This is a genomic window from Flavobacterium sp. YO12, from assembly GCF_004119495.1.
Lineage (GTDB): Bacteria > Bacteroidota > Bacteroidia > Flavobacteriales > Flavobacteriaceae > Flavobacterium.
Map to the genome: position 1 here is coordinate 1 of NZ_NRQU01000001.1, position 115343 is coordinate 115343.

The window sequence follows — 115343 nt, forward strand, 5'->3', positions numbered from 1 at the left end:
ATTCTCGCGTCTTGAATTTTCTATTTTACATAATATAAATTATAGTTCAAATTGTATACAAGTAATAAATCAGCCGTAAGAACGGCTGATAATCTAAAAAGCACCACAATTGTGATGCTTTTTACTAATATTTGTCTATTGCTTTAATTTCTTCAGATAAACCGACTTACCATTTAAAGAAACGTTTATTTCATTATTTTTTTCTGAAAAAGTTGTTCTTAAAGCATTTCCTTTAAAAATTGAAACATCACCGTAAACTTTTCCAGTTTCATCAGAAACATATTCAAATGATAATTTTTTATTTCCCGGTTGAATGCCAATTTTATAGCTGGAAAATTTTGACGAACTTACGTCAAATTCTTGCTGAGAATCAATTATATTTCCGTCAGCGTAAAAATTTGTAATTGTCTTGTTTAATGTGATATCAGGATAATACTGATTTACTTTTTTTAATAATTCGTACTGTTCAATACTGACATCTTCTTTTTTAGATGTAATTGTTTGTGCAAATGAAACAGTTGTAAAAGCTAGCGATAACAACAAAATATACTTCTTCATAATTACTTAATTTTTAAGATTAATAATGTTTTGTTTTAGATATAAATGTGTTTAATTCTATTACAAGATATGAAATCTTTACCTTTGCAAAAAATTAAACGCCTTTTATTTCAAAAAATGACTACAAAAAAATATATTAAACTCATACTTATTTTAGGTTCTTTGACTGCGCTTGGTCCGTTTTCAATCGATATGTATTTACCTGGTTTCTCTGATATTGCAAAAGATTTGAACACAACAGTCGCAAAAGTTTCTATGAGTTTATCTAGTTATTTTGTCGGAATTTCAGCTGGACAGTTGCTTTACGGGCCATTATTGGATAGATTTGGACGAAAAAAACCATTATTTATTGGTTTATTAGTCTATATTTTAGCTTCATTAGGCTGCATATATGTTACTGATATTGATTCATTTATATTTTTACGTTTTGTTCAAGCTATTGGAAGTTGTGCTGCTACAGTTGCATCAGTTGCAATGGTTAGAGATTTATTTCCTGTTAAAGATATTCCTAAAGTTTTTTCGCTATTAATGCTTGTCGTTGGACTTTCACCAATGTTAGCACCAACAGTCGGCGGATATGTTACTGAAGATTTTGGCTGGCATACCGTATTTTTGATTTTAATGTTTATGGGGATTTTTATTCTAGCAGCTTCGCAAATTGGTCTGCCAAACACCTATAAACCAGATCCGTCAATATCTTTGAAACCAAAACCCATTATTATCAATTTTGTGAAAGTATTAAAAGAGCCTCAGTTTTATACTTATGCTTTTACTGGTGCAATCGCTTTTTCTGGATTATTTTCGTACGTAGCGGCCTCTCCTATCATTTTTATGGATATTTATCATGTTGATGCTAAAACTTATGGTTGGATTTTTGCCTTTATGTCTGTTAGTTTTATTGGTTCTAGTCAATTAAATTCCATTTTATTGAAACGATTTTCTAGTGAGCAAATGATCTACGGCGCTTTGATTTCGCAATCTGTGGTAAGCATTGTTTTTCTAATTTTATCTTTAAATAATCTTTTGGGATTATATGAAACTATTGGAATGTTGTTTTTATTCTTGGCTTGTTTAGGAATTTCAAATCCAAATACAGCTGGATTAACTTTGGCACCGTTTGCAAAAAATACCGGAAGTGCTTCTGCATTAATGGGCGCAATTCAATTAGGAATTGGTGCTTTTGCATCATTTGCGATTGGTGTTTTTGTAAAAGATTCTATTGCACCAATGGTTGCTATTATGACAACAACAACAATAACAGCTTTTATTGTTCTAAATATTGGAAAACGTTTTATAAAACATAAAGTAGAATTATCAGGAAATGATGATGTGGTGATTGGGCATTAGATTTTTAAATTTCAAAAATTTCGTTTACTTATAAAAAAAACAGAATCTAAAAAGATTCTGTTTTTTTTATGTTCGTTCCAATTTTGGAATCTTATTATTTCTAAGATCTCTTATCAGGCCTAATAATCATTCTAAGTGATTGATCTCTTGCAAAATAAGCAACCATCCAATTCCAGAAAGTATTCAATCTGTTTCTGTATGTAATTAAGGAAATTAAGTGAATAAATAACCAAATTACCCAGGCAAAAAATCCTTTAAAATGCCATTTAGGACTTGGTAAATCTACTACTGCTTTATTTTTCCCTATAATAGCCATCGATCCTTTGTCTACATAAGCAAATGCTTTTAAAGGTTTATTCTGTGCTATTGCTTTAAAATTTTTAGCTAGATTTAACCCTTGTTGTATCGCAACTTGTGCAACTTGCGGATGTCCGTCAGGAAAGCTTTTATCTCCAGCTAAAATTGCGGTGTCACCAATTGCATAAATATTTTCAAAACCGTTTACTTTATTGTACTCATTTGTCGCCATACGTCTGCCGCGTCCGTAGCTTTCTTGTGGAATTCCGTCAAAAAGTTTAGCAGAAACTCCAGCTGCCCAAATTAAGTTTTTAGTTTGAATCTTTTCTCCATTTTCAAAAAAGACTGTATCATCAACATAATCCGTTACTCTTGTGTGCAATTTTACAACAACTCCTAAATTTGTAAGCGCTTCTAAAGTATCTTTTTGCGAAGCTTTACTCATTGGCGAAAGGAGAGCGTCTCCCCCATCGACTAAATAAACATTGCTGGCAGATGTTTCTAGTTCAGGATATTCTTTTAGCAGAATGTTTTTTCGCATTTCAGCAAACATCCCTGAAACCTCTACTCCTGTTGGCCCGCCACCTGCAACAACAATAGTTAATAATTTACGACGTTTACGAATATCTTTTGTGATTGCTGCTTTTTCAAGGTTTTTAAGCAGTGTATTACGCATTTCGATGGCATCATTTAAGGTTTTCATCGGAATAGCGTTTTTCATTACATTCTCCATTCCAAAATAACTGGTTTCAGCTCCAGTTGCAAAAACCAAATGATCGTAGGTCAATTCGCCGTTATTAAGGATAATTTTATTTTCAGCAGGAACTACTGAAAGCAATTCGCCTAAACGGAACTGCAGGTTTTTTTTTCCTGCAAAAAATTTTCTAAAAGGATAACTAATGCTTGATGGTTCTAAAAAAGCTGTAGCAACTTGATATATAAGCGGTGGAAAAAAGTTATAATTGTTTTTATCTACAAGAGTAACCTGTATTTGAGGGTGGTTTACAAGTTCCTTTGCTAGATTGATTCCTGCAAAACCACCTCCTATGATGACTATCTTCATATTATATGTTGTTATTAAGTAGGATTATAGAATAATACCTTATAAATATACAACTTTAATATGCAATGATAAATGTCATGCTTGTTACTTTTTGAATTTTTTAACAGGTTTTTCAACTACATCGATTTTGTTCTGAAGGACATAATTGGCTAATAATTTTTCTATCAATTCTTCTTTGGTAAGATGATGAAAAACTGTTTTAACTTTTGTTTTTAAATCATTTGAAATATCATGATTTGGTTTTGTTTTGAAGATTTGTTTTGCCCACAAAAGCGTATTATTTTCTTCAATACTTAATGCCGAAGGTTTTTTGAACTCAGAAAACTTTAATCCCAGTTCTCTTTCGAAATCTGCAATTTCTGCAACTTCTTCTTCCTGTAAAACAGTTAAAGAAAGTCCCTTTGCTCCTGCTCTTGCTGTTCTTCCGCTTCTATGAACATACGTTTCGTAAGCATCTGGCAAATGGTAATTTACCACGTAAGAAATTTCTTTTACGTCAATTCCTCTCGCAGCTAAATCAGTCGCTACTAATATATTGATATGTCCTTCACGAAACTGCTCCATAATTCTATCACGAATTCCCTGTGTTAAACTTCCGTGAATTGCTCCAGAAGAAAAACGATTTATAGCCAGATTTTTAGCTAATTTATTTACGGCAGCTTTAGTTTTACAGAAGATAATACCACGTTCACCATCTTTTGAATTAAGAAAATGCATTAAAACATCTAATTTTTCAATTGGATCCACTACAATATACTCATGATCAATACCCTGGTTTCCAATTACTTCCATACTAGCACTTACCTGAACTACATTCTTGTTTAAGTAATTCTGAATCAATTGCTTAATTGTTCCCGGCAAAGTTGCTGAAAACAATAAAGTGCGATGCTTTTTAGGAAGTTCGGCAATGATTTCATCTAAACTTTCTTTTAGAATTGAAACCATTTCATCGGCTTCATCTAAAACCAAATATTGAGTTTGTTTTAAATCAACTGCTTTTCTTTGAATCAAATCAATTAAACGTCCTGGTGTTGCCACAACAATATGTGTTGGCGCAGTAAGACGCTCAATTTGAGGTTTTATTGGAATTCCGCCGCAAGTTGCAGCAATTGAAATATTTGGAATATGTTTTGAGAAATCTTCTAAATTTCTAAAAATTTGATGACCAAGCTCTCTTGTTGGCACCAAAATAACAGCTTGAACAACTGGCAATTCAGTATCAATTAATTGCAATAAAGGCAATCCGAAAGCAGCCGTTTTTCCTGTTCCTGTTTTGGCTAAACCTACAACATCATGGGTTTCAGTCAATAAAAGCGGAATTGTTTTTTGTTGGATTTCTGTAGGTTCAACAATGTTTAATTCGCCTAAAGCTTTTAAAATTGGTGCTGACAGACCTAATGTTGAGAATTGTTTAGACATGATTTATCTTTGTTTGTTTTGTTTTGTTTTTATTTGTTTCAAGTTTCAGGTTACTTTCAAAACTTAAAAATAAGTTTTATTAATTCGAAAAGGAGAAATCACAATAGAATGAATTACTCTGAAATGTGATTTCTCCTTTTAAGATCATTATTTTGTTTAGATTTCAATAACATGAAACATGAAACCTGAAACAAATAGAACTTCAAATTATCAATCTGGTTCGTTCATGATTTTTTCACGATATTTTTTACCTACTAATAAGGTTAATCTCTGCTTGTAATCATCAAGAAGCCATTCGCGATAGTTTTTACTGCATTGGCTTAAACATTTTGCATAACGTTTAATACGGCACTCAATATCGTCATCTAATTCTTTAGATAATGATTTTGCTTCCTGAAGCGTTTCTGTATTATCTACACACATTGCTGCATGCTGATCTAACGATTTGTCTAATACAATTTTAGAACGCAAATTTTGTTTTATTGCTAGTTTATGCTCTTCATCTACATCAAAAGTAACTTCGGCAGTTTTGCTGAATTTTGCTCTTAACTCAGGAGGCATAGTGTATTTAAAAAACATTTCGATCTCAGTATCGTCTCTTAGATTTTCAAGATAAAATTCTGGAGATTTAAAAATGTGCTGCCAGTTTACTGGTTCGCTCCATAATCCAAAACGAGCTGCATTATTACCTAAATCAATAACCGTAAATTCATCTTTACCAGGTAATTTACGAGAACCACGACCAATCATCTGATAGTATAAAGTTAATGATTTTGTTGCTCTGTTTAGAATAATAGTTTCAACTGTAGGCTCATCAAATCCAGTTGTCAAAATTCCAACCGAAGTTAAAATCGCATCCGGAGTTTTCTTGAACCACTGCAAAATATCTTTACGTTCTTCAGAACTGCTTGTGTTGTCTAAGTGTCTAATATCATAACCAGCTTCTCTAAACGTTTCATATACATATAAAGAAGTATGGATACCATTATTAAAAATCAACGTTTTTTTACCTAAAGAGCGTTCTGTATAGGCATGCAGTAATTTCTCCTGCATTAAAGTATTTGTATATAAATCATCAGATGATTTTACAGTATAATCACCATTTATACCAACTTTAAGCGAAGTTAGACCAACATCATAACTATATGTAGTTGCTCTAGCCAAGAATCCTTGATCAATCAATGAGCCAATTGTATCACCTACAATAAGTTCATCATAACTTTGATGCATTGGTAATTTTATATTCGAACTCAAAGGTGTTGCCGTTACTCCAAGAATAAAAGCGTTTTTAAATGAGTTTAATAATTTTCTAAATGAATTGTAATGTGCTTCATCAATAATAACCAAACCAATATTATCAAGATGCAGTTTTTCATCATTGATACGGTTTTTTAAAGTTTCGACCATTGCTACAAAACATGAAAAATCGTTTTGGTCAGGAAGTTCTTTTACTTTACTGTTAATGATTTTATTGCTTACGCCAAACCCTTTCAACATTTTTGAGGTTTGTTTACAAAGTTCAATACGGTGTGTTAGTACCACTACTTTTTTATCATTATTAGATAAATAGCGGCGAACGATTTCAGAAAAAATCACAGTTTTTCCACCGCCTGTAGGCAATTGATATAGTAAATGATGTTTTGAAGGAGCATTATCTAAACGTTCAAAAATGGCATCGATATCGCCTTTTTGGTATGCATAAAGTTCTTTTTTCTCTTCTCTTTCTATTTCTAAAGTGTTTTGAGACATTGTTTGTTTTTGGATTTTTGCAAAAATACACCGAAAAAACAGTTATTCATCTTATTTTAACCTAAAATAAATGTTTTTTTATAAATAAGATTTTTTATGGGAATGCATTTTAGAGGCTTAATTTGTCTAAAATAGCTTCAAAATCGTACTTATTTCTCCATTTTTGTTCTAAAACCATTTCATTTATTCCCTCAATTCTTGTTTTAAAATCTGCTAAAATTCCGTTTGAAACTATAAAATTAACAGCTTGTTCAAATGAATTTAACATGCTTTTGTAAAACAATTCCTGTTTTACAAAGTTTTGAGAAGAATAAGTTTGAGCAATTTCTATATTATATAACATTACATCAGCTGTAATAAATGGATCTACTCCCAGCATAATAAAATGTTTGATAATCTTCTGAGCTACAGAACGACGCATTTTTGCTTTTGGATATCGTTTTGTACCTGCTTTTTTTACAGGAAAATATTCCTGTGAAATCTTAACCTTAGATTCTTGTAAAAGTTTGTCTTCCTTTGGGTTAAAAACAAAATCATAATACACTTTTACTGGACTGAATTTTTCATACAACTCCATAAGCTGCTCCTCAAGTTGTTCTTTACTCAATTCGGTTAAATATTTTTTTAAATCACGCTTGCTCATTATCAAAGTTTAAGATTGTAAAAGTAAATTACTTTATTGATACATAACTCAAAAACCAACCAGAATCCTTAATTTTGCTGCTATAATTTCAAAAAAACAGATATATGCTCAAGATTTTTAAAGTTACTGCGATTTTAGAGGGAATCTCTTATTTAGTATTGTTTGCTAATATGCTTTTTATTAAAACTAACAACCCAGAACTATATCATACTTTACTACGCCCGTTAGGAATGACGCATGGTGTTTTATTTATTGGTTACATTATATTAGCGGTATTACTGAGAAAATCTCAAAATTGGGATTTTAAAACGTTTTTAATTATTCTTATTGCATCATTAATTCCTTTTGGAACATTCTATATTGAGAAAAAGTATTTAGAAAGTAATGCATAAACTTTTGGATAAAATATTTAATTTTTTATATCCGCTTTTTAGAGATTGGGGAATGAACCGCAATGTTGCGTCATACATCAGCCTGATTTTTAATATTGCCGTTATGATAGCTTTGGCATATGCCATTTATTATGCCGCAAAATTTGTTCTGGTTACCTTAACTGCTGTTTTTGCACAGCGCACAAAAACAAAATTTGATGATTATTTAATCCATAATAAAACCACCAAATACACTGCCTATTTAATTCCGTTTTTCTTTATTTATAAAGCTGTTCCAATTATTTTGGATAAGTATGAATATTGGGAATTGATGTTCGGAAAAATAGTCGGAATTTATATTGTTTTGATTAGTTTATGGATCATCAGAACTATTTTTAATGCGCTACGTGATTATTTAAAGCAAAAACCAGAATACAGCGACAAACCAATTGACAGTTTTGTTCAGGTTATCATGATCGTGCTTTGGATTTTTGGTGTTGCCATGATTATTTCGACCTTATTCGGAATTAAGAAAGGCGAATTGCTGACTATTTTAGGAACACTTTCGGCAATTATTATTTTAATTTTTAGAGATACCATTTTAGGATTTGTTTCAAGCGTTCAGGTTGCTATTAACGACATGGTTCGTATTGGTGACTGGATTACAATGGATAAATTTGGTGCAGATGGTGATGTTATCGAAATTAATTTGACAACTGTAAAAGTTCGAAATTTTGATAATACGATAACAACAATTCCAACGTATGCCTTAAGTTCTGATTCTTTTCAGAACTGGCGCGGAATGCAAAAATCTGACGGAAGACGTATAAAAAGACACATTTTGATAAAAAGCAGCAGTATTCGCTTTTTAAATAACGATGATCTCAATCATATGAAAAAAGTACAGCTGATAAGTTCTTACATCGAAACAAGACAAGCTGAAATTGAGAAGTATAATGATCTTCGAGAAATTGATAAATCTCTTGCTCTTAACGGTCGTAATATGACCAACTTAGGCTTATTTAGAAAATATATTATGCAGTATCTTATAACACATCCAGGATTGAATAAGGATATGCATATTATGTGTCGACAATTGCAATCTAGTGCTCATGGCGTACCATTAGAAATCTATGCGTTTTCGAGTGATAAACGCTGGGCAAATTACGAATACATTATGTCTGATATTTTTGACCACATTATGGCATCGGTTATTTATTTTGACCTAGAAATATTCGAACTGCCGTCGCAGATTGGTCATTTAGACAGATAATTTATTTTATAAAAATTAGACATTAAAAAAGCCTCAAATTCAATTGAACTTGAGGCTTTTTACATTTTTAGAAATTAATTATTATCTAATTAATTTTCTATATTTCAAACGTTTTGGAGTTAAATCACCACCAAGACGTTTCTTTTTGTTTTCTTCATAATCAGAGAAACTTCCTTCGAAGAAATAAACTTCAGAATCCCCTTCAAAAGCTAAGATGTGTGTACAAATTCTATCTAAGAACCATCTGTCGTGAGAAATAATTACCGCACAACCCGCAAAATTCTCTAAACCTTCTTCAAGAGCACGAAGTGTATTTACATCCAAGTCATTCGTTGGCTCATCCAGTAAAAGTACGTTTCCTTCTTCTTTTAAAGTCATTGCTAAGTGTAAACGGTTACGCTCACCACCTGATAACATTGAAACTTTTTTGTTTTGCTCACCGCCGCCAAAATTGAAACGAGATAAATAAGCTCTTGAATTTACTTGTTTTCCTCCCATCATAATCAACTCCTGACCATCAGCAAAGTTTTCCCAAATAGATTTATTCGGATCGATGTTTGAGTGAGATTGATCTACGTAAGCGATTTTTACAGTATCTCCAACAGAAAATTCCCCGCTGTCTGTAGCTTGTTCTCCCATAATCATTTTGAAAATAGTCGATTTACCAGCACCGTTTGGCCCAATAATTCCAACAATACCAGCTTGCGGCAAAGTAAAATTCAAATTATCGTATAATAATTTATCTCCAAAAGCTTTGGCAACATTCTTGGCTTCGATAACATTTGTACCTAAACGAGGTCCATTTGGAATGTAGATTTCCAAGTTTTCGTCCAATTGTTTTTGGTCTTCATTCAATAATTTATCGTAATTCTGTAAACGCGCTTTTTGTTTGGTTTGTCGTCCTTTTGCTCCTTGACGAACCCATTCTAACTCACGCTCTAACGTTTTTCTGCGTTTTGAAGCTACTTTTTCTTCTTGAGCCATACGGTTTGATTTTTGATCTAACCAAGAAGAGTAATTTCCTTTCCACGGAATACCTTCTCCTCTATCCAACTCAAGAATCCATCCAGCAACATTATCAAGGAAATAACGGTCGTGCGTTACAGCAATAACAGTTCCTGAATATTGTGCTAAATGCTGCTCTAACCAAAGTACAGACTCAGCATCAAGGTGGTTGGTAGGCTCATCTAAAAGCAATACATCTGGCTGCTGCAACAACAAACGACATAAAGCTACACGACGACGCTCTCCTCCTGAAAGGTTTTTAATAGGCGTATCACCTTCCGGCGTACGTAACGCATCCATTGCGATTTCTAATTTAGTATCGATTTCCCAAGCACCTAGAGCATCAATTTTGTCTTGTAAAGCTGCCTGACGATCCATCAATTTATCCATTTTATCAGGATCTGAATAGTTTTCTTCAAGACCGAATAGATCATTAATTTGATTGTATTCTTCTAAAACTGCCATCGTTTCTGCAGCACCTTCACGAACAATTTCGATTACCGTTTTAGAATCGTCAAGAATTGGCTCCTGCTCTAAATAACCTACAGTATAACCTGGCTGAAAAACAACGTCACCTTGATAATTCTTATCAACTCCCGCAATAATTTTTAAAAGAGAAGATTTTCCAGAACCATTAAGACCCAAAATACCAATTTTAGCTCCGTAAAAGAAACTTAAATATATATTTTTAAGCACTGGCTTGTCTGCTCCCTGATAGGTTTTACTCAATTTTTGCATTGAGAAAATTACTTTCTTATCGTCTGACATTCTATTTATTTTTAATTATTGATTTTCTATTGATTTTATGCCATAGTTTTATTTGGCAAACTTAATCTAAACTCTACCTTTTAATGCATTAAAAACCCAAGCATTGGCAAAAAAACCAACACCTGCTGCAGCAAATCCCCAGCCAGAAACATCTCTGTATCTAAAAGCTCCGAGACCTATAAGCAACAATCCCATAAGTACCATTATAAAAGTAGCCCATCCTAAAACGGTATTTTTATTCATTCCCATAATTGTGTAATTATTATTTTAAGTAGTATTTTTTTTAGAAAGGCAAATATCGTGAATTTTAACGGCTTAATTAAATATTTTATACAGCATTTCTTTTAGCAAATCTGACTGTGGTAAAGCATTCGCTCCAACTCCTTTACTTTTCACATCAATATCACGCAATGCACCAACAATTTGACTTACTTTTCTCATTGGATAATTTTTCACAGCCAAATCATATTCCTTTAAAAAATAAGGATTTACACCAATCGCCGCAGCAACATTCTTAGGATTTTTATCTTTAAGACCGTGATATTTTAAAAGCTGAATAAAAAATCCAAAAACCAATCCTGTGGTCATAACCAATGGATATTCTTTTGGATTATGTGCAAAATTTTCGGCAATTTTATAGGCTTTTAACTGATTGCGTTCTCCAATGGCTTTTCGAAGTTCAAAAACATTATAATCTTTACTAAAACCAATATTCTCTTCAATATGTTGAGGCGTAATCATAGTTCCTTGCGGCAAAATAATCTGCAGTTTTTCTAACTCGTTATTGATTTTACTCAAATCGGTTCCTAAAAACTCAACAAGCATTGCATTTGCCTTTGGATCAATAGTGTATTTTTTCCCCGCAAGAATACGTTTTATCCAATCTCCAACTTGATTTTCGTATAATTTTTTACTCTCGAAAACAATTCCGTTTTGAGCTAAAAGTTTAGTCACTTTTTTTCGCTTATCTAGAGTTTTGTACTTATAACAAAAAACCAAAACCGTAGTTTCCATCGGATTATTAACATACGATTCTATTTTATCTATTGTTCTTGATAAATCCTGCGCTTCTTTTACAATAACAACCTGACGATCAGCCATCATAGGATAGCGCTTGGCCGTTGAAACAATATCTTCTACAGAAACATCTCTTCCGTATAAAACAGTTTGATTAAATCCTCTTTCCTCTTCAGCCAGTACATTTTGTTCTATATATTCAGACAGCTTATCTATATAATAAGGTTCTTCACCCATTAAAAAGTAAATAGGTTTTATATTTCCTGCCTTGATATCATTAACAATTTTTACAACTTCGTCCATTAAATTTAGTTTTCAGTGTTCAGTATTGAGTATTCAGTTTAATTCAAATAAATAATTGACTAATTTTCAAATTGACTAATTTTCAAATTATATTTGCCTTATGTTAAAGCTAAATTTCCCTTCTTATACTTTCCGATTCAAAAATAGCGAAAATAAAGTGTCTATTTTTGATGAAATCAGGAAAAAATTTATCATTCTTACTCCAGAAGAATGGGTTCGTCAGCATGTAGTTCATTATTTAATGAACGAGAAAAAATATCCTAAATCGCTTATAAACGTAGAGAAAGTTTTAACAGTCAATGGTTTGCGAAAAAGATATGATGTGGTTGTTTTTAATTCAGACGGCACTATACATATATTAGTAGAGTGCAAAGCTCCAGAGGTTAAGATATCGCAAACAACTTTTGATCAAATTGCACGTTACAATATGACAATGCAGGCACGGTTTTTGAATGTAACAAACGGACTGAGTCATTTTTATTGTCAAATGGATTTTGAAAATGAAAAATATCAGTTTTTAAGAGGCCTGCCAAATTACGGCGAATAAAATAATATTAAAATAAATAAAAATTACTTTTGGATAAAATAGCTGTTGTCATTTTAAACTGGAACGGAGTAAAATTGTTAGAGCAATTTTTACCGTCTGTTTTACAGTATTCAGAAGAGGCCACCATATATGTAGCAGATAATGCTTCGACGGATGATTCTATTGATTTCGTAAAGAAAAATTTCCCAACTATACAGATTGTACAAAATAATGGCAACCATGGTTTTGCAAAGGGTTACAACGATGCACTTCAGCATATCGATGCAGAAATTTATGCATTAGTAAATTCTGATATTGAAGTAACCAAAAATTGGCTCCAGCCTATTATTGAGACTTTTGAAAAAGAAAAACAAACAGCCATAATTCAGCCGAAAATTCTTGATTTCAAGAACAAAGAATACTTTGAATATGCTGGAGCAGCTGGAGGTTTTATTGATAAATATGGTTTTCCATTTTGCAGAGGAAGGATTTTTGACACCATAGAAAAAGACAATGGTCAATACGATGACAATTGCGAATTATTTTGGGCTTCAGGCGCTTGCTTTTTTATTAGAAAGAAAGTATATCATGAATTAGGCGGTTTTGACGAGACCTTTTTTGCACATCAAGAAGAAATTGATTTGTGCTGGCGTGCCGCAAATGAAGGGCATATAATAAAGTACAATTCAAAATCTGTAGTGTATCATGTTGGCGGCGCTACATTACAACAAGGAAATCCGAAGAAAACTTTTTTAAACTTTAGAAACTCTCTATTAATGCTGGTTAAAAACCTACCTAAAAAAGGATTGTTTTTTGTGATTTTCTTTAGAATGGTTTTAGACGGAATTGCGGGTATCCGTTTTCTTACACAAGGCAAGTTCAAACATACTTTCGCCATTGTAAAAGCACATTTTTCATTTTATTGCATATCTTTAAAGTATCTAAAACACCGCAAGGATTTTCAAATACAACAATACTATACCGTAAAAAGTATCGTTTACTTGTATTACATAAAGAAATTACTGGTTTTTAAAGAAATCTTTAACAGTAATCAAAATATTAAAAACTAAATTTGTAATCAACGTTTAATTAAATATAATACCTATGAGAAAAATAGTTATCGCACTATCAGTATTAATGGCCTTAACTTCGTGTGTATCGAAAAAGCAATACGCAGCATTAGAAGCTAAGAACAAAGAAACTCAAGACTTACTAAACTCTTGTACTGTTAAGTTAAATTCTTGCCTAGAAGAAAAAGCAGCATTAGCAGCTACAGCTGAAAGCTATAAACAACACAATCAAGACTTAATCAGTACTTCTAAAGACTTAACTGTTTTAACTACTAAAGGAGCTGAAAACCTTGAAAAATCTTTAGAAAGCTTGAAAGAAAAAGACTTAAAAATCTCTAGACTTCAAGATGCACTTACTAAAAAAGACAGTGTAACTTTAGCTTTAGTTACAAGCTTGAAAGGTGCTGTTGGAATCAATGATCCAGATATCGAAATTAATGTAGAAAAAGGAGTTGTATTTATTTCTATCGCTGACAAATTGTTATTTAAAAGCGGAAGCTACGACGTAACTGACAAAGCAAAAACTGTTTTGGCTAAAGTTGCAAAAGTAGTAAACGACAAACCTGATTTTGAATGTATGGTTGAAGGTCACACAGATAATGTACCATACAAAAGCAACGGAATTTTGTTAGACAACTGGGATTTAAGTGTTAAACGTTCAACTTCTATTGTACGTGTATTAACAAATGACCTTGGTGTTAACCCTGCAAAATTAATTGCTGCTGGTAGAAGTTCTTATATTCCTTTAGTATCTAATGATACTCCAGATGACAGAGCTCGTAACAGAAGAACTCGTATTGTTGTTATGCCAAAAATCGATCAGTTCTACGACATGATTGAAAAAGAAATGAAAAAGCAAGCAAAATAATTTAAAGTAACATACTTTATTATACAGAAAAAGCAGGTCAATTGACCTGCTTTTATGTATCCCTAATTTTTTTAATAACCAATTAAATATAAATCAAGAATAGCATTATTTTTAAATTAACTAACTAAATTATAACTTTATTAAAGTTAGTTATTTATTTTAAACTTTTATAGTATTTAAGTTTTTTTTTACAAATACCCCTCTTCACATTTCTTTGCACAAGATAATAAAAAAATATAAAACTTATTTCATACCATAATTTAAAGGCAGCATATCTCCCACTTTTTTCTCAGAGATTTTTCCTGAAAACAATATGCTTTCAATATTAGAATTGTTTCCATACTTATAAATATAAAAACTATCAGTTTGAAAAGTAATCTTAGATTCTTCATGTCTATCGTAAGCAATATTATAAGAAGCTACAACATCTTTTAAATTATCGATTTTAACTTCACCTTTTGGCTGCGGAAGTATTTCTACTTTTACATAATCTTCTTCTTCAATGATTTTAAATCTTTTAAGTGGATCGACACTGTGATCATCATTCAACAAAATAAACTTTTTGATTCCCCACTCTTTTTTAGCGAAGTTTCTAAAAAACTGAATTTGCGATCCTTGAAATGTCTTCTCTCTTCGTTCTAAAACTGCAACCGAGTTATCAATTTCTTCAAATTTACTTACTCCGCCATAAAAATTCTTTATAACATCTTTTGAGTTTATACTCAATTTATTAAACGCAATTTCAAAGACAACCAACTCAAAATCTATTTTATAGCCTAAAAATGCGTTTACAATAATCAAAGGTTTATTTGAAGACGCAGTAAAAACTAAATTATCCTTATCGTATTTAAACTGAAGATCATTTTCATTTTGTATTATTGATGATTTTCCATTTGCTGTTTTTCCTAAAAAATACTCTCTGAATAATTTTAATTTTTGTGCTCTTGTAAACAATTCATTTTTAGTAATAACAACTTCTTTGAGTTCGTTCTCTGAAACTGTCATAACAACATTCAGCGGCTTCGAGACATCTAAACCAGTAAGATATTCCGTTTGATATCCCATAGAACTTATTACAACAATATTATTTGCATTAGGTTCGTATTTTATGGCAAAATTTCCATTAGCATCAGAAATAGTAGAAATAGTTGTTCCGTCTAAATAAATATTGACACCATCGAGCGGAACATTTTCTTTGTTAGAAACTTTTCCTTTCAGAATGTTTTGCGAAAACAGAGTAACAGTAAAAAATAAAGAGAAAAGCAAACAAAGGTTTTTCATAAAACAGAAATGGTTTAGTTAAATTATAAGCTAATTAACCACAAAATTTTACAATAACCTAAACAATCAATAAATTACTCTTACAAAATATCAATATCTCCTTTTCCTTCTCTGACAATAACCGGCTCATGTTCTGATAAGTCAATAATAGTTGAGCCTACATTATCTCCATAACCACCATCAATAACCAAGTCTACAATATTTTGCCATTTTTCAAAAATCAACTCAGGATCAGTAGTATATTCAATTACATCATCTTCATCTCGAATAGAGGTTGAAACTACAGGATTTCCTAACTGACGAACAATTTCTAAAATAATATTATTATCAGGAACACGAATACCAACAGTAGTTTTCTTTTTAAACTCTTTAGGTAAATTATTATTCCCTGGTAAAATAAATGTATAAGGCCCTGGTAAAGCCCTTTTTAGTATTTTAAAAGTCGATGTATTAATTTGACGTACATAATCTGATAAATTACTTAAATCATGACAGATAAACGAAAAATTTGCTTTCTCTAATTTAACACCTTTAATTTTTGCAATTTTTTCTAAAGCACGTGAATTTGTAATATCACAACCTAAACCATAAACAGTATCTGTTGGATAAATTACCAAACCTCCATTTTGAAGCACTTTTACAACCTTTGCAATCGCAGCTTCACTAGGTTTATCTGGGTATATTTTTATAAATTCTGCCATAGTTTTTGTTTCAAGTTTTTTATTTTATTTTTAACTTTCAGGTCTCTGCTGTCAGGCTGAGCGAAGTCGAAGCCCACGTCCAATTGGAGCGCCCTTCGACTTCGCTCAGGGTGACAAATGTTTTCAAAACTTGAAAATTTATTTATCCAACAACATCTAATTTAGCAAATCTCAGTAAAAGCTTTTTAAGACCTCCTACTTCAAATTTAATTTCTGCTTTTCTATCACCACCAACACCTTCAAGGTTAATTACTTCGCCTTTTCCAAAACGTTCGTGCATTACGACATTTCCAACCGTCAATTTATTATCAAACAAATTAGCACCTGAACTTGCGGGCGCATTTCCAGCAACAGGTTTTAGTTTACGAATATTTAAATCTGGTTTCGGATTATTATCTGTAACGTGTTTTGGAGGTGTTCCTCCTACTGGTTTTGCTAATCTCAATTTCGATTTATCAACATCTCCAAAAATATCTCCGTCGATAGGTGACTTATATCGATAGTTAGTCTCGGCTGGAGTCAAATATTCTAGAAACTGTCCGTCAATTTCTTCAATAAAACGAGAAGGCTCACTATCTGTCAATTTCCCCCAGCGATAACGAGATTGTGCATATGTTAAATAAGCTTGATGTTCTGCACGTGTTAAAGCTACGTAAAATAATCGACGTTCTTCTTCTAATTCACTTCTAGTACTCATACTCATCGCACTTGGAAACAAATCTTCCTCCATACCCACAACAAAAACATGAGGAAACTCAAGTCCTTTTGCTAAGTGAATCGTCATCAATGCTACACGATCATCGTCATTAGTGTCTTTATCTAAATCTGTTGCCAGTGCAACATCTTCCATAAACTCCGCCAAGGCGCCTCGTGCACCATCAATTTCTTTTTGCCCTTCGGTAAAATCTTTAATACCGTTTAGAAGCTCTTCGATATTCTGAATTTTTGCCATTCCCTCTGGAGTAGCATCTTTTTTTAATTCCTGAACCAGACCCGTTTTTTTCGCAACATGATCTGTTATATAAAAAGCATCCTGATTTTGATCAATAACCTGAAAACTTTGAATCATTGTTACAAAATCCTTCAGTTTATTCTTCGTTCCAGCATTCAGCTTTAAGTCAATTTTATCAATATTAACCATTACTTCCCAAATCGAACGTTTGTAATGATTGGCTGCAATAGTTAGTTTTTCTACAGTTGTATCTCCAATTCCACGCGCAGGATAATTGATAACACGAATTAAGGCCTCTTCATCTTTTGGATTAATTACTAAACGTAAATAACACAAAACATCTTTTATTTCCTTACGTTGATAGAACGATAGTCCTCCATAAATTCTATACGGAATATCACGTTTTCTTAACGCATCTTCCATTGCACGTGACTGTGCATTGGTACGATACAAAATTGCAAAAGAACCATTATGAAGCTGATTTTGCATTTTTTGTTCAAAAATTGTGCTTGCTACAAAACGACCCTCTTCGGCATCAGTCAAACTTCTGTGGACTTTAATCTTTGGTCCAAAATCATTTGCTGTCCAAACTACTTTATCCAATTTCGTTTTGTTATGCTCCATTACCGTATTTGCAGCTTCAACAATATTACGAGTTGATCTGTAATTTTGCTCTAAACGAAACATGATAACACCCTCGTAATCTTTCTGGAAATTCAGAATGTTATTGATATTTGCTCCACGGAACGCATAGATACTCTGCGCATCATCTCCTACCACACAAATATTCTGAAATTTATCTGATAAAGCTCTTACAATCAAATACTGCGAGTGATTAGTATCTTGGTACTCATCAACCAAAATATAGCGAAAACGGTTTTGATATTTAGCCAAAACCTCTGGAAAACGAGTCAGTAATTCATTAGTTTTCAATAACAAATCATCAAAATCCATTGCACCAGCTTTGAAACAACGCTCTACATATTGCTGATAAATATCTCCTAATCTTGGTCTTTTTGCCATTGCATCGGCTTCAACCAATTCTGGATTGTTGAAATAGGCTTTTACCGTAATCAAGCTGTTTTTATAACTTGAAATTCGTCCTAAAATTTGTTTTGGTTTATAAACATCACGATCCAGCTGCATTTCCTTAATAATTGAAGAAATTAATCTGGCAGAATCCTGCGAATCGTAAATAGTAAAATTTGATGGATAACCTAAATGATCTGATTCTGAACGCAGGATACGAGCAAAAATGGAGTGAAAAGTTCCCATCCAAAGGTTTTTTGCTTCAGATGCTCCTACGATATCTGAAATCCTGTGCTTCATTTCACGAGCTGCTTTATTGGTAAAAGTCAGCGATAAAATATTGAAGGCATCAATACCTTGAGCCATCAAATAAGCAATTCTAATTGTTAAAACACGGGTTTTCCCCGAACCTGCACCTGCAATAATAATCATTGGCCCATCTTTCTTCAGAACGGGTTGTCGTTGCGCTTCATTGAGTTGATCAATGTACTTTTGCATGAAATTTTTCTCCATATGATGCAAAAATAAGAATTTAAAGAGAAAGTTCCTAAGATGCGAAAGAAAGGTTCTAAGATGCTAAGATACTGAGTTGCTAAGTTTTTTTTGAAGCCAAAGAACAGGCTTTTTTTAGGCATGGTTTCCCGCTTTCGGCTTTATCACTCCGTTGCACTACGAGGATAACGCCTCTATCGGGGCTATATTTAAACAATTGGCTTTCTTTAAATATTTTGAAACCTATAAGAGATACTAAGTCCATTTAATTCTATCGTTAAGTAAAACATTGCAAATGCTTATATTGACTGCAATTTTAAAAACCATATTAAAAATAAAGCTTATAATTTCTTATATCACTTATATGGTTTAAATAAACTATTTGAAGAAAACGTCGTAAGCAAAACGAATCAACGTTCCAACCACAACAACCAAAAAGAAAATACGAATAAAGCCATTCCCTTTATTAATTGCTAATTTTGCGCCAAGCCATCCGCCAAGTCCGTTACTAATTGCCATTGGAATTGCAATTGCCCAAATGATTTTTCCTTTGATCATAAATAAACAAATCGAACCAAAATTTGTCGCCAGATTTACCATTTTAGCATTTGCTGAAGCGTGCAAAAAGTCAAAACCCAAAAGTGCAATAAAAGCTACTACAAAAAAGCTCCCTGTTCCAGGACCAATAAAACCGTCATAAAAGCCAACAATTGTACTAATTACAACAGCATAAATTATCTGAGTGGTTTCTGAATGGTCTTTAGCAGCATGCTGACCAAAGTTTTTCTTAGCATATGTATATATAAACAGCAATGATAAAACCACAAGCAAAAGCGGTTTCATAAAATCATTGCTCACCATAGTTAATATAGTAGATCCTAAAAATGCCGAAGGAACAGCCAAACACATCATAATCAAGAGTAATTTCCATTGAATTACTACTTTTTTTAAATACTGAAATGCAGCGAAAGCGGTTCCTGTAAAAGCCGGAATTTTTAAACTTCCAATAACTGTTGAAACTGGAAGATTTGGCAATAAAATTAACCCCATTGGAGTTTGAATTAATCCGCCGCCGCCCACTATAGCATCGATAAATCCTGCTGCGAATGCAGCCAAACAAAGAAAAAGTATTATGTATAAATCCATTAAAAGTGTATTTTCGGTAGATTTAGAGAATCTGATTGCAAAAGTAAAGTTTACATTTTGTTTATTGCGATAAATTTAAACTTGATTTTTACTCAAAAAGCATATTTTTGCTAAAAAATTACCCAAATGGATTTTACAAAAATTATAGAATTAGCCAGTTATACGTTACCTGCAATTGTAACTGGATTTGTTGCGTACAGTTTTTTTGAACTGCACATTAAAAACAACGACAAAAAACGTGCTTTTTTATTGAATAGAGAATATCAAAAGCAATCTTTGCCTATACGTTTGCAAGCTTATGAGCGTATGACTTTGTTTTTGGAACGTATTAATTTGACGAAATTATTAATTAGAATTTCTCCTATTTCAAACGATAAGCATGATTATGAAAATTACGTAATCGATCAAATTGAACAAGAGTTTGAACATAATTTAACGCAGCAAATTTATATGTCTGACGAATGTTGGACAATTATCACTACAGCCAAAAATGCTACAATCCAAATGATTCGTAAAGCTGCGATGAGCGATAAGGTAGAAAATGCCGATAAATTGCGTGAAGTAATCCTGAATGACTTGCTAGAAAAACAATCTCCTAGTAATGCAGCTTTAGGATATATTAAAAATGAGGTTGCTGAACTTTGGTAGAAAAACATTTTAGATTTTAGATTGAAGAGTTCAGATTTTGAATAATTCAATCTAAAATCTAAATTTTTATATTATTTTTTGTTTTTAGTAATCCAATAAATAACATTTATAGTTTCCTCTAATTCTTTCTCTTCAACTTCAAATTTATCAAATGACGTTTTAGGACTTGAAGCTGCAGCGGCCATGACTCGACCTGATTTCACTTCATTTACTCTCTCATAAGCAACCATATCTCGTAAAGCATATTTCGATACTTGCTTTACATTTAAAATTTTCACGTCTAATGCTTTTGCGATATTATCAGCATTATTCTTAGCATCATTAATTGCATTTTGAACTAATTTCAATCTCGAAGTTTTTTCTAATTCTTCTGAAAGAAAAGTTTCAAATTCAACGTCCAAATCCTTAATATCTTCACTTTGTATTTCCTGATAAAATGCTTCGATTATCTTATTATCCAAAGCAAAATTTATAGACAAGGAATTGGTAACCCTATATTCCTTTTTGTTATCATTATTCTCGCTACTGGATATTCTGTATTCAGAAATTTTAATATTTTTTTCAGTAAAACCAATATTAAATAGCCCTTTTTGAAGTTTTTCAATTTCTTCGTTTAACTCCTTAATAGCTGTTTTTTCAATTAAATTTTGCTTCTCAATTGTAACTTTAAATCGTGCACAATCAGGTTTAACTTTGATTTTAGAATTTCCTTCAGCGGTTATTTCACTACCTACGTTTACTTGTGAAAATACTGGAATTACAAAACTTAAAAAAATTAAAACTGTAATTATTTTTCTCATTATCAATGCTATTTAAATATTTTTATTTCATAATGTAAATTCGTAAATCACCTATTATCACTCATAACCTCAGATTTATTCTGAGCATATTCATAGCCTTGCTCCCACCATTCTTTCATTACTTCTTTATTAAAAATCAAGGCATTATCTGTCAGTTTGGTTGGTGTGTAATACAAATTAAGTTTCACATCTTTATTATTCGCCATAAGCTTTCCTATTGCGATATCGTGTTTTTCCACTTGATCTAAGGCAATTCGAAACAAATCAATCATCAAAGAAAAAGGGTTCTTACCAATTACTGTTTTTGTTGTATTAACTTCGGTTTCTAAAATAATAACATCAATTTCGGTTGCACCGCGATTAATAGCTTCACGAATAGGAACTAAACTTGAAAATCCTCCGTCGCCATATTCTGAATTGTTTTTAGTAACCAAACTCATAAACGGAACATAATTACTGGAAATCCACGACCATTCGCAAAACTCTTCGTAACTGCAGTCTTTAACCGATTTGTACTCCGATTCGTTTTTGGTAAAATTGGTTACTGTTATAACAACATCAGTATCTAATTTCTTTAATTTATTAAAATCGGACAGTGAGAAATTATTCTGAATATATTTTCTTAAACCTTTACTTTCGCCAAAAGTTCTTTTTCCTTTAAAGAATTGACGTAATACATTGAAGTGATTAATGGTAACAATATCTATCCCTTCTTTTACTTTAACTACAAACGGGCAAATATTAAAAATACTTGCCATGGTGACATTAGTATAAACGGAATGGATTTTTTTAATATGACCAAGCGCCAAATGCGGAATTAGAAGACTTCCTGTAGATGTTCCGATAAATAAATCATATTCATTTCTTTTTTCTTCAATCAAATATTGTGCAACTCCGCCGGCAAATGCGCCTTTACTTCCACCGCCAGAAATAACTAATGCTTTCATATATGGTATTGTAGGTTTTATATTTTTTTTAGAGAACAGAACAAATAAGCAAGAGCAAAGACACTTTTGAAAGTAGTAAATCTTTGATCTTCATTCTCTTCTACTCTTTCAGCAAACGATTCAATTGATATTGTTCATCGGGGTTTAAATTAGGTAAAATTCTATTAAACGAAGCACGCATTTCTGAATTTTTTAATAAAACTCGAATCGAATCTCTTCCAAATTTTGAAAACTGCCACATATGATGTGTTGTTGCACTTACCAAATTAGTTAAAACCTGATCGTTTATAATTTTAAATGCAATCAGTTTTTCAAGTGCATTCTGGCGTGTTGGAGCTTCATATTTAGTTGAAGAAAAAGCAATTAGTTCGCTTATTAATTCTTCTGGATTTGTACTGTAATCAGGTGTTGATAAAGCCAGCGAAAGCCATAATGTTCGAAGATTAAAGTCATTAAACCCAATCCAGTTTTTAGATTTATTCAAATAATCTGTTCTATGATTTGGGAAGTTTCTCCACAAATAAAACAGAGCAGCTTCTTGTGTTTGATAGGATTTATCATCAAGCAAAGTTTCATATTCAGCTCTAAAATCTTCTGGAATTTTAGCCAATGAACTTGCAACGGCTTGTCTGACTTGAGTATTATTTGTTTTTAATGCAGTTTGTAAAAGCGTTTTCTTTGCTTCATATTTTTCAATTTCTAATTGATCTACAATTGCTTCTTTTACAGATTCATAAATATTAGTTTCTAAAGTTTTTCTTAAAAAATCTTCTTTCTCGGATAATGGTGTTTTTTTAAGCTTATCAATTTCTAAACGAGTTTGAATCGCTTTGTTTTTACTGAGTAAAGCATTTGCTGTCGACGTATCAAAAACAGTTGATTCTAGCCATGTTTTTTGAAATTTCTCAAGATCAAAATCAGATACTTTTTTTATTTCGTCAAAGAAATCTTGAGTTGTTACGGTTTGATAAGCAAACTTTTTCAAATAGCTTTTTATTGCTCTTTTAAAAGCTTTATCTCCAATTGATTCATGCAATACAAACAATGCCCAAGCTCCTTTTTCATAAAAAGTAAGTGAACTTGCTTTTGCATTTAAAACCGGAATAGAATCTGTTCGTGAAGCAAATTTTATTTGCTGCGCCGTATTGTATAATTTAGAATAGAAAAAATCGTCTCCATAAATTTCTCTTTCCGTCAAAGCAGCAAAATAAGTTGCAAAACCTTCTTGAAGCCAATGATGCTTACTGCTTTCGGCTGTAATTAAATCTCCAAACCAATGATGCGCCAGCTCATGTGCATCAACATTGGTATAATTTCGATCTTCAAAACCAATAGAATCTACTACATAGCGAGTTGCCAAAAGTGTCGAAGTTGTGTTCTCCATTCCTGCATACAAAAAGTCGCGAACAGGAATTTGTCTATAGATTTTCCAAGGATATTTTACTCCGATTTCTTTCTCTAAAAAATCAAAAATACGTTTAGAATAACGATACGTTGGTTCAAAACGTTTTTTATCCTTTGGTTCTAGATAATATTCTAACGGAATTCTAGATTTTGAAAGCATTTCCGTTTTATCATATTTACCAATTGCAAGCATCAATAAATAAGAACTCATTGGTTTCTCCATTTCGTATTGCCAGTGAAACAAATCGCCTTTGCTTGTTTTTTCTTTTAAAATACCGTTTGAAATTACCTGATATTGGTTATTGTAAGTAATACCTAAATTAAAAATCAATTTCTCGTTGACATCATCAAAACTCGGAAACCAATTACTGGTGTACCTTCCCTGACCTTGCGTCCAGATCTGAACGTCATCATTTTCAATTTCAACAAAGTACAATGCTTGTTTTGGCTTTGCAGTATAATTGAATGTCAGCTGCTTATTTCCTTTTTCAAAATGACTGATAATTTGTAATTCTTTACCCGTATTTAGAAAAACAGCATTCACTCCATTTATTTGAACATTCGAGAATTCCATGTTTTTAGCGTCAATTTTTATTGTATCAACAGACTGCAAAACGCTAAAATCGTAAACGACTTTTCCTGCAATTGTTTTTTGAGCATTATCGATAGTCAATTGTGCATTAACCGATTTAAAATCGACAAATTTAGTTTGCTGTGCAAAAAGGAAAGTGGTAAATAATAAGAATATATATTTCATTGAAATAAATTTGAAGGCGAAAATTCCAAAGTTACAAAGGTTTCATCAACAAATCGAATCAAATTTGTAAGTTTACCGCACAAAAATTCCAAAACGTGTTTACACCAAAAAAAGCCTTATTTAACTGGAGCAGCGGAAAAGATTCGGCTCTTGCATTATACAAAATCCTTCAAGATCCAGAGTACAAAATTGACTGCTTATTAACGAGCGTGAATCAACAATACCAACGAATTTCAATGCACGGCGTTCGTGTTGAACTGCTGAATGCACAAGCAAAAAGCATTGGACTGCCATTAAAAGTCATGCAAATTCCAGAAATGCCCACTATGGAAGTCTATGAAGATGTAATGACTAAAACTTTAACGGAATTAAAGGATAACAGCATTACACATTCTGTTTTTGGAGATATTTTTCTGGAGGATTTACGAAAGTATCGCGAAGATCAATTGGCAAAAATGGATTTTAATGGTGTTTTCCCACTTTGGAAAATACCAACAAAAGATTTAATTCAAGAGTTTATTTCATTGGGATTTAAAACTATTGTGGTTTGTGTAAACGAACGTTACCTAGACAAAAGTTTTGTGGGCCGAATTATAGATCAGGATTTTATCAACGATTTACCTGAAAATGTTGACGTTTGCGGAGAAAATGGAGAATTTCACACTTTTGCTTTTGACGGTCCAATTTTTTCGAAGCCAATAGATTTTGAAATAGGAGAAATTGTTTATCGCAAATATGAAAAACCTGAGAAAGAAGATTCATCAGATACTGCCTGCGATACCAGTGCTTCTGATGCTTTCGATTTTGGATTTTGGTATTGTGATTTAATCCCTAAATAGCCTGTCAGGCTGAGCGAAGTCGAAGCCACTTAATATTTTTTTGCCACAAATTGCACTAATTAACACAAATCAATTAGTGAAAATTCGTGAAATTCGTGGCGACACTTCGACTTTGCTCAATTTGACATCATTAGATTCTTTTACTCTTCAGAATACATTGCCAATAAATTTGTAACTGTATTCCAGTTTCTAATTGTTGATGTAACATTTAGTTTTTTCTCAATGTATTTTTGGTCAAAACGAGTTTTTCCTGCACCAACAGCGTACTTAATAAAAATTCTATTTCCATCAATACTTGCTTCATCAGGTTTAAACTGGCTGATTTTTAAGTCGTTTATGTTTTCCTTTTTCAATTGAGTTGAGACAAAAGCCACATATAATTTTTTGGCGTCAATATCCTTTTCCTTCAAAAAAGGATTATTCTTAAAGCATAATTCCAGATCTTCTTTTGTTATTACAATCGTTGGAACTTCATGTCCAAAAACTTTAAATATTTCCTGTTTGATCATAAAACCAACTTTCGAAGCATCTTCTTCGCTGTCTACAAAAACATTTCCTGTTTGCAGATAAGTTCTAATATTCTGAAAACCAATATTTTCTAACATTGTTTTCAAAGCATCCATTTTCATCATATTATGCCCAGAAACATTGATTCCTCGTAAAAGCGCTAAGTGTGTTGCCATTTTTAAAATTTTATTCAAAGATAAAAATTCATTTTAGTTTATATGACTATTCCACCCAATCAAACTTTATTAAAAAAGGCTGGCTTATTAAAATAAAAACTCCGCCAGAAAACCGACGGAGCCAAACAATTTGAATTAGTAAGCATTGTTTGAAATATTACTTTAATTTATCATATACAAGTAAAGGTCCATCACATGCAGCCCAAGTACTGTACAATTTTCCAGTAGCATAAATTATATATAGATTTTCTATTAAATCCTCAGTACAAGTTCCTATTATATCATTTTTAGTGCTATACATTAATTTTAACTGAGTTTGCTCTAAAGTTTCTACAACAGAATAAGTTCCTGATACACTAGAAGTTTTGTTGTCTCTAATTCTTGTTTTAGTAAACTTCCCGTCAGAGCTAAAAATATAGCTTTCCTCCCATTCCATAACACCAATAGAATTTGCTGCTGGGTTTTTATTTCTATTCATGCTCGTTAATTTCCATTTTCCAAGATAATCTTCAGTTGGTTTATTGTCATTGTCATCATTAGAACAAGAAACAAGAGAAATAAACAAAACTATTAAAAGTCCAATTTTTTTCATTTTTTTTAAGTTTTAAAGGTTAATTATTATTAAGATTAATCGTCCTTAAAATGGTTGCGTTTATTTTTACAGCTTAACGATAACTTAATATTCAAAATCCTAAGAAGTTAATTCATTTCCAAATTTCCTAATTAAAATCTATCTTCGCTTTTGAAATAAATTTCAATTTAAAAATTCCAAATTCCAATTCTTTCAAATCTACAAACATCAATCTTAAAATCTGAAATAGTTTAAATGTCTAATAATCTTCTAGAAACTCCAATCGAATACTTAAAAGGTGTTGGCCCAAGTCGCGGTCAGCTGCTTCGCAAGGAATTAGGAATTCATAAGTATGGAGATTTGGTGAACTTTTTTCCAAATAGATACATTGACAGAACTCGTTATTACAAAATAAACGAACTTCAAAATACAGGTTCTGAGGTTCAGATTATTGGCAAAATCATCAATATAAAAACAGTTGAATTTGCTAAGAATAAAAAGCGTTTAGTCGCCACATTTGTAGATGATACAGGACAATTAGACCTTAATTGGTTTCAAGGACATAAATGGATTCGTGAAAGTTTAAAACTAAACGAACCTTGTGTAATTTTTGGAAAATGTTCTCTGTATGGAAGCCAGTTCAGCATGGCACATCCCGAAATTGAGCTGCTGAAAGAACATGAAAAAAGTCTGCGTTCTGCCATGCAGCCCGTTTATCCATCTACCGAAACATTAACAAACAGAGGTATTTCAAATAGAACGATTAACAAATTAATGGAACAATTGTTTATCGAAACTCAAGCTTTGTTTACCGAAACTTTTCCATTATATTTAATTGAAGAATTAAAGTTAATCTCAAAAAGAGCCGCTTTATTTAATATACATTTCCCAAAAAGCACCGATGCTTTGGCGAAAGCGCAATTTAGATTGAAGTTTGAAGAATTGTTTTTTATTCAATTGCAGTTAATTACAAAAAATCTAATTAGAAAGCATAAAATAAAAGGACATCCCTTTACCAAAGTAGGTGATTTTTTTACTGAATTTTATCAAAACCATCTTCCTTTTGAACTTACTAATGCTCAAAAAAGAGTGGTTAAAGAAATTCGTTCAGACATGGGTAGCAATGCTCAAATGAACCGATTATTGCAGGGAGACGTTGGTTCGGGAAAAACAATTGTGGCTTTTATGAGCATGCTTTTAGCAATGGATAATGGTTTTCAGGCCTGCTTAATGGCGCCAACAGAAATTCTTGCCAATCAACATTTTATTGGCTTATCAGAATTTGCTAATACTTTGAATATTAATATAAAAATATTAACTGGTTCAACAAAAACTGCAGCTCGAAAAGTTATTCATGAAGAACTTGAAAATGGCACTTTACAGATTTTAATAGGCACACATGCTTTACTGGAAGATAAAGTGAAGTTTCAAAATCTTGGATTGGCTGTTATTGATGAACAGCATCGTTTTGGTGTAGAGCAGCGCTCTAAATTGTGGAAGAAAAATGAAATTCCTCCACACGTTTTGGTTATGACAGCAACACCAATTCCGAGAACTTTAGCAATGAGTTTGTACGGAGATCTTGATATTTCTGTAATAGATGAACTTCCGCCGGGACGAAAACCAATACAAACGGTTCACCGTTTTGATAGTAACCGATTAAAAGTCTGGAAGTTTCTACGCGATGAAATTGCACTTGGAAGACAAATTTATATTGTATACCCGTTAATTCAGGAATCGGAAAAAATGGATTACAAGGATTTAATGGACGGCTATGAAAGTATTTCTCGTGATTTTCCATTGCCTCAATATTCGATTTCGATTTTGCACGGAAAAATGAAACCCGCTGATAAAGATGCCGAAATGAAACGTTTCTCTGAAGGAAAAACCAATATTATGGTGGCAACAACAGTAATTGAGGTTGGTGTAAATGTACCAAATGCCAGTGTAATGATTATCGAAAGTGCCGAACGTTTTGGTTTATCTCAATTACACCAATTACGTGGTCGTGTTGGTCGTGGTGCCGAACAGAGTTATTGTATCTTGATGACGGGACATAAATTAAGTTCTGACAGTAAAACCCGCATGGAAACAATGGTTCAGACAAATGATGGTTTTGAAATTGCCGAAGTTGACTTAAAACTTCGCGGTCCAGGTGACTTAATGGGAACGCAGCAAAGCGGTGTATTAAACCTTCAAATTGCAGATATTGTTCGTGATCGAGATATTCTTGGATTAGCTAGAAATTACGCTATGAAAATCCTGAAAGAAGACGGTCCTTTAAATAAACCAGAACATGCAATTCTAAAAGCAGTTTTTATTGAATTAACTAAAAAGAAAAGCATCTGGAATTATATTAGTTAGTTTTTTTAGGCTCAAAGATGCAGAGATACAAAGGTTCAGAGATTTCTTGAGTTAAAAACAGGTTTAATTACATCATATCTGATGCAATAAATCTTTCAACCTAATATGGCTAAATGTTGAAAAAAATTAAACACATAGAGACATAGTCATGTTTGTTGATGCAAGTGAAATGTCTTTCAAAAGCAACAAAACCAATATTTCTATGTGTTATACATAATTCTACAACCAGCTTTATTATTTCTTTGGTGGAGTTTTCTTTTCAAAAAGACCGCTGAACAAGCCTTTACTAACTTTGTTTTTATCATCTTTTCCTGTAGCGATTAAATGATCGATATATTCCATATACGTTTTTTTACGCTCTTCCAGAAAACCAACCAAATATTCTTCAGAAGCTGTTAAACCGCTTGCTTCTTCTATTTGTAAAAGTTTTTTGTACAATGGTTCTATGAATTTTACGATGATATTTTCGGGAACTGATTTTCTTGTTCCGAAAAAACCAACAATCTCCCCATCAGTATCTGCAATGATTTTAAATTCGGTTACAACCCAATAATAGCGACCTGTTTTTGCCATGTTTTTTAAAACAACATGAATGTTTTGACTGGACTTAATACTGTCCCATAAAAATTTAAAAATCACCTTAGGCATATCAGGATGCCTCACAATATTGTGAGGCTGTCCGATTAATTCAAACTCATCATAGCCAGAAACATCGATAAAATCTTCATTGGCATACAAAATAGTTCCGTTTTTATCTGTTTTACTAAGCAGTACTTTGCTTTTATTCCAATCGACTTCTCTGTCAGAAGGAGTCGGACGTGTAGTTCTGGTCTCCATAAAATTTTATATTAAAAATTAATTGGCATGAGTTTTTTACTTGTAGAATAAACTCTCTAAAAACCTATTTTTGAAGTTTCTTTCGAGAGTTTTTTCATTTTTGGAAGTTGTTTTGTAATTTTTACTTTCTGGTGTTAGTTGATTTTACATGAATATCGTTTACGAGATCATCAATTTTTTTCGCACTTTCTCTCATCATATCCAGATAAGTCAAAATTTGATCATTGTCTGTATGTCCTTTTGAAACATCAATTAATTTTAGCACTGAAGTTACTGGGAGTTTTAAATCTAAAGTTGTTCTGTGAATAAAATCATTGTATTCTTTAGTTGCTGTTAATGAACTGTATTTAGCCGATGCAAGCTTCATATTTTCCAGTTCATACTCGTCAGAAATTTTAGAAATATGATTTTCGCTGTGTTCTTTAAAATAATAAGCCCAATAACCATTCATAAAAAATACAACTGCCGCTAAAACAGTATGAATAATTAAAGTTTCAAGATCAAAATTTACCTGCGAAAAATAAACCTGAAGCCCGTTTGCATCATTATAAATATAGTTTTGCAAGTATGCCAAACCAGCGTGATGAAGCACTACCAAAAGAGTAAGCGGAATTTGAAGTTTCCAATTTTGATAAATAATTAAAATCGTACTGGCAATAAAAACAGTAAAATGCATTTCGAACATACCATGCATTTGATAAATGTACTGCGCCATAAATATAGCTAGAACAACAGACAAAACGTACTGATAGAATTTTGAATTTTTAATAAAAAACTTAGCCGAATAATACATCAGAAGATTCAAGGTTCCTACTCCTACTCCAATTTCAAAGGTATCGTACTTAAAAGACAATGCAATTCCGAGGAGAAAATAAACTGCGAGAACATAATTAATAATAGTATCAGACTTTTGAGTCATTGTAGACATAAAACTGTGCAAGTAGTCTTGCTCATTCAAACTGGCTTTTCTTTTCATAGGTTAAAAATTTTAGTTAGGGATAGATTTATTTAGTGCAATTTGGTAACGAACATCCATAAGCTCTAAGAGCCAAAGCATTAAAAGAGGGCGAATTAGTCTGCTTTAACAATGAGTCAATAGCCATTTGAGCATAATTACTGTCGGCATCAGTACAATATCTTGTTTTGTTATAATTGCCACGAAAATATAGATTATGCGATGCTTCTAATAAAACCGCTTGCGGAGTCGAAATAACACCGCACTTTTTAGCAATATTTTGATCAAAATAAACAGGAATTTGTGCGTCAAACTTTTTCTGTATTTCTTCTATTGTAAAAGTCTTTTGCTTGTTTAAAACCACAATTTTAAAATTAACCCTGTCACCGTATTTTTTAATCAAACCAGCCACGTGCGGCACATTGAATCGTGAGCAGGGACAATCTGGATTAAAGAAATGAAAAAAAACAGGTTTACTATCAAAAGGACAGCATTGAGACAAATCAATCTTGGCTCCCATTGCAATGCTGTGATAATTTTTTGGAATAGGTGTCGGCAGGCTATACTTAAACTCATTCTGCCAAAAAAGAAAACCAATTGCAGCAAGTAAAAATGAAAACCATAATGCTAGGAGTATTTTTTTCTTCATCTATTATTATTTTATAATTTGGAACAAAAAACATAAACACTTGTTAAAATAATTAATACTAAATTTCGCTTTAATGATCAAAAAACTGCTGCCAAATCTATCTTTTAACATTTAATTATGTAAAAAGGTATTGATTATACTGCTGTATCAATTATTTTGTCTAACGTATCAATGTTACAAATAAAATCGATGAAATACAATATAAATTCGACAAACTGCATATTTTTTTTCAATTCCATAAATAATAATCTTCCAACAACTCTTTTAAACTTGAAAATCAATTAATTTTCAAAAACCAGAAAACAAATAACCTGCTGATTAATAGATTTTTACACATAAATTACCCTCCAGTGTTAAAAATTACCCAACAAAAAATACCAACATCATTAAACCTTTTGTAAAAACCAACATCTAAGCTGCAAAGTTTTGCAGCTACGGCTAAGAAAAACAGTACTTTGAAGTATATTGTACTCCAAGTGTTAAATAAAACCTAACGTCAATTGATTTCAGTACAAAAAGTTAAATTTGTGAGTTGCAAAAAACATACACCAAAAAAAACACATTCACCTAAATTTTATGAAAATTAAACACCTAATCTACGCCTTGATTATCATTATTTTTGGAGGATTTATCACTTATAGGATAGTATCTAACAAAGGTAAAAATGAAGACTCGAAGAAGTTTGGCGATAAAGACAAACCAACTACAGTTACAGGAATAGTAGTTAAAACTTCAACGTTTGACAATAATTTGTCTTTATCTGGTTCTATTGAAGCAAACGAGCAAATTGAGATTCACAGTGAAGTATCAGGAATTGTAGAGGGAATTTATTTTAATGAAGGAAGCTATGTAAATAAAGGGCAAGTTCTTTTTAAAGTAAATGATCTTGAACTAAAAGCACAATTAAGACAAGCAGTTACAAGAGAAGGCTTAGCCGCTGAAAATGAAAGAAGAGCAAAATTATTATTGCAAAAAGAAGCAATCAGTCAAGAAGAAGCAGATGTTGCCAGAGCAGATCATGCTTCGGCGCAAGCTCAAAGCCAATTAATCAGAGCGCAAATTGCTAAAACTTCTGTAAAAGCGCCTTTTTCAGGAAAAATTGGTTTACGTTCGATTTCTCCAGGTACCTATATTACTCCAACAGTTGTAGTAGCAAAATTGGTAAATACAGGAAAATTGAAAATTACATTTTCGATTCCAGAAAAATATGCTTCACAAGTAAAAACAGGTTCAATAATCGATTTTACAGTTTCTGGATCAGATAAAACATATAATGGAAAAATTTATGCTATTGAGCCAGAAGTTGCCGTTGCTACTCGTACACTGCAAATTCGTGCCATTGCTGATAATACAGATGGAAAACTTTTCCCTGGAACTTTTGCCGATATAAAACTGCCGTTAAACATTATTAAAGATGCAATCGTAGTTCCATCAGAAGCTATAGTTCCTGTGCAAAGTGGTAAAAAAGTTTATGTAGCCGATATGGGCAAGGCAAAAGAAGTTATGGTTGATGCAACAACAAGAACAGATTCTTCGATTTTGATTTTATCAGGATTAAAAGCAGGAGATACTTTAATTACAAGCGGTGTTATGTCGTTAAAAAATGAAGCACCAATAATAGTTAAAGTAAAATAATCCAAAGTCGAAAATTTTAAAGTCTCAAATTATTAAGACTTAAATATAGATTTGAAGATGCAGTAAGATTTAGTACTAAATCTAATATCTAAAATCAATAATCTAAAATCTAAAATTGCAAATGAGTTTATCAACTACAAGTATAAAAAGACCTGTTTTAACCATTGTACTGAATCTATTAATTATATTATTCGGTTTCATTGGTTATACTTTTTTGGGTGTTCGCGAATTTCCTTCGATAGATCCCGCACAGGTTTCCATTAGAACTAATTATACAGGAGCTAATGCTGATATTATTGAATCGCAAATTACGGAGCCGCTTGAAAAAGCAGTAAATGCGATTGACGGAATCCGAAATATAACTTCATCAAGTAATCAAGGAAGCAGTAACATTACCATCGAGTTTAATTTAGATAAAGATCTAGAAGAAGCTGCCAATGATGTACGTGATAAGGTTTCTCAAGCCATCAGAAGTTTACCGCAAGATATCGATGCGCCGCCTGTTGTATCAAAAGCTGATGCCGATAGTGATGCTATTATTTCGATGACGGTACAAAGTGACAGTCGAAATTCATTAGAATTAAGTGATTATGCCGAAAATGTTATTTCGCAGCGTTTAGAAACAATTCCGGGAGTCAGCGGTGTTCAAATTTGGGGACAAAAACGCTACGCTATGCGTTTATGGATTGATCCTGTAAAGTTAACTGCTTACGGCTGTACTGTTTCAGATGTTCGTAATGCCCTTAACGCTCAAAATGTCGAATTGCCTTCTGGTAAACTTACAGGAAACAACACCGAATTAACAGTAAAAACAGTTGGAAATCTTTCGAAACCTGAAGAATTCAATAATATCATTATTCGTACCGATGGAGATAAAATTGTACGCTTAAGTGATGTTGGCGGTGCAGAATTAGGTCCAGAAAATATCGAAACCAAACTAAGCCAATCTGGATTACCAATGATTGGACTGGCAATTGTACCAATGCCTGGAGCAAATTATCTAGATATTTCGGCTGAATTTTATAAAAAATATGAAGCTTTAAAAAAGGATCTTCCAAAAGATATTAAACTAAATATTGCACTTGATAATACCATATTTGTAAAAAAATCGGTACTTGAAGTTGCTGAAACACTTGGAATATCAGTAATCTTAGTAATCATTATTATTTATCTGTTTTTTAGAGACTGGGCAATTGCTTTTAGACCTTTAATAGATATTCCCGTTTCATTAATTGCAACGTTCTTTATAATGTGGCTTTTTGGTTTTTCTATTAATGTATTGACTTTATTAGCAATTGTTTTAGCTACGGGTCTGGTTGTGGATGATGGAATTGTTGTAACCGAAAATATCTTTAAGAAAGTCGAAGAAGGCATGTCGCCAATTGAAGCTGCGATTAAAGGATCAAATGAGATTTTTTATGCTGTAATTTCGATTTCGGTAACATTGGCGGCCGTATTCTTGCCCGTAATTTTCTTAGAAGGTTTCGTAGGTCGACTCTTTAGGGAATTTGGAGTTGTAATTGGTGCTGCGGTATTAATTTCGGCATTTGTTTCCCTTACCTTAACACCAATGTTGAATGCCTATTTAATGAAAGGCGGAGAACAGAAAAAATCTAAATTCTACGTAAGAACAGAGCCTTTCTTTGAAAAAATGAACAGCAGTTATGCTGAATCTCTTTCAAAATTTATGGAAAGAAAATGGATTAGTTTTCCTATTCTTATTGCTTGTTTTGGATTGATTTATTTGTTTTTTACCATACTACCAAAAGAAACAGCTCCTTATGATGACCGAAGTTCTGTAACCATGCGTATGACAACGCCAGAAGGATCATCATATGAATATACAGATCGTTTTATGCAGGAAATCTCAAGATTGGTTGACGATTCAATTCCTGAGAAAAAAGTAAGTTTGGTGATTACCGCACCCGGTTTTGGAGCCTCAGCTACAAATACTGGTTTTATAAGACTTTCATTAAAAGAACCTCATGAAAGAAAAAGATCACAAAAAGAAATTGCCGACCAATTAACAAAATGGACAAAGCAATATCCTGATGCAAAAACATCTGTTATTCAACAACCTACAATTGCTGTAAACAGACGTGGCGGATTACCAATTCAATACATTATTCAGGCTCCAAATTTTGAAAAATTAAGAGAAAAAATTCCTGTTTTTATGGATGAAGTTGGCAAAAGCGATGTTTTCTCTATCAGCGATGTTAATTTAAAATTCAACAAACCTGAAATAAACGTTAGCATTAATCGTGAAAAAGCCGAAAGTTTAGGAATCTCAATTATTGATATTGCGCAAACTTTACAGCTTTCTTTAAGCGGACAGCGTTTTGGCTATTTTATCAAAAACGGAAAACAATATCAGGTTATTGGTCAATTTGATCAAAAAGACAGATCAAAACCATTGGATTTAACGTCGATGTTTGTGAAGAACAAAAAAGGAGAATTAATTCAGATGGATAACGTTGTAAATGTGGAAGAACAAAGTAATCCTCCGCAGTTATACCACAACAACCGTTATATGTCGGCAACCGTTTCTGCAGGTTTAGCTCCAGGAAAAAGTATCAGTGACGGAATTGCCGAAATGGATAGAATTAAAGCTAAAGTTCTAAATGATAGTTTTACTACAGATTTGAGCGGAGAATCGAGAGATTTTGTGGAAAGCAGCTCGAATACATCTTTTGCTTTTGGATTGGCTTTATTATTAATATTTTTAATTCTTGCGGCTCAGTTCGAAAGTTTTATAGATCCTTTTATTATTATCTTGACTGTACCAATGGCGGTTGCTGGAGCCTTATTTTCATTATGGTTATTCAATCAGACTTGGAATATTTTCAGTCAAATTGGAACGGTAATGCTTATTGGTCTAGTGACTAAAAATGGTATTTTGATTGTAGAATTTGCCAATCAATTACGAGAACAAGGAAAACCAAAACTAGAAGCAATTCTTGAAGCTTCAGAAGCGCGTTTACGTCCAATTTTAATGACCAGTTTAGCGATTGCTTTAGGAGCATTACCAATTGCAATGTCGCTTGGAGCTGCTTCAACCAGTAGAATTGGTATGGGAGTTGTAATTGTTGGCGGAACTATATTTTCATTAGCATTAACACTTTTTGTTATTCCAGCGATCTACATGATGTGGTCTAAAGCGCGTAAACATTACCCTGAATTTGATCATATCGAAGAATACGAAAAAGAAGTAAGTAAATAATTTATTAGCCTTGAATTTCTGAATTGCACTTGATTAATTCAGAAGTTTAAGGCAAAAGAAAAACAATATGAATATTAAAATTTTAATTAGCAGTTTGTTATTACTCTTTTTAAGCATTACAAAAACGAATGCGCAAGAGGTTTTGACTATTGAAGATGCTATGAAAATTGCTTTAGAAAACAATTTTGAGATTAAAATAGCTAAGAATAACTCAAAAATAAGCGAAACGAATGTAACTTTAGGAAATGCAGGAATGCTTCCGAATGCAGGCGCTTCGATAACAGACAATAACAGCGTAACAAATTCTTCGCAGACACGTCAGGATGGAACAACAACTTCATTGGATAACGCTAAAAATAACAGCTTAAATTATGGAGTGAGTTTAGGCTGGACCGTTTTTGATGGATTGAAAATGTTTGCAAAACTAGATCAATTAAAAGAACTTCAAAAATTGGGAGACGCTGAATTAAAAAGAACTATTTTGATCAAAATTGGTCAGGTAAACTCTGCCTATTATGATTTGGTTCAGCAACAACAGCAATTAGCCGCTTTAGATACGACAATCGTAATTTCGAAACAAAGATTAACTTTAGCTCAAAACCGTTTCAGTATTGGAAAAGCTTCAAAATTGGAGGTTTTGAATGCGCAAGTTGATTTAAATTCAGATCAAGTTGCATTATTGAGACAAAAAGAATCGTATGCAAATGCTAAAATTTTATTGAATCAATATTTAGCCAGAGATCCTAAAATAAATTTTACCGTTACAGATTTAGTTACGGTTGATAATAAATTGATTTTGGCTGATCTTATGGATTTAGCACAAAAACAAAATCCAGCTTTAGAAGCTCAAATTATCAATAAACGTATAGCCGAACTGCAGCTAAAACAAGTAAAAGCAGATCGATATCCTGTTGTAAACTTAACATCTGGTTATAATTTTAACGAAAGTCAGTCGAGTTTAGGTTTTACGAGTCAAGCATCGTCACGCGGTTTAAATTATGGTTTTAATGCCACTTTAAATATTTTTGACGGTTTTAATCAGCATCGAAATGAAAAGGTTGCTAAACTTCAAATTGAAAACTCTCAAATTGCTATCGAACAGCAAAATATGATTTTGAACACACAGCTAAGCACTGCTTTTCAAACTTATTTAACCAATCTGGAATTGATCGATTTAGAAGAAGATAATGAAGCTATTGCAAAGCAAAATCTTGATATTACCTTAGATAAATTTAGAATCGGAACTATTACAACTCTTGATTTTAGAACGGCTCAGCTTAATTATGTAAATGCAAAAGTACGTTACAGCAATGCACAATATGAGGCGAAATTATCTGAAATTGCCTTAAAAGAATTAGCAGGAAATATTAATTTTTAAAGTAAATTTACTGCAAAAAAAAGTAATGACTTCGTATAATCCAAAAGACTGGTTTAGTTTTATTTTTCATTTTAGCAAAGCCGATACTTTCCGTAAATTAATTCCCGTAATGTTTTTTATGGCAATATATTGCGGCGGAATTGCTTATCTTGAACTTGAATATTGGGATTTACCAGAAGACAGTAAGGTTAAAAACATCTCAACGATGCACAGCATGTTGGGTTTTGTAATTTCATTATTACTGGCATATCGTACCAATACAGCCTATGATCGTTGGTGGGAAGGACGCAGGATGTGGGGAAGTCTGGTAAATAACAGTCGTAATTTTGCCATGAAACTTTCGGTTATTTTAGAGGACGAAAAAGATAAAGCCTTTTTTAGAAAGATGATTCCGGGATATGCTTCTATCTTAAATAAACATTTAAAGGACGAAGAAACCGGAATGCAATTGTTTGATAATGTAGATTTAGAACTGGATCATCACAAACACAGACCAAATCAGGTTGCCAAAATAATGTTCAAAAAAATACACGATCTTTATGCAACTAATAAAATTTCAGGTGAACAACTCATTACCTTAAACAATGAAGTAACAGCATTTACAGATATTTGTGGAGCCTGTGAGAGAATTAAAAACACTCCTATTCCCTACTCTTACAGCGCTTTTATCAAGAAATTTATATTTATTTTTGTCCTTACACTCCCTTTTAGTTATGTATTTACATTAGGCTATTATGTAATTCCTGTAGTTGTTTTTATTTTTTATGTTTTAGCGAGTTTAGAGCTTATCGCAGAAGAAATTGAAGACCCTTTTGGTGATGACGAAAATGACCTTCCGACAAGAAAAATGGCAGAAAATATTAAGAAACATGTTGAAGAACTGATTTAATGAAACGTTAAATCTTAAATTGCTAAACTTATTTTTATTAAATTTAGAGTTCCACTCGAAAATTTAATACAATGCAAAATCAACGTGTTTTAATTACTCCGCCAGATTTATCTAATGAAAAATCATTAAAAACACTTGTTGAAAACAGGAGTGTTTACACTCTAAACCATTGCGAACTGAACATTTTTGAGACTTACGAATCTTCAAAACTAGTACCTTTAAAATTCAACGATTTTGTAGTTACGAGTATGCTTCGAGGAAAAAAAGTAATGCATTTGTTTGACGAACCCGGATTTGATTATCTTCCCGGGGAAACAGTTGTTATTCCTTCTAATATTGAAATGAAAATTGATTTTCCAGAAGCTTCAAAAGAAAATCCAACGCAATGTCTTGCTTTAGCTATCGACACAACAAAAATTACCGAGACTCTTGATTTCTTAAATGAGCGTTATCCGAAGAAAGGAAGCGACAGTTATTGGCAGTTAAACTATCAAAATTACTTTTTTTACAACAATGTTGATCTTGCTTCAACAATCAGCAAATTAATTAAAGAGTGTACAAGCACATCAATTACAAAAGATGTTATTGCCGATTTGACATTACAGGAATTATTAATCCGAATTATTCAAACTCAAACAGCAAAATCTCTTGATGCTGGAGCTGTTCTGCAATCCAACAATCCAATTTTTGAAGTTACGGAATTCATCAAACTTAATTTGAAGGAAAACATCAATCTAAAAAGCTTAAGCGAAAAAGCCTGTATGAGCACAGCTTCCTTTTATCGTTTTTTCAAGAGAGAATTAGGCATGAGTCCTATAGAATATGTTTTGAATGAGAAAATTAAATATGCTAAAAAACTACTTAAAAATCCAAGCATACAAATAAACGAAGTTTGTTATTTATCTGGTTTTGAAGATGCTAATTATTTTATCAGATTGTTTAAAAAACACGAAGGAATTACACCGAAACAGTATCAGTTGCTTTATGTTAATTAAAGGTGCTAATATACTAAGATTCTAAGACGCTAAGACACTAAGGTTCTGAGCTTTTAGACAATCTTGTCATTTCGAGGAACGAGAAATCACACTAGAAGCTCGACAAAGATTATCCATAAAGATTAACGACATACTTTGCGGAGTTTCTAGTGTGATTTGCTTCGTCTGTTCGCTATCGCTCGGGTCTCCTTTCAGTCGAAATGACATAACAATGCAAAACCTTTGCCTCTTTGCCCCTCTGAACCTCTGTGCCTTTTTTAAAATCTTATTCAAAAATCTTTACAGGTCCTAAATCTTTTTCCTCCTCCTCAGTAAAGATTCTATACTCAATTTGAAATGTCTTTTTCAGAGGTGTTTCCAAAGAAAAACCACCAACGCCAAAAGCATCAATAACTTTGAGTGTAAAATGCGAATGTTTCCAATATTCATATAAATCATTATCAACCCAAAATTCAGTATCTTCAATAGTACCGATGCAAACATCACCTATTCGCTGGTAGTAACCGCCCTTTTCAAAACATTGCGGCTGCGTACCTTCACAACATCCTCCGGCTTGGTAAAACATTAAATCACCATGTTTTTCCTTTAGAATTTTAATTAATTCGACAGCTTCTTGTGTGGCTTCAATTCTCTTAACCATGACTTTTACTATTTAAAAAAAGCAGTAAACTTATTGTTATAAATTTACTGCTTTTTGCATTACCAATTAAATATTTGCGATATCAAGAACGACTCGTCCTTCAATCTGACCTTTTTTCATTTTATCAAAAACGGTATTAATGTTTTCCAGTTTTTCGGCAGTTACAGTAGCTTTTACCTTTCCTTCGGTAGCAAACTCTATTGCTTCTTTCATATCCTTACGAGTACCAACGATCGAGCCTCGAATTGTAATTCGGTTTAAAACCGTATCAAAAATAGATAAATCAAAATTACCTGGCGGAAGTCCGTTGAGTGCCATTGTACCTTTTCTCCTTAAGGTTTCAAGACCTTGCTTGAAAGCTATAGGGGAAACTGCAGTTACCAATGCCCCATGCATTCCACCGACTTCCTTTTTTAAATATTCACCAGGATTTTGATTTTTTGCATTAACTACTAAGTCTGCACCCAGTTTTTTTGCTAGATTAAGTTTATCATCGGCAACATCAATTGCTGCAACATGCATTCCCATTGCCTTAGCGTATTGTACAGCAACGTGGCCTAATCCGCCAATTCCAGAAATCGCAACCCATTCTCCAGGTTTTACTTCAGTTTCTTTTAGACCTTTATAAACAGTAACTCCTGCACAAAGTATTGGAGCCATTTCCATAAAATTTACATTTGAAGGTAAAATTCCAACATATCTTGCATCAGCAATTACAAATTCGGCAAAACCGCCGTCTACACTGTAACCGCCATTTTGCTGACTGTCGCATAATGTTTCCCATCCCGTAATACATTGATCACAGCCTCCGCAAGCGCTGTAAAGCCAAGGCACTCCTACAGCATCACCTTCCTTAACATTTTTCACATCTTGACCTACTGCTGCTACATAACCTACAGCTTCGTGTCCGGGAATCAGCGGCATTTTTGGTTTTACCGGCCAATCGCCTTCAACGGCATGCAAATCGGTATGACAAACACCACTTGCAATTACTTTTACAAGAATTTCATTTCTTCCCGGTCGTTTTACTTCAACTTCTTCAATTTTTAAAAGAGAACCAAATTCTCTAATAACTGCTGCTTTCATTGTTTTTGGTAACATAACAAAGATTGATTTAATGAGCATAATAAATAGATTAACTTATTATGCTCAGGTTTATATTAATAGGGATAATGTTTTCTAGAAGAAACCTAATTTCTTTTTATCATAAGAAATAAGCATGTTTTTTGTTTGACTGTATTGACTCAGCATCATTTTATGATTCTCACGACCAATTCCTGATTGTTTGTAACCTCCAAATGGTGCTCCTGCTGGATACGAATGATATTGATTAATCCAAACACGTCCAGATTGAATCGCTCTTGGAACTTGGTAGATTTCATGTGCATCACGCGTCCATACTCCTGCTCCCAATCCGTACATTGTATCGTTAGCAATTTCAATTGCTTCCTCTGTAGTTTTAAAAGTTGTTACCGCTAACACAGGTCCAAAAATCTCTTCCTGAAAAATTCTCATTTTGTTATGACCTTTAAATAGAGTTGGTTTTATGTAATAACCGCCTTCAAGATCTCCGCCTAAATGATTTGCATCACCTCCTGTTAATAATTCTGCACCTTCTTCTTTACCTAATTTTATATAGGACATAATTTTTTCTTTCTGAACTAATGATGTCTGTGCTCCAATCATAGTGGATTTGTCTAATGGATTTCCAGCGATTATAGCTTCAGTTCTTTCAATTACTTTGGCAATAAACTTGTCATAAATATCTTCATGAACTAATAATCTTGACGGACAAGTACAAATTTCACCTTGATTTAAAGCGAATAAAACTGCACCTTCAATAGCTTTATCAAAGAAATCATCATCGTGATCTGCTACTGATGGAAAGAAAATATTAGGCGATTTCCCTCCCAGTTCTAAAGTAACTGGAATAATATTTTCGGTTGCATACTGCATTACTAGACGACCTGTTGTTGTAGATCCCGTAAATGCGGCTTTCGAAACTTTTTTATTAGTAACCAATGGACGTCCAAGTTCAGCTCCAAAACCATTTACAATATTTAAAACTCCTGGAGGAAGAATATCTCCAATAAGTTCCATTAGAACCATAATAGATATAGGTGTACTTTCGGCAGGTTTTAAAACTATGGTATTTCCTGCTGCAAGAGCTGGAGCTATTTTCCAAACAGCCATTAAAATCGGGAAATTCCACGGAATAATCTGAGCAACAACACCTAATGGTTCGCTTAAAGCTATTGAAACTGTCTGCGAATCCAGTTCGGCAATCGAGCTTTCTTCGGCGCGAATTACACCTGCAAAATATCTAAAATGATCTATTGCCAGCGGAATATCGGCAGCAAGAGTTTCACGAATAGGTTTTCCGTTATCTATAGTCTCAACAGTAGCTATGTACTCTAGATTATCTTCAATTTTTTGTGCAATTTTATTAAGTAAAATGCTTCGCTCTGTCACCGATGTTTTTCCCCAAGTTTTAAATGCTTCATGGGCTGCGTCTACTGCTTTTTCTAAATCTCCTTTGCCTGAGTGAGCCGCTTTGGTAAACACTTTTCCATCTATTGGAGAAACTACGTCAAAATACTCTCCTGAAATAGGAGCTGTAAATTTTCCGTTTATGTAATTGTCGTATTTTGCCTTAAATTCAGGTCTTTGTGTGGTAGTGCTCATAATTAGTAAATTTTTGATTTGTATCAAATTTAGTTTCATAATTAGAAACAGAATAGCATTATTCATTCATCTAATAGCACAAAAATTACACATTCATTTTTTTATCTAATTTTTAATGAATTTTTATTAAAAAATTAATACTAAATATGATTATATATTGATCACTAGCTATTTAGTTTAAAAAAAGTCTTACTCGAAAAAACCAAATAAATTGTTTCTTACTACAATACGCAATTCTTATATTTGTAACCTCATACAAGAATAATAAAGCTAACATGAAAATATCTTACAACTGGTTAAAACAATTCATTAAAACAGATTGGACATCTGCAGAAACTTCAGAATTACTGACAGATTTAGGTCTTGAGGTTGAAGTTGTCGAAAAATACCAATCTATTAAAGGCGGTTTAGAAGGGGTTGTTGTAGGACACGTACTTACTTGCGAAAAACACCCTGATGCCGACAGATTAAAAGTTACAACTGTAAATATTGGTTTAGAAGCACCTATACAAATTGTTTGCGGTGCTGCAAATGTTGCTGCAGGACAAAAAGTTCCGGTTGCAACTATTGGAACTGTTTTATACGATAAAGACGGCGGTGATTTTACTATTAAAAAAGGTAAGATTCGCGGACAGGAAAGTCACGGAATGATTTGTGCCGAAGATGAGTTAGGTCTTGGTACTAGTCATGACGGTATTATGGTTTTAGACGATAAATTAGTTCCGGGAACTCCAGCTGCCGAAGTTTTTCAAATTACAAATGATGAAGTTTTTGAAATTGGATTGACACCAAACCGTGCTGATGCGATGAGTCATTTTGGTACTGCGCGTGATTTAAGAGCGGGAATGTTGCAGCGTGGTGTAAATATAGAATTGATTACACCTTCTGTAAGTAATTTCAGAGTAGATATGCGTACGCTTAAAATTGATGTTAATGTTGAAGAACCTCTTTTGGCTCCTAGATATTGCGGTGTAACCATTTCTGGAATTACTGTGCAAGAATCTCCAAGCTGGCTGCAAGATCGTTTAAAAGCTATTGGTTTAACTCCAAAAAACAATATTGTTGACGTTACTAATTACGTATTGCATGAATTAGGACAACCTCTGCATGCTTTTGATGCCGCAAAAATTAACGGAAAAGTTATTGTAAAAACACTTCCTGAGGGAACAAAATTTACAACTTTAGACGATGTTGAAAGAACATTGCACAAAGAGGATTTGATGATTTGCGACGAAAAAGGACCGCTTTGTATCGCAGGAGTTTTTGGAGGTAAAAAATCGGGTGTATCTGAAGGTACAACAACTATATTCCTAGAAAGTGCTTATTTTGATGCTGTAAGTGTTCGTAAAACGGCAAAAAGACATCAATTGAATACAGATGCTTCTTTTAGATTTGAAAGAGGTATTGACCCAACTATTACAGAATATGCTTTGAAACGTGCTGCGCTTTTAATTCAAGAAGTGGCGGGCGGAAAAATAACTTCGGATGTTATAGAAGTTTATCCTAAAAAAGTAGAAGATTTTGCTGTTTTGTTGAATTTCAGCCATGTTTCTAAAATTATTGGACAGGAAATTCCAAAAGATACTATCAAAAAGATATTAGTTTCTTTAGATATTAAAGTAAATAGTGTTTCTGATTCTGGTTTAGGACTTACTATTCCTGCTTACCGTGTTGACGTTCAGCGTGAAATTGATGTAATCGAAGAAATTCTAAGAGTTTACGGTTACAACAATATTAATTTCTCTAAGAAATTTAATGCGACGGTTGCAAATTCACCAAGAACCGAAGATTATAAAGTGCAAAATACAATTGCTTCACAATTGAATTCGCAAGGTTTCCATGAAATGATGGCAAACTCTTTAACAACAGCTTCATATGCAAAATTATCGACTGTTTTAAAAGAAGAGCACAATGTATTAATGTTGAACCCATTGAGCAGTGATTTAGCGGCATTACGCCAATCTTTGTTATTTTCTGGGCTTGAAGCTGTTTCATACAATATTAACAGACGTAATTCTGATTTAAAATTATTTGAATTCGGAAAAACATACCATAAATTTTTAAGCGGTTACGAAGAGCACAAACATTTGACTTTATTGATCTCTGGAAACAGAAACAAAGAATCTTGGACAAACCCGCAAAAAGGAACTGACTTTTTCTTATTGAAAGGATATGTAAAAGGTATTTTGGCACGTTTAGGAATTGAAAAAATCTCGAATGCACCAGTACAGTCAGATGTGTTTTCTGAAGGAACTGCAATTACTTACAATAATGATGTATTAGTAGAGGCCGGAGTAATTAAGAAATCTATTTTAAAGCATTTTGGAATAAAACAAGATGTATATTATGCGGATTTTAACTGGAATTTAATTTTGAAAATTATTACAGGTAAAATCAAATACACTGAGATTCCTAAATACCCTGAAGTACGTAGAGATTTAGCCTTATTGATTGATAAAAACACAACGTACGAAAGTATTTTTAACTTGGCTAAGCAAACGGAAAAAACACTTTTAAAGGACATTAATTTATTTGATGTTTATGAAGGTGCAAAACTTCCAGAAGGCAAAAAATCGTATGCTTTAAGTTTTACAATTCAGGACAATACCAAAACGCTTACTGATGCTCAGATTGATAAAATCATGTCTAAGTTGCAACAGACTTTTGAAACTGAGCTTGGAGCAAGTTTAAGATAAAAAAGCATTAGAAATAATAAATCCCAATTCTGAATTAATTTTTAGAATTGGGATTTTTTTATTCAATACCTTTTATCACTTAATAAGTAATTGCAGAAAAGATTGGATAGTCTTTAATTTTTTCACGGCCGTCTAGAAAAGACAACTCCATTAAAAAGTTGCATTGTACAATTTCACCGCCAAGTTTCTCTACAAGTTCACAAACTGCTTTTGCGGTTCCACCAGTTGCTAAAACATCATCGTGAATCAAAATACGCTCTCCCTTCTTTATAGCGTCTGTATGCATCTCTAAGTTATCAGAACCATATTCGAGCTCATACGAAGCAGAAATCGTCTCGTATGGCAGTTTATTTGGCTTTCTTACCGGAATAAAGCCTGCGTTTAATTCCTGCGCTAATAACATTCCGAAGAAAAACCCTCGACTCTCCGCTCCTACTACTTTATCAATTTTTTGATCTTTTAATGATTTTACTAAAATTTCAAGGCATTCTTTTCTTGCAATTGGGTCATTTAGCAGCGGAGTGATATCTTTAAACAAAATTCCTTCTTTTGGAAAGTCTTGAATATCACGTATATAATTTTTAATCTGCATTTTTTTTAATTTTTATGTTATTTTATGTTTGTATATGTCACATTTATGTCTATCTTTGCACCCGCAATAAGCAATCAACAAAGCTACAAAAAATTAGCTAATTGATAATAAAAAAGGCCTCGTGGCGCAACTGAATAGCGCATCTGATTACGGCTCAGAAGGTTACTGGTTTGAATCCAGTCGAGGTCACTACTCGGGACAAAAGAAAAATATCATCTTTTGTCCCGTTTTTTTTTGCCCGTAATCTATTATTTACCAGATAGATACACTTGAACATTTCGTTGACCCTAGCGGTTTGGATTTTATTATTTTGAAATGTGAAATTTTCAGGAAAAATTAAACCGATTATCTCTCTGGAATCCACTAAAGACCCGTCACCAAAGGCCTCGCCGAGCTTAATTAGGTTTTGCAGTCCTGTGTTCATTAAAGATTCAATATTAGCTCGGTCTTCATCCACATTTCCAATCTCATTTTCAAGCCTGCTGATCTCAGCATTGTATTCTGACTTCATTAAATGATAGTCATCGGCATCTATCTTCTCGGTAACCAGCAGGTTTCTAGCAACAGCCAGTTTTTTTTCGTAAACCCCAATCTGCTCCAAGGATTTCTTTTTCTCATTTATAACCAATCCTGTATGTTCCCTGTATGCTTCAAGCAAAACTGCACTGTATAATTTTCTTACTTCGGCCAAAGGCTTATACTTATTTAAATTCCCTTTAAAAACACTATTGGCCAGTTCGGAATTTACCCTCCATTTACATACTTTATCGCAGTGGTAATAGTAGTAATCTCTGCTTCTGCCCCTGCACTTGCTGCCTCCCAATTTCTGCCCGCATTCAGGGCAGATAAAAAATCCCCTGAGGGGAAAATTCTCAATTGTTTTGATTTTTGGCCTGTATGTCCTTGCTTTACTGTTAAGAATATCCTGAACTTTATAGAACAGATCTTGGCTGATTATTGCATCATGCTGCCCTTTAACAAGCCTTTCCTCCTCATCACGATACTTCGGAACTAGTATCATTCCGCAGTATAGCGGATTTCTTACAATCAGCCACAAGTTATTCTTCGAAATTCCCAAACCTTTTTCTTTTGCAGTCTGATAGATCGATTCAGTGCTAAAGATATTTTTTGCGATCTGTTCATATACCCAAACTACGTTTGCAGCTTTTTCCGGCACAATTGCAATATACTTTTTTCCATCCTCAGTTACTTTGTTTGCATACCCATACGGAGCCATTCCCATATGCCTGCCCTCTTTTTTTCCCCTTCTTAGACCCTGAAACGTATTTAATGCCCTTCGGTCGTTTTCAACCTCAGGCGCAGCGAGATAAAACGCGAGCATCATTTTGTTTTCCGGAACGCTTAAATCTAACGGCTGTTCAATTGCCTGCGGTTCGACTCCCAAAACCCTTAATTGATTTATCATCTGATAGGCATCGCCTGCATTTCGGCTGAACCTGTCCCACTTCATAAAAAGAACCAGGCTTATTTTGTTTTTGTGCTTTTTGATGTCGGCAAGAAATTTTTTCCATTGCGGCCTGTTGAAAGTTTTTGCGGAATGGTCTTCGTAAATCACATTGCGTATCTGAATTCTGTTGATCCCACAGTACTTTCTCAGCATCTCTTCCTGATTGCGCTGAGAGAAGCCTTTCTCAGCCTGCTCATCAGTGCTTACCCTGATATACAAATCTGCTATCTTACTCATTCTGTTTTATTTAAATGTTTCAACACCGCGATATTAGCAATTTTTCTCAAGAAATACAAGATTTCTTCAGCCTGTTCAAAAGTCACCTCCAAGCCTTCAGATTTAAGCATTTGTAGTGCTTTTTCTGTTGTTATTCTAGAATCATTATAATCTCTTTCATTCTCCATTTTCTTACTGCTATTTAGTTTAAACTATACCAAAAAGAAATTTAAGCTAAAGATTTTAACTTTGTAAAGTGTGACTTCCTATGACCTTGCAAGGAGAGCCATGTCTCTTTTCCTGAGAAAGTAAAAAATGTACCAACGTATAATTTTCTTGACTATTTTGATAGGTTGATTTCACTACAAAATTACTAAGCCTTTAATTGCCATTTCAACATTAAATCCTCATGGCTTCCCGTCTATTTTTTTTCCAAAAGCCCGTATGCTTCTGTCTTATTTCAGGAGCAAAGGTATCTCCGTGTTCTTAACCCAGAAGCAAGGCCATGTCCTGCGGATTTGATATAAAATCTCCACCCGTGCGGGTCGTATTTTTCATCAAAGCCTTGCTTCTGCTAAACACTAACCTTTTTATGCTCATGAAACAAAACATAGCATACACCGGCTCTTTAAACGAATAAAAAAAATGTCAGCAATGAGAAATAAAATATTGAAAGCGGAAAATGAAACAAAACAGCTCCACCTCGTCATTGCCGAATAAATAAAATTTAAAAAAATAATCCTTAAAAATTAGAAATCATGAACATCATCGGAAGATTAACAAAAGACGCAGAGGTAAGAACATTGTCAGGAAACAGACAGGTCGTGAATTTTTCAATAGCAACCAACGAGAGCTACAGAAGCAAGGAGGGCGAACGTGTGGAACAGACCACCTACTTCGACTGCGCCTACTGGATTAGCCCGAAGGTAGCGGACATCCTGACCAAAGGCACGCTTGTAGAACTGTCAGGCAGGGTAAGCGCAAGAGCGTGGAAAGGAAGCGACGGGGAACTGCACGCAGGTCTGAATTTCAACACCTCGCAGATTAAACTGCACGGAGGAGTAAAAAAAGCGCAGACCGCGGAAACGACAACGCAGACCCAAAGCAGTAAACCTACGGTGCAGGAGCCTGAGGAAGACCTTCCATTTTAAGGCGCACATAGGAATTAATATCAAGTTTAACTTTAAAACAATTATCATGGCACACAATATCAATTACAACAGCAGCACAGGAAATTATTCATTTTTCAGCGTAAAGCAGAAAGCATGGCACAATCTCGGAAAGACTGTGCAGGACTATCCGACAAGCGCAGAAGCCATAAGACACGCCCAATTGGATTACGAGGTCGCCAAAACGCCTTTATACACCAAAGCCTTGGCAAAGGAGGAAATGCAGGACGGTACTGTGACGGCATGCGCAGAACTGCACGTTCCCGATTATTTTTCCACCATCCGCACCGACAGCAATACGGTTTTGGGTGTAGTCGGCAAAGACTACCATATCGTACAGAACCGTGAGGCGTTCAGCTTCTTTGACGCCATAGTCGGCGGTGGCGAAGGCATCCTGTATGAAACCGCAGGGGCTTTGGGCAAAGGGGAACGCATCTTCATTACAGCCAAGCTTCCCGACTACATCAGGGTCGGCAGCGGGGATGATGTGACTGAAAAATATATTTTCCTGACCACCTCCCACGATGGAAGCGGAAGCATTACAGCAGCCTTCACTCCCATCCGAATCGTATGCCAAAACACCCTTAACGCCTCGCTCCGCAACATGAGCAACGTGGTGCGCATCCGACACACTTCGGGAGCAAAACAGCGCCTTGATGATGCGCACAAGGTCATGGGACTGGCAAACACACTGAGCAGTCAGCTGCAGGACATCTTCAACCATTGGGCTAAAGTAAAAGTTAAGGATTCAGAGGTCAAAAAGCTGATTCAGTTGGCATTATGCCCGAACAGGGAAACTCTGGAAATGCTTAAAACTGGCGCAGATGATGCCGTGTCCGCCATTTTCAGAAACACCGTGGAAGATGCTTTTGCCTATGCCATGGCAAGCGACACCCAACAGATGGAAACCACAAAAGGCACGCTCTACGGTGCTTATAATGCCGTGACGGGATATTATCAGAACGTGCGCACCTACAAGGACGATGAAGCCAAACTGCAGTCCATCGTGATGGGCGGAACGGCACAGCTGAAATCGCAGAAAGCCTTCGAACTATGCACCTCTTTTGCCGTGGACGGCGATAAGGCGCTGATGCTGAATTAAAAAAAGATGGGCGACTGCCTGCAAAGCGGTCGCCTTACAGTTTCTCAATATGTGAAGCCGACAAAATACGGACATTAAAAATCTACAGCCATGAACAGCAATTTTTTCAATCAGATAAGACAGATGGACATTGCAGGGGATCTGCACCTGACCATCGCAAAATCGACTGACGGCATCCTTGTCGTATCGGTCATGCTCCAAAACGAAGCCTGCGGGGACAATGCTAAAAACATCATCCCCCCGCTCAACCTGAGGGGAACAGCAGAGGAACTCGACAGCGGTTTCTTTCAGACCATCACCGCCCCGATGCAGAGCGCTTCGGGACTGATGACCGATATGGAATCCTTTATGAAACAATTGGAGCAGGCAAAAAAGCATTCTGCAAAGGAGAAGGAAAAAGCCGATGCGGAGAAAAAACAGCACCAAGCAAAAGACAAAAAGTTCAGCGATGCAATGGCAAAGGCGGAGGAACTGGAAAAACAGGGTAGATTCCGTGAGGCATGGATGAAAGTTCCCGAAGCGGCGGAATTTCCCGACAAAGCCGACGAGATACGCAGAAAGAGAACCTCCCTGTCCGACAGGTTCTCCACTCCAAGCCTCTTCGAGGCTGAGCAGGAAAAGCCCGAACCGCCCAAAGAGGCGCTCTATCCCGAACATGCCGAGATTCATCCCGATGAGGAAATGTCCTTTGAGGAGCAGGATTATGAACAGGAAGAGGAAGAACAAGACGAATACGAATACTAAAAATAGAGCGATATGTTACTAGCAACACACTTACAGCGGGTTTTCATAATCATCGAAAAGGGACAGCAGATAAGGCTGAGCGACCCCGAACCTAGATGGAGCGTCGAGGCGGTGCTGAATTTCTACGCCCCGACCTACCCTATCCTGACGACCTCCAAAATTTCAGCGCCAGTCATTAAGGACGACATGGTCGAATACCGATTCGAAACCGTAATGGGAACTAAAGGATAACTAAATTTCAATGACATGGATTATGCAAAAAAACATCATAGCAGGCACAATCAGCCCGCCACAACGCAAAAGGCAGATGCTTCTGCACCAACAGCTCGGCAGTTTTATGGCTTGGATGCACAGACCAAAAGATGCGGGGGAAATTCAGAAAGACAGAGCAAAATCAGTCCCAGTCCAAATGCTTCCGATAATTTTCTGAGAGCATCATTCCTGCCCAAACTGGAGCAGTTCCAAACCTCACAGCCCCGCATGGAACTCAGCAAAATGCAGTCGCAGTTCTACAAATCCCTTGTGCATCTCACAAGCCATTACGGCATCACATCCATGCAGACCGACTGTTTCGAGTATCCGTACAATTTTGCACTCTCGCTGTGGGATGCGGAGCGCAGACTGAAAAAGCAGTACGCGCCCTGCCCCGAAATCAGTCTGATGCAGGAAGGGGCGGAAACCTGCCTTGTCAGCGAGGAGACCCACGATACAGGCACGACCCTGTATTACATACCCGTCGAACCGCTGTATTGGATGAGCCACGATGCGAGGTACACAAAAAATGCAAAACTGCTTTATAGCGTGTTTTCCTACCTCTACCATATCACGGACGTCCCCTACCACAGACATCAGGACAGTTATCTCTACTGGATGTATGAAATGCACAGGGAATGGACGGAGCAGGACGAGGAAGACGAACAGAGAGAACGCTTTTTGCATGAGTTCGACAGGGCGGAGCTTGTCGGAGACTATATCGAAAAAAAGATATTCAACCCCGTTAACCTGACGTATTTTGAACACCGTCTGCTCGCCTTCAAATGCCGTGATGCATTCGACAGGGAATGCCTTTCAGCTGCACAAAAAGCGCACAGGCTGTTCAGTGACTATCCAAACGAACGAATTTTTCGAAACGCCCCCGCCTGCTCTGAGGACGGGCAGGACGAAGAAGAAAGCGAAAGCATCCCGATGCACAAATACATTTCCTTTATTTCGCATACCAAAGGATGGCTCTATGAAACCCTTGAACAGAGCATCAACAATGAGTTCAACGAATACAGCCAAATGCATGAGCCGACCATCTTCAAAAGATTCGACGATAGTGCCGACACGCACCAAAGCCTGGATTTCGAGCGCAGGTTTTTTTCGCTTTTGGATGACCTGTGCGAACTATGCGATGGTTAAAAAGAAAGGCTTTATCAAAAATAAACATCTTAGCCGTTAAAATCTTATGGCTTAAATAACTCCATAAAATCCAGAAATTTGCCGCTTTGGACTCATCATTTAAAAACTGGTTTACCACTTCCTCCAGGCACTTAACGGTAAATTCATATTTTTTATTGGAATACAAGATTTTTACGCCATCTGCATAGGCCCAGTCAATTAATGCTTTAAAGTTCTCAATTGCAGTATCCTCAGGCTGGCTGAGTAAAAACAGTGCAAATTTTTCTTGAAAAAACTGCTGCAGGGTATGATGGATCGTGTCGTCATATGGATCGGAATCTTTTGCAAAGGTTTCAAAAATGAAATTCAAGACATTCTTGAAATAGTCCCGAAGAATTTTGAGTTCTGTTTCAGCCGGCACCAGTTTTAAAGCTTCGAAAAGCCAGTCGCCTGCATTTGACTGATATTCAGGAATTGCAATCTGCACTGGGGTTTCCTCTTCAGCGACCCTATTCATAATGGCATCAATAGCGGCGCTGTATTGTTTAAGGGCATCGTTGTATTTGATATGCCCCGCAATGCGGCCTTTGGGTTTATAATGGGGATTTATTTTTAACCTTATTCTATAATGCGCTGTTTTTATAATGGAAAATAAATTTCTTTTATAAGATTTATATCCGCTTAAATGCTCCAGCCTGTGCTTAAGGTGCGAGAATTTTGAATACTCCACAATGCAGAAGATGCAGTTTAATACAAAACCGGGATCATGCTTCCATAGGTAGCTGTTAATTGACGCTCTCAGGGAATTGTGCTCGGATCTCTGATGAAAATGCGTTAAGTAATAAAGAATATTCTGCTTGTACAACCTCTTTTGCGTCTCATCCGACTTGAGCATCAAAATTGGAACAACAGAAAAGGCAGCTTCTGTTTCATACACCGTGTATTTGGAATTCGTAAAATCCATTAGCCTATTTTCGAAAAGTTCGTATTTAAAGAGCTCGTTTACTTTTGTTTCACACCATTCTCTTTCTGCTGCGCTTAATGACCTATAGAAATCCCTGATTCCCATTGCAGCCACCAGCACGGGCTGGTTATGCCTCTTGGAGATGTTTTTATTATCCTGGGCATCCACAGAGATTTTGTGGAACTCCGACCATTTTTCATAACTGTCCTCTTCCACGGTTTCATGCTTAAATTTCTGCATGCACCAGTATGCTGCATAAGAAACGGTATGGTTCTCTTCCTGCTTCGTCTTATTTTCCTCGACAACCTTTTGCAAGTCATCCTCCAGTTGTGTTTCTAACAGATAGCCGTTTTCAACTTCCTTTACTATTCTTAATTTTCTGCGGTCTATCCGGGCAAGTGCAAAACGCCAGTTTTGGTCTGTCGGGTTTTCCAGATTAAAATTATCTATGATCCCAAAGATTTCGGTTTGAAACTCGCCAAGGCTAAGGTTCATAACCAGATCTTCAATGCTTTTGCTTCTATGCTTTAGTGTTTGGAAATTCTGCAGCTGCAGGTGGCGCAGCTGGCGGTGCTTTTTATAGCTCAGAGGACTGTAGGCTTCTGATTCTTTAAGGCACCTGTGGAAATCCAGATGATAAATCTCCCTTATTTTCAGTAAAGGAAAAATTCTTCTTCCGGCAAGATCCATATGCTCATTAGCGACACTTATAAGCACTGCCGACCCCATGACGCTGTTGCATCTGGTTAAAAAAGCCTCAAAGGTGTAGTCCCAGGAAGCCTTTAAAAATTTAGTGTACTGGTCATGCTTGTTCTCTTTTATATCCCGGCCGATCTGCAGCAGATAGCACTCGGCTGCCATTAGGCAGGATTTCAGAACATCGGGCGAATTAAAATAGGTTCCCCTGAACATCATCCATAATGAAGGGCTGGCATGCTGTTTAATCTCTCTTCCGTCGTCCATTATAACAGTTATCTGCGAACGGTGGTCGGCAGGATGCAGAAATTCATTGTCCCGGCCGAAATCGGACTTGATATAGGAATCGGCAGCGTGATTAAATAGCTTCACTAAAAAATCTACAGTTGCAAAGGGAGAATACAGCAGAAGGTTCAATATAGGCGTTTCATAAGGGCTTCCAGGTGAATAATGCCTTTCTGTGCTCCTTCTGAAGCCGAAATCCTGCTCGCTGTGCATCATCGACCGGTGGTACGGCCCCAGAATGGACTGCCTCTTCATTTCTGCAATCTGCTCAGGAGTCGGCGGATAATAAAACCATTTGCTTTCTGCAATTTCAAGGACAAGTTCAGGATAATTTTTGCATATTTTCTGCCCTTCGTACCCGTCAAGGGCATACTCTAAAATCTTGTCATACAGATTGCCGATTTCAAAATCAGCATCCCTGTTTTTATTTCTAAACGCATCCTCTATTAATGATTTCAATTCATCTTTGACAAAGTCAGACAGACGGAAAAGCATTAATATTCCATTTTCAAGATTCTCAGTTTTAGCCCTTCCCTGGCCAGATGGGACACCTGATGTAAAATTACTGTAAAACCATATTAAAATTTTAGCCGCATGCTCGGCCTCGGCAGGAAACGATCCGTTTTTTTTCAGGCCTTTCTCCCACTGCAGCAGCATTGATAGTATCAATCTCATCTGTGGCTGCAGCAGATTCAGGTTTAAGAAAATAAATTCAATGAGATTGGCCCATACTTCACCGTAGGGAACCAGATTGATATTGTGATATACCTGAGTCCTTTTGTCCACATCCAATGCGTTCAGGAGGGAAAAATCCGGCTTCTGGCACGAAACCCGAACTAAAAAAATTATCCTTATGAAATATTTAAACTGATCTAAAAATAGAAAATCCTTGTTTTCCCGCAGAAAATCACTGCTGTAATGCGACTGCATGACAGCAACTAATATTTCATCCTTCCAGTAGTTTTGGATTGCCGAATCGTTGAGGGTTGATTTTACGAGCTGGCCTGCAGATCCGTCCATTGCCTGTATTTTTTCTGATATCCAGATTCTGAAGGCTCGCCGGACTGCCGGAGCGGTTCCTATTGCATCATAAAAAGCGCCGTAATTGCCCTCTTCAGCAATGTACTGCAGATAATTGCTGTCAATATGCCTTGTCAATGCCCAGTCCTCATAGATGTCATGAGCTGCCGCAAAGCTTCTTCTGTATACCGGTTCGGGATCAATAATATGGTCAGCGGTCAGCTCGTGAAGTATGTCAGCGCGTGCGTGCTCAACAGTTGCATATGCGCTCATTGCCGATGCCCTCTTCAGGGCAATTTCCATAAATGTCTCACCGCGCAGCTGTCTTTTTCGGGGATCTGATTCCTTTTCGCGCCCTTCAATCACATATTCCCACATGATCTGTTTGAACCTTGCTTCAGTATCAATATCATCTTTTACCGAATTCTGAGGTAAAGACACTGCCTTATCCAGATTAAAGGGAATCTGGAGAACTTTCAAAAGGGATTTATTTTTTGCTAACGTTCTCAGCATCGGATAGCTCTCAGCGATGCATTCCAGCTCCGCTGCATCAAGCGCAGGCACATCAAAATCGGGAAAAGCGGGAAACTGCCTTAAAAAACGGATTTTTAAATGCTCGGCCGCATAGCTCCTGCAGGTAAACACTAATGTAATATCCTCTCTTTTAAAAAGCAGATCAAAAAAATCCAATATTGTCTCAGCATTATCCGTTTCAAGTATTTTTTCGATGCTGTCTATAAGGAAAATTTTCTTTTTACCGAATTGCGGGGAATCAAGAACCTCTGAAAGGGATATGCCAAAGCAGAAGGGCTTATCTGCAAATATCTCCTCGATGCTTTTTTTGTCCAGCTGCTCGCCCTGAAAAGCAAATATTTCAAAATCGCTTTTTAGTCCATCCAAAATCTTCTTAACCATCGCCGATTTTCCGCTTCCCGGCTTTCCTGTAAATATTGCCAGCTTGCCGTTTTTTATAACTTCCAAAGCAGCGGCTGAAATTTCGGTCCTCGGCAGGTTGACTTTTCCAACGCTGTCTCGTATTCTTGAAAGCACCCTGAAAGAATTTTCATTAAGCTTTTCAGCTGCTTCAAGCACAGTAGGGTCTGTCTCTATCTGCAGCAATGATAAAAGGGGCAGCGATCTTGACGCCAGAAGATCATTTACCAGAGAAAGATCGATCCCCAATATTCTTTTATTATTTGTCTCATAGGCAAGAAATAGGCCGCAGCAGAAATATCTGCCATTCACTTTAACAAATACCGGACTTCCCGAATAGCCTTCCACAAGGTTGTCGTCATTGTACTCCCCGGTCAGGGGATCTGATACCTCAATCTGTATCTGCCTTTCGTAATCTCTATCCTTAAGGGGCATCAAATGGTGCAGCGTTCTTTTTAATTGATTAAGAACCACTTTAGGAAAACCTGTTATCTCAAGCTCATGGACTTTAGCCGGCACCAGGCAGATTTCAGGGCATTTATCATAGTTAAGCGATACGGGAAGGAATTGCTTTTTGACTATCAGTACTCCTATATCTTCACTTGCATTGTTTTCGCCAAATAATATTACATCCCCATCCTGCAGCTTATACTCAGACCATCCATTATCAGTAAGAAATCCGACTGACAGCTCATTGCAATCCCATGCAATCCCATTATCCCCAACCAGAGCATGTCTTGCCGTAAAAACATAGGCCTCTTCTGATTGGCCGGCCGGCGAATATATAAGTCCGCTGCTGAATCCCTGGGGATTTTCAATTCTTACTATAAAATCTTTCTCTGCTGTCATCCTATTTCAAAGTGAAGGTGGCTGTTTCCCGGCTGGGGAAATATTAGATTAATATTAAATTCTGGATCTGCTTTAAAAATGTTCCTTGTAAGTTCATTTTCCTGCGTGATAAAAAAATTGATGTTTTTATCGGGATTGGCGCGAAGCACTTTCACTAAAGTTTCCTTGTTGGGCAGATTTGAACGGTTATATCCATCTGCTGAAATAATGTAATTTTCGCAGTCAACCAGCTCCAGTAGAGCATTGCTTGTATTATACCTGCTTCCGTGATGGGGAATCTGCATATGCTTTAGCTTGATCTTCTGCCCTCCGAATCTTCTCCTGATAGCCGAGACAAGTACATCAGGATGGCTGTCGGCAGTAAACAGAAATGATTCGCCGTTGAACTGCAGCATAAAACTTATGCTTGATCCGTTTTCCACCGAAACATCCTTCACTTCCCTGGAAGTATCGAAATCTTCAATCCTCCTGCCGTAGTCATTATTTCTAATGCTTTTTAAAGATGAAGGCTCCTTATCCCTCATTTTCACTTCCTCATTTTTCCACAGCTTGAGAAGCGAATTGTATTTTGCATTGTCGGGAGACAGGATAATCAATTTGGCTCCCCATAAATCAATCAGTGGGTGGCTGTCGGTTATGTCCTGTTTTACATGTGAATGGGCTGCAAGGTACTCCCTAAGGGTAATGCCCTGCTTGACATTTTTTAAGTTATTGCTCCGGATGCCGGTGTCATAGTCCCAGTTGGAATAATTGAACCAGAAAGTGGTTCTGGAGAGATCCACGGCTTTCAGAAGGTCAGCATCTTTAAGAAGACGGAGAATTCCGCCTATATGATCATCATCAATGTGGGTGATGATCCATATATCAATTATTTCTTTTCTGACGTTGGCTATTTCATGCAATCTCTTTCTGAGCCCTGACTCATAAAGGCGGCCCTTCTCGCTGCCGCCGTCAATTATGATGTTGTGCGTTTTATCATCAGTGCCTTTAAAATTAATATGGATGGCATCCGCACAGCCTGCATCCAGAAAATCAATGTTCATCAATGCGCCAAAAGTTTTTAGTAAGATTTTTTATAAAATTACAATTATTTGCAGCATGTGCAACCTTAAAACCAAAAAGTGCTTCTGCCTTCACAACCGAAGCAGCTTTTATTTGAAAATTGAACCTATTCGATCGTTACAGTATCCAGGATGTTTTCCTGATTTATAAATGCAGCGATATACTGCTTAACTTCGACTTGCTTTTCAGATGGCGTTTCAAAGGTATTGATATGAAACTCCTCATCCTTGTCCAGGATGTGGATAATCTCGGTATAGCCTTTGGAAATCAGGCTGCCCTTGAGCCTAAGGATGGTATGCTGCTGGCGGGCATCCAAATCTTTTCTCACTTTTAGTCGTATCGCTTTTTCCATTTTGAAAGATCTGACCGTTGGTCTTGGGTGGATTCTAAATCCAAATATACCTATTTACATTCGGCGCATGCAAAATTTCAGTGTTAAAATAATGCGCCGGCGAATGTTAAAACGCATTGGACCGGCAGAAAAAAACTGCTCGCATTGAGAGACCTGCTGCTCTTCTGAAAATTTTAAAATATTTTTAATAATCTGATATACAAACAAATAAACACTAAAATTATCCAAAATAAAAGTCTGTGAAATGAAAATTCAGGATGATTACAAAATTGGATTGTAAACTTTCGGGAAAAAAGAATCGATATGTTTTGCCCTGGTTAAGCCAGTGTAAAACAATGATTAACAAAGTCCTAGAAAATGCGCCAGTTATTCCTCGAAAATGCCGATGGGGGCATCGAAAAAATCACGTCCGAAAAGGCCAATCCCCTTTTGGATCTTTATGTTTCATTCAACTTCTCAAGGCTGCGGCCTACCCTTTTTTTCCTGCCTGCGGTGCTGCTGCTGCTAATCGCCGCGTTCCTTTTCATGCTCGATGCGCTGCGCGCCGAATCGTATATCCTAATCCAGCGGGAATATTTCTTTATGCTGAATGCCGCCCTGTCCCAATATCCCGAAATGCAATACAATCTCACCGAAACCGGAAATACCCTGGTGGTGGCGTCGCTGCTGAGCATTTTTGTGCTGCACGCGCCTAAGATATGGGAGTCTCTTGCCTCTGCCCTTCTGGTTTCCTGCCTGTTTTCCAGCGTGCTGAAAAAGCTCTTTCATGTCCCAAGGCCGGCAGCTTTTTTTGACAACGGCAGCTTTACCATAATCGGAAGGACTCTCTCAGGGCACAACAGCCTGCCCTCAGGCCATTCCATCACCATTTTTACGGCGCTCTCCATCCTTATGTTTGCCTTTATGCCTGCCAGGCTGATAAACAGGATCTTTTGGTGCGCACTTTTTGTGTCAGCGGGTCTCGCGCTTGTCCTCACAAGGGTTGCCCTGGGAGCGCATTACCCCATTGATGTTCTTGTCGGGGGCATCATAGGCTACTTCTGCGCCCTTGCCGGAATATTTATCTCAACAAGGTACCGCATTTGGAAATGGATCGGAAACAGGAAATACCACCCCTTCTTCATCATTGCCTTCACGGGATGCTGGCTTGCGCTGGCCTTCAGGATCATGCAGGAGCACCTTTTCATATTCTGCCTGTCTTTATTCGTTTTGACCATATCACTATATAAAATTACAGCCGCTTATGTTAAAAGCTAAACTACCAGCGGCCCGCATGGCGGCTTTAATCAGCCTGGCCAACTGCCTGTTCTTCCATATCCCCTTCTTCTCTTTTGTGGTCGGGAATCTGAATTACGCGGGATTCAGCGGCATTATGACCATCTCCAGCCTCATCCTGCTGATGCTGGTGCTGGATTTCCTGGTCTTTTACCTGCTGCTTTACCTTACCGGAATTTTCGGCAGAATTCTCATTTCGCTCTTTTTTGCCCTCAGCGCGGCAGCCCTGTATTTCATCAATTCCTACAGCGTGATCATAGACGAAAGCATGGTGGGGAATATCCTCAACACCAATTATGCGGAATCAAGCGCCTATTTTTCGGTTAGGCTGGTGCTTTATGTGCTCGTGCTCGGGATAGTTCCCTCGGCGGCGCTCTTGAGGATAAAGATCACAAAAGAGCCCCTTAAAAGGTTTGCGGCGCTCTGCTCGGGCAGCCTGCTCATTGCGCTGGCGCTGGTATTTATCAATTCAGCCGGCTGGCTTTGGATCGATAAGAATTCCAAAAAACTGGGAGGGCTGGCAATGCCATGGTCCTATGCGGTCAACACCTCCCTGTTTTACGTGCACCAGTACAAGAAAAACCAGAAGGAAATCCTGCTTCCCGATGCCCGCATCAGGGACAGGAAGAAATCCATTGTGGTGCTGGTCATCGGCGAATCCGCAAGAAGGGCCAATTTCTCGCTGTACGGCTATCCGAAGAACACCAATCCGCTGCTCTCCAAAACTGAAAACCTGCATATCTTCAATGCTGTCTCCTCGGCAACCTATACCACCGGCGGCGTGAAGGCGATACTGGACCATAAAAAGACCGACGATCTCTATGAGATTCTGCCCAACTACCTGTACCGTAACGATGTCGAGGTCATCTGGAGGACTGCCAACTGGGGAGAGCCGCCGCTTCATATCAAAAATTACCAGGACCGGAAATACCTAGGCGCTGCATGTCCGGGCAGGGAATGCGCATACGACGAGGTCCTGCTTAACCTTTTCCGGGAGCAGATCCTGGCCAGCAGCAGGGACAAGATACTTCTGGTGCTGCATACCAGCACCAGCCACGGCCCCAGCTACAGCAAAAAGTACCCTCCGGCGTTCCAGTATTTCAATCCGGTCTGCACCAGCGTCGAACTTGCTGACTGCTCAAAGCAGGAACTGATGAACGCCTACGACAATACGATAGTCTATACCGATTACCTGCTCAGCCGCGTGATCCAGAACCTGAAAGAGCTCAAGGAATTTGACAGCACTATGATTTTTGTTTCGGACCACGGAGAGTCGCTCGGCGAAAAAAATCTCTACATGCACGGCCTGCCGATGAGCATTGCTCCAAGGGAGCAGTTTGAGATTCCTTTTATTGTCTGGGTTTCGCCCGGCTCAAAAAAACTGAAAGCCGATAAAACCGCATCCCAGTACCATGTCTTCCACAGTGTGCTGAACTTTCTGAATATAGAAAGTCCCATCTATGATGAAAATATGAACATTTACCAATAGCATTCAAACAACCGGCACAAGCCATAAAAATAATTTCTTATGAATGGAACAGTATTTATAAACCGGCTCAGCAACAGGTCAAGGCTGGCAATTTCCGCTTCGGCGGGACTGCTCACCGCCCTTGTCCTTGAGATCGGAACCAGCAGGCCTTCGGTGCACATCATGGCGGTCTGGCTGGCTTTTTCGCTAACCCAGCTGTTTTTCTCCTGGTTTACAATTCTCACCTGCCGTGTGGATGAGCTTAAGAAAAATGCCAAAGACCAGGACTCGGGACGCGCTGTGCTGTCCCTGTTCATGCTCCTTACAACGGCTGTAAGCCTTCTGGGCATCGTGCTGCTGTATGTTTCAGCCGACCAGAAGACCGGTTCCGAGCTGGCGCTGCATGTGGTGATGACCCTCTCATCGGTGGGAACGGCCTGGGCGGTGGTCCATACCACGTTCGCCTTCAAATACGCCAATCTCCATTATTCGCTCAACGGCCTTGATTTTCCCGGAAAAGGCGAACCTGACTATCTCGACTTTGTCTATTTCTCATTTGTGATCGGCACAACCTTTCAGGTATCCGATGTCGCCATACTGGACAGGAAGATAAGGAGGACCGCGCTGGTGCACGGGGTGCTTTCCTTTATGTTCAACACCACCATACTGGCATTGAGCATCAATATTATTTCCAGCATGGTGCAGCGCTGAAAAATAAGCCTTACAAGAACATTTATATGTTCCCAAACCGTGTTTTTTTTGATTTGATTCTCCCGGCATCCAGTTTTCATGGCTGGGGGAATCTTTATCAAAGCCCGGATAGGTTAAGGCAGTTTTTGAGGCAAAAAAACACGCCGCAGGCAAAAATTCAGAATTAATTCAAAATTGAGCCGTATTATTACAGACTGTAATATATAAACGGCCACGCCGTTTTAAAAAAAAAATGATGCCCCGCAGCGCACATATTGCCATAAATTCTTAAATTTAGTGGGCATATGCACTGTCATGGGGCGCTTAGAAAATGGCATCATGAAAATTTTAATCATAGAAGACGAACAGGATATCGCTCAAAGCATACAGAGCTATTTCAAGGACAATGGCGTAAAATGCGAAACGGCGCACAATTATGCGCAGGCCGTCCATAAGATCGACAATTACGATTACGACTGCATACTGCTTGACCTGGGCCTTCCCGACGGGGACGGTTTTGACATCCTCAGGGAGCTGCGAAGCAAGGACAAGACCGACGGGGTGATAATCATATCGGCAAAAGAGACCCTGGAGACAAGGCTGGAAAGCTTCAGCCTGGGCGCCGACGACTACCTTACCAAACCCTTCCATCTTGCCGAACTGCTGGTAAGGATGCAGGCGCTGGTGCGGCGCAGGAACTTCAGGGGAAGCAACAGCGTGGTGTTCCAGGAGATCAGGATCGAAGTGTTCACCAAAACAGTGCTGGTCAATGACCGAAAACTCGAACTGACCAGAAAGGAGCTCAACCTTCTGCTGTTCCTGATCGGCAACAATGACAAGGTACTGTCAAAGGCCGCCATCGCCGAACATCTTTCCGGCGATATGGCCGATATGCTAGACAGCCATGATTTCATATACGCACACATCAAAAACCTCAAAAAGAAACTCGCCAAAGCAGGTTCGGGAGACTATATTAAAACCGTTTACGGCGAAGGATACAAATGGGAAAAATGAATCGTAAAAAACTATTGGGCAAAACCACGAGGGATTTTCTCGTGCTTGCCGCCGTGATCCTTTTAATCTGTGCTCCGATATTCTACTTTGTGAGCCAGTGGCTTTTCATCTACGAAACCGAAGAGGTGCTCGTGCAGCATAAAAATGCATTCATTAACCAGTCCAGCCGCAATTTCACTCCCGAAGACATCAAGACCTGGAACAGGTACAACCTGCATTTCACCATTATGCCCGATATGGGCGTAAAAAAAGATTCCATAGTCGGCACCATGATCGAAGACTCCACAGCTGAGGAAAAAGAGCCTTTCCGCATCATTTACGCCCCAGTGGAAATTGCCGGCAGAAAATACACCTACACCGAAAAGATCCACCTGCTGGAAATGGAAAGGATGGTGTTCACCATAGCTGGCATGTTCACCTTTATCCTTCTGGTGCTTTTTGTCGGCATTGTATGGCTCTCCAAGAAAACGGCATCCAAACGATGGAAGCCCTTCTATGACACTCTGGACCAGATCCATGAGTTTGAGATCGACAAGAACAAGCCCCCCCATTTCCTGGAGACCGACATCGACGAATTTGAACGCCTGAACAGAAGCCTTGAGGCGCTGATCGAAAAAAATACGGCCATCTACAAAAGCCAGCGCGAGTTTGTGGAAAATGCGGCCCATGAGCTCCAGACGCCCCTCGCGCTGTTCCAGAACAAGATCGACACCCTTTTCCAGATGCGGCTCGACAAGGACCAGACTCGGGTGCTGGGCGCCTTGAGCAGGGATGTGGCAAAACTCAACAGGCTCAACAAAAATCTGCTGCTGCTCTCCAAAATAGAGCATGAGATCTATCTGGAAAAAACCTGCATCTCGGTCAATGAGCATATAGAAAAACATCTGGACTTCTTTACCGAGCAGGCCGGCCAGAAATGGGTCGCCATTAATGTGCAGCTGTCCGAAAAGCTTGAAATAGAAGCCAACCCTGTCCTTGCCGAAATCCTTATCAACAACCTGGTGCTTAACGCCATCCGCCATAACCGCACCGAGGGAAATATCATAATCAGGACCCTGGATCGCGAGCTGATGATCCTCAACACCGGTACGGCCGAACCGCTTCCCATCGAGAAGCTCTTCGGACGTTTCTTCAGCGGCGGCACCTCGGCAAACGGCAGCGGGCTGGGTCTGGCCATCATCAGAAAGATAACCGAGATAAGCGGCTGGAAGATCTCCTACTCCTATCATAACGATTTCCACTGCTTCAGCGTAAAGTTCTAGGCCGGGCATCCTGCCGCTCTGCTTTTTTTATGCACAATGGGTTAATATTTCTTAATAAAAACCAAAAATTCAGAATGACTACAACATTGCAATGTAAACTTTGCTGAGTTATTATTGAGTTATGGGTAAATTGTCTATCAGAACCGGCAGATACGCACTGCTGGTTCATTTTATTGCATGGTTTCTGCTGTTTTCGCAGCTGCTGCGCATCATCCTTTTTATCTGGCAGCATGGCCAGGTCTCGCAAAGCATTTTTGATGTCATCCGCACGCTCCTTACAGGGCTTTTTTTTGATATCGGAACCATCGCACTGATTTCTTATCCTGCCGTTCTCTACTATACCGTATTTGCGGGACGATGGACCGGCTCGCTGGCCGACAGGATCGTAATCTGGTTCTTTACGGCGCTGAATGTTTTCATACTGGTTTTCACCTTTCTGGCCGAAATCACCTTCTGGGAGGAATTCAGGACCCGCTTCAATTTCATTGCGGTGGACTACCTGATCTACACCTACGAGGTCATTGCCAATATACAGGAGTCCTATCCTCTGCCGCTTCTCGTGTCAGCTGTCGTGATAGTTACCGCACTTGTGCTTTTCGCCTTTTACAGATCAAGAGCCTTTGCCGCCGCATTCGCCCACAACACGGACATAGTGAAGAGGGTTTCCATATTGCTGCTCTTCACGGCGGCGGCATCCTTTTATATCACTTTTATCTCCAGCAGCCAGGCCGAATGGTCGCCCAACCGCTACAATTCCGAAATTTCCAAATCGGGCATCTATTCCTTTTTTGCCGCTTTCCGCAATAACCAGATGAAGTACGAGCAGTTTTACACCTCCATCGGCAATGACCGCGCGTTCAGCATCGTCAAATCAAAACTGGCCGACAGCACGGTATCCTTTGCCACCACAGGCTACTCGATCCACCGCAGCATAAAGGACGCCCAGTCGCCGCTGCAGCGCAGCAACGTGGTCTTTATCCTCATGGAAAGCTTCAGTGCGGATTTTATGGCCGAATTCGGAAACAGGCAGAACCTGACCCCTTTCCTGGACAGCCTTGCCCAGAAGAGCGTCTTTTTCACCGGCATGTACGCCACCGGAACCAGAACCGTGCGCGGCATGGAGGCGCTGACACTGTGCATACCTCCAACCCCGGGACAGTCGATTGTCAAAAGGCCGGAAAACCAGGACCTCTACACCATCAGCAATGTCTTCAGGTCCAAAAACTATGACTGCAGCTTTTTTTACGGCGGCGACGGCTATTTCGACAACATGAACTCCTATTTCGGAGGCAACGGCTTCAGCATTTATGACCGCGGGCGCGGAAGCGTGCTCAGCGACCGCATCAGCACAGTGAGGCATAATATCGCAGACAGCGAGGTCACCTTTGAAAATGCATGGGGAATCTGCGATGAGGACATTTTCAATAAAATGATCAGCACTGCCGACCAGAAGCATAAGGAAGGAAAGCCGTTCCTGAATTTCGTGATGACCACCTCCAACCACAGGCCGTACACCTATCCTTCGGGCCGGATAGACATCCCGTCCGGAACGGGACGCGAAGGAGCCGTCAAATATGCCGACTATGCCCTGAAAAGGCTCTTTGCCGAAGCGTCCAAAAAGCCCTGGTACAAGAATACCGTCTTCATTGTCGTTGCCGACCACTGCGCCAGCAGCGCAGGAAAGGATGAGATCGACATTGCCAACTACCATATCCCCGCCTTTATCGTGAATATGCCCGAAACGGCCAGCCGCAAGGTGGATAAGCAGTGCTCGCAGATCGATCTCTGGCCTACCGTATTTTCGATGCTCAAATGGCACTACGAATCCGATTTCTTCGGTAGGGACATCCTTGATCCCGATTTCGAGCAGCGGGCATTTCTGGGGACATACCGCAAGCTCGCGCTCATGAAAGGCAGCCGGGTCATGATACTCTCCGACCAGAAGAAGCAGGCCTTCTACAGCTGGAAAAAATCAGACAACAGCCTCACGACCCTGCCGATAGACAGACCGTTTCTTGAAGAGACCATCGCATGGTACCAGACCGCTGATTACCTTTTTACAAACAAACTTTTAAAATAAGCAATGACCTACATACATTTCATCATAAACCCAGTCTCCGGCGGAGGGCGCCACAGCCTGCCGGATTTTTACATCAGGCAGTTCTTTCCCGCTGACCGGTATAAGATCAGCACTGATTACACCATGAGCAGAAAGCACGCCCTGATCCTCACCGAAAAAGCGCTCGAGCAGAATCCCGACATCATCGTGGCCTGCGGAGGCGACGGAACCATCAATGAGGTGGCTTCACGCCTGATAGGGACCGATGTGAAGCTGGGGATCATCCCTGTGGGGTCGGGAAACGGACTGGCATCGCATCTGAACATTCCGCGCGATATCGGAAAATCTCTTGAAATTATCAGGGAAGGAAGAAAATTGCGGATCGATGCCGGAAGAATCAACCAGCATTACTTTTTCAGCAACACCGGCATCGGAATTGACGCGATGATTGTAAAAAAGTATGAGAATTCGGGAAAAAGGATGCTTTTTGCCTATATCAAGGCTGCAGTTGCTGCTGCCTTTGAGTATAATGCGCAGCCCGCCATAATATATTTCGACGACAGGGTCATACCAATAAAGCCCTTTATGGTCTTTGTTTCCAATTCAAATGAAATGGGCTACAGCATGAGCCTTACCCCAGGCGCACTGCTGACGGATGGAAAACTGGATCTGGTTCTCATTCCCGAGCTTTCCTTTTTCGAAAAAATAGCCCTCGGATACCATATCCTGAACCGCTCGGTAAGCAGATTCAAGAAGGCCCAGCACCATCTGGTAAACAGCCTGCAGATTCAAATGCCGATGAAGATCTTCACCGATGCGCAGATCGACGGGGAGCATTATAAATTAAGGACCAACAGCTGCACAATTTCGGCAGAGCCGGCCGCACTCAGCGTGCTGGTCTGAAAGCTTAATTAGGCTTTTCCGGAACTGTCTTCCCTTCGGGGAAGGCTCTCCGGAAATACGCGCTGCCGCCCTTGATCTTATCAGTTCTATTTGGCAAGCATTGAGCGGTCCGTCTCAAAATCCAGAAGGATCATTTTCTGGTCGTCCAGAAAAATCAGCACATCCAGAACGGCTGCCTGGTTATGCTTCTCCTCTTGTATCGGATCTGTCGGAAAAATTAAGCCCGAAAGCTCCTCCAGAGCAAAATCACGATCAGGATTGTCCCTTAGAATGGTAAGGATTACATTGGAAATATTGGCATACTTTTTCATATTCTGCTAATCATTTGGTTTAAATGCCCGGTTTATTTTTTTTATGGAATAAACCGCAGAACCTTCGAAAAAGCCTGCGGTTTTGAATTAACAATCGCCTTTTATATTTTTCTTATATATTTCATTTCGGGGATTCAGGAAGGCGTCCGGCGCCTTCATTGGTCAATTTCCCATTGGCCTGCTCATGCGGCCTGTCCTGCACGTGGTACAGGATGAAATGTCTTGCCCTGGCAAAAATTCCAAGAACAATCACAATTCCCAGAATTGCCAGTATGATCGTTTTTCCGATATTGACAGCCGAATACCTGTTCTTCTTTCTAACCGGCCTGCCCTTCTGTCCCCTCGATGTCTTCTGTATGTTGGGATAGTATTTCTTCTTTCGTTTTTTCATTTCGCATAAAATTCGATTCAATGCGCTATACCTGCAGATACGGCATTGCATTACCATGAACTGCCGGTAAAACTGCACGTTTGATATTTCTGCCTGTGCGGTTGCGGCAGGCATTTCTGATGGATATTACGATTGGATAAGGGCACAAAGAATCCCTGCCGTCTGAGCCAGATGATTATCCGGAAGCGGATATCATCTGGCCGGCAGCTAAGCAGCAGCATTAAATCTTTTGGATTTAAGCCTTTAGAATCTTTGAATTATCCAATTTAGAATTTCATTTTCTGGATGCGCACCGCATTCAGAATCGCAATCAGCGATACGCCGACATCGGCAAATACGGCTTCCCACATCGTGGCCAGCCCGCCTGCTCCAAGAACGAGCACTACGCCCTTGACTACGAAAGCCAGGGTGATGTTCTGCCATACGATTTTCTTGGTCTGCCTGCCGATATTGATGGCCATGGGTATTTTTGAAGGCTTGTCGTCCTGTATCACGACATCGGCCGTTTCTATGGTCGCATCGCTTCCCAGCCCGCCCATTGCAATGCCCGCATCGCTGAGCGCAACCACAGGCGCATCGTTCACTCCGTCACCGACAAAGGCAACCGTTCCAGACTGCGCCTTGATCTCCTTCACTTTGTTTACCTTGTCTTCCGGCAGCAGGTCGCCGTAGGCATTGTCAATCCCCAGCTTGTCGGCTACAAACTTCACTACGCTTCCCTTGTCGCCGCTGAGCATTGTCGCTTTGATATTCATCTTGTGCAGCAGGTCTATGGTCAGCTGCGAGTCTTCCTTGATGCTGTCCGCTATCGTGATATACCCGACATATTTTTTGTCATAGCTAACCGCAATTGTCGTGTATACTATCGAAGCCGGATCGACATCATAAGAAATGCCGAACTTGTCCATAAGCTTGAAGTTCCCCGCAAGCAGCTCCTTTCCGCCGATTAATGCCTTCAGTCCGTGGCCCGCAATTTCCTCGGTGCTTTCCAGTTTTATCGAGCTGTCCACCTCACCCACGTATTCATGGATTGCCGTGGCAACAGGATGCGAGCTCTGGCTCTCCACCGCATTGACCATTTTCAGGATCTCATCCTTGTCAAACTCCGGCTTGAAGACAGTCTCCTGCACTTTGAAAACCCCTTCTGTCATCGTTCCGGTCTTGTCCATCACCACGTTCTGGATCGAGGCCATCACGTCAAGGAAATTGCTCCCTTTGAACAGTATCCCGTTGCGGCTGGCCGCACCGATTCCGCCGAAATAGCCCAGCGGTATGGAAATGACAAGAGCGCACGGACAGGAAATAACCAGAAAGACAAGAGCCCTGTAAAGCCAGCTGCTGAAATCATAATTGTCCACAAAGAAATAAGGCAGAAGGCAGATTCCGATAGCCAGAAAAACCACAATGGGCGTATAGATCTTGGCAAACCTGCGTATGAACAGTTCTGTCGGAGCCTTCTGCGAGGTCGCATTCTGTACAAGTTCCAGTATTCTGCTGAGCTTGCTGTCGGTAAAGGCCGCGGTGACTTTCACCTGTGCCGCCACGTTGAGATTGATCATTCCCGCCAGGACCGCCTCGCCTTTGGATTTGGTGTCCGGTTTGCTTTCCCCTGTAAGGGCCGCCGTATTGAATGAAGCGCTGTCGGTTAGAAGCTCCCCGTCAAGCCCAAGCTTTTCTCCTGGTTTCAGCTGGATGATATCCCCAATCTGGGCCTGTTCGGCTTTGATTGTTTTGGTCTTTCCGTCTGCGACGATGGTCACTTCATCGGGCCTCTGGTCCAGAAGGCTTTTGATGTTGCGCTGTGCCCTTGATACGGCAAGGGTCTGGAAAACTTCCCCTACGGCGTAAAAAAGCATTACCGCAACCCCTTCAGGATATTCCTTAATGATGAAGGCGCCGACTGTGGCTATGCTCATCAGAAGGAACTCGGAAAATATCTCCCCTTTGGTGATGCTTTTGAAGGCATCCCTGATAACCGGAAATCCGACGATCAGATAGGCCACCAGGTACCACACGAACCGCAGGGTGCCCGAAAACCACGGCAGCTTGATCCAGTTGTCAAAAGAAATGGCAAGAAGCAGCAGCACCAATGAAATTATCGAAGGAAGGAACATCTTAAACGCTCCGCCTTCGGCAGTGCTGTGGTTATGGCCGTCATCATCGGTGTGGGCATGGCTGTGCCCGTCGACGCTGCTGTGCGCATGGTTGTGGCCGTCATCGGGAGTGTGCCCCTTCAGAAGTTCCTTTGCGCCGGCCTGCACATACACCTTCTCGGTCTGCGTGCAGCAGATCTGTTTCCCGTTCTTATCGTATTTATGTTTGTGTTCCATGATATATAGTTTATAAGGTTAAAAAATTCGGCACCATTCTTCCTGAAGTGTCCCGGTGCCGATAAAAGGCAGTCCATTGGTTTAGTTAGTCCTTTTTTTACTCTTGATTAATCTATCGACCAGTCTTCTGTACCATGAAAAATGGTTCACGCTGAAAATCAGCAGTATGATGAGTGTCGCCGAAACGGCAATTACAAGCATATCCAGTGCTATGGCCATTCCAACCGCTGATGTGGTCCAAAGGCCCGCGGCGGTTGTAATGCCTTTGGGCAGGTTCCGCTGGTCCCTGAAAATTATTCCCGCCCCTATGAATCCCAGCCCGGTCGCAATGGCGGCAAGCATTCGGGCAACAGCCGATACATCTTCCGTAAGATGGGCCGCAATGGAAACAAACAGGCAGGAGGCCGCGCAGATGCATGCAAAAGTCCTCACGCCCGTATTCTGCTGTTCCCTTTCCCTTTCAAGCCCGATCAGGCCGCCCAGGGCAGCAGCCAGCAGCAGCTTGGCTGACATATAAAGTTCAACCCCGATATCCATTGGATTCCGATTTTTGGAAGAAAGCCCAATTGCTACATTTCATAATAAAGGCTGTTCTTAGGTTTTACGGGAACATCCTTCGCGCCGGTCATCTCAAGGAGATTGATTTCAATGGTCTGCGCCAGCGAAGTCATCGGCGTATCCACAGGCGTGTTCTCAAAAGGATCCTGCATGATTATGGCAGTTGATTCAATCGCAATGAACAGCAGCGGAATCAGGATGGTAAGCAGCAGTTCAACCGCCAGCTGGGAATCCTCAAGCCCGAAGGGCAGTATGGCCGCAAAAACATAGATCAGCGTGTGCACCAGAAGGCTGTATGACTTTGGAAAGACCGTATTTTTGATCCGTTCGCACTTTCCCATGTGATCGCAGAGGCGAGATATGGTTTCATTGAGCTGCACGGTCTTGAAATCCGTTATGATCCCTTTCTGCTCCATTTCGGCAACGCTCTGCGAATGCCTGCCCAGCAGCGCATTGGGAATGTTCGTCCCGGTTATGTTATGGAACTTCAGATAGTCTTCCACCTTTGGGCTGAAGGGCTGGCGGCGCAGCGCTTCGCCAAGGGCATACACCCAGATGATCTGCCTTTCGGCAAACTGGTCTGCAATCTGGCTGTTTTCTTTGGATGCGAACTGCATTACCTGTCTGACAAGGGTGCGCGAATCGTTTACAATCGCACCCCAAACCATTCTGGCTTCCCACCATCTCTCATAGGACTGTGCCGTCCTGAAGGCCAGCAGCAGCGAGACTGCCGTTCCGACAAGGGCCGGAATGCTGAGCGGAAGGGATACTTTCCTGAAAACGGGAAGCATATCCAGCATGCCGATTGCAGCGGCAAAAATGACAATGAGAATAATCTGGGATCTTATTTCCCTCACAAAGTACAGCACTGATATTCTGCGGTTTAACAGCATAGCTTAAAATTAAAATTTTACAATTATCCTTTGTTCACAATTATCTGATTTGAATTATGATGCAGTGAGGCACTTCTCGCAGATTCCTTTGGCCAGAATCTGGATCTCGTCGATCCGCAGGCTGCCTGTCAGGCTTTCGGGAAGAATGATCTCCTCCCTGCAGGTGGTCTGCCCGCATTTTCTGCAGTAGAAATGCAGATGCCTGTCATTATGCTCTTCCTGCTCGCATGAATCTGCGCATAAGCGGTACCTGGCCTGGTTTTCATCCATGATCTTATGCACGAGGCCCTTTTCCAGAAAAGTCTGGAGCGTCCTGTAGATGGTCACCTTGTCGGCCTTATGGAAATATTTCTCGATATCGGCCAGAGACAGAGCCTCACTCAGCGTCTGCATGTACTCATAGATCAGGATACGCATCGTGGTCAGGCGTATGTTCTTGCTGTTAAAGGCTTCTTCCGTTGTTTTCTTCATATAATTTTTACATTAAAAATAAACCGGCAGCAAGGCCTATCGGCTGGGCAGTTACAGTAAATTTACGAAGCTTATTTTTAAATTCAGCATTCGGATCCACTTTTCAGCAGGCAGATACTTCATAATCGGCCCTGACTGCCGGCATTTTTTAAATTAATGCAGGTTTTCCCGTTCGAGACCATCAATTAAAGACCAAGGGGGAGGGTCTCCAATTATCCGGGTTAATCACAGGCAAACACACTCTGTCGAACAGGAACCTGCATTAAATCCTTCAATTTCTTAATGTTCGTGGCCTCCCGAATTGCTCAGTTTGGCATTTACAAAAAAGGTTCCTTTGGTCACAATCTGCGATCCGGCAGGTATTTCCTTAACCGGCGTAACTGCCGTATAGCCCACTTCTGAAACCCCTTTGGTGACCTCCACTTTTTCAAAATTCATGCTTGCCGCATCGATTTTCTTCTCCTCTTCGGCACTGTGCTTTTCCCCCTCGTCGGCGCCTCCCTCAGCTTCCGACTCCTCATGCTCCTCGGGTTTCTTGTCCGTTTTCACGAAAATGTAGAATTTACCGTCCGCCTCAGCAATGGCATCATTGGGAACTGCTGCTGTAAGTGCAGTGCCCACCCCTACAAGGGCAGTGATGTTCATTCCGTCGATAAGCCCGGTCTTGCTGCCCGTAACCGTACAGTGCACTGCAACGCTCTTGCTCTGGTTCTCAAAAGATGACCCTATATTGAACACCTTAGCCGTGTAGGAAACCGCCGGGTTATTGGTCAGGGTGAAGCTTACGCTCTGCCCCACCTTTACCTTGGGAAGATCCTTCTCGAAAACCAGAAGGTCAAGATGGATCAGCTGGTTGTCCACTATCTCCACAACAGGAGATGAAACGTCAACATAGCTTCCGATCTTCGCAAATTCCGCGCTTACCGTGCCGGTAACCGGACTTGTAACCGTTAATGCCGCTCTTAAATTCGAAGGGGTGATCCCTGCCGGATTGATCCCCATAAGCTGGATCTGCTTAGCCAGCGAAGCCTTGCGGGCGCGCAGCGCACTTACCTCGGCAGTGGCATTCTGAAGATTTTTTAAGGCTCCGGCATTGCCCGCCTGAAGGTCTTTCTGGCGCTGCAGCTCCTGCTCCGCATTGGTGATGCGGCTGTTGATGGTGATATACTCCTCCTGCTGCTGCACAAACTGCGGGTTCTCGATAGTGGCAATCACCTGGCCCTTGCGCACCTGGTCGCCCAGCTGCACTTTAAGGGTCTTGATCACGCCTCCGTACAGAGAGGTGGCATTGGCCTTGTTATTGTTGGGAACCCTTAACGCGCCGTTGACTTTAATGGCTGCGGTCAGGTTCTTGTTCTCGATAGTGCCCAGCTCAACCCCTACAGAGTTCATCTGCTCCTTGGTCAGCACCGCAATTGTGGCAGCTTCCTCCTCGCCGTGCTCCTCTTCTTTTGCTCCCTCGGCCTTTTCGGTTTTAGCTCCAGTTTCGCTTTCATTGCTTTTTTGTCCGCAGCCTGCAAGAGAGAAGATTGCAGCGGCCGCGATTAATAATTGGATTTTGAGTTTCATCTATGCTCTATATTTAAAATTATCCTGTGGGAAGAATGTGCCTGTCCCACAGGCTGTTATATTATTTATTTATTGTTGAAATAGTCAAACTGCACTGCAGAAAGGTTATACTGGTTCAATACATCAAGATAATTCTGGCGGATTCCCACTGCCTGGGTCAGAAACTGACCAAGCTCGGCAAAACTGATCTCCCCCGAGCGGTAGCTCAGTGTCGAAGCTTTGATGATGTCCTCTGCCTGCTTAAGCCCTGAAGTCTCATAGAAATTAAGCAGCGAAAGGTTTTTTTCAATCTCTGCCGCCGAAGAATTCTTCTGCGTAGCCAGAAGCTGGGTCTGGTAGGCAAGATTCTTTTCCTGCACTTCCTTTTCCGCCTTTGCCGCCTTTACCTTGTTATGGGCAGATACGGCTCCGAAAAGCGGAAATGATGCAGTGGCCGAAAATCCCGTATATGGATCATCCAGCCCATAAAGCCTCTGGCTGAAGACTCTTCCCGACAGCTCAGGCATGTTGCTGTTTCTGATTACCGAAATATTTGACGAGGCAATCTTCACATTCTGCTCCTGAAGGGTAAGCAGAGGATGCAGTCTCCCGCCCTCAGACAAGCTGACTTCCGCTTTGCCCAGCGGCGCTTCCACCGGAAGCAGCCATTCGTTCAGGTTCATGAGCATCATCAGCTGCTGCTGCTGCACGGTCATGTCTTTTCTGTTCTGGTCCGAAAAAGCTTTTAGTTCCAGAAGTTTGGCTTCGGCCGCAATCTTGTCCAGCTGCGCCACGTCACCGGCCTTAAGGCGAACCTCGGCAGTTTTGGAAAGCTGCGTATAGATGCTGTCCAGACGCTTGTACAGCAGCTGTTTGTCCTGAAGGTACCAGAGCTTGTAATAGGCAGTGCGCACATCCCTTTTGATCGTTGCGTTCAAAAGCGCTGTATTAAGCTGGCTGTACTGCAGCTGGTTCTTGAAATAGCTTTTTCTGGCTGCATATAGGCCCGGCCACGCAAAACTCTGTGAGATTCCGATTTTCAGAATCCCTGTCCTGTCCGACGGCCTCAAATCCTCATTCTCAGCGAAAACGCCTGTTTTAGGGATATCAACGGCCGTTTTTACATTCAGCCCGGCAGCCTGGATTTCAGATTTATTGATGTCCAGCTGCTGGTTGCTCTGCAGTGCGGTTTCGACAGCCCTCTCAATCGGGATTCTCTGCTGCGCATTTGCAGAGCCGAGACCCGCAATAAACAATACAATGATGGCGGTTGTGTTTCTCAATTTAAATTTTCCTTTAAAGTCAAACTTTGTATTAAAAATGATATAAAGTAAAGGCAGCACAAAAAGAGTCAGGAACGTGGCTGTTACCAGACCTCCGATTACAACGGTGGCAAGCGGTTTCTGAACCTCCGCTCCGGCACTGCTGCTGATGGCCATCGGCAGGAATCCCAGCGATGCCACCATAGCGGTCATAAGCACGGGACGAAGCCTAGTGATGGTGCCCTCTTTTACCCTTTCAAAAATGTTGCTCATACCCTCTTTTTCAAGCTGGTTGAATGTTCCGATAAGCACGATTCCATTCAGAACCGCCACCCCGAACAATGCAATAAACCCGATTCCGGCACTGATGCTGAACGGCATCCCTCTAAGCATTAGGGCAAAAATCCCCCCAATTGCACTCATAGGTATTGCAGTAAAGATCAGCATAGCCTGCTTAAATGAACGGAATGTGAAATAAAGCAGCCCAAAAATCAATAGAAGCGACACCGGCACCGCAATCATAAGCCTTGCGCTGGCCGCCTGAAGGTTCTCGAACTGTCCTCCATAGGTAAAGTAATACCCGGGAGGCAGCTGCACTTTTTCAGAAAGCTTTTTCTGGATGTCCTGCACTACGCTCTGCACATCTCGGCCCTTGACATTGAATCCGATCACAATCCTTCTCTTGCCGGCTTCCCTGCTGATCTGGGCAGGCCCTAGTTTATAGTCGATTTTAGCAACCTGCGACAAAGGCACCTGGACTCCCGTGTTGGTTGGAATCATAAGGTTGCTGACATCGTCTATGCTGCTTCTGTGCACGCTGTCAAGACGCACAACAAGGTCGAAACGTCTTTCGTTTTCATAAACCTGTCCGGTGCTTTTTCCTGCAAATGCGGTGCTGACAACGTCATTTACATCTTCGATGGTAAGACCGTAATTGGCAATTCTGGTCCTGTCATATTCTATATTGATCTGAGGAAGGCCGCTCACCCTTTCAATCTGCGGCGAGGTTGCTCCCGGGACGCTCTGGATAACCTGTCCGACCTCCTTGGCATACTGTGAAAGCGTATCGAGATTCTCCCCGAATATCTTTACGGCAACATCCTGCCTGATACCGGTCATAAGCTCGTTGAAACGCATCTGGATCGGCTGGTTCTTCTCAAAGAAAACCCCGGGAATCACTTCAAGCTTTTCCATTATCGCATCTGCTAGTTCGGCATAATTCCTGCCCGATTTCCATTCTTTCTGAGGTTTTAGGACAACCATCAGATCGGTAGCCTCAGGAGGCATCGGGTCTGTGGGAACCTCTGCAGCACCGGTTTTTCCGACCACCATTTTGACTTCGTCAAACTGCTTGATGATCCTGGAAGCCTGCATTGAGGTCTCGATGCTCTGGTTCAGCGAACTTCCCTGCGGCAGGATGCAGTGGAATGCATAATCCCCTTCCTGCAGCTGCGGGATGAACTCTCCTCCCATTCTTGTAAAGCAGAATATAGCGGCAAGGAATACAACGCCAGTTGCTCCAACAATAACATATTTAATTTCAATTACTTTGGCAAGCAGCGGCTGGTAGATATTCTGGATTCTGTTCATCATCTTATCGCTGAAAGTCTCCTTGTGCTGCGGCTTTTTAGACAAGAACAGCGCGCACATCATCGGGATGTAGGTCAGAGACAATATCAGGGCTCCAAAGATTGCGAATCCTACGGTCTGTGCCATCGGACGGAACATTTTCCCCTCAACGCCCACAAGGGTAAGAATCGGGATATATACAATTAAAATGATAATTTCTCCAAAGGCCGCGCTTGTACGTATTTTCGACGCCGACTCGAAAACTTCGTCGTCCATCTCCTCCTGCGTCAGGCTGTTCAGCGACTTGCGCATGGCCAGATGATGCAGCGTAGCTTCCACAACGATGACCGCACCGTCGACAATCAGACCAAAATCAATTGCTCCAAGCGACATCAGATTGGCGCTCACCCCGAATACATTCATAAGCCCCAGCGCAAAAAGCATGGCCAGAGGGATGGCAGATGCCACGATCAGTCCAGCTCGGAAATTTCCAAGGAATAAAACCAATACAAAAATTACGATCAGGGCTCCCTCAACAAGGTTCTTCTCAACGGTGCTGATCGCACGGCCCACAAGATCCGTACGGTCAAGATACGGCTCGATTACAATATCGGCAGGAAGCGATTTCTGGATCGTAGGCAGTTTCTCCTTGATGCGTTTCACCACCTCGTTGCTGTTTTCTCCCTTCAGCATCATCACAACGCCCCCAACGGCATCAACCTCCCCATTATAGGTCAGGGCTCCGTAGCGCACAGCTTTTCCGAATCTCACTTCGGCAACATCGCTCACATAGATCGGAGCGGCTCCTGTATTTTTAACCACGATCTTTTTGACGTCGTCCAAAGAAGTCACAAGACCTATGCCTCTGATAAAGTAGGCATTTGGTTTTTTATCGATATATGCTCCCCCGGTATTCTGGTTGTTTTTCTGAAGTGCCGTAAAGATGTCCGGGATGCTTACCCCCATGGCGCGGAGCCTTTCCGGGTTAACGGCAACCTCGTACTGCTTCAGCTCGCCGCCGAAACTGTTTACCTCTGCAATGCCGGGTGTTCCGTAGAGCTGTCTTGCCACAATCCAGTCCTGCATCGTGCGCAGGTCTTTGGCATTATACTTATTCTTGCTTCCTTTTTTAGGATGGATTATATACTGGTAAACCTCGCCCAGACCCGTGCTCACGGGAGCCATTTCCGGAGTTCCTATCCCTTGGGGGATTCTGTCGGTTGCCTCCTTTAATCTTTCGCTGATAAGCTGTCTGGCAAAGTAAATATCCGTTTCATCATCGAACACAACGGTAATTACCGAGAGCCCGAATCTTGATATGCTTCTGATTTCCTGGATTTTTGGAACAGTGGCAATGCTCTGCTCAATTGGAAATGTCACCAGCTGCTCCACCTCCTGGCCTGCAAGGGTAGGACAGCTTGTGAAAATCTGAACCTGATTGTTCGTGATGTCAGGAACGGCATCTATGGGCAGTTTGGTTGCGCTCCATGAGCCCCATAATATGAGGACCAAAGTCATTAAGCCAATAATGATTTTGTTTTTAATACTGAATTTAATTATACTATCTAACACTATGCATTTAATTTTAACGTTTAGAAAATAGACTGTTCACCCATCGATGTATGGGGAAAGTATGAAGTGCGCACGGGCATTCCGAATGGTTACGGAAAAGCACTGTCAGTCCCTGCAGGACATTAGATGCCTGCCGGAAATCACTTTGCGCTGTATGCGCACTACGAAAAAATCTAAACGGAAAATTTAGGCGGCTGCCAGATGCTGCCGGTATAGCTTGAATTTACCTGGCAGTCTTTTAGGACAGTATTCCTTGAACTGATAGGCTGCTGGGGAAGATTAAGGTCCGGCATTTTAAAGCTGAACTTTATTACCGAAACACTGCAGCACGAACACTGGCAGAATGGCGAACAGTGGTCGTCATTATCACTGCTGTGATTATGCGACAGCTCTTTCTGCGCAGTTTTAGAGGAAATACAGCTATTGTATACATCACTGCATGGAACTGCAAGCAGCCCTAGAATGTAAAGTAATAATATTGTTGTTTTCCATCTCATGGGACAAATGTATAAAATAGTTTATGCAATCCGATTGCAAAGTGACCCGCTACATTGTAAGCAAACTAAAAACTTACCCGCTGCCGCATATCCGGATTTCAGGCAAGGATTAATTCCTTCATAATTTTATGTTACACAAAGTAACAACCCAATTTTGTAGACATTCTGAATTATCGACAGATTAGGTAAAAAAAATTGCTTTTCTTCTTTTCTTCCGCTTAATGAAGACATAATTGCCTTCATACCGGCAATGCAATATTTATATATGAAGCTTCATTCCCTCATGGGTCGGCATAAAGCCCAAGCTCTCGTAAAACCTCAAAGCCTCTGGCCTTTTCTTGTCTGTGGTCAGCTGGACCACATGTGCCCCTTTCTGCTTTGAACGCTTTATGGCCCACTCGAACATAAGCCTTCCGAATCCCTTTCCTCGGTCTTCCCTCCTTATCCTGACCGCCTCTATCTGCGCCCTTACTCCGCCCTGATAGGTAAGATACTGGATATAGCTCAGCTGCATGGTTCCGACCAGATCTCCAGCCCCATTAGTGACGGCGATAAGTTCCTGCGAGGGATCAGCATCAATTTTCTGAAACGCCTTTATGTAGGCCTGAGGTAAAGGAAGCTGGAAATCCTCCCTGTGCTGCCCAAGGGCATCATCAGAAAGGAGCCTGATGATTTCGGGCAGATCGTGCGCTTCTGCTCTTCTAAACTTTAAACTCATACTGCTTAATTGATTTAAAATAAACTTCTTATGAGATTAAACTGCCTTTTCAGTGCAGTAGTTCCCACAATACGCCTGCAAAGCTAGTAAGCAATGTTATTATATTTTTCAATCAAATACTCCCTGTCAACGGCTCCGTCCATCCATTTCCTGACATCTCTGATGCGCTCTTTAACGTTTTTGATTTGGATCTCCATTATCTCACTGTCATCGAGATCCAGATGAGCGGTGCTCCTGTCTTCTGTAAAAAAAGTCTTGTACGGCAGCCAATTCTCCTCCGTCAGCCTTCCGTATGGAGATGACTCCGCGGTCTCGCGAAGTTCGCTAAAGTATAATCCGTTGATTTTTTTTGCCGAATTCTCAACTTCAAGAAAGGCAAAAAGCCTTTGGAGGAAAAAAGATTCCCCAACGCTGAATCCTTTTGAATCTTCAACTGTATATAATACTGGAGAAGAACACTGCTCTGCATCAATCCCGCTGTAATCAATATACGCGCAAACTGCATTGGGAACGCACACCACATCCAGATGATGATGGATTGCAGCGATTTCATTTTTTTTGTAGAAATTGCCTATAGTTACAGCCGCCGATTTATTTGTCAAATCAGTGTTAAATGCAAATATGCCTTTAAAGAAAGGTACGGAGCTCATACCTGAGTCGAATATTTTATCTATTCCCTCCAGCGAATCTGCCAGTGTACCGGAATCAAGGGTCGTCTTAATTTCGATTACGGCAATCACGGCCTCCTTTTTGACCACGACCAGATCATCCTCTCTAAAAACCGGAATATAATTATGCTGGTCGTAAATTATGATATCGATCTGCTTGCTGCTGCCCTCGATGAATCCTGTAGCCACATGAAACTTTTTTGGCACATATTTTCGAAGTACGGAAATAAAAAGCTGCTCTCTATAATTTCCAACAGTCTGTCCGTGGCTTATTACATAATTGATCCTCTCGCTCTGGCTCTTTATTTCATTTGAGATGGAGGAAAGATATCTTTTCTTGTTTTCTAGTTCGATCCTGTCGGGACTCAAAGCAATAAACTCATCCCTCTTCAATTTGACATATCTTAATGAATTGAGTGCGATATGCGATTTAATTATTCCCTCTGCATCCGACACGGAAACCCCAAGTTCTTTAACCAATACATTGATGCACTCAGCGGTCTTTAATCGGTACTGGTCAGAGAAATGCAGCGTATTGATAAATATATGCCAATTTTTTCTGATCTTCTTCTGCAGATCAAGATATGGACCCGAATCGAATGAACGGCGCCTGTCAACAATTAAAAACGGATCGACCTGCTGCTCAAACTCCTCTATTGTATATCTGACCGTTCCTTTTGCCATGGCGTCCGGAGCTATTGAGTGCCACAAAAATTTTACTGCATTTTCCTCTATTTCCGAAATCTGCCCAAGCATGGCAGCGTTATAATGGTCGTTCTTATTTACAATAAGATGTTTCCCTTCCAATAAAAACTTTAAATAATCTTTTGTCGGCAATCTGATGTTTTTTAGGTTAATATTTAAAACTGGGCATTACAGTTTTTCTTCAAGTTTATACACTAGGAAATGCTGCAGTGCAAGGCGAATTTACCATTTTTTTTCTTAGCATTTCTCGCCCTACGCCAGATACTGCCGCTAATTATCGGCTCAGACCGTAAAGCGCACCTGAGCCTCTTGCATTTGGAGATCACTCAAATTTCGGCACGTTATTTGTTTTTTTTTTATAAAACATTAATTTACCGCTGATTAACTAATCTGAAAATTATGAAAACAACTTTATTTTCTCTTCTGTTCTTCGCAATGGCTATAAGCGCATCCGCCCAGAACCAGCCTTCTTCCGGCACCAATGCATTTCCCTGCATCGACGCTGCATACAGGCTTTACAGCACAAACAATATGTGGACCTATATCAAACTCAACACCCGAAACGGACAGATGTGGCAGGTCCAGTGGGACACTGGAAAAAACAGGTTCGAGTCTCCCCTTTCGCTCAAGGCGCTCGCCGCACCCGATCAGGAAAAAAACAGCAGATTTGTCCTCAGCCCCACCACCAATATATACAATTTCATTCTGCTGGACCAGCTTGACGGCCGTGTCTGGCAGGTGCAGTGGTCAAGCAAACCCGAAGAGCGCGCCATTTTAGCCATAGAATAGAAAAAGGACGAAAAAGCATTTTCCTTTATCGGTCCGCAGCATTATTTTTGCACTCTGCTGCGGACACTGCATTTAAATATTGGATAGGCATTACTGCACAAATGGACGAAGTTAAATCTTTGCTATATTTGTTTTTATGCCGGCTGATTTTCTTTAAAATGCGTTATATTTGGCCGGAACAAACAATTAAAATCAGCATTTCCCCTCAAGCATGAAGCATTTTAAAGGCATATTGATAATGGCGCTCCTTGCCATGCGAATGCTTTACGGCGTTGAAATCCACAGCGTCTCTTCCGTGCTTGCCGATTGCGCCGAGATGCAGAATATTTCAGGCAGGAAAGCCCACCAGTGCGCCGTAGATGCGCCCCATAGCAAAAAGAAAATCCGCATAAGCGCTTCTTCCCAGGACAAAAAAGAAAAGCATAAAACCCCTGCGCTATTAAAATCGCTATCAGAAAAATTTACTGATGAAGCGCTATCGCTTCCTCATAGCAAAAGCACCGCCTATTTTAAGCTGAACACTGCATTTGCAGACGCTTCAAAAAACTCCCTCTACAGACTCCATTTCTTTTAGACTCAAAATTCAGTTTCAAATTTACCGATTCGCTGGCTTAACTATCGATAGTACGCTCATCACATCGTAAAAGAAGGCCGTTTTTTATGTTCTCTGCTGCAACCTGCGATTTCCAGCCTGTAAAACAGCGACCTATCCAGCTGCAAGATCATATATAAAAAGTGCCGGCTTACGAGAAAAGCCCGTTTTTTAGCATTCGGCTTCAAGAGTCTGATATGCCCTGTAAAACTATGGCAGCCCGCACTCCCGCCGCGCTTTCCAATACAGCTGAAAACCTGTTTAAACCAATTAAAACCAGACCCGCCGACGGTCTGCAAATCAGTATGGCTATTCTGTATTCAGCCGGAATAATCATCGATCATTTAATGCAATGAAAAATTTAATTCTTTCTTTTATATCACTTTTGGCAGTCCATAGCGCCCAGTCACAAAAAAACTCGCTTAAGAGATACCTCGAAAAACAGGATGCTTCCATAACCGATACGGTCATCTGTTTGAAATCCTCGGATTCGGTCTGGGCTGATCTTCCCGTGACCCTAATCAGGGGGCGTGAAAAAGGTCCAACCCTTACCCTAGCCGCCGGAATCCGCGAAGGCGGATTTTCCGCCGCCGCTTCCCTGCTGCAGCTTCGCCGTGAGATAATGCCTGAAAAGCTCAAGGGAAACCTCATTATAATTCCCGACGCTGATGTGCAGCGCTACAGCGGCCGCAGCTCCCAATCCCACAACATGCGAATGTCCCATCTTTCCGATGCTTTTCCGGGCAGCGCCAAGAGAACCGCGGCAGAATTGATCGCCGATTTTATTTCGACTGGTGTCTTTGACGCCACTGATGTATTTCTGGAGCTGAACGGCTGCTATTGCGGCAGTGAACCGATAGCTTTTATGTGCTACTACGACAATGCGGAATTCATGCAGCAGACAATGCTGGCGTACCGCCTGAGCGAAGCAAGCGGACTCGGCACCATCCTGAGCCATCCGTACCCGCTCTCATCAGGAGAGCCTTCAAAATGTGCCGTGAAGCAGGCGGTCAGGCTGGGAATTCCGTCATTGAGCATGACATTAGGCGGATATGAAAAACAGGGATCCTCCAGCCAGCCACCGGCTGAAGAAACGCTTTACAGGATTATGGCAGAATTGGAAATCTACAACAATGGCACAACAAAGCCTTCCCGCGCAAAGAAATCCAGGTATAACAGAAAGGCCTGTATAAAGGTTCCATTTCAGGGCATATTCTGCAGCTCCATTAAGCCAGGGGATAAAATCAAAGAAAGCCAGAAGATAGGCTATCTGACCGATATTTTCGGCAACAGGAAAAAAACTCTCAGAGCGCCCGAGTCGGGCACCGTACTTTATAAAACAGATGCAGATGCTGTAAATGCTGACGAAACTGTAATCTGCATCGGATACAGGATCCAATAGCAGAAATATCTGCTGGATTTCGATTTGGAGCAGTTTCTGCCAAGACAGATAACTACGCTGCGCACTGCATACCTCTATCCATTTCTTTAACACAATTAAATCAAAGATCATGAATGAGATTTTAACCACCCCGCTTTGGGGAAACACAATATCTAAATGGCTCACAGCACTGATAATTATAATTGTCCTTTTCGCGATTATAAAAATATTCAAAGTGTACATTTTCAAGCGGCTCAAAAAATGGGCAGCTGCAACCGCCACATCCTGGGATGAATTCGCAATGGAAGTCATTGAGAAGAACATTCTTCCCCTGCTGTACATAAGCACCGTTTATTTTGCCCTGCAGACTTTGGCCTTGGGCCTAAGGGCAAAAAAAATTCTTCATACGGCATATATGATTGCCATCACTTTTTTTGTAATCAAAATAATAATTGCCGCTTTCAAAAAATTCGTGCTGTCCTTTATCAAACGCGACCAGGACAGCGAAAGCAAAGAAAAGCAGGCAGGCGGGCTTATCGCCATAGTCAATATCATCATCTGGCTATTAGGCGCCGTATTTCTGATTGATAATATGGGCTACAATGTGACAACCATTGTAGCGGGTCTGGGTGTCGGAGGTATCGCTATCGCGCTTGCGGCACAGACCGTGCTTGGAGATCTCTTCAGCTATTTTGTCATCTTCTTTGACCGTCCATTTGAAATCGGAGATTTTGTAACGGTGGGCACAGACAGCGGCGTTATCGAATATATCGGGATTAAGACCACCCGAATCAGAACCCTGAACGGAGAACAGCTTGTCTGTTCCAATACAGACCTGACCAACTCCAGGCTGCGCAACTTCAAACGGATGGAAAGAAGAAGGATTGTTTTCGCAATCCGTGTCACCTACCAGACCACTGACATGCAGCTTAGGGACATTCCCGGTATTGTTGGAGAAATAATAGCCTCGAAAGATAAACTGAGCTATGACAGGGGGCATTTTTCAGGTTTTGGGGATTTCAGCCTTAACTTTGAATTCGTCTACTACGTCGATGACCCGGATTACAATTTCTATATGGACGCCCAGCAGGCCGTCTATCTTGAAATTTTCAGTGCCTTTACAGAAAAAGGAATTGAGCTTGCATATCCAACGCAGACCATACAGATTGAAAGCCTTCCGGTATTCTCAGTTGCAAGGAACTAAATAACAACATACTAGGCGATATTCTTTCGCTGAAAAATCTTCACATTTATTAAAGAGACAATTAACCAATAATTGTCTCTTTTTCTGCTGACATAAAGCGCAGGCGAATGGTTTTGATGGTCAATAATCGTTTTCCCTTCCATTTTGGCTGCTCCGATATTTAAAATAGGCTCCCAAGGCATCACAAGCGGAATGCTAAAAAGTATCAGGCAATAATGGCAAGTATGATATCATAGACAAGCGCTTTAAGCTCCTTATTACAGAGCGATAAATCCCTGTCGGGCGGATTTCCATGATAAATCAGGTTCCTGACTTTAATAAGCTGGCCAAATTCCACATCATAATCGTTCGGATCCAGATGGAGATATTTTATAAAACCCTCAAACTGATCGATTAGGCCGGTCTTTTTAATAAAGGATACTTTCTCAAAAGCTTTAGAATCAAATTCCTGTTTATCTGCGTCCGCGACTATTTCACCGATTTCTTTTATCTTCTTTTTTATGAACTTATTAATAGAGCTTTCTGATCCTGTAAAAGCATATTCTTCCTTGACAGTGAAAGCACTGCCGTCCAAGGGCTCATTTAGAAAATAGTTCCTGAACTTTTCAACGATGTTGTAAAGAACCATGAAAGCTGAAATATCATCAAGGTGCTTTATCCTTACGAGTCTGGGAACAGCCTCCTGTATAAGCTCCCTGAAAGTTTGGAATTTCTCAAAATTTACCGAATCTGCAAAATCGTAAATATTCTGATATTTGTCCTTCAAATGAAATTCCTGCGAGGAATCAAAGTTTTCGCCGGAAAGCTTAAAGACTTCTCTGGTGCCAAAATTATCCCTATCATTCACCCTGAGCAGGGCATTGAAAAAATCAATGTTCTTCTCCCAGTACAGGGACATCAGCAGGCATAAGTCTTCTCCGAGGGAAAGCAGCTCCAGATCTTTAACTTTTTCGCTGTCATCCCTTAGAGCCAGCTGTGCATCTCTGGTTATTACAAAATCCTTCTTTGGTTCGCCCTGTTTATAGGAATGGCTTAATGAAAGCATAAATTCGACAGGACCAAACCTGGTCCATCTGTTATGGTTCCGTTCAATGAATTTGTCATCTGAATCATAAGTTCCAAGCTGGCCGTACTGGATATATCCTGTGAGATGGGAAATGGCATTGTCTGCCAGGCTGAATCTTGCGTCAGCGGCATACCTTCCATTCTGGAAAAGACAGAAATTTCGAATAACCAGTATGACGGATTTCTTGTCATGATCGAAATAATTAGTTCCATGAAAATCTATCAGAGAGCTTTCAGAAAACTCAAAAAACTCCGGGTTCACCCATTTATATGGCGATAATGCAGGATTTACCAAGTCCAGGATGCTGGTTCCTGCTTCTGCAAGTGCTCTGAATTTCTCGTACAGATGATCAGAGGGCTTATAATAAATAATCAGCTGCGCCTCTTCAGGTCTTCTCTGGTTATAAATCAGTCTCGCATCAAACTGCGAATCTCCGCTTTCACCGGGAAAGCCGTCCAGCAGTTCTTTATGCTCTGACAGCTTTAGCAGTATGGGCACATCATTTTGAAAGTAGTCTTTCATTATTATAAATTATAATTAAAGCATTATTTAAGTTTAGACGGCGCAGAATAAAATATGCAGCTGGCCAAACTTATTAAAATAAAACAGAAAAAAACGCAGGTAGAATTACCTGATATCTCAATTTCTCTTATTTCTGGAGAGCCAATCAATCTAAAGATTTTTGCTAAAATCAATATTTTACACCACATTTTAATGTACCCTTACAACCGAAGATTCAGGAAAATCGACGTCAAGATATTTCTTTATGATTCCGGTTATAACATCAATGCGGGTCCCGATAATCACAGATCGGTTTTTGACAGGCCAATCGGTCATTATTGCAGTTAATTTTGGCTTTACAGTTCCCGAAATCAAATGCGAAGGATCCGTATACCACAAGCCGCACCCGCTGATTCCGTGAAGGTCTGGTCCAGTTCCAAAGGTGCCATTCCTGCTGTTATACGCAGATTTTTTATTATAGTGGGCAACAACATTAACTGCCGGATTTCGATTTAAATTAGAATATTGATCGAGTTTCGCCGGCGAAGTAAAATGAAAAAACGTGGTGGCATCAAAAATATCGGTCTTGTACAAAACTTTAGACTTTGTTGCAGGGTAACCAAGAAAAGTGTAGCACTCCCCGTCTTTGAATGTGTGGTTGATTGCAAGATCATCTGCCTGGACAAAACTGTATCTTCTTAAAATATGCTGGACGCAATTATCATTGAGTTTCAAGACCGCCACATCTACTCCATCTCTCTCCCTATTTGCAGGACCAATATAAAAAGTTGTCCCGCCTGGCCTGATCGTTTCATAATCTTCCGATAAGAAAATAAATAAATCCCTGTACCTGTCAAAAACATGAGCGGCTGATACAAGAAAATAATGCTCTTGAATCTGGATAAACACACCTGTCCCATGAACTTTATAGTTGGAGGTATCAGTGAGAAGAATGCATGTGTAGTTCCTCATTGAACCCAGACTCATTAATTGAAGCTCTCTATATAATTCTTCCGGTGTTTTCATATCGCAAAAAATTAACTAAAAAAAATTATCATACTAGATCTGATTGATGATTTTTAACTTTCGTTGAAACCCTTATGCTCAAATGCTTTGTGCAGCCAATTCAATAAAAATAATAAAAATAAAAAAATAAATTGGCTCTTGTTCTTTTTTACGCTGTCAGCTGCGTTAATAAAATTTCCAGAACAAATGAGCGGCATCGGCTGCCTGCAAAGCAGTTCGTCTAACTAAACAGCCTACAGAAATTTCTCTGCTCGAGGTATCGGCAGTGCTTGCTGCATTTAACAGGTTATAATAATTATTCCTTTAGGATGCCCGCAGAATATCCAATACATTATTTTCAAATTTACCATTAAATTTACTGCAATTCTTGCGGTCGAACTCTATTGCCGCCAAATGGCGGAAATTAGAGACAATTAAAGACATCATATCGTTTGAGCCATAAAACAAAATAAGTTTGAATCATCGTCTAATTCATAATTGACAACGAAGTGTTGAAAAAAATGCAGATATGATATACTCTAATTCCGCTGGTAAAAATAATGCCTTACCAAAACAATCAATTGAGGTAAAGTCTTTTCCATTTTCGTCATCTGAGAAAACCTCTTTTACCTTTATAGACCTATTTGCAGGCATTGGAGGTTTCCGAATGGCAATGCAGTCTGCTGGCGGAAGATGCGTGTATTCCAGTGAATGGGACAAGGCGGCTAAAACAACATATTTTACAAATTTCGGTGAGATGCCTCTAGGTGATATCATGCTGCAGGACGTTAAGGATTCCATTCCAGCTAAATTTGATGTGCTCTGTGCAGGATTTCCCTGCCAGGCTTTTTCAATTGCCGGACTCCAGAAAGGATTCTCAGACAGCAGAGGATTGCTATTTTTTGAAATAAAAAAATAATTGAAAAACACAGGCCAAAAGCAGTAGTACTGGAGAATGTAAAAAATTTAGTAAAACACGACAAAGGACGGAGCTTCAAAACAATACTCGACATTCTTGAAGGGGATCTGGGTTACAAGGTATTTTATAAAGTCCTCAACACAATGACCCATTCCAATATACCGCAGAATCGGGAACGGATTTTCATCGTCTGTTTCGATCCTTTACAGGTAGCGAATCACTTCAGATTTAAATTTCCAAAGAAAATACCTTTGACAAAAACTGTAGCGGATTTTCTGGAAACAGAGAGACAACTGGAATGCTATTATTACTCCGCCAAGAGTTCTATCTACACAAAGCTTGAAAAAAATGTCACCCGAAATACCGCGGTTTATCAGTGGCGCAGGACTTATGTCCAGGAAAACAAAAACAGTGTCTGTCCAGCATTAACAGCAAACATGGGCACGGGCGGCCATAATGTGCCGATAATAAAAGATTCTTACGGCATACGCAAACTGACTCCCCGAGAATGTTTTGCCCTGCAGGGATTTCCCGTTGACCAATTTATTTTTCCCGAAATTTCAAAAAGCAGCCTTTACAAACAGATAGGTAATTCAGTGACGCTAGGTCTTGTGCAGAAAATTGCCGCTGAAACGGCCGCAATATTAAAAAGCAGTTAAACTCCATTTATAAATGGTTCGAGAACTGTCTTGTTGCTTCTCATATTTTCGATTATAGCTTGCTGCTCGATTGGGCCACAAAAATTGATTTATATCTCAGCAATCAAGTAATTATTCATAGAGCCAAAGAAAGACAAACTTACCCTAACATAAAAAATTGTTTTATAATCCTCCATAAAATTTGTAAATTTAAATATTAGTTTAATGCCATGAATCAATAGAGTTTTTATAATTCTTACATCCATCCCCGACGGTACATCTAAACCAAAATTATAAAGCCAATGAAAGACAGACACTACATGTAGTAAGCCAATCTCTTCAAATCTTCCAAAAAATTTATTGTAATTTGTCCCGTAGATCACTTAAGGAGACAACTATCAAATAGTTGTCTCTTTTTTTATTCCCTTATGTGTGGATTTTTCAAGCCTTTACAGCCTAATATTTGCGGTTCGATTTTTTTTTTCGCAAGAAATTCTTAGTCTGTTTGAAATAAACAGTCTTAAAGTGGCGCTATCAGAGAATTAATCGAAGCTGAACGATGGTTCGAAATCCCGTTAAGGATATAGGATTTTTTTCTCTTTTCGTTTATCGTAATTTTTTGATAATAAAAGTAGTAATTCCAAATAAGTTAACTAAAGGTACCGCACAAACTCTTCCCTTTTATCATAGGGAATATCGTAATGTAGTGACTTTAGTTTCATGGTATTCCAAGGTTTCCACACATCGGCCAAATCAGTATTGGTTACTTTATGGTGTTCCAGAATTCCATGAATAAAATAATCTTTCAAAGGCATCGCTAATTCTCTTTCCTTTCCATCCTTTGTAAGCAATACACTGTGTTTTAGTTCCTCTTTATCATTCACATGAAAGGTAAATACACCGCTGTCCCACGAACTTAAATATTCTAAGTCGCCATCTTCATCATACTGCACCGACAAAAGCGCATTATCTTTCTCATATTCAAATATCATAGACATCATAGCCTGATTTACCCACTGATAGAAAACTTCCGCCGTATTTAACCAATCCTGTTTCTCTTTTTTAAAATCCCAATAAAGTCTGTGAGAATATGTTTTGTCCTTGTTTATTTCTATGATAAAACGGTTAAATTTTTCTGCGGTTTTAATTAGTGTTTCAAAATATTCCGAAATTTTTTCTAGTTCATTATCAATAGGATCAGAATCTATTTCTGTAGAAACTGTTTCTCCCGATTCTGAAATATATCGTACCAAAAACTTGTAACTTCCAGATGGAGAGAATTCATATCGTATAAGCAATTTTACATATGGAAATTCACTGTAATGATTATATACAGCTTCCACTATTGGCATTAAATTTATACTCATTTTAAGGATTTTAATTTATGAAAGTAACAAAATTTTTGTTACTCGGTGTTTTCAATGTTGTATATATTTGACAAACTCATCTCGTTTGTCACATGAAATATCATTATGAAGCGATTTCAATATCATAGTATTCCAAGGAGAAATAAACCAATTTTTAGCTCCAATGGAACAACAATTAATTATTTCATAAGGCCAAAGAAAGACAATCCCGCCATAACTTAAAACATTCTTTATGAATCCTCAATAATATTTGTACAATTGTATATCTGTGTACAGCCATATAATACTTGAGTTTTTATTATTTATATAACAATCCCCAACGGTACATCTAAACCAAAAATGCAAAGCCAATCAAAGACAGGCACTACTTATAGTAAGCCAATCTCTTCAAATCTTCCAAAAAGTTTATTGTAATTTGTCCCGTAGAGGTCACAAAGCCAAATGGCGCCAATTGAAGACAATTTGGCGCCATTTTTTATTTGTTTGAAATGCTTCGCTTTCTTGGCGTTAAAAACCAGCCACTCTTTTTTCTCTTTTTATGTTTCGCTTTCATAATTGCAAAAGCCCCGAGAACAATTAGAAGCATTGGAATTGCAGCTATGTTTACTCCTTTCCATCCCCACCTGCTCAGAAGGACTCCTGCTGAAAGGCTCGAAATGCTCATGATAATGTAAACAAAAAAATCATGAAAAGCCTGGACTTTTTCTTTTTCATCTTCTCGATATACCTTTGACAATAAAGTTGAGCCGCCTACAAACATAAAGTTCCAGCCTATTCCAAGAAAGATAAGACCGGACACAAAATGAAGAAAATCAGTGCCTGTCAGAACCAGATATAAATGCAAAAACAGTATGCCTACACCAGACAGAATTATTCTGCCCGTGCCAAATTTCTCAATCAAAGTGCCGGTAAAAAAAGAAGGCACAAACATTCCAAGCACATGCCACTGTATCACAACAGACGAATCATCGCCGGAATAGCCGCAGTGGTGCATTGCCAAAGGTGTTGCGGTCATAATCATTATCATCACGGAATATCCTACTGCCGAGGATAATAAAGCCAAAATGGTTTTATTCTGTCCCATAATTTCCCCCAGCGGTCTTGATTGCTTAAACTGAAAATCCTTCTGCTGCGCCGTTATACGTTTTTTCTCTTTTAGACCAAAATTAACCAGAAAAGAAATGATACTCAAAAAAGAGATGGATAAAAAGGAATAGGCAAATGAAACCGCGCCAATATTCTGGGTAGATCTGGCTAAGGCCGGTCCCGCAATTGCGGCCACAACTCCGCCTCCGATCACAAATGATATTGCTTTTCCTTTGATCTTCTGAGGAACCGAATCGGCGGCTGCAAAACGATAATATTGTGTAAAAGCCTGGCAGACTCCTATAAGGGTGTTTCCTAAAACAAATAGAACAAATGAGTTTTTTAAAATAGCGTAAAATGAAAGCATTCCCGCAAGCACGCCGATGATTGTCCCAATAAGAAATGTTTTTCTCTGGCCCATCTTTTAATAATAAGAGAAGCGAGAATCATCATAAGAACGGTTCCAACTGAAATCATAGCAATGGGCAGCGTAGCCAGACTTTTCTCTGGCGCAATCTCTAAACCGACAAGACCAGATAAAGCCATAACCAATATAGAGCCCGTCTGAAAAAGAGCTTGGGCAGATGAAAACAATAAAACTGTACTCCATCTTTTTTTTATTTTATTCCTCATACTTTTTTTTAAAATTAAATGACAGTTCCGCAAAAAGCGATTCCCCGCGATCATTGTTGTACCAGTTTTGCAGAGCAGCCTTTCCAGTTTCAAAACTGGCATTCTCAGCTTTCATCTTTTCCATAGGTTGGGATATATCTGGCGAAATTGTAGAAAAAACGGAAGGTGCCGATGGTTTTGAAGTAGGCGAAGCGGTTTTTGCACTTTCACCAAATGCCCGTGGCTATGCCGAATATGTAGCGGTGAAAGTCGATTTTTTAGCTAAAAATATTAGGAGAAAGCAAAAATAAGCAAAACGGTTAAGACCGTTCATATACAGTGGTTTATAAAACGTGAGGCAAAATTTGGAAGTAGGTGTCCGACAAGTTTTGGGCTTAAAATGACAAGGTTAGGTTACTAAATCGTTCAGGCAAATCGGTTTCTTACACCAATGCCGCCCCAACAGAGTTTACCGAAAAACTAAAGCAGTTTGGCGTTCCCGAATTTGCCATTTTACTAACCGCCGGTTTTGCCGAAGATCAGAAAAACCACCAGTTTGAAGAGGTAACAAACGATCTGGAAAACCTTTTGGGAAGAAAACCTTTGGCATTGAAAGAAGCATTAAAAGAAATCTATGAGTTGTAACAGCCCATACGACCTCATTAATGGTAAAATCTTACACCACCACACTCAGCATTTGCCGCGTGTGGTGGTGTATTTTAGACTGTTTTTTTTTGTTAGTTTTGCATATATAATTCATCTGACAGATTGATTAAGAATATCCAATATTTCTTCCCAGGTCAGATGCACATAAAAACGATGCAAGATTTTGAGTACATAAAAATTGTTCCTGACAAACGGCTCTCCGGTTTTGTGGAGAGTTTCCTGCTATGCGCCAATCATACCGATGAAGATAAAGAAGTCATTATTTTTCCCGATGGAAGAGTGGACATTATGTTTAGCTGTACAGATCAGGAACCATTGGTAGCCGAATTATTTAATCTGGATAAAAAAGCAAGGCGGTATATTTTCAAAAAGCAAACAAAGCTTTTTATGGTATGTCTTACCTTGCTCGGTGCCGAATACCGGCTCGGATACAACGGGACAGATTTTGGAAAAGATGAGATTCGGCTTCCCGCAGGTTTTTGGGATATTTCTAAAGAAGACCTTACAAGCTTAGATAGCTTTGCAGAAAAGGTTTCGGAAAAACTTTTGGAAATATTCCCGAAAAAGATGGATGAAAGAAAGCAACAGCTTTTTGAGCTTATCTATTCGTCAGGTGGTAAGGCGTTATCAAGTACCCTTCTTACAGCAAGAAAAAACTCAAATGGCTAAAATCGCTTTTGGAACGAATTTTTTAATGACACAACCAAAGAACACTCCGTAAAAAATCAATTTAATTTTGACGATGGACATTACAAACCTTCCCGAAGATCTATGGGAACATAACGAAACTCATACTTCGGATTTGCAAATTTTCAATTACGAAGTGTATAAGAACGGTTCTAGAAACAAGATTGGCCTGAATAAAAATGTATTCAGTTTCTTATTGGATGGTCAAAAAAACATTCACTTTTCTAATGATATCATTTCAATCAATGAAACACAATCGCTACTTATCACATCTAATAATGTTTTGGTTACCGAACTGGTAGGTGTAAGCTCATACCGTTGTTTACTCTTCTTCTTTTCTCACAAAAACATCACCGATTTTTTCTTGAAACATTCCCATTCTTTCAGTCAGAATGCCTCAGATAAAAAGATAACGGATATACCTTATTTCCTCTTAGAGAAAGACAATTTTATCATCCATTATATTCATTCGCTCCAACAGATTTTTGGTTTGCAACAATCTATCTCTCAAAAGATTTTGGAACTGAAATTTGAAGAAATAATGCTTTATCTGGCTGATAAATATGGGACGGTATTTTTAGATTACTTACATTATTTACTAATCAATGAAAGAGAATTATCATTTAAAATGGTAATTGAAAAGAACCTTTATACGAACTTGAATATTGACGAAATAGCCTTTCTGTGCAATATGAGTGCCTCTACTTTTAAGAGAAAATTTATAAGTATATACCAGAAATCTCCAGGGAAATGGTTTCAGCAAAAACGGCTTAACAAGGCCAAAGAATTGTTACATAATAACCAAGTCACACCTTCCGAAATTTTTATGGACTTTGGCTATGGCAGCTTGTCAAATTTTAGTGCAGCCTTTAAAAATGAATTTGGGTATAGCCCCAACCACATCCACTCTAATTGACCTCTTTTCATAACTTATTGAACCAAACTAATAAACGAAGCAGCGCTGGTTTTTTCTAATTTTGTCTGATTAAAGAATTGTTTAACTAAAAAATAAAAACAATGAAAAAATTAGGATTGTTAGTTCGGTTGGAAGCAAAGGTCGGCCAAGAAAAAAACGTTGAAGATTTTATTACAGGAGCATTACCGCTTGCTCTTGAAGAAGCCGGTACCGTTACGTGGTATGCATTCCGTATTGATGCTTCTACCTTCGGTATTTACGATACTTTTTCAAACGAAGAAGGCAGAGAGGCACACCTTGGCGGTAAGATCGCAAAAGCATTAATGGAAAATGCACCAGACCTATTGGCAACACCTCCGTCTATTGAAAAATTGGACATTTTAGCTGCCAAATAGCCTAAGATAATACCATTATATTTAAGGGAGGATTTTGCAAAAACTCAGCAAAATCCTCCCTTAATTGTTCAAAAAAATATCTTCTCTTCCTCATTTTTTACATATCTAAAAAATCAACCCAAAAAAGCTTACGTCCTTTGTGGAAAAAGCGGTCAAATTGACCACACTTTTTCAGCATAAAGTGACCACCGATTTCGGGTCAAACTGACCACCCCTTTTCAATTTAAACTGACCACCTTGTTTCGGTTCAAATTGACCACCTAACACTACTTCTTTTCATGCTGTTAAACCATGGATCTGTATAAAAACTACAGACTATGGCAAATAACAAACTAGACATGAACAAAATCAGAAAAGTCATTAAGTTGCACTGCAACGGCAAAAGCAAGCTGTTTATAAGCCGATATTTATCTCTTTCCAGAAATACTGTGAAAAAATATATCTCTTTATTTGAAGTGCTGGGATTAAGCCTGGAAACTGTCAACAAGAAAACTGACACTGAATTGGACGAGCTGTTTTCTCAGGGTCCGACAGAAGTTGTTTCCTCAAGAATCGAAGATCTGTATGCTTATTTTCCTCAGATGGAACGGGAATTAAAAAAGGTGGGCATCACCATACAAACTATGTGGGAAAGGTATATTGAAACCCATCCCGATGGTCTTAGAGTAACGCAGTTCAGGAACCGCTTCAGAGACTGGAGCAACAAGGTAAACCCTGTGATGCATATGAATCACAAGGCTGGCGATAAAATGTATGTGGATTATGCTGGAAAGACACTCTCAATTATAGACAAAAGCACGTCCGAGGTTCAGGAAGTACAGTTTTTTGTTGCCATACTCGGTGCCAGCCAGTATACTTACGCAGAAGCGTCAATGAGCCAGCAGAAGGAAGATTTTGTAGCTTCGGTAGAAAATGCAATGCGTTTTTTTCAAGGAACGCCTGCCGCAATTGTGCCTGACAACTTAAAATCTGCCGTAGTCAGAACCAGCCGCTTCGAACCCACCATTAATGAAACTCTTGCAGATTTAGCTGAACATTATGAAACCACTATTCTGCCCGCAAGAGCCTACAGGCCCAGAGACAAATCTTTAGTTGAAGGAGCAGTCAAGATACTTTACAGAAGAATTTATGCAAATCTGAAAGACTCTAAATACTTCAGCATAGAAGAACTGAACCAGGAAATATGGAATCTGCTCGATGCGCATAATAACAAGAAACTTACCGGAAGACCATACTCTCGTTTTGAACTCTTTATGGAAGATGAAAGACATGAACTGCAGCCTCTTCCTCTGGAACGCTTTGAGATTAAATACCAGTCTCTGGCAACAGTAATGCAGAACGGGCACGTCCAGTTAAGCCAGGATAAAAACTACTATAGCGTGCCCTATCAATATTTAAAGAAAAAAGTAAAGCTGCTCTACACCAGCTCTACTGTTGAAATATACTTCAAATACAACCGTATAGCCACACACATCAGAAATCCAAAGCCCTACATCTATACCACAAATCCAGAACATATGGCAAGCACACATCAGTTTGTAGCACAGTGGAATGCCTTAAGGTTTATTGAATGGGCCAACAGCATTGATCCGGCAGTAGGAGAATATATTATGCAGATAATAGAAAGCAGGAACCACCCCGAGCAGGCCTATAAAAGCTGTCTAGGCATATTGTCTTTTGAAAAGAAAGTAGGTGCAGAAAGATTAGCAAATGCCTGCAAACGTGCTCTGGACTTTAAGATTTATAATTTTAAAACCATACAGAACATCTTAGAAAACAGTCTGGATAAGATACCTATGGAACACGAAAAGGAAGAAGATCAGGATCTTCCCGACCACGGCAATATCAGAGGAAAAAATTATTATAACTAAAATCAATTTACAATGAATGAATCTACTGTAGCAAAAATGAAACAGATGAAGCTTCATGGAATGCATAACGCCTTCATGACAGCTATCGAGAGCGGTAAAACCGATCATTATACCATTGACCAGTTTATGTCAATGATAATAGATGCCGAATGGGATGAACGCCACAACAGGCGTATTGAACGCAGTATTACCAATGCACTCTTCCATTACAAATCAAATATTGAAAGCATCAATTTTGACCAGTCCCGGAACATTGACAGAAATCTTATACTCCGGCTTGCAGAATGCAGTTTTGTAGAAAAGAATGAAAATATACTAATCACAGGAAGCACAGGTGTCGGCAAAAGTTTTTTAGGAACAGCACTTGGTTATCAGGCCTGTATTGAAGGCTATAGAGTAAGTTATTTTAATACTGCAAAATTGTTTGCAAAGCTGAAAATGGCCAAAGCAGACGGTACATACCTGAGAGAACTGATGAAAATACAAAGGCAGGATGTTATCATACTAGATGACTTTGGACTCCAGGCATTGGACAGCCAGAACAGAATCACACTTTTAGAGATCATCGAGGACAGGCACAACAATGGTTCTATTATAGTAACCTCGCAGATCCCCGTTCAGGGATGGTATGACATAATCGGCGAGAAAACCATAGCAGATGCAATCCTTGATAGATTAATACATCAGGCCCACAGGGTTGAGCTGCATGGGGAATCAATGAGAAAGAAAAAAAGCATAATCAAGGAATAATTATTTATCTATATTTGAAACAATAATTAACACACGAAAAAAAGTAGTTTTTTAGGTGCTCACTTTGCACCGAAATTAGATGGTCACTTTAAACCGAAACGAAGTGGTCACTTTAAATTGGAAAACAGTGGTCAATATCACTGAGTTTTACACTTTATTTATCTTTTATCGTTTTACAGCCCCGGCAGCATTACTGTTTTTTATCCTAAGGATGGGCGCGCAAATGGTCAGAAAAGGAAACAACATTTCCAGCTGATTGTATCCAGGATGCATGGCAGTACTATTCGCCCCTTGAAATCCGCCCAAAGGATTTTCAGAACTCTCCCAAGTATCGAATCAACCCCTACAGGTTTTATCCACGCTTGAAAGTGCTTCCCGTATTGAAACGAAATGGCTTTAAGACAAGTTTTTATGAGGTAGCACCTCAGGTGTTGCTTTCATCATTATTAAAAGACCACTGTGCTGAAACTCTGCTGAAAACTAGGCAGATTTCATGGCTCCGCTATTACCTTGAATCTCCCCATCAGCATGTCCTGCGTAACTGGCAGGCCGTAAAAATATGTCTTAAAAAGAATTATACAGTTTCCGATTTTGGAATTTGGGAGGATTATATCGAACTTTTGCGTTGGTTTAAAAAAGACATAACCTCCGCCCTGCTCGTCTGTCCTGCTGATTTACACTTGGAGCATGACAGATTGGTGGAGAAAAAACAGCAGTTGCTGAGAAAAAAATATCTTGTGAAAATGCGTGCGGAAATAGAAAAAGCGCAAGGTCTGTATGCTGAGGAGAAAAAACAGTTTTTCGGGTTATGCTTTTCAGGGGCAGGAATTACTATTTCAGTATTGGAGAATGTTTCTGAATTTATGACCGAAGGCGACAGCCTGAGACACTGTGTTTTTACCAATGAGTATTTCAAAAAGATAGATTCCCTGCTCTTCTCTGCACGCATTGACAACAAACCAATCGAAACTATAGAGGTTTCTCTTTCTAAAATGGAAATAGCACAGTGCCGTGGTTTGAGGAATCACAATTCAAAACATCATAAAGCTATTTTCAGTTTGATGAAAAAAAACCTTTATCAGATTCGCTCCCGAATGAAAAAGAAGAAAGCAGAACAATGCTAAAAGCGGAAAAACCGAAGAACTTTCGGTTTTTCCGCTTTATAACATTTCAGACACTGAAATTTTCCTTGCTGATTTATAGCAATCTTCCTCTTAGATTGTTCAAATCAAAAAAAAATAATTACTGTTCAATAGCGTACTGCCTTCAATGCAGACTATTAAACAGGGGAAGAAAAATCCATTTCTAAATAAACTATGAAAAAATAACAATTTTAACATTTCATTTATAAACAGAGATATTTTTATAATTATCTTTGTTTACGATTTTACATGTCTTATGAAAAGATTCCACATCATAGTAATTATTACCTTAGGTTTCTTCTTGATGCCAATGGCTACTTTTGCTTGTGGAAAACTTTCTGGAAAGATTTCTTATACTAAAGAAGCTTCCAAAAATCATGACAATGATTGCTGCTCGAAAGATGGCAGTCATTCCAAAAAAAATAATGATGGCTGCTGCGGTCATAAATGTGGGCACAAGTCATGCGGTTGTGTCTCAATCTGTAACGGAGGAATTACTTTCTTTAACCAACTTGACTTTAAAAACATCACTATAAGTGTTTTTTCTAAAAAACAAAAATTCCACAGTTCAGAAACCTCCATTCTCTCTGGTTTCTATACTATCTGGCTTATCCCTAAAATAAGCTAAATACCTTTTTTGACAGCCATACGTGTGTCAAAAAAGGAAGCCTAACTGCTTCATTTTTTTATTTTTCGCTTTTTGTAGAATAATTCTCTATACAGTTCTTGTATGCAATTATTTCTCAAAAGCAATATTCACTTCAAATACATTTTAAAATGAAATCAATTCAAAAAGGATTGATGGCAATCACTCTATTGCTGTCAGTCATAGTGTTTGGCGCACCTATAAAAAATGCAAAAAACATAAATGCAAAAATTTATGGTAATTGTTTAATGTGCAAAACTGCTATTGAAAAAGCAGGAAACATCAAAAATATCGCTTCGGTAAACTGGAATGAAAACACCAAAATAGCGGCTATTACCTATGATGAGAAGAAAACAAATCAGGATGAAGTCCTGAAAAGAATTGCCTTAGCAGGATATGACAGCGACCAGTTCTTAGCTCCTGGTGACGCCTATGCAAAACTTCCACAATGCTGCCAATATGAAAGAACAAATATGGCGGCTCCAATAAAAAAATCCGAAATGGATATGGGTAAAATGGATCATTCACAGCATACAGCCGCAGTTCCTGCAGATGCACAAGAAAACAGTCCTTTTAAAGCAATTTTCGACAGCTACTTTGATGTAAAAGATGCTTTGGTGAAAACAGATGCTAAAACTGCCGCATTGAAATCTAAAGAGCTCCTTACTGCAATCAATGCTATTAAAATGGAGAACCTAAAGCCAAAAGAACATACTGCATGGATGAATGCAATGAAAAGTTTAGCTTCAGATGCCACAAATATTTCTGAAAACCAAGATGTAAAAAAGCAAAGGGAATCCTTTAAAAGCCTTTCCAAAAACACGTACGATCTTATAAAAACTGCTGATCAGCCGCAGCCGGTTTATTATAATCATTGTCCAATGGTTGATGCGAATTGGCTCAGCAAAGAAAGCGGCATCAAGAATCCGTATTACGGTTCACAGATGTTAAGCTGTGGATCAACTATAGAAACAATCAAATAATCCCAAATCAAAAAATGAAAAATATAATAACCGTTAGTTCAATGCTTGGAGTTTTAATTTTAGGGACCGTTTCGCTGTTTTCTTGCAGTAAAATGGATGATATGAATATGTCCGATCCAAAACTGAATATAAACTATCCTGCCGCTTATGTGGTCAATGGTCAGGACGGCACAATTTCAGTAATCAAATTGGAAACTAATGAAGTTACAGAAACCTTAAGCCTAATGGGCAGCGGCAACGATATGATCATGTGGCCGCACCACATTTCTTTACATTCCAATCATCTGGCTATCGGTGTACCCGGAATGGACTTCTCTGCAGGCCATACCGCAGGTATGGGAGGAATGACAGGTAAACTCCTTGTAATTGACCCAGCCAGTGGGGCAACAGTAAAAAATATCAGCCTGCCAATGATGAACCACAACACAATATACAGCCCAAATGGTTCAGAAATCTGGGTGCCGCAAATGGACATCAATGGAAAAGTTCTGGTTTATGACGCCTTAACATACGCATTGAAAAGCACCATTGCAGTTGGCATGATGCCCGCTGAGCTTACCTTTTCTTCTGATGGGACTAAGGCTTATATTGCTAATGGAGATGACAATACTGTGTCAGTTATAAATACCGCAACCAAGCAGGTTACAGCCACAGTTGCTGTGGGAAAAAACCCTGTGGGTGCCTGGACAGGAACTGACGCCAGAATGTATGTTGATAATGAAGACGGGCAATCTATCTCGGTAATCAATGTGGCAACCGATGCCGTAGGCCAAACCATTGATCTAGGATTTATGCCTGGAATAGCGTCTCACAATGGAAATAAGAAAGAACTTTGGGTAAGTGATCCTGTCAATGCAAAAGTCCATTATTGGACCTGGGACCAGACTAAGATGATGTGGGTTCATGGAGGTGTATTCACTACTGGTGCCGGTGCACATGCTATAACATTTACAGCAGATGGAAATACTGCCTATGTGACCAATCAGACCGCCAATACGGTCTCTGTTGTTAATGTATCAAACCATACGGTCTCTAAAACGATTAATGTCGGTAGAAAACCCAACGGATTGGTGCTGAAAATATAAATCTGATATAAAGGCATTTAAAAGGCAAAATAGAGATTGGATTTGCAATCAAAAAAAGAATAATTCTTATAACACTCAAACAAAGGAATGTTAGACAAAAAAACATTCATTAGAGATAAAAACTAAAAAAAATGAAAAAACTAATTTTCTCAACCCTTGTAATGGCAATTGTACTTACAGCTTGTAATTCAAAAAACAAAGAAACTGCAGCTCCTGAAGCGGCTTCCGGGACAGCTCAGAATGACTCGCAATTGTATGCCTGTTCCATGCATCCTGAAATTACAGGAAAAAAAGGAGACAAATGTTCCAAATGCGGAATGGAATTAACCGAGCCAGTAAAGGAAACGGCCGGAAAAAGTGCAGAAGTAGAAACAGCCCAGACTGCTCAAGGAACATTTTCTATAAACGAAATCGTGAGTAATTATCTGTCCCTAAAAAATGCATTAACCAAAGATGATACAAAAGGAGCTGCAGATGCAGGCAAGGCATTATATGCAGTTTTTAACAGTGTAAATCCCAATTCGATAGATGCGAAATTAAAAGCAGAATATCTTGATATTGCTGATGATGCCAAAGAACACGCAGAACATATTGGAGCTAACGGCGGAAATATTGAACACCAGAGAGAGCATTTTGCCGTGTTAAGTAAAGACATGAATGATTTGATAAAATCTTTCAAATCAGAACAAAAATTGTATCAGGACTTTTGTCCTATGTATGATGGCGGAAAAGGAGCTATTTGGATAAGCGAAACCAAGGAGATCAAAAACCCATATCAAGGAAAAAAAATGTTAACCTGTGGTTCTATGAAAAAAGAACTATAGTACAGCTAAGTACTAATAAATTTATCGGGCTGTTTACATAATGACCACTCAATTTTCTCGTGACTAATGATGTTCATAATTTATTGAAATGTATCTAATTTTTTTAGACTACGCCGTGCGATACTCTTTGCTGAATATTCACTTATTTCCCATGTGTTTATTGTGTAGACAGTCCAATAGATATTTAGAAAAAAAATCAATAGCAACCTATTTTTTAAACAATTTAAAATATAATTAAAATGAAAAATACAATTCTTTCAGCCATATTAATGGTATGCGTAATGGTTTCTGGCAATGCGCAAAGCAAAAAAACAGAAGCAAAATTTTCAACTCAGCAAATTGTTGCAGATTATTTAGCGTTAAAAAATGCACTCGCAAAAGATGACAGCAACGGGGCCGCTAAAGCTGGCAAGGCACTGTATTCGGCTTTCAAAACCACAAATGTAAAATCGATAAATCCAAAATCCAAAGCTGAATATCTTGATATAGCTGACGATGCCAAAGAGCATGCAGAACATATTGGGGCCAATGGCGGTAATATTGAGCATCAAAGAGAGCATTTCGCTCTATTGAGTAAAGACATAAATGATTTGATCAAAACTTTTGGAGCTGCAAAAACACTATATCAGGATTCTTGCCCTATGTATGATGGTGGAAAAGGAGCTATCTGGATCAGTGAAACAAAAGAGATAAAAAACCCTTACTATGGTTCTAAAATGCTTACCTGCGGTTCAATGAAAAAACAATTGTAAAATGAAACGGTTCATCAGAAAGATTCTTTTTATTGGGTTAATTATTTTTCTACTGATGCAATTGTATCAGCCTGCCCGCAATTCCGATTACGGGCAGGTTTTACCAATTCACATTTCAAAAGTCTATCCCATTCCCAAAAATATACAAACGATTCTTAAGACTTCTTGTTACGATTGTCACAGCAGCAACACGCAATATCCATGGTACTCCTACATCCAGCCGGCACGTACCTTTATGGAAGGACATATCAAGGAAGGAAAAGAAAATTTGAATTTCAGCCAATGGGGAAGTTATTCGAAACGAAAACAGGAAAATAAATTAGACCGAATTGCCAAGCAGATAAAAGCCAATCAAATGCCTTTGGCTTCCTATACGCTGATCCATAAAGATGCAGTACTGAATACTGTTCAGAAAGAACAGCTACTCAATTGGATTGAAAAAGTAAGTGATAGTCTTTCAAAAATAAATTAAATCTATGGTACACAAATTAATAGAATGGTCCCTGCGCAACCGTTTCATCATATTACTATTATCAGCAGGAATATTTGTTTGGGGTATTATCTCTATTCAAAAAAATCCTATTGATGCTATTCCAGATCTATCTGAAAATCAGGTAATCGTTTTTACAGAATGGATGGGACGTGCTCCACAGCTCGTTGAAGACCAGATCACCTATCCCTTGGTTACCAACCTTCAGGGATTGCCTAAAATTAAATATGTAAGGGCTGCTTCCATGTTTGGAATGAGTTTTATCTATGTCATTTTTGAGGATGATGTTGATGTATACTGGGCAAGATCAAGAGTACTGGAAAGGCTCAGTACAATTAGCAGCACCCTGCCCAAAGGAGTTGCACCGCAATTGGGACCCGATGGAACCGGAGTTGGCCATATACTCTGGTATACTTTGGACGCTCCCGGCATTGACCTTGGCGAACAAAGGGCACTGCAGGACTGGTATGTCAAATTTGCTTTGCAAAATGTCCCCGGAGTAAGTGAAATTGCTTCTTTTGGAGGATTTCAAAAAGAATACCAGGTTACCATTGATCCAAACAAACTGCTATATTATAAGCTGTCTGTCCCTGAGGTTATAAGCGCCGTACGAGCCAATAATAACGAAAGCGGCGGAAGAAAATTCGACATGAGTGATATTGGCTATATCATTAAGACATCCGGTTATCTGAAATCCATAAAAGAAATTGAGGATATTCCACTGAAAAACCAGAATGGTATCCCTATAAAAGTCAGCGATATAGGAACAGTCCAGATGAGCGGAGAAACCCGATTGGGAATCTTTGATCATAATGGTACAGGCGAAGCTGTTGGAGGCATCGTCGTGATGCGTTACGGTGAAAACGCCGATGCCGTTATTGATAATGTGAAAGAAAAGATGAAAGAAGTCGCAAAAGGGCTTCCTAAAGGGGTAAAATTCAATATTGTATATGACCGAGGGCATCTGATCAAAGAGTCTATTGATTCGGTTAAGCGCACCTTAATTGAAGAGATGATTGTGGTTTCGCTTATCGTTATTATTTTTCTTTTCCATTGGCGCAGCGCATTAAGTATCATAATCCAGATCCCAATTACAATTGCCGCGAGTTTCATACTTCTAAATGCCTTTGGAATATCCTCCAATATCATGTCCCTTACCGGTATCGCACTTGCCATTGGGGTAATAGTTGACAACGGTATTATTATGAGTGAAAATGCCTACCAGCATCTCTCACAACGGTATGCACAATGGGAATCCGAACAAAAAACTGAAACAAACTCTGATGAAAAGAATTAAAAATATATTTCGCAAAAAAACACAGTGGATATCCGAAGAGGAAAGGCTTAAAGTAATTGAGAAAAGCAGCAAGCAGGTTTCTCGCGGGGTATTCTTTGCCACCATAATTATAATTACTTCTTTCCTGCCTGTATTTATGCTTACCGGACAGGAAGGAAAGCTATTCCATCCCTTGGCTTATACAAAAACTTTCATACTGATTGTGGATGCCTTGTTGGTACTTACATTAGCTCCGGTACTGATCTCTTTTTTTATGAAAGGGAAATTCCGTCCAACTGATGCACATCCCGTAAATCGTTTTTTGGAAAAAGGTTATGAGCCTATCATACGCTGGGTCCTAAAATGGAGAAAAACAACCCTTACGGTTAATATTTTGGCGTTATTGATTTCCATTCCATTATTGATGCGGCTGGGAACAGAGTTCATGCCCCCACTGGATGAGCAGAGCATTTTATTTATGCCTGTTACCCTGCCTGATGTATCCAATGGAGAAATCAAACGCATCTTGCAGGTACAGGATAAAATAATAAAATCAGTTCCCGAAGTAGAAAGTGTTTTAGGCAAAGCCGGACGGGCTAATACAGCTACCGATAATTCCCCAATGAGCATGATTGAGACCATTATCATGCTAAAACCAAAATCAGAATGGCGTAAAGGAATAGACAAAAAAGACATTATTAAGGAACTCGATACCAAACTGCAGATCCCGGGTGTGGTAAACGGTTGGACACAGCCTATCATCAACCGTATCAATATGCTCGCTACAGGAATTCGTACCGACGTGGGTATTAAAGTCTACGGTCAAAATCTCGATACCATTGCGCGAGTATCAGAAAGAGTAAAAATGGCTTTAGAGGGAACCCCTGGAGTGTCTGACTTATTTGTGGATCCTATTACTGGTGGCAAATACCTGGATGTTGATGTCAATCGTTCCGAACTGGCCCGTTATGGACTCACTGTAGATGACGTAAACCAAACCGTGGAATTTGCCTTAGGAGGAGCGTCCATCGGCAATACCGTTGAAGGACGAAGACGATTTTCAATAAGCGTTCGTATGGCACAGGACTATAGAAATAGCGTAGAACGCATTAAACGCATTCCCCTGCAGTCTCCAACCTTTGGAGAGGTGCCCCTATCTTCTGTTGCCGATATTAAATTCGTAGATGGCCCTCCAATGATTAGTTCAGAAAATGCACTCCTTCGCGGGGCAGTCATGTTCAACATACGTGATCGTGATATGGGGGGAACCGTACAGGAAGCTATGAAAAAATTAGAAAGTGCCAAAAATATACTTCCCGAAGGGTACTTTATAGAATGGAGCGGACAATATGAGAACCTGATCAGCGGAGAAAAGACCCTTAAAATCATTGCACCGATAGTATTGCTTATTATTTTCTTCTCCCTCTATTTTGCCTTTAATTCCCTTAGAGAAGCCTTCTTAAGTCTTATAACAGTGCCTTTTGCTTTGATTGGAGGTGCCTATATAATTTTTTTCTGGGATGTCAATCTATCAGTGGCAGTAGCTGTAGGTTTTATAGCCTTGTTTGGTATTGCCGTGGAAACCGGAATTGTGATGGTTATCTATCTCAATGATGCAATGGAGCAGCTTATCAAGGCCAAAGGTAATTCAAGAGAAACCATTACTAAAGACGATCTCAGAGAATATGTGGTACACGGCGCCGCAAAGAGATTACGCCCAAAACTAATGACCGTCTGTGTCTCATTATTTGGATTAGTGCCTGTCCTTTGGTCCAATGGTGTCGGAATGGATGTAATGAAACCAATCGTATTGCCTATGATTGGCGGCGTATTTACCTCTGCCGTACATATCTTATTAGTAACCCCGCTTATTTTCCTAATGTCTAAAGAATATGAATTACGAAAATATGGCAAACTTGAAGTACATGATGTCAAACATTAAAATACTGGCAGTACTATTGCTTTTACTGCCATTACAGCTATTGAGCCAGACCCAACAGGTCTTGTCTCTTGATACAATCCTTCACAGGATTGATAAAAAAAACGTGCTCCTGCAAAGCTATAGCCTAAAGGCTGAAGGGTACAAATATAGTGCTGATGCCGCAACGGCATGGATGGCACCAATGGTGGGTGTTGGGACATTTATGACACCCTATCCTTTTCAGGAAGTTATGGATGACCGCGACAAAGGATCTTTAATGTTCAGAGTTGAACAAGATATCCCCAATATAGGAAAGCTAAACAAGAAGAAAAAATTTATCCAGTCCCAAGGAAATATTGAGAACGCTACGCGGACCGTTACCCTTAACGACTATAAAGCGCAGGCCAAACAGCTCTACTACAGCTGGATGGTAGCCGAAGAGCGAATGAAAGTTTTGGATCAGAACGAAAAGATAATGTTGACCATGAAAAAGATTGAGGAAGTACGCTATCCTTACAATCAGTCGCAATTGGGTAATGTATACAAGATTGACGCAAGGATTGAAGAGAACAAAAATATGATCCGCATGCAGGAAGGTGAAATCGCAAAAGCAAGAGCATGGCTCAACAGCTTGATGAACCAGCCTGGCAATGCTGATTTTTCAATCGACACAAGTATTATTCCTGTCTTCAACCCTGCTTTGCACGACACCACAAGTCTTGCTGCTGTGCGGGGAGATATTAAAAAGATGGATGCGGGAATTGAATCGATGCAGCTCAGTATTCAGGCGATGAAAGCGGAGAAAAATCCCTCTTTTAAAATCCAGTTTGACCACATGAATTCTTTCGATAAAATGATGCCCAAAGCCTATTCGGTAATGGCAATGATGTCTATTCCTATTGCTCCATGGTCATCAAAAATGTATAAATCAGATGTTAAAGCAATGCAATATAATGTACAGGCAATGGAGAAAGAGAAATCCGCCATGCTGCAGGAAACCCAGGGTATGTTATATGGTATGCAATATGAAATACTGACCATGCAAAAAAGAATCCAGGGACTCGAAACAAAAATAATCCCTTCAATGCAAAAATCGCTGGATGTAAACTTTCTGAACTATCAGGAAAACAAACTGCAGATTCCTGTAGTAATTGACTCCTGGGAAGCTTTAAATATGCTGCAGAATAACTTATTAGATGAAAAATTAAAACTATATCAAATGATTGTCGATTATGAAAAAGAACTCTATCGCTAAGTTAGTCGGATTGTTATTCGTTTCGATATTAGTATTGACAGCCTGTAACAAGAAAACAGAGCATAACAGTAAGCCCGCACATCAGCATAGTACAAATCAGGAATATACTTGTCCAATGCATCCCGAAGTTATTCAGGATAAGCCCGGCAGCTGCCCAATATGCGGGATGGAATTGGTTGCAAGACACACTCCTGGAACGGAAACAGCTATAGACAGCAGCCTGAAACACCTTTTAAAACCAGTTAACGAACAAGTTGTTTCAAACATATCTGTCATAAAACCTGACGAGGGTACTAAAATATTCTCTATGCAGGTACAGGGAATTATTACCTACGATACCCGCGAGCAGACCAGTATCTCCAGCAGGGTAAGCGGAAGGATTGAGCGTCTGCTGATTAAGTACAATTATCAGCCCGTAAAAAAAGGACAGTTAATCATGGAAATCTATTCCCCTGATCTGGCTGCCGCGCAAAGAGAGTTGTTATTTATTTATCAATCTGACCCAAACAATCCGATGCTTCAAAAAGCAAAAGACAGACTCTCTCTGCTGGGTATGCAACAGGGGCAAATTCAACAGGTATTAAAAACAGGTAAAATCTCCTATCGCATTCCTGTTTACAGTAATGCCACCGGGTACATCTTAGACAACACGGGAGCGGCAAATGCTTCTGCAACAGCTCCTGCGGCTTCGCCTCAAAGCGCACCGTCAGATGATGGTATGGGCGCAATGGGTTCAAGTAGCAGTGCAGCATCAAATAGCAGCGCATCTGCCCCTGCTTCCTCTGCTATTATGCTAAGAGAAGGACAATATGTTGGTGCAGGACAATCTCTTTTTACAATATATACCAACAAAAACCTTATCGCTGAGTTTGCTTTTGATCCATCGGTATCATCCCAGATTAAAAAAGGACAAAAGTTGGTGTTTTATGAACCCTCAGATAAGCAAACCGTGTATACTGGTACTATCGGACTCATTCAACCCGTCTTTAAAGAGGGAAGCAACTTTACCATAGCCCGAATTTATTTGCAGGATAATAAATTTCAGACCGGAAAATTAGTAACTGCAGCCATTCCTATTGTCAGTAAAGGCTGGTGGCTTCCACAAAGCGCCGTTCTTAATTTAGGAAATAAATCCATCGTTTTCAAAAAAGAGCAGGACGTGTTTGTTCCCAGAGAAGTTAAAACGAAAAATAATGGTGATGGAATGGTGCTAATAGACCAAGACATCAATAATTGGAATATCGCCAGTAATGCGGCTTATATGATAGACAGTGAGAGTTTTATCAAGACAGCTTCAGAAAATAAATTAAAAAATTAAGCCATGAACAATAAACTAATAATTCGTACTATTTTGCTCATTGCAATGGTTTTTCCACTTCTATTTACAGCATGTGCCCAAAAAGAAGAAAAAAAACCAGTCAGGAAAAAGCTCAAACCTATACCTGCCCCATGCATCCGCAAATTGTAAAAGATGGCCCCGGCTCATGCCCGATCTGTGGAATGGATTTAGTGCCTTTCGAAAAAAACAACGCACAGGACTTTCTAACCTTGGGACCCAGCCAGCAGGCACTAGCTAATCTGACTACAATAACTGCTGGGGAAAATGAATTTTCAAATTCTTCTCATCTTAACGGACGTTTGGTTACTGACCCTGAGCAAACTATTTACATTTCAAGTCGTGTGGCAGGAAGGATTGAAGAGTTGTATGTAAAAGAAACTGGTGTTCCCGTTCGAAAAGGCCAGCCTTTGTACAAAATATATTCAGAGCAGCTTTCAGCCCTGCAGCAGGAGTACCTTCTAGCTACGGCACAGGCTGCAAGCTTTACTGAGGATAAACGATTTGCCCAAATAAAAAATGCTGCAAAACAAAAACTATTATTATATGGACAATCTGAAGCACAGCTTAATGAATTATTAAAAAAACAAAAAGCTTCTCCTTATGTTGTTTATTATGCCCCGGATTCAGGAATAGTTGCAGAACTTTCCATAACAGAAGGCCAATATGTAGCAGAAGGAGGCTCTATTATGAAACTGGAAGATTATACCCGTTTATGGGTCGAAGCTGATGTCTATCCCGCAGATGCTGGTAAAGTTAAAATAGGCCAAAAAGTAAAAGTTATAGTCTCGGGTTATGAAGATCAGCCCCAAACAATGACAGTAGATTTTATAAATCCTGCCCTGCAGACAAGCAAACAGCTCATACAGCTGCGAGGTGCTATTGCCAATCCAAACAAGCAATGGCAGGCAGGTCAACAGGCAATTGTTTTACTGCCTTCATCAGAACAAAAAATGAAATTAACCATACCTGTAGATGCCGTAATAAGAGACGGCAGCGGTACACATGTGTGGATTGAAATTGAAAAAGGCAAATATCAGCCTAGAATGGTGGCTATTGGTTCTGAAACCTTCGATGAAGTGGAAATTACCAGTGGTTTAAAAAAAGGAGATATCGTCGTTGCATCCGGTGCCTATCTTTTGTACAGTGAATTTATATTAAAGAAAGGCAAAAACCCTATGTCAGGAATGAAAATGTAATAATCAATCACACAGACAATGAAAAAATTAATCAAAATCGGAATTCCAATAGCCTCACTCTTCCTGCTTATTGCGTGCGGTAACGGTGAAAACAATAAGAAAGAGGTTCAGCAGAATAATAAAGCCTCTGTCCCAATTTTAAAGGATCCCGCAATCAGGATAAATGATGATATTTTAAACGCGATATACAGCCACTATGCCCATTTAACAGTAGCCCTTGCCCAAGATAATGTCGCTGAAGCAAAACTGGCGGCGAATGCAATTGAAGCGGGAGCACGGGAAATCAGCAGCAACAGCAATCTTGCAGCAAGTGCTACGGCAATCGTTTCAGCTCCCGATATCGATAAGCAGCGAGCTGCTTATTCTAATCTAAGTAATGAAATGGTCAGCCTGGTAAAAAAAGCAGGAATGGCTGAGGCTGAGCTCTACTTAGAATATTGTCCAATGGCTTTCGACAATAAAGGGGCCGTATGGATTAGTTCTACCAAAGAAGTGCGCAATCCGTACTTTGGAGAAAAAATGCTCAAGTGCGGCGAGGTGAAAGAAATAATTAAATAATTAGAATATGCAGATTGGCTTAAAAAAAATCACTAACTTTCTATATATTAAAGAAATAACGCATCGGAACTGTAAAAAATAACCTTATGACACACACCTATACAATATCGGGAATGACTTGCGATGGATGTCGTACAAAAGTAGAAAAAACGTTAAATGCTGTAGAGGGAATAAAAGCAAAGGTCTCCTTAGATCCTCCATTGGCAACTATTACAATGGAAAATCATATTGCGACCGAAGAGCTCCAAGAAGCATTGACTGCGGTTGGAAAGTACACCATTGAAATGACTCAAACCACGCATTCGCACGAAAAAAAAACGGAGAAATCATGCTGTAGCACTGCTGAGAATCATGGACACAAACATGATCATAAAACGACAGCCGTACCTCACAATGATGCGGGTGGGAAATATTATTGCCCGATGCATTGTGAAGGTGATAAAATGTATGATAAAGCAGGAGATTGTCCTGTATGCGGAATGCATTTGGTACAAGAACCTGCTGCTGCCCGGGTTCAGCAGTATACCTGTTCAATGCATCCGGAAGTTATAACCGATTCACCAGGTTCATGTCCTATTTGCGGAATGGATCTGGTGCCACTGGAGCCAAGTGAAAACGAAGACCAAAGAATTTACAAGGATTTGGTTAAGAAAATGAAAATAGCGGTAGTATTTACTGTTCCCATTTTCGCTATAGCTATGATAGAAATGGCTCACAAGAATCCTCTACTACAATTAATGGATGCCTCTAAATGGAACTGGGTACAACTTATCTTATCACTTCCTGTTGTCTTTTATGCGTGTTGGATATTTTTTGTACGGGCTTGGAAGTCAATAATTACATGGAACTTAAATATGTTTACCCTTATCGGAATTGGTACAGGAGTGGCATTTTTATTTAGTTTGGCAGGAATGTTTTTCCCAGACGTTTTTCCTAGTGAATTTAAGACCGAACACGGAACAGTGCTGCTATACTTTGAGGCCACAACGGTTATTCTAACTTTGGTTTTGTTAGGACAATTACTCGAGGCAAGAGCACATAGTCAAACCAGTGGTGCTATAAAAGAATTATTAAAACTGGCTCCTACCCAAGCTACTTTGGTAATTGATGGCGGTGATAAAATAATCTCAATCCATGATATCAAAAAAGGTAATTTATTACGGGTAAAACCCGGAGACAAAATTCCTGTAGACGGGAAGATTACTGATGGTGAAAGCACAGTAGACGAATCGATGATTACCGGCGAACCAATTCCTGTAGATAAAAAAATAGGTGATATGGTGTCTTCAGGGACTATAAACGGAAACAAATCCTTTATTATGGTTGCCGAAAAAGTTGGTTCGGAAACCTTGCTTTCGCAAATTATACAAATGGTTAATAATGCAAGTCGTTCCAGAGCACCAATTCAGAAACTAGCCGATAGCATCGCTAAATATTTTGTGCCCATTGTTGTCGTTATTTCCATTCTTACCTTTTTCATTTGGGCAAAATTTGGTCCGGAACCAGCAATGGTTTATGGATTTATAAATGCTATTGCAGTATTAATAATTGCTTGCCCTTGTGCATTAGGTTTAGCAACGCCCATGTCTGTAATGGTAGGAGTTGGAAAAGGCGCTCAATCGGGAATTCTGATAAAAAATGCCGAAGCTTTGGAAAAAATGGACAAAGTAAATGTTCTCATTACGGATAAAACAGGAACAATTACGGAGGGCAAACCTTCGGTAGAAAAAATCGTAGCGCTGCAATATTCAGAAGATGAACTGCTGCAATACATAGCGTCTTTAAATCAGTACAGTGAGCATCCTCTTGCGGAGGCTGTAGTGAAATTTGCAAAAGCTAAAAATGTTTCTTTGACCAAAGTAGATGATTTTGAAAACATCGCCGGAAAAGGAGTTATCGGAACTGCTATTGATAAAAAGATGGCATTAGGGAATAAAAAATTAATGGAGCAAGCAGGGGCAGCTATTTCTGCCACAATTGAAGAAAAAATTATTGCAGAACAAAAATTAGGAAAAACAGTTTCTTATATCGCTGTAGATAAAAATGTAGTGGGATTTGTAACGATAACCGATGCTATAAAAGAAACAAGTGCTGCAGCTATAAAAGAATTAATGCGCCAAGGGGTTGAAGTAATCATGCTTACGGGAGATAATGTAAATACAGCCAAAGCGGTTGCAGACGAATTGCATTTAACCTCTTTTCAGGCAGGTTGTTTACCCGAGGATAAATTAAAAGTAATCGAGAAACTTCAAGCCGAAGGAAAAATTGTAGCTATGGCGGGAGATGGAATAAATGATGCGCCAGCTTTGGCTCAATCGGACATTGGAATTGCGATGGGAACAGGAACAGATGTTGCGATCGAAAGCGCCAAGATTACTTTGGTAAAAGGAGATCTGCAAGGAATTGTAAAAGCAAAAAATCTGAGCCACGCTGTAATGAGCAACATCAAGCAAAACCTATTCTTTGCTTTTGTATATAATGTCTTAGGCGTACCAGTTGCTGCGGGTGTTTTATATCCATTTTTCGGAATATTACTTTCTCCTATGATTGCTGCCTTGGCAATGAGTTTTAGTTCGGTATCTGTTATTGTGAATGCATTGCGATTGAGAAGTTTAAAACTCTAAAGAATAAATAATTTTACTATACAAACAAATGACCAATCTAGGACAAATTATTCTGCAGTATAAAAACGATAACGAAAGTGTCTATAATACCTGGTTTATAGATAACAACCAACGGTTAAAAGCATTTCGGACTATTAGACGCGGTGTTCTGCAAGTCATTGAGGATATTAAAAACAAGAACTTTCCTAATGATTTTAAAGAAAGCAGCTTAGAATTTGTTTTGAGCTGCATAGCCGAACAAAAACAAGTCTTTGCAGGGGTTTCCCATCCGTTTTATTGGAAACCCAAATTACGTATTCCTGACATCTATGAGAATCAAAACAATAAATTGGCTTTTGGTCAGTTCCTTGAAAATTGCATCAATGCTAAGTATGAAGAACAGGTTGTAAAAGAAATTATAAAACTAGATGAATTAAAAATTAAAGGATTAGGGCCTGCTGTTGCCAGTATTTTATATTTCATACACCCAACCTGGTTCCCACCTTTTAACACCGCTATTCTCAATGGTTTTAATTTTCTTTTTAAAGACAAAAAAAATTAGGAAGCTGGACTGAGTATCTTAAAATCCGAGAAACTTTATTGAAAACTAATAGTCTACATAAATCACAGCTCTCAAATGATTTGGGTGCCATTGCAGGATTGTGTTTTGAAATTGGAACTCAGAAAATGCTGATCGGCAATGATGAATATTTAAGCGAGGCAGAACGTTCAAGATTCGAAAAAAACGTACACAAGCGCCAAAAAGAAATACTCGAAGAAAAACTGGAGGAAAATCTTCATAGTGAGATGCAGTACCATTTATTAAAAATTGGAGTTTCATTGGGTTTTGATGTCACCCCAGCGAGTAACGACAAAAGCAAATCGTTTGGAGGACAAAATTTTTCATTTATATCAATAAATAAATTTCCCGAACTCCCTACAGACAAGGACACACAAAATACTATCAAGCTTATTGATGTACTCTGGTTCGAAAAAGGCACAAACAAGATTATAGGTGCCTTTGAAGTAGAAAAAAGCACTAGTATTTATTCCGGCATACTTCGCTTGTCTGACCTATATTTTAGTATCTCAAGCGGACATGAAGTTTTTTACATTATTATTCCGGATAACCGGGAAAAAGATGTGGTTCTTCAGCTTAATAGGCCCGTTATAAAAAACTCAAATATGAATATCAAATATATCCTGTTTTCTGAATTAAGAGCTAATTGTGATGCTATCTGCAAATTTGGAACCGACCATTCAATAATGGAAAAAATATCAAAATCAATTTAAAATTAACAAAATATGAAAAAAATAATTCTGCTAAGCTTCATTATTATACAATCGTTATCAATTTCTGCACAAGAAAAAGTTCAAATTAAACTTACTTCTGCAAGCCCTTCGGCATCATTTCAACAAGAAATCGGAAGCTCAACAGTCAAAATATCCTATAGCAGGCCCTTAGTAAGAGGGCGAAAAATATTTGGCGAATTAGTGCCTTTTGGTAAGCTCTGGCGAACAGGCGCCAGCGATTGTACGACCATAAGTACTAATGAAGATATCGCTTTTGGAAATAATATTTTGAAAGCAGGAACTTATTCTGTATTCTCAATTCCTTCAGAAAATGAGTGGACTATCATTATCAATAGTGATATTACTTTACATGGCGAAACTGGTTATGATGAGAAAAAAGATGTTATGCGTTTTACCGTTCCTACAGAAAAAACGATTGATTTTTACGAAACTTTTACCATTGAATTAAATGACATCAACAGTAAAGGAGAAGGCTTCCTTAAAATAGAATGGGAAAATACCATGGTTAAAATACCTATGAAAAGCAAAGCTGACAAAGAAATTTTAGCTCTAATTGACAAATATATTATTAAAGAAAAAAGTCAAAATGCTACTTTATTGTTTCAGGCAGCAAATTATTATTCAGCCACGGGTAGAGCAAACAATCAAGCAGTATCGTGGTTAGCTGAAGCTGAAAAATTAGATCCCGAAAATTTTTATTATCCCACTTTAAGACAGAAAGTATCTTTAGAACTGAAGGATTATCCCAATGCTATTGAGGCAGCAAAAAAAGCCTTAACAATTGCAGAACAGAAAAAAATGAAGGGTACTGAAAAATTAAAAAATCAGATTGAAGAGTTACAATTATTACTTAAAAGTAAATAAATAATAAGTATTACAATATCACATTGAAAACTACAGAAGCATAAAAATCCTTGCCATTTAAACCGATCCAGTGTTATAGTAGCATTAGACTTGTTTTGTTCAGGGAAATAGATAAATCTAAATAACTTTTAAAGCTAAAAATATGAAAATGGAACACGCAACACAGCAGTATTCAAAAGAGGTA

At 38.7% G+C, this 115343-nt stretch carries 99 protein-coding genes, 1 tRNA gene and 1 pseudogene (1 of these 101 running past the window's edge); 57 read left to right on the forward strand and 44 right to left on the reverse strand.

Features of this window, described 5'->3' with window-relative positions; all coding sequences use genetic code 11:
* Positions 1–135 precede the first annotated feature (135 nt).
* On the reverse strand, positions 136–558 hold the full coding sequence (locus BOW55_RS00005) for a hypothetical protein (protein WP_129022467.1): 423 nt from the start codon (positions 556–558) through the stop codon (positions 136–138).
* 117 nt (positions 559–675) lie between these two features.
* On the opposite strand from BOW55_RS00005, the gene BOW55_RS00010 reads away from it, so the two are divergent.
* A complete protein-coding gene (locus tag BOW55_RS00010) occupies positions 676–1905 on the forward strand; it encodes a multidrug effflux MFS transporter (protein ID WP_129022468.1) in 1230 nt (409 codons plus the stop codon).
* Between the two features lie 100 nt (positions 1906–2005).
* Here BOW55_RS00010 and BOW55_RS00015 read toward each other — a convergent pair whose 3' ends face one another.
* The 4 genes from BOW55_RS00015 to BOW55_RS00030 all read right to left on the reverse strand — a co-directional run bounded on the left by BOW55_RS00015 (position 2006) and on the right by BOW55_RS00030 (position 7076).
* A complete protein-coding gene (locus BOW55_RS00015) occupies positions 2006–3265 on the reverse strand; it encodes an NAD(P)/FAD-dependent oxidoreductase (protein ID WP_129022469.1) in 1260 nt (419 codons plus the stop codon).
* An 84-nt stretch (positions 3266–3349) separates the two neighbouring features.
* The gene (locus BOW55_RS00020) at positions 3350–4684 is read right to left on the reverse strand and encodes a DEAD/DEAH box helicase (RefSeq protein WP_129022470.1); all 1335 of its coding nucleotides are present in this window, start codon (positions 4682–4684) and stop codon (positions 3350–3352) included.
* Between the two features lie 210 nt (positions 4685–4894).
* Positions 4895–6433: a DEAD/DEAH box helicase gene (locus tag BOW55_RS00025; protein ID WP_089055676.1), complete on the reverse strand. Its 1539-nt coding sequence runs from the start codon at positions 6431–6433 to the stop codon at positions 4895–4897.
* A gap of 109 nt (positions 6434–6542) precedes the next feature.
* A complete protein-coding gene (locus tag BOW55_RS00030) occupies positions 6543–7076 on the reverse strand; it encodes a DUF6155 family protein (RefSeq protein WP_129022471.1) in 534 nt (177 codons plus the stop codon).
* A 104-nt stretch (positions 7077–7180) separates the two neighbouring features.
* Between BOW55_RS00030 and BOW55_RS00035 the strand changes: the two genes are divergently transcribed.
* Entirely contained in the window at positions 7181–7468 is a 288-nt protein-coding gene (locus BOW55_RS00035) for a DUF3817 domain-containing protein (protein ID WP_129022472.1), read from the forward strand.
* Positions 7461–8720 carry a mechanosensitive ion channel family protein gene (locus BOW55_RS00040; RefSeq protein ID WP_129022473.1) on the forward strand — a complete coding sequence of 420 codons (1260 nt, stop codon included), beginning with the start codon at positions 7461–7463 and terminating at the stop codon, positions 8718–8720. Before BOW55_RS00035 ends, BOW55_RS00040 begins: the two co-directional genes overlap by 8 nt.
* A gap of 81 nt (positions 8721–8801) precedes the next feature.
* On the opposite strand, the gene ettA is transcribed toward BOW55_RS00040, so the two are convergent.
* The 3 genes from ettA to holA form a co-directional block, all read right to left on the reverse strand.
* Entirely contained in the window at positions 8802–10493 is a 1692-nt protein-coding gene (gene ettA, locus BOW55_RS00045; RefSeq protein ID WP_089055672.1) for an energy-dependent translational throttle protein EttA, read from the reverse strand.
* A gap of 66 nt (positions 10494–10559) precedes the next feature.
* Positions 10560–10742, reverse strand: a complete 183-nt coding sequence (locus tag BOW55_RS00050; RefSeq protein ID WP_071637907.1) for a CAL67264 family membrane protein — start codon at positions 10740–10742, stop codon at positions 10560–10562.
* A 66-nt stretch (positions 10743–10808) separates the two neighbouring features.
* Complete coding sequence (holA, locus tag BOW55_RS00055; protein ID WP_129022474.1) at positions 10809–11813, reverse strand: DNA polymerase III subunit delta; 1005 nt, start codon at positions 11811–11813, stop codon at positions 10809–10811.
* A 100-nt stretch (positions 11814–11913) separates the two neighbouring features.
* Here holA and BOW55_RS00060 point away from each other — a divergent pair, with 100 nt between their 5' ends.
* The 3 genes from BOW55_RS00060 to BOW55_RS00070 are packed head-to-tail and all read left to right on the forward strand — an operon-like array spanning position 11914 to position 14277.
* Entirely contained in the window at positions 11914–12360 is a 447-nt protein-coding gene (locus tag BOW55_RS00060) for a type I restriction enzyme HsdR N-terminal domain-containing protein (protein WP_089055670.1), read from the forward strand.
* A 29-nt stretch (positions 12361–12389) separates the two neighbouring features.
* Entirely contained in the window at positions 12390–13409 is a 1020-nt protein-coding gene (locus BOW55_RS00065; RefSeq protein ID WP_129022475.1) for a glycosyltransferase family 2 protein, read from the forward strand.
* A 34-nt stretch (positions 13410–13443) separates the two neighbouring features.
* Positions 13444–14277, forward strand: coding sequence for a flagellar motor protein MotB (locus BOW55_RS00070; protein ID WP_129022476.1), 834 nt, complete (start codon positions 13444–13446; stop codon positions 14275–14277).
* 243 nt (positions 14278–14520) lie between these two features.
* On the opposite strand, the gene BOW55_RS00075 is transcribed toward BOW55_RS00070, so the two are convergent.
* The 4 genes from BOW55_RS00075 to BOW55_RS00090 form a co-directional block, all read right to left on the reverse strand.
* Entirely contained in the window at positions 14521–15558 is a 1038-nt protein-coding gene (locus tag BOW55_RS00075) for a carboxypeptidase-like regulatory domain-containing protein (protein WP_129022477.1), read from the reverse strand.
* 80 nt (positions 15559–15638) lie between these two features.
* Positions 15639–16259: an L-threonylcarbamoyladenylate synthase gene (locus tag BOW55_RS00080; protein WP_089055666.1), complete on the reverse strand. Its 621-nt coding sequence runs from the start codon at positions 16257–16259 to the stop codon at positions 15639–15641.
* Between the two features lie 142 nt (positions 16260–16401).
* Entirely contained in the window at positions 16402–18738 is a 2337-nt protein-coding gene (locus BOW55_RS00085) for an ATP-dependent helicase (RefSeq protein WP_129022478.1), read from the reverse strand.
* Positions 18739–19110: 372 nt separating this feature from the next.
* Complete coding sequence (locus BOW55_RS00090; RefSeq protein WP_129022479.1) at positions 19111–19878, reverse strand: TSUP family transporter; 768 nt, start codon at positions 19876–19878, stop codon at positions 19111–19113.
* Between the two features lie 126 nt (positions 19879–20004).
* On the opposite strand from BOW55_RS00090, the gene BOW55_RS00095 reads away from it, so the two are divergent.
* Complete coding sequence (locus BOW55_RS00095) at positions 20005–20526, forward strand: hypothetical protein (RefSeq protein WP_089057840.1); 522 nt, start codon at positions 20005–20007, stop codon at positions 20524–20526.
* Between the two features lie 71 nt (positions 20527–20597).
* Here BOW55_RS00095 and BOW55_RS00100 read toward each other — a convergent pair whose 3' ends face one another.
* The 3 genes from BOW55_RS00100 to BOW55_RS00110 all read right to left on the reverse strand — a co-directional run bounded on the left by BOW55_RS00100 (position 20598) and on the right by BOW55_RS00110 (position 24434).
* Positions 20598–21326, reverse strand: a complete 729-nt coding sequence (locus tag BOW55_RS00100) for an SIMPL domain-containing protein (RefSeq protein ID WP_129022480.1) — start codon at positions 21324–21326, stop codon at positions 20598–20600.
* A gap of 47 nt (positions 21327–21373) precedes the next feature.
* Positions 21374–22273: a patatin family protein gene (locus tag BOW55_RS00105; protein WP_089057842.1), complete on the reverse strand. Its 900-nt coding sequence runs from the start codon at positions 22271–22273 to the stop codon at positions 21374–21376.
* Between the two features lie 100 nt (positions 22274–22373).
* Positions 22374–24434: a M1 family metallopeptidase gene (locus tag BOW55_RS00110; protein ID WP_129022481.1), complete on the reverse strand. Its 2061-nt coding sequence runs from the start codon at positions 24432–24434 to the stop codon at positions 22374–22376.
* A 95-nt stretch (positions 24435–24529) separates the two neighbouring features.
* Here BOW55_RS00110 and BOW55_RS00115 point away from each other — a divergent pair, with 95 nt between their 5' ends.
* The gene (locus tag BOW55_RS00115; RefSeq protein ID WP_129022482.1) at positions 24530–25273 is read left to right on the forward strand and encodes a diphthine--ammonia ligase; all 744 of its coding nucleotides are present in this window, start codon (positions 24530–24532) and stop codon (positions 25271–25273) included.
* 140 nt (positions 25274–25413) lie between these two features.
* Here the strand turns inward: BOW55_RS00115 and BOW55_RS00120 are convergent, their stop codons facing one another.
* Positions 25414–25956 carry a DUF1697 domain-containing protein gene (locus BOW55_RS00120; protein WP_129022483.1) on the reverse strand — a complete coding sequence of 181 codons (543 nt, stop codon included), beginning with the start codon at positions 25954–25956 and terminating at the stop codon, positions 25414–25416.
* Positions 25957–26113: 157 nt separating this feature from the next.
* Positions 26114–26548 (reverse strand): hypothetical protein, encoded by a 435-nt coding sequence (locus tag BOW55_RS00125; protein WP_129022484.1) that lies wholly within the window; start codon positions 26546–26548, stop codon positions 26114–26116.
* Positions 26549–26782: 234 nt separating this feature from the next.
* On the opposite strand from BOW55_RS00125, the gene recG reads away from it, so the two are divergent.
* Positions 26783–28891: an ATP-dependent DNA helicase RecG gene (gene recG, locus BOW55_RS00130; RefSeq protein WP_129022485.1), complete on the forward strand. Its 2109-nt coding sequence runs from the start codon at positions 26783–26785 to the stop codon at positions 28889–28891.
* A gap of 234 nt (positions 28892–29125) precedes the next feature.
* Here recG and BOW55_RS00135 read toward each other — a convergent pair whose 3' ends face one another.
* The 3 genes from BOW55_RS00135 to BOW55_RS00145 all read right to left on the reverse strand — a co-directional run bounded on the left by BOW55_RS00135 (position 29126) and on the right by BOW55_RS00145 (position 31332).
* Positions 29126–29728, reverse strand: coding sequence for a PAS domain-containing protein (locus BOW55_RS00135; protein ID WP_089055655.1), 603 nt, complete (start codon positions 29726–29728; stop codon positions 29126–29128).
* A gap of 121 nt (positions 29729–29849) precedes the next feature.
* Positions 29850–30704 (reverse strand): hypothetical protein, encoded by an 855-nt coding sequence (locus tag BOW55_RS00140; RefSeq protein WP_129022486.1) that lies wholly within the window; start codon positions 30702–30704, stop codon positions 29850–29852.
* A 28-nt stretch (positions 30705–30732) separates the two neighbouring features.
* Positions 30733–31332 (reverse strand): AhpC/TSA family protein, encoded by a 600-nt coding sequence (locus BOW55_RS00145; protein WP_129022487.1) that lies wholly within the window; start codon positions 31330–31332, stop codon positions 30733–30735.
* 576 nt (positions 31333–31908) lie between these two features.
* Between BOW55_RS00145 and BOW55_RS00150 the strand changes: the two genes are divergently transcribed.
* The 5 genes from BOW55_RS00150 to BOW55_RS00170 all read left to right on the forward strand — a co-directional run bounded on the left by BOW55_RS00150 (position 31909) and on the right by BOW55_RS00170 (position 39449).
* Positions 31909–32967 carry an efflux RND transporter periplasmic adaptor subunit gene (locus tag BOW55_RS00150; RefSeq protein ID WP_129022488.1) on the forward strand — a complete coding sequence of 353 codons (1059 nt, stop codon included), beginning with the start codon at positions 31909–31911 and terminating at the stop codon, positions 32965–32967.
* Positions 32968–33088: 121 nt separating this feature from the next.
* Positions 33089–36187 (forward strand): efflux RND transporter permease subunit, encoded by a 3099-nt coding sequence (locus BOW55_RS00155; protein WP_129022489.1) that lies wholly within the window; start codon positions 33089–33091, stop codon positions 36185–36187.
* 67 nt (positions 36188–36254) lie between these two features.
* Entirely contained in the window at positions 36255–37565 is a 1311-nt protein-coding gene (locus BOW55_RS00160; protein WP_129022490.1) for a TolC family protein, read from the forward strand.
* 25 nt (positions 37566–37590) lie between these two features.
* A complete protein-coding gene (locus BOW55_RS00165; protein ID WP_129022491.1) occupies positions 37591–38454 on the forward strand; it encodes a bestrophin family protein in 864 nt (287 codons plus the stop codon).
* A gap of 71 nt (positions 38455–38525) precedes the next feature.
* Positions 38526–39449, forward strand: coding sequence for an AraC family transcriptional regulator N-terminal domain-containing protein (locus BOW55_RS00170; RefSeq protein WP_129022492.1), 924 nt, complete (start codon positions 38526–38528; stop codon positions 39447–39449).
* A 265-nt stretch (positions 39450–39714) separates the two neighbouring features.
* Here the strand turns inward: BOW55_RS00170 and BOW55_RS00175 are convergent, their stop codons facing one another.
* From BOW55_RS00175 to BOW55_RS00185, 3 genes are all read right to left on the reverse strand, one after another.
* Positions 39715–40089 (reverse strand): DUF779 domain-containing protein, encoded by a 375-nt coding sequence (locus tag BOW55_RS00175; RefSeq protein WP_129022493.1) that lies wholly within the window; start codon positions 40087–40089, stop codon positions 39715–39717.
* Positions 40090–40155: 66 nt separating this feature from the next.
* On the reverse strand, positions 40156–41175 hold the full coding sequence (gene adhP / locus BOW55_RS00180; protein ID WP_241686423.1) for an alcohol dehydrogenase AdhP: 1020 nt from the start codon (positions 41173–41175) through the stop codon (positions 40156–40158).
* Between the two features lie 93 nt (positions 41176–41268).
* A complete protein-coding gene (locus tag BOW55_RS00185; protein ID WP_129022494.1) occupies positions 41269–42774 on the reverse strand; it encodes an aldehyde dehydrogenase family protein in 1506 nt (501 codons plus the stop codon).
* 275 nt (positions 42775–43049) lie between these two features.
* Between BOW55_RS00185 and pheT the strand changes: the two genes are divergently transcribed.
* Positions 43050–45470, forward strand: coding sequence for a phenylalanine--tRNA ligase subunit beta (gene pheT, locus BOW55_RS00190; RefSeq protein WP_129022495.1), 2421 nt, complete (start codon positions 43050–43052; stop codon positions 45468–45470).
* 79 nt (positions 45471–45549) lie between these two features.
* Here the strand turns inward: pheT and BOW55_RS00195 are convergent, their stop codons facing one another.
* The gene (locus BOW55_RS00195; RefSeq protein ID WP_129022496.1) at positions 45550–46062 is read right to left on the reverse strand and encodes an adenine phosphoribosyltransferase; all 513 of its coding nucleotides are present in this window, start codon (positions 46060–46062) and stop codon (positions 45550–45552) included.
* A 115-nt stretch (positions 46063–46177) separates the two neighbouring features.
* Between BOW55_RS00195 and BOW55_RS00200 the strand changes: the two genes are divergently transcribed.
* Positions 46178–46251 (forward strand) — tRNA-Arg (locus BOW55_RS00200).
* On the opposite strand, the gene BOW55_RS00205 is transcribed toward BOW55_RS00200, so the two are convergent.
* A complete protein-coding gene (locus BOW55_RS00205) occupies positions 46217–47767 on the reverse strand; it encodes a recombinase family protein (protein ID WP_129022497.1) in 1551 nt (516 codons plus the stop codon). The two genes, BOW55_RS00200 and BOW55_RS00205, sit on opposite strands and share 35 nt — an antisense overlap.
* Entirely contained in the window at positions 47764–47934 is a 171-nt protein-coding gene (locus tag BOW55_RS20745) for a hypothetical protein (protein WP_164974983.1), read from the reverse strand. The genes BOW55_RS00205 and BOW55_RS20745 overlap by 4 nt, the downstream gene beginning before the upstream one ends.
* A 570-nt stretch (positions 47935–48504) precedes the next feature.
* Here BOW55_RS20745 and BOW55_RS00210 point away from each other — a divergent pair.
* The 5 genes from BOW55_RS00210 to BOW55_RS00230 all read left to right on the forward strand — a co-directional run bounded on the left by BOW55_RS00210 (position 48505) and on the right by BOW55_RS00230 (position 52162).
* Complete coding sequence (locus tag BOW55_RS00210; protein WP_129022498.1) at positions 48505–48897, forward strand: single-stranded DNA-binding protein; 393 nt, start codon at positions 48505–48507, stop codon at positions 48895–48897.
* A 46-nt stretch (positions 48898–48943) separates the two neighbouring features.
* Complete coding sequence (locus BOW55_RS00215; protein ID WP_129022499.1) at positions 48944–50017, forward strand: DUF932 domain-containing protein; 1074 nt, start codon at positions 48944–48946, stop codon at positions 50015–50017.
* Between the two features lie 90 nt (positions 50018–50107).
* A complete protein-coding gene (locus BOW55_RS00220; protein WP_129022500.1) occupies positions 50108–50761 on the forward strand; it encodes a PRTRC system protein E in 654 nt (217 codons plus the stop codon).
* A gap of 12 nt (positions 50762–50773) precedes the next feature.
* Positions 50774–50992 carry a PRTRC system protein C gene (locus BOW55_RS00225; protein ID WP_129022501.1) on the forward strand — a complete coding sequence of 73 codons (219 nt, stop codon included), beginning with the start codon at positions 50774–50776 and terminating at the stop codon, positions 50990–50992.
* A 15-nt stretch (positions 50993–51007) separates the two neighbouring features.
* Positions 51008–52162, forward strand: a complete 1155-nt coding sequence (locus BOW55_RS00230; protein ID WP_164974984.1) for a hypothetical protein — start codon at positions 51008–51010, stop codon at positions 52160–52162.
* Here BOW55_RS00230 and BOW55_RS00235 read toward each other — a convergent pair.
* From BOW55_RS00235 to BOW55_RS00245, 3 genes are all read right to left on the reverse strand, one after another.
* Positions 52062–56888, reverse strand: a complete 4827-nt coding sequence (locus BOW55_RS00235) for an ATP-binding protein (protein ID WP_241686424.1) — start codon at positions 56886–56888, stop codon at positions 52062–52064. The two genes, BOW55_RS00230 and BOW55_RS00235, sit on opposite strands and share 101 nt — an antisense overlap.
* Positions 56885–57931, reverse strand: a complete 1047-nt coding sequence (locus tag BOW55_RS00240; RefSeq protein WP_129022538.1) for an MBL fold metallo-hydrolase — start codon at positions 57929–57931, stop codon at positions 56885–56887. The genes BOW55_RS00235 and BOW55_RS00240 overlap by 4 nt, the downstream gene beginning before the upstream one ends.
* A 125-nt stretch (positions 57932–58056) precedes the next feature.
* Positions 58057–58302 carry a hypothetical protein gene (locus BOW55_RS00245; protein ID WP_041515741.1) on the reverse strand — a complete coding sequence of 82 codons (246 nt, stop codon included), beginning with the start codon at positions 58300–58302 and terminating at the stop codon, positions 58057–58059.
* Positions 58303–58659: 357 nt separating this feature from the next.
* Between BOW55_RS00245 and BOW55_RS00250 the strand changes: the two genes are divergently transcribed.
* From BOW55_RS00250 to BOW55_RS00280, 7 genes are all read left to right on the forward strand, one after another.
* Complete coding sequence (locus BOW55_RS00250; protein WP_129022502.1) at positions 58660–59559, forward strand: phosphatase PAP2 family protein; 900 nt, start codon at positions 58660–58662, stop codon at positions 59557–59559.
* The gene (eptA, locus tag BOW55_RS00255) at positions 59546–61066 is read left to right on the forward strand and encodes a phosphoethanolamine--lipid A transferase EptA (protein ID WP_129022503.1); all 1521 of its coding nucleotides are present in this window, start codon (positions 59546–59548) and stop codon (positions 61064–61066) included. The genes BOW55_RS00250 and eptA overlap by 14 nt, the downstream gene beginning before the upstream one ends.
* Positions 61067–61105: 39 nt before the next feature.
* Positions 61106–61756, forward strand: a complete 651-nt coding sequence (locus tag BOW55_RS00260) for a DUF1345 domain-containing protein (RefSeq protein WP_129022504.1) — start codon at positions 61106–61108, stop codon at positions 61754–61756.
* A 318-nt stretch (positions 61757–62074) separates the two neighbouring features.
* Entirely contained in the window at positions 62075–62749 is a 675-nt protein-coding gene (locus BOW55_RS00265) for a response regulator transcription factor (RefSeq protein ID WP_129022505.1), read from the forward strand.
* Entirely contained in the window at positions 62746–64011 is a 1266-nt protein-coding gene (locus tag BOW55_RS00270; protein ID WP_241686425.1) for a HAMP domain-containing sensor histidine kinase, read from the forward strand. The genes BOW55_RS00265 and BOW55_RS00270 overlap by 4 nt, the downstream gene beginning before the upstream one ends.
* A 121-nt stretch (positions 64012–64132) precedes the next feature.
* A complete protein-coding gene (locus tag BOW55_RS00275; protein WP_129022507.1) occupies positions 64133–66091 on the forward strand; it encodes an LTA synthase family protein in 1959 nt (652 codons plus the stop codon).
* Between the two features lie 3 nt (positions 66092–66094).
* Positions 66095–66973: a diacylglycerol kinase family protein gene (locus BOW55_RS00280; RefSeq protein ID WP_129022508.1), complete on the forward strand. Its 879-nt coding sequence runs from the start codon at positions 66095–66097 to the stop codon at positions 66971–66973.
* An 86-nt stretch (positions 66974–67059) separates the two neighbouring features.
* Here the strand turns inward: BOW55_RS00280 and BOW55_RS00285 are convergent, their stop codons facing one another.
* The 11 genes from BOW55_RS00285 to BOW55_RS00330 form a co-directional block, all read right to left on the reverse strand.
* Positions 67060–67284, reverse strand: coding sequence for a hypothetical protein (locus BOW55_RS00285; RefSeq protein ID WP_129022509.1), 225 nt, complete (start codon positions 67282–67284; stop codon positions 67060–67062).
* Positions 67285–67405: 121 nt separating this feature from the next.
* On the reverse strand, positions 67406–67675 hold the full coding sequence (locus BOW55_RS00290; RefSeq protein ID WP_123902593.1) for a hypothetical protein: 270 nt from the start codon (positions 67673–67675) through the stop codon (positions 67406–67408).
* Positions 67676–67941: 266 nt separating this feature from the next.
* A complete protein-coding gene (locus tag BOW55_RS00295; RefSeq protein WP_129022510.1) occupies positions 67942–70005 on the reverse strand; it encodes a heavy metal translocating P-type ATPase in 2064 nt (687 codons plus the stop codon).
* A gap of 81 nt (positions 70006–70086) precedes the next feature.
* Positions 70087–70542 (reverse strand): MgtC/SapB family protein, encoded by a 456-nt coding sequence (locus tag BOW55_RS00300; protein ID WP_129022511.1) that lies wholly within the window; start codon positions 70540–70542, stop codon positions 70087–70089.
* A 32-nt stretch (positions 70543–70574) separates the two neighbouring features.
* The gene (locus tag BOW55_RS00305; RefSeq protein WP_129022512.1) at positions 70575–71456 is read right to left on the reverse strand and encodes a bestrophin family protein; all 882 of its coding nucleotides are present in this window, start codon (positions 71454–71456) and stop codon (positions 70575–70577) included.
* Positions 71457–71510: 54 nt separating this feature from the next.
* Positions 71511–71927, reverse strand: coding sequence for a Fur family transcriptional regulator (locus BOW55_RS00310; RefSeq protein WP_084607884.1), 417 nt, complete (start codon positions 71925–71927; stop codon positions 71511–71513).
* A gap of 279 nt (positions 71928–72206) precedes the next feature.
* The gene (locus BOW55_RS00315; RefSeq protein WP_129022513.1) at positions 72207–73496 is read right to left on the reverse strand and encodes an efflux RND transporter periplasmic adaptor subunit; all 1290 of its coding nucleotides are present in this window, start codon (positions 73494–73496) and stop codon (positions 72207–72209) included.
* Between the two features lie 65 nt (positions 73497–73561).
* Positions 73562–77878, reverse strand: coding sequence for a CusA/CzcA family heavy metal efflux RND transporter (locus BOW55_RS00320; protein WP_129022514.1), 4317 nt, complete (start codon positions 77876–77878; stop codon positions 73562–73564).
* 173 nt (positions 77879–78051) lie between these two features.
* Positions 78052–78375 (reverse strand): DUF6660 family protein, encoded by a 324-nt coding sequence (locus BOW55_RS21625; RefSeq protein WP_371413511.1) that lies wholly within the window; start codon positions 78373–78375, stop codon positions 78052–78054.
* Between the two features lie 259 nt (positions 78376–78634).
* Positions 78635–79093: a GNAT family N-acetyltransferase gene (locus BOW55_RS00325; protein WP_129022515.1), complete on the reverse strand. Its 459-nt coding sequence runs from the start codon at positions 79091–79093 to the stop codon at positions 78635–78637.
* 83 nt (positions 79094–79176) lie between these two features.
* Positions 79177–80598: a DUF6602 domain-containing protein gene (locus BOW55_RS00330; RefSeq protein ID WP_129022516.1), complete on the reverse strand. Its 1422-nt coding sequence runs from the start codon at positions 80596–80598 to the stop codon at positions 79177–79179.
* 267 nt (positions 80599–80865) lie between these two features.
* Here BOW55_RS00330 and BOW55_RS00335 point away from each other — a divergent pair, with 267 nt between their 5' ends.
* The 4 genes from BOW55_RS00335 to BOW55_RS00350 all read left to right on the forward strand — a co-directional run bounded on the left by BOW55_RS00335 (position 80866) and on the right by BOW55_RS00350 (position 84432).
* The gene (locus tag BOW55_RS00335; RefSeq protein ID WP_129022517.1) at positions 80866–81255 is read left to right on the forward strand and encodes a hypothetical protein; all 390 of its coding nucleotides are present in this window, start codon (positions 80866–80868) and stop codon (positions 81253–81255) included.
* Between the two features lie 211 nt (positions 81256–81466).
* Positions 81467–81829 carry a hypothetical protein gene (locus BOW55_RS00340; protein ID WP_129022518.1) on the forward strand — a complete coding sequence of 121 codons (363 nt, stop codon included), beginning with the start codon at positions 81467–81469 and terminating at the stop codon, positions 81827–81829.
* Positions 81830–82199: 370 nt separating this feature from the next.
* The gene (locus tag BOW55_RS00345; protein ID WP_129022519.1) at positions 82200–83249 is read left to right on the forward strand and encodes a succinylglutamate desuccinylase/aspartoacylase family protein; all 1050 of its coding nucleotides are present in this window, start codon (positions 82200–82202) and stop codon (positions 83247–83249) included.
* A gap of 109 nt (positions 83250–83358) precedes the next feature.
* The gene (locus BOW55_RS00350; protein WP_129022520.1) at positions 83359–84432 is read left to right on the forward strand and encodes a mechanosensitive ion channel family protein; all 1074 of its coding nucleotides are present in this window, start codon (positions 83359–83361) and stop codon (positions 84430–84432) included.
* 205 nt (positions 84433–84637) lie between these two features.
* Here the strand turns inward: BOW55_RS00350 and BOW55_RS00355 are convergent, their stop codons facing one another.
* Both BOW55_RS00355 and BOW55_RS00360 read right to left on the reverse strand, forming a co-directional pair.
* Complete coding sequence (locus tag BOW55_RS00355; protein ID WP_129022521.1) at positions 84638–86020, reverse strand: hypothetical protein; 1383 nt, start codon at positions 86018–86020, stop codon at positions 84638–84640.
* A gap of 189 nt (positions 86021–86209) precedes the next feature.
* Positions 86210–87025: a hypothetical protein gene (locus BOW55_RS00360; RefSeq protein ID WP_129022522.1), complete on the reverse strand. Its 816-nt coding sequence runs from the start codon at positions 87023–87025 to the stop codon at positions 86210–86212.
* 621 nt (positions 87026–87646) lie between these two features.
* On the opposite strand from BOW55_RS00360, the pseudogene dcm reads away from it, so the two are divergent.
* Positions 87647–88582, forward strand: a pseudogene (dcm, locus tag BOW55_RS00365) (DNA (cytosine-5-)-methyltransferase); the annotation flags it as partial.
* Positions 88583–89214: 632 nt separating this feature from the next.
* Here the strand turns inward: dcm and BOW55_RS00370 are convergent.
* On the reverse strand, positions 89215–89928 hold the full coding sequence (locus BOW55_RS00370) for a hypothetical protein (RefSeq protein ID WP_129022523.1): 714 nt from the start codon (positions 89926–89928) through the stop codon (positions 89215–89217).
* Between the two features lie 475 nt (positions 89929–90403).
* Positions 90404–91435, reverse strand: a complete 1032-nt coding sequence (locus tag BOW55_RS00375) for an MFS transporter (RefSeq protein WP_241686426.1) — start codon at positions 91433–91435, stop codon at positions 90404–90406.
* Between the two features lie 163 nt (positions 91436–91598).
* Between BOW55_RS00375 and BOW55_RS00380 the strand changes: the two genes are divergently transcribed.
* The 24 genes from BOW55_RS00380 to BOW55_RS00490 all read left to right on the forward strand — a co-directional run.
* Positions 91599–91937 carry a hypothetical protein gene (locus tag BOW55_RS00380; protein WP_129022524.1) on the forward strand — a complete coding sequence of 113 codons (339 nt, stop codon included), beginning with the start codon at positions 91599–91601 and terminating at the stop codon, positions 91935–91937.
* A 457-nt stretch (positions 91938–92394) separates the two neighbouring features.
* Positions 92395–92961 (forward strand): hypothetical protein, encoded by a 567-nt coding sequence (locus BOW55_RS00385; RefSeq protein WP_073411755.1) that lies wholly within the window; start codon positions 92395–92397, stop codon positions 92959–92961.
* 73 nt (positions 92962–93034) lie between these two features.
* Positions 93035–93895 carry an AraC family transcriptional regulator gene (locus BOW55_RS00390; protein ID WP_073414700.1) on the forward strand — a complete coding sequence of 287 codons (861 nt, stop codon included), beginning with the start codon at positions 93035–93037 and terminating at the stop codon, positions 93893–93895.
* Between the two features lie 101 nt (positions 93896–93996).
* Complete coding sequence (locus tag BOW55_RS00395) at positions 93997–94290, forward strand: putative quinol monooxygenase (protein WP_073411759.1); 294 nt, start codon at positions 93997–93999, stop codon at positions 94288–94290.
* A gap of 317 nt (positions 94291–94607) precedes the next feature.
* A complete protein-coding gene (istA, locus tag BOW55_RS00400) occupies positions 94608–96161 on the forward strand; it encodes an IS21 family transposase (protein ID WP_129022525.1) in 1554 nt (517 codons plus the stop codon).
* A 12-nt stretch (positions 96162–96173) separates the two neighbouring features.
* Positions 96174–96911: an IS21-like element helper ATPase IstB gene (gene istB / locus BOW55_RS00405; protein ID WP_073411995.1), complete on the forward strand. Its 738-nt coding sequence runs from the start codon at positions 96174–96176 to the stop codon at positions 96909–96911.
* 380 nt (positions 96912–97291) lie between these two features.
* The gene (locus tag BOW55_RS00410; protein WP_241686427.1) at positions 97292–98035 is read left to right on the forward strand and encodes a PcfJ domain-containing protein; all 744 of its coding nucleotides are present in this window, start codon (positions 97292–97294) and stop codon (positions 98033–98035) included.
* A gap of 274 nt (positions 98036–98309) precedes the next feature.
* The gene (locus BOW55_RS00415) at positions 98310–98681 is read left to right on the forward strand and encodes a hypothetical protein (protein ID WP_035690951.1); all 372 of its coding nucleotides are present in this window, start codon (positions 98310–98312) and stop codon (positions 98679–98681) included.
* Between the two features lie 149 nt (positions 98682–98830).
* Positions 98831–99682, forward strand: a complete 852-nt coding sequence (locus BOW55_RS00420) for a DUF3347 domain-containing protein (RefSeq protein WP_008463764.1) — start codon at positions 98831–98833, stop codon at positions 99680–99682.
* A gap of 14 nt (positions 99683–99696) precedes the next feature.
* Positions 99697–100767: a hypothetical protein gene (locus BOW55_RS00425; RefSeq protein WP_008463763.1), complete on the forward strand. Its 1071-nt coding sequence runs from the start codon at positions 99697–99699 to the stop codon at positions 100765–100767.
* 131 nt (positions 100768–100898) lie between these two features.
* Positions 100899–101591, forward strand: coding sequence for a DUF3347 domain-containing protein (locus BOW55_RS00430; RefSeq protein ID WP_008463762.1), 693 nt, complete (start codon positions 100899–100901; stop codon positions 101589–101591).
* Between the two features lie 239 nt (positions 101592–101830).
* Entirely contained in the window at positions 101831–102343 is a 513-nt protein-coding gene (locus BOW55_RS00435; protein ID WP_008463761.1) for a DUF3347 domain-containing protein, read from the forward strand.
* A gap of 1 nt (position 102344) precedes the next feature.
* Positions 102345–102815, forward strand: coding sequence for a heme-binding domain-containing protein (locus tag BOW55_RS00440; RefSeq protein ID WP_008463760.1), 471 nt, complete (start codon positions 102345–102347; stop codon positions 102813–102815).
* 4 nt (positions 102816–102819) lie between these two features.
* Positions 102820–104130 (forward strand): efflux RND transporter permease subunit, encoded by a 1311-nt coding sequence (locus BOW55_RS21505; protein ID WP_008463756.1) that lies wholly within the window; start codon positions 102820–102822, stop codon positions 104128–104130.
* The gene (locus tag BOW55_RS21510; RefSeq protein WP_008463755.1) at positions 104117–106051 is read left to right on the forward strand and encodes an efflux RND transporter permease subunit; all 1935 of its coding nucleotides are present in this window, start codon (positions 104117–104119) and stop codon (positions 106049–106051) included. Before BOW55_RS21505 ends, BOW55_RS21510 begins: the two co-directional genes overlap by 14 nt.
* A complete protein-coding gene (locus BOW55_RS00455) occupies positions 106002–107285 on the forward strand; it encodes a TolC family protein (RefSeq protein ID WP_205625277.1) in 1284 nt (427 codons plus the stop codon). Before BOW55_RS21510 ends, BOW55_RS00455 begins: the two co-directional genes overlap by 50 nt.
* Complete coding sequence (locus BOW55_RS00460) at positions 107263–108603, forward strand: efflux RND transporter periplasmic adaptor subunit (protein WP_041515713.1); 1341 nt, start codon at positions 107263–107265, stop codon at positions 108601–108603. Before BOW55_RS00455 ends, BOW55_RS00460 begins: the two co-directional genes overlap by 23 nt.
* A 230-nt stretch (positions 108604–108833) precedes the next feature.
* On the forward strand, positions 108834–109820 hold the full coding sequence (locus BOW55_RS00465; RefSeq protein WP_241686434.1) for an efflux RND transporter periplasmic adaptor subunit: 987 nt from the start codon (positions 108834–108836) through the stop codon (positions 109818–109820).
* 18 nt (positions 109821–109838) lie between these two features.
* Positions 109839–110378 (forward strand): DUF3347 domain-containing protein, encoded by a 540-nt coding sequence (locus tag BOW55_RS00470; RefSeq protein ID WP_008463745.1) that lies wholly within the window; start codon positions 109839–109841, stop codon positions 110376–110378.
* 86 nt (positions 110379–110464) lie between these two features.
* Entirely contained in the window at positions 110465–113002 is a 2538-nt protein-coding gene (locus tag BOW55_RS00475) for a heavy metal translocating P-type ATPase (protein WP_008463744.1), read from the forward strand.
* A 28-nt stretch (positions 113003–113030) separates the two neighbouring features.
* Positions 113031–113543, forward strand: coding sequence for a hypothetical protein (locus BOW55_RS21145; protein WP_241686428.1), 513 nt, complete (start codon positions 113031–113033; stop codon positions 113541–113543).
* Between the two features lie 38 nt (positions 113544–113581).
* Positions 113582–114274 carry a hypothetical protein gene (locus BOW55_RS21150; protein WP_241686429.1) on the forward strand — a complete coding sequence of 231 codons (693 nt, stop codon included), beginning with the start codon at positions 113582–113584 and terminating at the stop codon, positions 114272–114274.
* Between the two features lie 12 nt (positions 114275–114286).
* Positions 114287–115159 carry a DUF2911 domain-containing protein gene (locus tag BOW55_RS00485; RefSeq protein WP_008463742.1) on the forward strand — a complete coding sequence of 291 codons (873 nt, stop codon included), beginning with the start codon at positions 114287–114289 and terminating at the stop codon, positions 115157–115159.
* Positions 115160–115307: 148 nt separating this feature from the next.
* Positions 115308–115343, forward strand: the 5' portion of a protein-coding gene (locus BOW55_RS00490; protein WP_235023018.1) for a DUF305 domain-containing protein. 453 nt of this gene lie beyond the right edge of the window; the window shows 36 of its 489 coding nt (coding positions 1–36); its start codon is at positions 115308–115310; its stop codon lies beyond the right edge, outside the window.

Excerpts from the sequence above, each read along its gene's own strand:
- recG (WP_129022485.1), top strand. The coding sequence starts at position 26,783 with ATGTCTAATAATCTTCTAGAAACTCCAATCGAATACTTAAAAGGTGTT.
- BOW55_RS00150 (WP_129022488.1), top strand. The coding sequence starts at position 31,909 with ATGAAAATTAAACACCTAATCTACGCCTTGATTATCATTATTTTTGGA.
- BOW55_RS21145 (WP_241686428.1), top strand. The coding sequence starts at position 113,031 with ATGACCAATCTAGGACAAATTATTCTGCAGTATAAAAACGATAACGAA.
- BOW55_RS00340 (WP_129022518.1), top strand. The coding sequence starts at position 81,467 with ATGAAGCATTTTAAAGGCATATTGATAATGGCGCTCCTTGCCATGCGA.
- BOW55_RS00390 (WP_073414700.1), top strand. The coding sequence starts at position 93,035 with ATGGACATTACAAACCTTCCCGAAGATCTATGGGAACATAACGAAACT.
- BOW55_RS00300 (WP_129022511.1), bottom strand. The coding sequence starts at position 70,542 with ATGGATATCGGGGTTGAACTTTATATGTCAGCCAAGCTGCTGCTGGCT.
- istB (WP_073411995.1), top strand. The coding sequence starts at position 96,174 with ATGAATGAATCTACTGTAGCAAAAATGAAACAGATGAAGCTTCATGGA.
- BOW55_RS00075 (WP_129022477.1), bottom strand. The coding sequence starts at position 15,558 with ATGAAAAACCTTTGTTTGCTTTTCTCTTTATTTTTTACTGTTACTCTG.
- BOW55_RS00475 (WP_008463744.1), top strand. The coding sequence starts at position 110,465 with ATGACACACACCTATACAATATCGGGAATGACTTGCGATGGATGTCGT.
- BOW55_RS00060 (WP_089055670.1), top strand. The coding sequence starts at position 11,914 with ATGTTAAAGCTAAATTTCCCTTCTTATACTTTCCGATTCAAAAATAGC.
- BOW55_RS00240 (WP_129022538.1), bottom strand. The coding sequence starts at position 57,931 with ATGAACATTGATTTTCTGGATGCAGGCTGTGCGGATGCCATCCATATT.
- adhP (WP_241686423.1), bottom strand. The coding sequence starts at position 41,175 with ATGAAAGCAGCAGTTATTAGAGAATTTGGTTCTCTTTTAAAAATTGAA.
- BOW55_RS00155 (WP_129022489.1), top strand. The coding sequence starts at position 33,089 with ATGAGTTTATCAACTACAAGTATAAAAAGACCTGTTTTAACCATTGTA.
- BOW55_RS00325 (WP_129022515.1), bottom strand. The coding sequence starts at position 79,093 with ATGAGTTTAAAGTTTAGAAGAGCAGAAGCGCACGATCTGCCCGAAATC.
- BOW55_RS00350 (WP_129022520.1), top strand. The coding sequence starts at position 83,359 with ATGAATGAGATTTTAACCACCCCGCTTTGGGGAAACACAATATCTAAA.
- BOW55_RS00305 (WP_129022512.1), bottom strand. The coding sequence starts at position 71,456 with ATGCTGTTAAACCGCAGAATATCAGTGCTGTACTTTGTGAGGGAAATA.
- BOW55_RS00020 (WP_129022470.1), bottom strand. The coding sequence starts at position 4,684 with ATGTCTAAACAATTCTCAACATTAGGTCTGTCAGCACCAATTTTAAAA.
- BOW55_RS00135 (WP_089055655.1), bottom strand. The coding sequence starts at position 29,728 with ATGGAGACCAGAACTACACGTCCGACTCCTTCTGACAGAGAAGTCGAT.
- BOW55_RS00455 (WP_205625277.1), top strand. The coding sequence starts at position 106,002 with ATGAATTACGAAAATATGGCAAACTTGAAGTACATGATGTCAAACATT.
- BOW55_RS00295 (WP_129022510.1), bottom strand. The coding sequence starts at position 70,005 with ATGGAACACAAACATAAATACGATAAGAACGGGAAACAGATCTGCTGC.
- BOW55_RS00220 (WP_129022500.1), top strand. The coding sequence starts at position 50,108 with ATGAACAGCAATTTTTTCAATCAGATAAGACAGATGGACATTGCAGGG.
- BOW55_RS00345 (WP_129022519.1), top strand. The coding sequence starts at position 82,200 with ATGAAAAATTTAATTCTTTCTTTTATATCACTTTTGGCAGTCCATAGC.
- ettA (WP_089055672.1), bottom strand. The coding sequence starts at position 10,493 with ATGTCAGACGATAAGAAAGTAATTTTCTCAATGCAAAAATTGAGTAAA.
- BOW55_RS00335 (WP_129022517.1), top strand. The coding sequence starts at position 80,866 with ATGAAAACAACTTTATTTTCTCTTCTGTTCTTCGCAATGGCTATAAGC.
- BOW55_RS00165 (WP_129022491.1), top strand. The coding sequence starts at position 37,591 with ATGACTTCGTATAATCCAAAAGACTGGTTTAGTTTTATTTTTCATTTT.
- BOW55_RS00435 (WP_008463761.1), top strand. The coding sequence starts at position 101,831 with ATGAAAAATACAATTCTTTCAGCCATATTAATGGTATGCGTAATGGTT.
- BOW55_RS00280 (WP_129022508.1), top strand. The coding sequence starts at position 66,095 with ATGACCTACATACATTTCATCATAAACCCAGTCTCCGGCGGAGGGCGC.
- BOW55_RS00275 (WP_129022507.1), top strand. The coding sequence starts at position 64,133 with ATGGGTAAATTGTCTATCAGAACCGGCAGATACGCACTGCTGGTTCAT.
- BOW55_RS00470 (WP_008463745.1), top strand. The coding sequence starts at position 109,839 with ATGAAAAAATTAATCAAAATCGGAATTCCAATAGCCTCACTCTTCCTG.
- BOW55_RS00430 (WP_008463762.1), top strand. The coding sequence starts at position 100,899 with ATGAAAAAACTAATTTTCTCAACCCTTGTAATGGCAATTGTACTTACA.
- holA (WP_129022474.1), bottom strand. The coding sequence starts at position 11,813 with ATGGACGAAGTTGTAAAAATTGTTAATGATATCAAGGCAGGAAATATA.
- istA (WP_129022525.1), top strand. The coding sequence starts at position 94,608 with ATGGCAAATAACAAACTAGACATGAACAAAATCAGAAAAGTCATTAAG.
- BOW55_RS00380 (WP_129022524.1), top strand. The coding sequence starts at position 91,599 with ATGAAAACAATAAAACTGTACTCCATCTTTTTTTTATTTTATTCCTCA.
- BOW55_RS00265 (WP_129022505.1), top strand. The coding sequence starts at position 62,075 with ATGAAAATTTTAATCATAGAAGACGAACAGGATATCGCTCAAAGCATA.
- BOW55_RS00080 (WP_089055666.1), bottom strand. The coding sequence starts at position 16,259 with ATGGCAGAATTTATAAAAATATACCCAGATAAACCTAGTGAAGCTGCG.
- BOW55_RS00375 (WP_241686426.1), bottom strand. The coding sequence starts at position 91,435 with ATGGGCCAGAGAAAAACATTTCTTATTGGGACAATCATCGGCGTGCTT.
- pheT (WP_129022495.1), top strand. The coding sequence starts at position 43,050 with ATGAAAATATCTTACAACTGGTTAAAACAATTCATTAAAACAGATTGG.
- BOW55_RS00270 (WP_241686425.1), top strand. The coding sequence starts at position 62,746 with ATGAATCGTAAAAAACTATTGGGCAAAACCACGAGGGATTTTCTCGTG.
- BOW55_RS00260 (WP_129022504.1), top strand. The coding sequence starts at position 61,106 with ATGAATGGAACAGTATTTATAAACCGGCTCAGCAACAGGTCAAGGCTG.
- BOW55_RS00310 (WP_084607884.1), bottom strand. The coding sequence starts at position 71,927 with ATGAAGAAAACAACGGAAGAAGCCTTTAACAGCAAGAACATACGCCTG.
- BOW55_RS00035 (WP_129022472.1), top strand. The coding sequence starts at position 7,181 with ATGCTCAAGATTTTTAAAGTTACTGCGATTTTAGAGGGAATCTCTTAT.
- BOW55_RS00095 (WP_089057840.1), top strand. The coding sequence starts at position 20,005 with ATGGATTTTACAAAAATTATAGAATTAGCCAGTTATACGTTACCTGCA.
- BOW55_RS00185 (WP_129022494.1), bottom strand. The coding sequence starts at position 42,774 with ATGAGCACTACCACACAAAGACCTGAATTTAAGGCAAAATACGACAAT.
- BOW55_RS00100 (WP_129022480.1), bottom strand. The coding sequence starts at position 21,326 with ATGAGAAAAATAATTACAGTTTTAATTTTTTTAAGTTTTGTAATTCCA.
- BOW55_RS21510 (WP_008463755.1), top strand. The coding sequence starts at position 104,117 with ATGAAAAGAATTAAAAATATATTTCGCAAAAAAACACAGTGGATATCC.
- BOW55_RS00160 (WP_129022490.1), top strand. The coding sequence starts at position 36,255 with ATGAATATTAAAATTTTAATTAGCAGTTTGTTATTACTCTTTTTAAGC.
- BOW55_RS00120 (WP_129022483.1), bottom strand. The coding sequence starts at position 25,956 with ATGGCAACACACTTAGCGCTTTTACGAGGAATCAATGTTTCTGGGCAT.
- BOW55_RS00245 (WP_041515741.1), bottom strand. The coding sequence starts at position 58,302 with ATGGAAAAAGCGATACGACTAAAAGTGAGAAAAGATTTGGATGCCCGC.
- BOW55_RS00420 (WP_008463764.1), top strand. The coding sequence starts at position 98,831 with ATGAAATCAATTCAAAAAGGATTGATGGCAATCACTCTATTGCTGTCA.
- BOW55_RS00040 (WP_129022473.1), top strand. The coding sequence starts at position 7,461 with ATGCATAAACTTTTGGATAAAATATTTAATTTTTTATATCCGCTTTTT.
- BOW55_RS00025 (WP_089055676.1), bottom strand. The coding sequence starts at position 6,433 with ATGTCTCAAAACACTTTAGAAATAGAAAGAGAAGAGAAAAAAGAACTT.
- BOW55_RS00175 (WP_129022493.1), bottom strand. The coding sequence starts at position 40,089 with ATGGTTAAGAGAATTGAAGCCACACAAGAAGCTGTCGAATTAATTAAA.
- BOW55_RS00230 (WP_164974984.1), top strand. The coding sequence starts at position 51,008 with ATGGATTATGCAAAAAAACATCATAGCAGGCACAATCAGCCCGCCACA.
- BOW55_RS00360 (WP_129022522.1), bottom strand. The coding sequence starts at position 87,025 with ATGAAAACACCGGAAGAATTATATAGAGAGCTTCAATTAATGAGTCTG.
- BOW55_RS00215 (WP_129022499.1), top strand. The coding sequence starts at position 48,944 with ATGGCACACAATATCAATTACAACAGCAGCACAGGAAATTATTCATTT.
- BOW55_RS20745 (WP_164974983.1), bottom strand. The coding sequence starts at position 47,934 with ATGGAGAATGAAAGAGATTATAATGATTCTAGAATAACAACAGAAAAA.
- BOW55_RS21625 (WP_371413511.1), bottom strand. The coding sequence starts at position 78,375 with ATGAGATGGAAAACAACAATATTATTACTTTACATTCTAGGGCTGCTT.
- BOW55_RS00140 (WP_129022486.1), bottom strand. The coding sequence starts at position 30,704 with ATGAAAAGAAAAGCCAGTTTGAATGAGCAAGACTACTTGCACAGTTTT.
- BOW55_RS00170 (WP_129022492.1), top strand. The coding sequence starts at position 38,526 with ATGCAAAATCAACGTGTTTTAATTACTCCGCCAGATTTATCTAATGAA.
- BOW55_RS00205 (WP_129022497.1), bottom strand. The coding sequence starts at position 47,767 with ATGAGTAAGATAGCAGATTTGTATATCAGGGTAAGCACTGATGAGCAG.
- BOW55_RS00070 (WP_129022476.1), top strand. The coding sequence starts at position 13,444 with ATGAGAAAAATAGTTATCGCACTATCAGTATTAATGGCCTTAACTTCG.
- BOW55_RS00005 (WP_129022467.1), bottom strand. The coding sequence starts at position 558 with ATGAAGAAGTATATTTTGTTGTTATCGCTAGCTTTTACAACTGTTTCA.
- BOW55_RS00290 (WP_123902593.1), bottom strand. The coding sequence starts at position 67,675 with ATGAAAAAACGAAAGAAGAAATACTATCCCAACATACAGAAGACATCG.
- BOW55_RS00085 (WP_129022478.1), bottom strand. The coding sequence starts at position 18,738 with ATGCAAAAGTACATTGATCAACTCAATGAAGCGCAACGACAACCCGTT.
- BOW55_RS21505 (WP_008463756.1), top strand. The coding sequence starts at position 102,820 with ATGGTACACAAATTAATAGAATGGTCCCTGCGCAACCGTTTCATCATA.
- BOW55_RS00370 (WP_129022523.1), bottom strand. The coding sequence starts at position 89,928 with ATGAGTATAAATTTAATGCCAATAGTGGAAGCTGTATATAATCATTAC.
- BOW55_RS00485 (WP_008463742.1), top strand. The coding sequence starts at position 114,287 with ATGAAAAAAATAATTCTGCTAAGCTTCATTATTATACAATCGTTATCA.
- BOW55_RS00315 (WP_129022513.1), bottom strand. The coding sequence starts at position 73,496 with ATGAAACTCAAAATCCAATTATTAATCGCGGCCGCTGCAATCTTCTCT.
- BOW55_RS00235 (WP_241686424.1), bottom strand. The coding sequence starts at position 56,888 with ATGACAGCAGAGAAAGATTTTATAGTAAGAATTGAAAATCCCCAGGGA.
- BOW55_RS00030 (WP_129022471.1), bottom strand. The coding sequence starts at position 7,076 with ATGAGCAAGCGTGATTTAAAAAAATATTTAACCGAATTGAGTAAAGAA.
- BOW55_RS00125 (WP_129022484.1), bottom strand. The coding sequence starts at position 26,548 with ATGAAAAAAATTGGACTTTTAATAGTTTTGTTTATTTCTCTTGTTTCT.
- BOW55_RS00195 (WP_129022496.1), bottom strand. The coding sequence starts at position 46,062 with ATGCAGATTAAAAATTATATACGTGATATTCAAGACTTTCCAAAAGAA.
- BOW55_RS00145 (WP_129022487.1), bottom strand. The coding sequence starts at position 31,332 with ATGAAGAAAAAAATACTCCTAGCATTATGGTTTTCATTTTTACTTGCT.
- BOW55_RS00090 (WP_129022479.1), bottom strand. The coding sequence starts at position 19,878 with ATGGATTTATACATAATACTTTTTCTTTGTTTGGCTGCATTCGCAGCA.
- BOW55_RS00250 (WP_129022502.1), top strand. The coding sequence starts at position 58,660 with ATGCGCCAGTTATTCCTCGAAAATGCCGATGGGGGCATCGAAAAAATC.
- BOW55_RS00110 (WP_129022481.1), bottom strand. The coding sequence starts at position 24,434 with ATGAAATATATATTCTTATTATTTACCACTTTCCTTTTTGCACAGCAA.
- BOW55_RS00425 (WP_008463763.1), top strand. The coding sequence starts at position 99,697 with ATGAAAAATATAATAACCGTTAGTTCAATGCTTGGAGTTTTAATTTTA.
- BOW55_RS00285 (WP_129022509.1), bottom strand. The coding sequence starts at position 67,284 with ATGAAAAAGTATGCCAATATTTCCAATGTAATCCTTACCATTCTAAGG.
- BOW55_RS00010 (WP_129022468.1), top strand. The coding sequence starts at position 676 with ATGACTACAAAAAAATATATTAAACTCATACTTATTTTAGGTTCTTTG.
- BOW55_RS00355 (WP_129022521.1), bottom strand. The coding sequence starts at position 86,020 with ATGAAAGACTACTTTCAAAATGATGTGCCCATACTGCTAAAGCTGTCA.
- BOW55_RS00440 (WP_008463760.1), top strand. The coding sequence starts at position 102,345 with ATGAAACGGTTCATCAGAAAGATTCTTTTTATTGGGTTAATTATTTTT.
- BOW55_RS00210 (WP_129022498.1), top strand. The coding sequence starts at position 48,505 with ATGAACATCATCGGAAGATTAACAAAAGACGCAGAGGTAAGAACATTG.
- BOW55_RS00415 (WP_035690951.1), top strand. The coding sequence starts at position 98,310 with ATGAAAAGATTCCACATCATAGTAATTATTACCTTAGGTTTCTTCTTG.
- BOW55_RS00105 (WP_089057842.1), bottom strand. The coding sequence starts at position 22,273 with ATGAAAGCATTAGTTATTTCTGGCGGTGGAAGTAAAGGCGCATTTGCC.
- eptA (WP_129022503.1), top strand. The coding sequence starts at position 59,546 with ATGTTAAAAGCTAAACTACCAGCGGCCCGCATGGCGGCTTTAATCAGC.
- BOW55_RS00460 (WP_041515713.1), top strand. The coding sequence starts at position 107,263 with ATGAAAAAGAACTCTATCGCTAAGTTAGTCGGATTGTTATTCGTTTCG.
- BOW55_RS00015 (WP_129022469.1), bottom strand. The coding sequence starts at position 3,265 with ATGAAGATAGTCATCATAGGAGGTGGTTTTGCAGGAATCAATCTAGCA.
- BOW55_RS00225 (WP_129022501.1), top strand. The coding sequence starts at position 50,774 with ATGTTACTAGCAACACACTTACAGCGGGTTTTCATAATCATCGAAAAG.
- BOW55_RS00050 (WP_071637907.1), bottom strand. The coding sequence starts at position 10,742 with ATGGGAATGAATAAAAATACCGTTTTAGGATGGGCTACTTTTATAATG.
- BOW55_RS00395 (WP_073411759.1), top strand. The coding sequence starts at position 93,997 with ATGAAAAAATTAGGATTGTTAGTTCGGTTGGAAGCAAAGGTCGGCCAA.